The 112,872-nt window shown below is 61.9% G+C and carries 103 protein-coding genes, 1 tRNA gene and 1 pseudogene (2 of these 105 running past the window's edge); 58 read left to right on the top strand and 47 right to left on the bottom strand.

Annotated elements, in window-relative coordinates; genetic code table 11:
* Together AMC88_RS11280 and AMC88_RS11275 are read left to right on the top strand one after the other, a co-directional pair.
* Positions 1–1,276 carry the 3' portion of an L-serine ammonia-lyase gene (locus AMC88_RS11280; RefSeq protein ID WP_012483911.1) on the top strand. Its footprint begins 128 nt before the window's first position, so 1,276 of the gene's 1,404 nt are visible here — the last part of the coding sequence; its start codon lies beyond the left edge, outside the window; the stop codon is at positions 1,274–1,276.
* Positions 1,277–1,394: 118 nt separating this feature from the next.
* Positions 1,395–1,832 (top strand): DUF1489 family protein, encoded by a 438-nt coding sequence (locus AMC88_RS11275; protein ID WP_010022356.1) that lies wholly within the window; start codon positions 1,395–1,397, stop codon positions 1,830–1,832.
* Between the two features lie 41 nt (positions 1,833–1,873).
* Here AMC88_RS11275 and AMC88_RS11270 read toward each other — a convergent pair whose 3' ends face one another.
* From AMC88_RS11270 to AMC88_RS11240, 7 genes are all read right to left on the bottom strand, one after another.
* Entirely contained in the window at positions 1,874–2,149 is a 276-nt protein-coding gene (locus AMC88_RS11270; RefSeq protein WP_012483910.1) for a hypothetical protein, read from the bottom strand.
* A gap of 113 nt (positions 2,150–2,262) precedes the next feature.
* On the bottom strand, positions 2,263–3,837 hold the full coding sequence (locus AMC88_RS11265) for a D-alanyl-D-alanine carboxypeptidase (RefSeq protein WP_012483909.1): 1,575 nt from the start codon (positions 3,835–3,837) through the stop codon (positions 2,263–2,265).
* A 118-nt stretch (positions 3,838–3,955) separates the two neighbouring features.
* Positions 3,956–4,741 carry a hypothetical protein gene (locus AMC88_RS11260; RefSeq protein WP_041683647.1) on the bottom strand — a complete coding sequence of 262 codons (786 nt, stop codon included), beginning with the start codon at positions 4,739–4,741 and terminating at the stop codon, positions 3,956–3,958.
* A 215-nt stretch (positions 4,742–4,956) separates the two neighbouring features.
* Positions 4,957–5,562, bottom strand: coding sequence for a transglutaminase-like cysteine peptidase (locus AMC88_RS11255; RefSeq protein WP_004680219.1), 606 nt, complete (start codon positions 5,560–5,562; stop codon positions 4,957–4,959).
* A 373-nt stretch (positions 5,563–5,935) separates the two neighbouring features.
* Complete coding sequence (pip, locus tag AMC88_RS11250; RefSeq protein WP_012483907.1) at positions 5,936–6,910, bottom strand: prolyl aminopeptidase; 975 nt, start codon at positions 6,908–6,910, stop codon at positions 5,936–5,938.
* Positions 6,911–7,203: 293 nt separating this feature from the next.
* Positions 7,204–7,815, bottom strand: a complete 612-nt coding sequence (locus tag AMC88_RS11245; RefSeq protein WP_012483906.1) for a PilZ domain-containing protein — start codon at positions 7,813–7,815, stop codon at positions 7,204–7,206.
* Between the two features lie 124 nt (positions 7,816–7,939).
* Entirely contained in the window at positions 7,940–8,584 is a 645-nt protein-coding gene (locus tag AMC88_RS11240; protein WP_012483905.1) for a PAS domain-containing protein, read from the bottom strand.
* A gap of 263 nt (positions 8,585–8,847) precedes the next feature.
* On the opposite strand from AMC88_RS11240, the gene AMC88_RS11235 reads away from it, so the two are divergent.
* Positions 8,848–9,636: a rhomboid family intramembrane serine protease gene (locus AMC88_RS11235; RefSeq protein ID WP_064825296.1), complete on the top strand. Its 789-nt coding sequence runs from the start codon at positions 8,848–8,850 to the stop codon at positions 9,634–9,636.
* A 95-nt stretch (positions 9,637–9,731) separates the two neighbouring features.
* Positions 9,732–10,166, top strand: coding sequence for a CBS domain-containing protein (locus tag AMC88_RS11230; protein WP_010005934.1), 435 nt, complete (start codon positions 9,732–9,734; stop codon positions 10,164–10,166).
* Positions 10,167–10,225: 59 nt separating this feature from the next.
* Here the strand turns inward: AMC88_RS11230 and AMC88_RS11225 are convergent, their stop codons facing one another.
* The 3 genes from AMC88_RS11225 to folE all read right to left on the bottom strand — a co-directional run bounded on the left by AMC88_RS11225 (position 10,226) and on the right by folE (position 12,396).
* Complete coding sequence (locus tag AMC88_RS11225) at positions 10,226–11,188, bottom strand: patatin-like phospholipase family protein (RefSeq protein WP_004680213.1); 963 nt, start codon at positions 11,186–11,188, stop codon at positions 10,226–10,228.
* Between the two features lie 115 nt (positions 11,189–11,303).
* Positions 11,304–11,756, bottom strand: a complete 453-nt coding sequence (hisI, locus tag AMC88_RS11220) for a phosphoribosyl-AMP cyclohydrolase (RefSeq protein ID WP_012483902.1) — start codon at positions 11,754–11,756, stop codon at positions 11,304–11,306.
* 25 nt (positions 11,757–11,781) lie between these two features.
* Positions 11,782–12,396 (bottom strand): GTP cyclohydrolase I FolE, encoded by a 615-nt coding sequence (gene folE, locus AMC88_RS11215; protein WP_010018143.1) that lies wholly within the window; start codon positions 12,394–12,396, stop codon positions 11,782–11,784.
* A 309-nt stretch (positions 12,397–12,705) separates the two neighbouring features.
* Here folE and AMC88_RS11210 point away from each other — a divergent pair, with 309 nt between their 5' ends.
* The 5 genes from AMC88_RS11210 to AMC88_RS34495 all read left to right on the top strand — a co-directional run bounded on the left by AMC88_RS11210 (position 12,706) and on the right by AMC88_RS34495 (position 16,468).
* Positions 12,706–13,152: an iron-sulfur cluster assembly scaffold protein gene (locus AMC88_RS11210; protein ID WP_010018146.1), complete on the top strand. Its 447-nt coding sequence runs from the start codon at positions 12,706–12,708 to the stop codon at positions 13,150–13,152.
* A 5-nt stretch (positions 13,153–13,157) separates the two neighbouring features.
* Positions 13,158–13,562, top strand: coding sequence for a membrane protein insertion efficiency factor YidD (gene yidD, locus AMC88_RS11205; RefSeq protein ID WP_012483901.1), 405 nt, complete (start codon positions 13,158–13,160; stop codon positions 13,560–13,562).
* A gap of 125 nt (positions 13,563–13,687) precedes the next feature.
* On the top strand, positions 13,688–14,215 hold the full coding sequence (locus tag AMC88_RS11200; protein WP_064825295.1) for a DUF1697 domain-containing protein: 528 nt from the start codon (positions 13,688–13,690) through the stop codon (positions 14,213–14,215).
* A gap of 121 nt (positions 14,216–14,336) precedes the next feature.
* Entirely contained in the window at positions 14,337–16,343 is a 2,007-nt protein-coding gene (thrS, locus tag AMC88_RS11195; protein WP_012483900.1) for a threonine--tRNA ligase, read from the top strand.
* 2 nt (positions 16,344–16,345) lie between these two features.
* On the top strand, positions 16,346–16,468 hold the full coding sequence (locus AMC88_RS34495) for a hypothetical protein (RefSeq protein WP_257784654.1): 123 nt from the start codon (positions 16,346–16,348) through the stop codon (positions 16,466–16,468).
* Between the two features lie 219 nt (positions 16,469–16,687).
* Here the strand turns inward: AMC88_RS34495 and AMC88_RS11190 are convergent, their stop codons facing one another.
* A complete protein-coding gene (locus AMC88_RS11190; protein ID WP_012483898.1) occupies positions 16,688–17,785 on the bottom strand; it encodes a hypothetical protein in 1,098 nt (365 codons plus the stop codon).
* A gap of 113 nt (positions 17,786–17,898) precedes the next feature.
* Between AMC88_RS11190 and AMC88_RS11185 the strand changes: the two genes are divergently transcribed.
* The 3 genes from AMC88_RS11185 (at position 17,899) to AMC88_RS11175 (ending at position 20,338) form a co-directional block, all read left to right on the top strand.
* Positions 17,899–18,483, top strand: coding sequence for a nitroreductase family protein (locus AMC88_RS11185; RefSeq protein ID WP_012483897.1), 585 nt, complete (start codon positions 17,899–17,901; stop codon positions 18,481–18,483).
* Entirely contained in the window at positions 18,483–19,091 is a 609-nt protein-coding gene (locus tag AMC88_RS11180; RefSeq protein ID WP_012483896.1) for a flavin reductase family protein, read from the top strand. The genes AMC88_RS11185 and AMC88_RS11180 overlap by 1 nt, the downstream gene beginning before the upstream one ends.
* Before the next feature lie 101 nt (positions 19,092–19,192).
* Complete coding sequence (locus tag AMC88_RS11175; protein WP_041683645.1) at positions 19,193–20,338, top strand: DUF2336 domain-containing protein; 1,146 nt, start codon at positions 19,193–19,195, stop codon at positions 20,336–20,338.
* A 96-nt stretch (positions 20,339–20,434) separates the two neighbouring features.
* Here the strand turns inward: AMC88_RS11175 and AMC88_RS11170 are convergent, their stop codons facing one another.
* A complete protein-coding gene (locus AMC88_RS11170; protein WP_012483894.1) occupies positions 20,435–20,851 on the bottom strand; it encodes a hypothetical protein in 417 nt (138 codons plus the stop codon).
* 128 nt (positions 20,852–20,979) lie between these two features.
* On the opposite strand from AMC88_RS11170, the gene AMC88_RS11165 reads away from it, so the two are divergent.
* A complete protein-coding gene (locus AMC88_RS11165) occupies positions 20,980–21,438 on the top strand; it encodes a GNAT family N-acetyltransferase (protein WP_012483893.1) in 459 nt (152 codons plus the stop codon).
* A 12-nt stretch (positions 21,439–21,450) separates the two neighbouring features.
* Here AMC88_RS11165 and AMC88_RS11160 read toward each other — a convergent pair whose 3' ends face one another.
* From AMC88_RS11160 to parE, 3 genes are all read right to left on the bottom strand, one after another.
* Complete coding sequence (locus tag AMC88_RS11160; RefSeq protein ID WP_016733119.1) at positions 21,451–22,653, bottom strand: AI-2E family transporter; 1,203 nt, start codon at positions 22,651–22,653, stop codon at positions 21,451–21,453.
* Between the two features lie 118 nt (positions 22,654–22,771).
* Positions 22,772–23,908 carry an esterase-like activity of phytase family protein gene (locus AMC88_RS11155; protein WP_041683644.1) on the bottom strand — a complete coding sequence of 379 codons (1,137 nt, stop codon included), beginning with the start codon at positions 23,906–23,908 and terminating at the stop codon, positions 22,772–22,774.
* Positions 23,909–24,102: 194 nt separating this feature from the next.
* Complete coding sequence (gene parE / locus AMC88_RS11150; protein WP_012483890.1) at positions 24,103–26,184, bottom strand: DNA topoisomerase IV subunit B; 2,082 nt, start codon at positions 26,182–26,184, stop codon at positions 24,103–24,105.
* A 208-nt stretch (positions 26,185–26,392) separates the two neighbouring features.
* Here parE and AMC88_RS11145 point away from each other — a divergent pair, with 208 nt between their 5' ends.
* The 4 genes from AMC88_RS11145 (at position 26,393) to AMC88_RS11130 (ending at position 30,604) form a co-directional block, all read left to right on the top strand.
* Positions 26,393–27,292: a phospholipase gene (locus tag AMC88_RS11145; RefSeq protein WP_012483889.1), complete on the top strand. Its 900-nt coding sequence runs from the start codon at positions 26,393–26,395 to the stop codon at positions 27,290–27,292.
* Positions 27,293–27,418: 126 nt separating this feature from the next.
* A complete protein-coding gene (gene tpiA, locus AMC88_RS11140) occupies positions 27,419–28,189 on the top strand; it encodes a triose-phosphate isomerase (RefSeq protein WP_012483888.1) in 771 nt (256 codons plus the stop codon).
* 119 nt (positions 28,190–28,308) lie between these two features.
* A complete protein-coding gene (gene secG, locus AMC88_RS11135; RefSeq protein ID WP_012483887.1) occupies positions 28,309–28,833 on the top strand; it encodes a preprotein translocase subunit SecG in 525 nt (174 codons plus the stop codon).
* Positions 28,834–28,975: 142 nt separating this feature from the next.
* Positions 28,976–30,604, top strand: coding sequence for a CTP synthase (locus AMC88_RS11130; RefSeq protein WP_004673124.1), 1,629 nt, complete (start codon positions 28,976–28,978; stop codon positions 30,602–30,604).
* Positions 30,605–30,674: 70 nt separating this feature from the next.
* On the opposite strand, the gene AMC88_RS11125 is transcribed toward AMC88_RS11130, so the two are convergent.
* A complete protein-coding gene (locus AMC88_RS11125; RefSeq protein ID WP_064822064.1) occupies positions 30,675–31,763 on the bottom strand; it encodes a citrate synthase/methylcitrate synthase in 1,089 nt (362 codons plus the stop codon).
* Positions 31,764–31,846: 83 nt separating this feature from the next.
* On the opposite strand from AMC88_RS11125, the gene AMC88_RS11120 reads away from it, so the two are divergent.
* The 5 genes from AMC88_RS11120 (at position 31,847) to AMC88_RS11100 (ending at position 38,279) form a co-directional block, all read left to right on the top strand.
* Positions 31,847–32,992, top strand: coding sequence for a citrate synthase (locus tag AMC88_RS11120; protein ID WP_170965717.1), 1,146 nt, complete (start codon positions 31,847–31,849; stop codon positions 32,990–32,992).
* A 136-nt stretch (positions 32,993–33,128) separates the two neighbouring features.
* Entirely contained in the window at positions 33,129–33,647 is a 519-nt protein-coding gene (locus AMC88_RS11115) for a FecR domain-containing protein (RefSeq protein WP_064822062.1), read from the top strand.
* Between the two features lie 4 nt (positions 33,648–33,651).
* Positions 33,652–35,508: a CHASE2 domain-containing protein gene (locus tag AMC88_RS11110; protein WP_064825293.1), complete on the top strand. Its 1,857-nt coding sequence runs from the start codon at positions 33,652–33,654 to the stop codon at positions 35,506–35,508.
* 98 nt (positions 35,509–35,606) lie between these two features.
* Positions 35,607–37,562 carry a DEAD/DEAH box helicase gene (locus AMC88_RS11105; RefSeq protein WP_064825292.1) on the top strand — a complete coding sequence of 652 codons (1,956 nt, stop codon included), beginning with the start codon at positions 35,607–35,609 and terminating at the stop codon, positions 37,560–37,562.
* A 57-nt stretch (positions 37,563–37,619) separates the two neighbouring features.
* Complete coding sequence (locus AMC88_RS11100; RefSeq protein WP_064825291.1) at positions 37,620–38,279, top strand: class I SAM-dependent methyltransferase; 660 nt, start codon at positions 37,620–37,622, stop codon at positions 38,277–38,279.
* Positions 38,280–38,297: 18 nt separating this feature from the next.
* Here AMC88_RS11100 and AMC88_RS11095 read toward each other — a convergent pair whose 3' ends face one another.
* From AMC88_RS11095 to AMC88_RS11075, 5 genes are all read right to left on the bottom strand, one after another.
* Complete coding sequence (locus AMC88_RS11095; protein ID WP_064825290.1) at positions 38,298–39,521, bottom strand: molybdopterin molybdotransferase MoeA; 1,224 nt, start codon at positions 39,519–39,521, stop codon at positions 38,298–38,300.
* Positions 39,518–40,015, bottom strand: coding sequence for a cyclic pyranopterin monophosphate synthase MoaC (gene moaC, locus AMC88_RS11090; RefSeq protein ID WP_010005650.1), 498 nt, complete (start codon positions 40,013–40,015; stop codon positions 39,518–39,520). The genes AMC88_RS11095 and moaC overlap by 4 nt, the downstream gene beginning before the upstream one ends.
* Before the next feature lies 1 nt (position 40,016).
* Positions 40,017–40,829: an indole-3-glycerol phosphate synthase TrpC gene (gene trpC / locus AMC88_RS11085; protein WP_064825289.1), complete on the bottom strand. Its 813-nt coding sequence runs from the start codon at positions 40,827–40,829 to the stop codon at positions 40,017–40,019.
* 9 nt (positions 40,830–40,838) lie between these two features.
* Positions 40,839–41,855: an anthranilate phosphoribosyltransferase gene (trpD, locus tag AMC88_RS11080; RefSeq protein WP_004672493.1), complete on the bottom strand. Its 1,017-nt coding sequence runs from the start codon at positions 41,853–41,855 to the stop codon at positions 40,839–40,841.
* Positions 41,856–42,089: 234 nt separating this feature from the next.
* Positions 42,090–43,982, bottom strand: coding sequence for a peptidylprolyl isomerase (locus tag AMC88_RS11075; RefSeq protein WP_064825288.1), 1,893 nt, complete (start codon positions 43,980–43,982; stop codon positions 42,090–42,092).
* A gap of 219 nt (positions 43,983–44,201) precedes the next feature.
* On the opposite strand from AMC88_RS11075, the gene AMC88_RS11070 reads away from it, so the two are divergent.
* A complete protein-coding gene (locus AMC88_RS11070) occupies positions 44,202–44,483 on the top strand; it encodes a hypothetical protein (protein WP_012483876.1) in 282 nt (93 codons plus the stop codon).
* A 77-nt stretch (positions 44,484–44,560) separates the two neighbouring features.
* On the opposite strand, the gene AMC88_RS11065 is transcribed toward AMC88_RS11070, so the two are convergent.
* A complete protein-coding gene (locus AMC88_RS11065; RefSeq protein ID WP_012483875.1) occupies positions 44,561–44,815 on the bottom strand; it encodes a GlsB/YeaQ/YmgE family stress response membrane protein in 255 nt (84 codons plus the stop codon).
* A gap of 573 nt (positions 44,816–45,388) precedes the next feature.
* On the opposite strand from AMC88_RS11065, the gene AMC88_RS11060 reads away from it, so the two are divergent.
* From AMC88_RS11060 to AMC88_RS11050, 3 genes are all read left to right on the top strand, one after another.
* Positions 45,389–45,544, top strand: coding sequence for a hypothetical protein (locus AMC88_RS11060; protein WP_064825287.1), 156 nt, complete (start codon positions 45,389–45,391; stop codon positions 45,542–45,544).
* 504 nt (positions 45,545–46,048) lie between these two features.
* Positions 46,049–46,942, top strand: a complete 894-nt coding sequence (locus AMC88_RS11055) for a transglutaminase family protein (protein WP_064825286.1) — start codon at positions 46,049–46,051, stop codon at positions 46,940–46,942.
* Positions 46,943–47,054: 112 nt separating this feature from the next.
* Positions 47,055–47,864 (top strand): transglutaminase-like domain-containing protein, encoded by an 810-nt coding sequence (locus AMC88_RS11050; RefSeq protein ID WP_010025203.1) that lies wholly within the window; start codon positions 47,055–47,057, stop codon positions 47,862–47,864.
* Between the two features lie 30 nt (positions 47,865–47,894).
* On the opposite strand, the gene AMC88_RS11045 is transcribed toward AMC88_RS11050, so the two are convergent.
* Positions 47,895–48,119: an alkylphosphonate utilization protein gene (locus tag AMC88_RS11045; RefSeq protein WP_010025202.1), complete on the bottom strand. Its 225-nt coding sequence runs from the start codon at positions 48,117–48,119 to the stop codon at positions 47,895–47,897.
* Between the two features lie 106 nt (positions 48,120–48,225).
* Positions 48,226–49,119, bottom strand: coding sequence for a LysR family transcriptional regulator (locus AMC88_RS11040; protein ID WP_064825285.1), 894 nt, complete (start codon positions 49,117–49,119; stop codon positions 48,226–48,228).
* A 137-nt stretch (positions 49,120–49,256) separates the two neighbouring features.
* On the opposite strand from AMC88_RS11040, the gene AMC88_RS11035 reads away from it, so the two are divergent.
* A complete protein-coding gene (locus tag AMC88_RS11035; RefSeq protein ID WP_010025198.1) occupies positions 49,257–50,684 on the top strand; it encodes an MFS transporter in 1,428 nt (475 codons plus the stop codon).
* A gap of 284 nt (positions 50,685–50,968) precedes the next feature.
* Here the strand turns inward: AMC88_RS11035 and AMC88_RS11030 are convergent, their stop codons facing one another.
* Positions 50,969–51,661, bottom strand: a complete 693-nt coding sequence (locus AMC88_RS11030) for a TetR/AcrR family transcriptional regulator (protein ID WP_064825284.1) — start codon at positions 51,659–51,661, stop codon at positions 50,969–50,971.
* A gap of 197 nt (positions 51,662–51,858) precedes the next feature.
* On the opposite strand from AMC88_RS11030, the pseudogene AMC88_RS11025 reads away from it, so the two are divergent.
* Positions 51,859–52,346, top strand: a pseudogene (locus AMC88_RS11025) (RidA family protein).
* A gap of 176 nt (positions 52,347–52,522) precedes the next feature.
* Here the strand turns inward: AMC88_RS11025 and AMC88_RS11020 are convergent.
* A tRNA-Ser gene (locus AMC88_RS11020) sits at positions 52,523–52,612 on the bottom strand.
* A gap of 167 nt (positions 52,613–52,779) precedes the next feature.
* The gene (locus AMC88_RS11015; RefSeq protein WP_064825283.1) at positions 52,780–53,601 is read right to left on the bottom strand and encodes an Ig-like domain-containing protein; all 822 of its coding nucleotides are present in this window, start codon (positions 53,599–53,601) and stop codon (positions 52,780–52,782) included.
* A gap of 469 nt (positions 53,602–54,070) precedes the next feature.
* Here AMC88_RS11015 and AMC88_RS11010 point away from each other — a divergent pair, with 469 nt between their 5' ends.
* From AMC88_RS11010 to AMC88_RS10995, 4 genes are all read left to right on the top strand, one after another.
* Positions 54,071–55,177 (top strand): septal ring lytic transglycosylase RlpA family protein, encoded by a 1,107-nt coding sequence (locus AMC88_RS11010; RefSeq protein ID WP_064822050.1) that lies wholly within the window; start codon positions 54,071–54,073, stop codon positions 55,175–55,177.
* A 209-nt stretch (positions 55,178–55,386) separates the two neighbouring features.
* Entirely contained in the window at positions 55,387–56,544 is a 1,158-nt protein-coding gene (locus tag AMC88_RS11005; RefSeq protein WP_081277748.1) for a D-alanyl-D-alanine carboxypeptidase family protein, read from the top strand.
* 189 nt (positions 56,545–56,733) lie between these two features.
* Positions 56,734–57,414, top strand: a complete 681-nt coding sequence (gene tmk, locus AMC88_RS11000; protein ID WP_064822049.1) for a dTMP kinase — start codon at positions 56,734–56,736, stop codon at positions 57,412–57,414.
* An 8-nt stretch (positions 57,415–57,422) separates the two neighbouring features.
* Positions 57,423–58,448, top strand: a complete 1,026-nt coding sequence (locus AMC88_RS10995) for a DNA polymerase III subunit delta' (RefSeq protein ID WP_064822048.1) — start codon at positions 57,423–57,425, stop codon at positions 58,446–58,448.
* Between the two features lie 71 nt (positions 58,449–58,519).
* Here AMC88_RS10995 and AMC88_RS10990 read toward each other — a convergent pair whose 3' ends face one another.
* Entirely contained in the window at positions 58,520–59,305 is a 786-nt protein-coding gene (locus AMC88_RS10990; protein WP_064822047.1) for a sulfite exporter TauE/SafE family protein, read from the bottom strand.
* Between the two features lie 233 nt (positions 59,306–59,538).
* Here AMC88_RS10990 and metG point away from each other — a divergent pair, with 233 nt between their 5' ends.
* The 3 genes from metG to AMC88_RS10975 are packed head-to-tail and all read left to right on the top strand — an operon-like array spanning position 59,539 to position 62,696.
* Positions 59,539–61,089 (top strand): methionine--tRNA ligase, encoded by a 1,551-nt coding sequence (metG, locus tag AMC88_RS10985; RefSeq protein WP_064823125.1) that lies wholly within the window; start codon positions 59,539–59,541, stop codon positions 61,087–61,089.
* Positions 61,090–61,093: 4 nt separating this feature from the next.
* Positions 61,094–61,876: a TatD family hydrolase gene (locus AMC88_RS10980; protein WP_064822046.1), complete on the top strand. Its 783-nt coding sequence runs from the start codon at positions 61,094–61,096 to the stop codon at positions 61,874–61,876.
* A gap of 4 nt (positions 61,877–61,880) precedes the next feature.
* The gene (locus AMC88_RS10975) at positions 61,881–62,696 is read left to right on the top strand and encodes an MBL fold metallo-hydrolase (protein WP_064822045.1); all 816 of its coding nucleotides are present in this window, start codon (positions 61,881–61,883) and stop codon (positions 62,694–62,696) included.
* A gap of 151 nt (positions 62,697–62,847) precedes the next feature.
* Here AMC88_RS10975 and AMC88_RS10970 read toward each other — a convergent pair whose 3' ends face one another.
* The gene (locus tag AMC88_RS10970; RefSeq protein ID WP_004671683.1) at positions 62,848–63,456 is read right to left on the bottom strand and encodes a TerC family protein; all 609 of its coding nucleotides are present in this window, start codon (positions 63,454–63,456) and stop codon (positions 62,848–62,850) included.
* A 252-nt stretch (positions 63,457–63,708) separates the two neighbouring features.
* Between AMC88_RS10970 and AMC88_RS10965 the strand changes: the two genes are divergently transcribed.
* Both AMC88_RS10965 and AMC88_RS10960 read left to right on the top strand, forming a co-directional pair.
* Positions 63,709–64,377, top strand: coding sequence for a hypothetical protein (locus tag AMC88_RS10965; protein WP_064825282.1), 669 nt, complete (start codon positions 63,709–63,711; stop codon positions 64,375–64,377).
* A 61-nt stretch (positions 64,378–64,438) separates the two neighbouring features.
* Positions 64,439–64,819 carry a hypothetical protein gene (locus AMC88_RS10960; RefSeq protein WP_010006852.1) on the top strand — a complete coding sequence of 127 codons (381 nt, stop codon included), beginning with the start codon at positions 64,439–64,441 and terminating at the stop codon, positions 64,817–64,819.
* Between the two features lie 93 nt (positions 64,820–64,912).
* Here the strand turns inward: AMC88_RS10960 and AMC88_RS10955 are convergent, their stop codons facing one another.
* From AMC88_RS10955 to AMC88_RS10945, 3 genes are read right to left on the bottom strand one after another with little or no spacing between them, the layout of a single operon-like run.
* Positions 64,913–66,070, bottom strand: a complete 1,158-nt coding sequence (locus AMC88_RS10955) for a M20 aminoacylase family protein (protein ID WP_012483859.1) — start codon at positions 66,068–66,070, stop codon at positions 64,913–64,915.
* Between the two features lies 1 nt (position 66,071).
* Positions 66,072–67,313 carry a Zn-dependent hydrolase gene (locus tag AMC88_RS10950; protein WP_064825281.1) on the bottom strand — a complete coding sequence of 414 codons (1,242 nt, stop codon included), beginning with the start codon at positions 67,311–67,313 and terminating at the stop codon, positions 66,072–66,074.
* Positions 67,310–68,539: a diaminopropionate ammonia-lyase gene (locus AMC88_RS10945; protein WP_064825280.1), complete on the bottom strand. Its 1,230-nt coding sequence runs from the start codon at positions 68,537–68,539 to the stop codon at positions 67,310–67,312. Before AMC88_RS10945 ends, AMC88_RS10950 begins: the two co-directional genes overlap by 4 nt.
* Before the next feature lie 164 nt (positions 68,540–68,703).
* Here AMC88_RS10945 and AMC88_RS10940 point away from each other — a divergent pair, with 164 nt between their 5' ends.
* The 3 genes from AMC88_RS10940 (at position 68,704) to AMC88_RS10930 (ending at position 74,249) form a co-directional block, all read left to right on the top strand.
* Positions 68,704–69,210, top strand: coding sequence for an Lrp/AsnC family transcriptional regulator (locus AMC88_RS10940; RefSeq protein WP_064825279.1), 507 nt, complete (start codon positions 68,704–68,706; stop codon positions 69,208–69,210).
* A gap of 228 nt (positions 69,211–69,438) precedes the next feature.
* Entirely contained in the window at positions 69,439–71,589 is a 2,151-nt protein-coding gene (locus AMC88_RS10935; RefSeq protein ID WP_064825278.1) for a mechanosensitive ion channel family protein, read from the top strand.
* A gap of 398 nt (positions 71,590–71,987) precedes the next feature.
* The gene (locus AMC88_RS10930; protein WP_064825277.1) at positions 71,988–74,249 is read left to right on the top strand and encodes a bifunctional diguanylate cyclase/phosphodiesterase; all 2,262 of its coding nucleotides are present in this window, start codon (positions 71,988–71,990) and stop codon (positions 74,247–74,249) included.
* Positions 74,250–74,254: 5 nt separating this feature from the next.
* Here AMC88_RS10930 and AMC88_RS10925 read toward each other — a convergent pair whose 3' ends face one another.
* The 5 genes from AMC88_RS10925 to speB all read right to left on the bottom strand — a co-directional run bounded on the left by AMC88_RS10925 (position 74,255) and on the right by speB (position 80,776).
* Positions 74,255–75,688, bottom strand: a complete 1,434-nt coding sequence (locus AMC88_RS10925) for an NAD-dependent succinate-semialdehyde dehydrogenase (RefSeq protein WP_064825276.1) — start codon at positions 75,686–75,688, stop codon at positions 74,255–74,257.
* 17 nt (positions 75,689–75,705) lie between these two features.
* Positions 75,706–77,298, bottom strand: coding sequence for a gamma-glutamyltransferase (ggt, locus tag AMC88_RS10920; protein ID WP_064825275.1), 1,593 nt, complete (start codon positions 77,296–77,298; stop codon positions 75,706–75,708).
* A 17-nt stretch (positions 77,299–77,315) separates the two neighbouring features.
* A complete protein-coding gene (locus AMC88_RS10915) occupies positions 77,316–78,698 on the bottom strand; it encodes an aspartate aminotransferase family protein (protein WP_064822036.1) in 1,383 nt (460 codons plus the stop codon).
* Positions 78,699–78,812: 114 nt separating this feature from the next.
* Complete coding sequence (locus AMC88_RS10910; RefSeq protein WP_012483827.1) at positions 78,813–79,655, bottom strand: transporter substrate-binding domain-containing protein; 843 nt, start codon at positions 79,653–79,655, stop codon at positions 78,813–78,815.
* Positions 79,656–79,729: 74 nt separating this feature from the next.
* Positions 79,730–80,776, bottom strand: coding sequence for an agmatinase (speB, locus tag AMC88_RS10905; protein ID WP_064825274.1), 1,047 nt, complete (start codon positions 80,774–80,776; stop codon positions 79,730–79,732).
* Positions 80,777–80,927: 151 nt separating this feature from the next.
* Here speB and AMC88_RS10900 point away from each other — a divergent pair, with 151 nt between their 5' ends.
* The 6 genes from AMC88_RS10900 (at position 80,928) to AMC88_RS10875 (ending at position 88,105) form a co-directional block, all read left to right on the top strand.
* Positions 80,928–81,653, top strand: a complete 726-nt coding sequence (locus AMC88_RS10900; RefSeq protein WP_064825273.1) for a GntR family transcriptional regulator — start codon at positions 80,928–80,930, stop codon at positions 81,651–81,653.
* Between the two features lie 34 nt (positions 81,654–81,687).
* A complete protein-coding gene (locus AMC88_RS10895; protein WP_064825272.1) occupies positions 81,688–82,413 on the top strand; it encodes an ABC transporter permease in 726 nt (241 codons plus the stop codon).
* Positions 82,413–83,111, top strand: a complete 699-nt coding sequence (locus AMC88_RS10890) for an ABC transporter permease (RefSeq protein WP_064802632.1) — start codon at positions 82,413–82,415, stop codon at positions 83,109–83,111. Before AMC88_RS10895 ends, AMC88_RS10890 begins: the two co-directional genes overlap by 1 nt.
* Positions 83,112–83,123: 12 nt before the next feature.
* On the top strand, positions 83,124–83,927 hold the full coding sequence (locus tag AMC88_RS10885; RefSeq protein ID WP_064825271.1) for an ABC transporter ATP-binding protein: 804 nt from the start codon (positions 83,124–83,126) through the stop codon (positions 83,925–83,927).
* Between the two features lie 177 nt (positions 83,928–84,104).
* Positions 84,105–87,350 carry an adenylate/guanylate cyclase domain-containing protein gene (locus tag AMC88_RS10880; protein WP_012483821.1) on the top strand — a complete coding sequence of 1,082 codons (3,246 nt, stop codon included), beginning with the start codon at positions 84,105–84,107 and terminating at the stop codon, positions 87,348–87,350.
* A gap of 74 nt (positions 87,351–87,424) precedes the next feature.
* Positions 87,425–88,105, top strand: coding sequence for a peroxiredoxin-like family protein (locus AMC88_RS10875; protein ID WP_004671720.1), 681 nt, complete (start codon positions 87,425–87,427; stop codon positions 88,103–88,105).
* 192 nt (positions 88,106–88,297) lie between these two features.
* On the opposite strand, the gene AMC88_RS10870 is transcribed toward AMC88_RS10875, so the two are convergent.
* Positions 88,298–89,806, bottom strand: coding sequence for a winged helix-turn-helix domain-containing tetratricopeptide repeat protein (locus AMC88_RS10870; RefSeq protein WP_064825270.1), 1,509 nt, complete (start codon positions 89,804–89,806; stop codon positions 88,298–88,300).
* A gap of 137 nt (positions 89,807–89,943) precedes the next feature.
* Between AMC88_RS10870 and AMC88_RS10865 the strand changes: the two genes are divergently transcribed.
* Complete coding sequence (locus AMC88_RS10865; RefSeq protein ID WP_049772073.1) at positions 89,944–91,110, top strand: MFS transporter; 1,167 nt, start codon at positions 89,944–89,946, stop codon at positions 91,108–91,110.
* 61 nt (positions 91,111–91,171) lie between these two features.
* Here AMC88_RS10865 and AMC88_RS10860 read toward each other — a convergent pair whose 3' ends face one another.
* On the bottom strand, positions 91,172–94,039 hold the full coding sequence (locus AMC88_RS10860) for a M16 family metallopeptidase (RefSeq protein WP_185185222.1): 2,868 nt from the start codon (positions 94,037–94,039) through the stop codon (positions 91,172–91,174).
* Positions 94,040–94,291: 252 nt separating this feature from the next.
* Here AMC88_RS10860 and AMC88_RS10855 point away from each other — a divergent pair, with 252 nt between their 5' ends.
* Positions 94,292–95,272, top strand: a complete 981-nt coding sequence (locus AMC88_RS10855; protein ID WP_064825268.1) for a substrate-binding domain-containing protein — start codon at positions 94,292–94,294, stop codon at positions 95,270–95,272.
* Between the two features lie 65 nt (positions 95,273–95,337).
* Here the strand turns inward: AMC88_RS10855 and AMC88_RS10850 are convergent, their stop codons facing one another.
* The 6 genes from AMC88_RS10850 to AMC88_RS10825 all read right to left on the bottom strand — a co-directional run bounded on the left by AMC88_RS10850 (position 95,338) and on the right by AMC88_RS10825 (position 100,976).
* Complete coding sequence (locus AMC88_RS10850; RefSeq protein WP_064825267.1) at positions 95,338–96,603, bottom strand: ABC transporter substrate-binding protein; 1,266 nt, start codon at positions 96,601–96,603, stop codon at positions 95,338–95,340.
* A 24-nt stretch (positions 96,604–96,627) separates the two neighbouring features.
* On the bottom strand, positions 96,628–97,464 hold the full coding sequence (locus AMC88_RS10845; protein WP_064825266.1) for a carbohydrate ABC transporter permease: 837 nt from the start codon (positions 97,462–97,464) through the stop codon (positions 96,628–96,630).
* The gene (locus tag AMC88_RS10840; protein WP_064825265.1) at positions 97,461–98,384 is read right to left on the bottom strand and encodes a carbohydrate ABC transporter permease; all 924 of its coding nucleotides are present in this window, start codon (positions 98,382–98,384) and stop codon (positions 97,461–97,463) included. Before AMC88_RS10840 ends, AMC88_RS10845 begins: the two co-directional genes overlap by 4 nt.
* Entirely contained in the window at positions 98,377–99,570 is a 1,194-nt protein-coding gene (locus tag AMC88_RS10835) for an ABC transporter ATP-binding protein (RefSeq protein ID WP_064825264.1), read from the bottom strand. Before AMC88_RS10835 ends, AMC88_RS10840 begins: the two co-directional genes overlap by 8 nt.
* The gene (locus tag AMC88_RS10830; RefSeq protein WP_064825263.1) at positions 99,567–100,397 is read right to left on the bottom strand and encodes a metallophosphoesterase family protein; all 831 of its coding nucleotides are present in this window, start codon (positions 100,395–100,397) and stop codon (positions 99,567–99,569) included. The genes AMC88_RS10835 and AMC88_RS10830 overlap by 4 nt, the downstream gene beginning before the upstream one ends.
* Positions 100,398–100,580: 183 nt before the next feature.
* Positions 100,581–100,976: a hypothetical protein gene (locus AMC88_RS10825; protein ID WP_064825262.1), complete on the bottom strand. Its 396-nt coding sequence runs from the start codon at positions 100,974–100,976 to the stop codon at positions 100,581–100,583.
* Between the two features lie 209 nt (positions 100,977–101,185).
* Here AMC88_RS10825 and AMC88_RS10820 point away from each other — a divergent pair, with 209 nt between their 5' ends.
* Both AMC88_RS10820 and AMC88_RS10815 read left to right on the top strand, forming a co-directional pair.
* Positions 101,186–101,374, top strand: a complete 189-nt coding sequence (locus AMC88_RS10820) for a hypothetical protein (RefSeq protein ID WP_016733059.1) — start codon at positions 101,186–101,188, stop codon at positions 101,372–101,374.
* A gap of 395 nt (positions 101,375–101,769) precedes the next feature.
* Positions 101,770–102,063 carry a hypothetical protein gene (locus tag AMC88_RS10815; protein ID WP_064822021.1) on the top strand — a complete coding sequence of 98 codons (294 nt, stop codon included), beginning with the start codon at positions 101,770–101,772 and terminating at the stop codon, positions 102,061–102,063.
* Here the strand turns inward: AMC88_RS10815 and AMC88_RS10810 are convergent.
* Complete coding sequence (locus AMC88_RS10810; protein ID WP_064825261.1) at positions 102,060–104,162, bottom strand: ATP-binding protein; 2,103 nt, start codon at positions 104,160–104,162, stop codon at positions 102,060–102,062. The two genes, AMC88_RS10815 and AMC88_RS10810, sit on opposite strands and share 4 nt — an antisense overlap.
* Positions 104,159–104,899, bottom strand: coding sequence for a response regulator transcription factor (locus AMC88_RS10805; RefSeq protein WP_041683629.1), 741 nt, complete (start codon positions 104,897–104,899; stop codon positions 104,159–104,161). The genes AMC88_RS10810 and AMC88_RS10805 overlap by 4 nt, the downstream gene beginning before the upstream one ends.
* A gap of 235 nt (positions 104,900–105,134) precedes the next feature.
* Here AMC88_RS10805 and AMC88_RS10800 point away from each other — a divergent pair, with 235 nt between their 5' ends.
* From AMC88_RS10800 to fabF, 8 genes are all read left to right on the top strand, one after another.
* Entirely contained in the window at positions 105,135–106,127 is a 993-nt protein-coding gene (locus tag AMC88_RS10800; RefSeq protein WP_064825260.1) for an ABC transporter substrate-binding protein, read from the top strand.
* Between the two features lie 118 nt (positions 106,128–106,245).
* The gene (locus AMC88_RS10795; RefSeq protein ID WP_012483807.1) at positions 106,246–107,271 is read left to right on the top strand and encodes an ABC transporter substrate-binding protein; all 1,026 of its coding nucleotides are present in this window, start codon (positions 106,246–106,248) and stop codon (positions 107,269–107,271) included.
* Positions 107,272–107,359: 88 nt separating this feature from the next.
* Positions 107,360–109,591, top strand: coding sequence for an ABC transporter permease (locus AMC88_RS10790; protein ID WP_064825259.1), 2,232 nt, complete (start codon positions 107,360–107,362; stop codon positions 109,589–109,591).
* Entirely contained in the window at positions 109,588–110,649 is a 1,062-nt protein-coding gene (locus AMC88_RS10785; RefSeq protein ID WP_012483805.1) for an ABC transporter ATP-binding protein, read from the top strand. The genes AMC88_RS10790 and AMC88_RS10785 overlap by 4 nt, the downstream gene beginning before the upstream one ends.
* A gap of 45 nt (positions 110,650–110,694) precedes the next feature.
* A complete protein-coding gene (locus AMC88_RS10780; protein WP_010024576.1) occupies positions 110,695–111,522 on the top strand; it encodes an inositol monophosphatase family protein in 828 nt (275 codons plus the stop codon).
* Between the two features lie 130 nt (positions 111,523–111,652).
* The gene (locus tag AMC88_RS10775; RefSeq protein WP_012483804.1) at positions 111,653–112,186 is read left to right on the top strand and encodes an NUDIX hydrolase; all 534 of its coding nucleotides are present in this window, start codon (positions 111,653–111,655) and stop codon (positions 112,184–112,186) included.
* A 63-nt stretch (positions 112,187–112,249) separates the two neighbouring features.
* A complete protein-coding gene (locus AMC88_RS10770) occupies positions 112,250–112,756 on the top strand; it encodes a winged helix-turn-helix transcriptional regulator (RefSeq protein ID WP_029531198.1) in 507 nt (168 codons plus the stop codon).
* A 13-nt stretch (positions 112,757–112,769) separates the two neighbouring features.
* Positions 112,770–112,872: the 5' portion of a beta-ketoacyl-ACP synthase II gene (fabF, locus tag AMC88_RS10765; protein ID WP_012483802.1), read on the top strand. It continues 1,163 nt past the right edge of the window; only the first 103 of its 1,266 coding nucleotides appear in the window; its start codon is at positions 112,770–112,772; its stop codon lies off the right edge, out of view.

Genomic DNA, 112,872 nt, shown 5'->3' with positions numbered 1-112,872 from the left:
ATCGGGCGCGCAGGTCACCGCGATCAAGGTCAGCCTGCATGGTTCGCTTGCCCACACTGGCATCGGTCATGGAACGGGCAGGGCGGTCATCCTCGGCCTGATGGGGGAGGCGCCCGACAGCGTCGATCCCGACAAGATGGACGGCATCATCGATACGGTTGAGCGCACCAGCCGCATCACGCCGGTGGGCCATCCCGCCTATCAGTTCCAGCCGAAGACCGATCTGGTCTTCGACAAGAAGCAGCCGCTGCCCGGCCATGCCAACGGCATGATCTTTTCCGCTTATGATCGTGACGGCCGGCTGCTCTTGAAACGCATCTATTATTCGGTCGGCGGCGGCTTTGTCGTCACCGACACCGAACTGGAACAGATGCGGGCGAAGAAGAACGCCGTAGGCGGCGCGCGCGTGCCTTATCCTTTCGCGACCGCCAGGCAGATGCTCGACATGGCCGAGCGCTCGGGGCTTTCGATCGCGCAGATGAAGCGCGCGAACGAGGAGAGCCAGCGTTCACGCGAAGAGCTCGACGCCGGGCTTGACCGCATTTGGGAGGCGATGCGCTCCTGCATCGAGCGTGGCCTCAAGGTCGAGGGCGTCATGCCGGGCGGCCTCAACGTCAAGCGCCGCGCCCGCAGGATTCACGACAAGCTGCAGGAGGAGTGGCGCAGCAATCGCGTCAATCCTCTGCTCGCCAACGATTGGCTGAGCGTCTATGCGATGGCCGTCAACGAGGAAAATGCAGCCGGCGGCCGCGTCGTCACCGCGCCGACCAACGGGGCGGCCGGCGTCATTCCGGCGACGATCCGCTATTACGAGCACTTCCACGAGGACTGGGACCAGAACGGCATCCGTGATTATCTGCTGACTGCTGCCGCCATCGGCGGCATCATCAAGCACAATGCCTCGATCTCGGGGGCCGAGGTCGGCTGTCAGGGCGAGGTCGGCTCGGCCGCGGCAATGGCGGCTGCTGGCCTTGCAGCTGTGATGGGCGGCACGCCGGAGCAGATCGAGAACGCCGCCGAGATCGCGCTCGAACATCATCTCGGCATGACCTGCGATCCGGTTGCCGGTCTTGTGCAGGTTCCCTGCATCGAGCGCAACGCGCTCGGGGCGGTCAAGGCCGTCACGGCGGCGTCGCTCGCCGTCAAGGGCGACGGCCAGCACTTCGTGCCGCTGGACGCCTGCATCGAGACGATGCGCCAGACCGGCCACGACATGAGCGAGAAATACAAGGAAACCTCGACCGGCGGCCTCGCCGTCAATGTCGTCGAATGCTGAGTTTGCGACCGCGTTAGAACGGTTCGACATTTTCAGGCAGGCGCAAAACCGCTGCACAGTGTCGTGCGGCATGCCGTCGGCGCTTGACGCTCGCCGCCAAAAGGATTTCAACGGCGGTATGGCATTGCATCTCATCAAACTCTGTGTCGGCGCCGACTCGATCGACGATCTGCGCGAATGGGTGGCGGAGCGTTCGCTGCGCGCCATTGCCGCCGGACTCGAGCCGCATTCCGTGCATACGACCCGCATGGTGCCCAAACGCATGGAGGAGCTGCTTGACGGCGGCTCGCTCTACTGGGTGATCAAAGGGCAGGTGCAGGCGAGACAGCGGCTGCTCGACATCGAGACCTTCACCGACGACGAAGGGATATCACGCTGCCGCCTGATGCTTGGTCCCGAAGTCATCGAAACGGCGGTACAGCCGAAGCGGCCGTTCCAGGGCTGGCGCTACTATACGCAGGATGACGTGCCGGCCGATCTGACGAGTCTGGGCGCCAGCATCGCCGAAATGCCGGCCGACCTGCGGCGCGAGCTTACCGAGCTTGGCCTGCTCTAACGCTGTCGCAGAATACAACAGTTGCCGATAGCGCCGGCGGCTCAGCGCAGGCGCAATTGCACTGGGGCGCTGCCGTCGGGCGAGGTCACATGCAGATGGATCCGGGCTTCCGGCTGGGAATAGCGCCAGGCGCGGGCGCCGTGGCAAAGCAGCAGATTGATGAGATCGCGGGTCTTGGCAGATTTCGCTCTCGGCCGCTGCAGGCCCATCTCGGCGAGCCGCAGTGCCGCTTCGTGCAGCGGATGCAGGGCTGAGCGCCCTCTGGCCCCGATGCGGCGCTCGCCTGGCATTCCCGGAAAATTCTCATTAATCGCCATTGTCTTCCCCGTACGCACTACTGATCGAGTTCAAGAATGGTGGCCGGAAACGCAAACACCGATTCCGGTCGTGACCGATGCTGCCGGGCATGCTGCAGGCAGCATCGAATAGCTCATTGTGCAGCCGCCCAGCACTTGATGCCGGCCTTCTTCAAAGCCTTGCAGGCGTTGACCGCATCGCGCTGATCGTCGAAGCCGCCGAACCGGGCGCGGTAGACCTGGTCATTGCCGCTGCCGTAGGCGACGGCGAAGGGTTTTGCCGAGGCAAGCGCCTTGCCGCCCTTGGTCTTGGCGCCTTCCAGGAGGTCCATGGCCATCTGCCGGCTCGGCGAGACGCCGACCTGTACCACCCAGCCCGCAGGCGCGGCGCTTGCTGGGGCAGCGCTGGTCGAAGCAGTCGTGACATGATCGACCGTGGCGCTGTCCGGTTTGGCAGGTGCGGCGGCGGGAGCCTGCTGCTTGAAGCTCGTGATCTTAACCTTGGTCGGTGCCGGCATAGCCTGGGCAACCAGCGGATTGTCAGACTTCGTGGCGGATGTTTCGGTATAGGCGACTTCTGTCTCGGCAACCTGATAGCGGGCGTCCGGCAGCGGCCCCTTACGCGGCAGGCCAAGATCGGCGGCAGCGGCGGAAATCGGCGGCTGCGCCGCGGTGATCGTCTTCGCGACCTGCTGGGGAGCAACCTGCTGCTGTGGCACGGCCTGCCGGGCGACCTGTGCGGCCTTTTGCGGCTCGACGGGGGCGGGCGTTTCGATCATCGCCGGGGCAGGGGCTGCCTGAGCGATCAGCTGCGAAGATCCGCCGCGGCTCGATGCTTTCGGCAGGTAGGTGGCGATCAAATTGCGCATCTGTGCGTCGCGAGCCGGCCCCGAAGTACCGCCGAGCACGACGCTGACGATCGACTTGCCGTCAACCTGCACCGAACTCACCAGATTGAAGCCGGCGGCGCGCGTGTATCCTGTCTTGATGCCGTCGACGCCGCGCACCGAGCCGACCAGGCGGTTATGGCTGCGGATCGTTCGGGTGCCGAATTTGAAGGCGCGGGTGGAGAAATAACCGTAATATTGCGGGAAATGCTGGCGAAGGGCGATGCCGAGGCGGGCTTGGTCGCGCGCCGTCGTCATCTGCGCCGTATTCGGCAGGCCGTTGGCGTTACGATAGGTGGTGCGCGTCATGCCGAGCGCATGCGCCTTGGCCGTCATCATCTGGGCGAAGCGATCTTCGCTGCCGCCCAGCATCTCGCCGAGCGCGGTCGCGGCATCGTTGGCCGACAGGGTGACAAGGCCGAGGATGCCTTGCTCGACGGTGATCGTGCCGCCGGCGCGCACGCCGAGTTTGGTCGGCGCCTGGGCGGCGGCGTGAGCGGAGAAGGGGACCGGCGTGTCGAGGCGGATGCGACCCTGCTCCAATGCCTCGAAGGTCATGTAGAGGGTCATCATCTTGGTCAGCGAGGCGGGATATTGCAGCCGATCGGCGTTCTCGCTGTAGAGGACATTGCCGGTCTTGGCGTCGACGACGATGCCCGCATATTTCGGATTGGCCGCTTCCGCTTCGGCATTGACCGAATCGACCAGGACGACCGTGACGGCCATCGAAAGGATCGCCAGGAGCTTTGCGAAAAAGCTGCCGGACCGGAACGATGATACGGAGGAGACTGACCTTGACACTATTCCACTCTTCGCTTGCATTTCAGATATTGGGCAGGAACCGCACACCCCCCGCCGCACAGCTCGTCTTTAGAAATTACCGATTCAGCGTTACCAATCCGTTTATGGTGAATCGTTTCACTCGCCGTCCCGAAGCATTTTAGGGACCTGTCGCAGAACGGTTCATAAGACGCGCCTCCACAAAGGTGCGGATCGCGGCATCAATATGTTCCCAATTGTCGAGATGGCTGCTCGAGAAGCGGTAAAGGACGCTAAGATCCTTGCCGACCTTGATATCTCGCTGGCAGTCTCCGCTCGTCGCCTTGTCCGGGGTTGAAGGCAAGATGCAGCGCACGACGTAGTCCGCTCCGCCCTTGACGGCTGCCGTCAGCAGCACTTCTTCTCCATAACCGGCGTCGGCGCGAAGACGGTGGAGCGTCAATCCGTCGCGAAAAGCCTCGGCTGGTCCTTCGATCAAGTGCGAATAGATCGGCTCCAGCCGACCGGACATGTCGCGCGACATGGTGCTCTGGGCGATTTGCAGGAAGATCAGGCCGGAGGATTGGGCGACATCGTCGAACCGAAGATGATTGTCCTTGCCGTAACCCCGCATGTCAGGCCAGGCGAGGTAGAGATCGACGCGCTCGGCCGCCCCTTCATGCCGCTGGCTCGGGAAGCGGATGGTATTTTCAGGCAGTTTCACCGTGTCGCGGCCGATGGTCAGCGTGATTTCAGCTGGGCTGTCGCTGTTGCCGGCAAGCGAGATGTGCCGGCCGAACCAACGGCCGCCGATGCTGATGGCGACGGTCAGGACAGCCAGGACGGCGATCACCGCCGTCGTGCGGAGGAGAAATCCCATGGAAAGCAGCGGCTGCTCTTCGGGGGCGCTTTGCGCGGCATGGCTCATGGCGGCTCGTTGCGTTTCGGTCCGCCGCAGGAAGAACATGAGCCGCCGGTGCCGATGATGAATCTGATCGGCATGATCAGACCGGCAGGGTTAATAAATTGCTAAGATTTGGGAGGCGTAAGCTGCCGCTTGTGCCCCAAAATGAAGCGAGCCGTTCCCGGGACAGCGGGAACGGCTCTTAGGCACCGGTCGGGGACGGGATGCGGGGACTGACCGGGCCGAAACCTGCGCCGGATTGGCCGGCGGGTCACTGCTTACTTGACGCTACCGACGGCGACAGCGCGGCCATCCTGAAGCTTCGACCAGCGGGCCGGGTCGTCGGCGGACTGGCGCTTCAGATAGGTATATTCGGTGTCCGACCACAGCAGCACCTTGTTGCGCATGTTGTCGAGAATGAAGTCGCCATGATCGGTGCGCACCGTCAGCACGGCATGGCCTTCGCCGTTCGGCTGCAGCACGACGGTGATCAGCGTGTCGGACGGCGAGAAGCCGTCGTCGATCAGCATCTTGCGCTTCAGCAGAGCATAGTCCTCGCAGTCGCCGACGCTGGTCGGATAGGCCCAGCGCTCTTCGACGCCGTAGATCTGTTCATCCGTTTCCGGCTGGATCGACGAATTGACGGTGTAGTTGACCTTGAGGATTTCCTTCCAGCGATCCTCTGTCAGGATGGCCGGTCCGGCATCGCCGCCGGCATAGGCGCATTCCTTCGGGCTGGCCTTGCAGAATTCATAATGTCCGATCGGCGGGCTGGCATTGCCTGCCAGAGCCATGCTGGCGGGCGTCGCCTGTCCAGAGCCTGCCATGGTCATCGCGATGACACCGGCCAGAAGGCCGCCTTTCAGGATATTCGCAGTCGTCATTGCCGTCTCCCCTAAGTTGAGGCGACAATGACACAGACGTTTTTACCCAGCGCAAAATTACGCAATAGAATTAAAGACTTAGTTGAATCAAATGCCGATAAAACTCGGCTAAAAACAAACTCGAATGCGCATAAAATTCGAGGCGTATTTGTCTCGAAGGCGATTAAAATTGTAATTTACGCAGCAAGGCTTTCGCGCCCGCAGAGGCTGTGCTGCCGCCCGGCCATTAAGGGTTTTCGCTGAGCCGAGTAAATGCCTGCGGGAAGGCGACCCTTGCAGGCGGCACGCGGTCTTCCGACAAAAAGCCGGAATGACGCGAATTGTCCGGCTGATCACCGGAAAAACACCGCGCTCATCGACTCAAACGGAAAAATTATTTTTGAGAGAAATCGCGAAAGTGGTCGGTGGCGGCGATGATCGCCGCGCTCATATCGGGATTTCCGGTGGAATGGGAAGCGTGCGGAAGAATCCGGAGTTCACTTTTGGGCCAGGCGCGCGCCAGTTCCCAGGCGGTGACAAGCGGCGCCTCGATGTCGAACCTTCCCTGCAGCAGGATGCCAGGAATGCCGGCGAGCCGGCCAGCGTTCTTTAGCAGCTGGCTGTCCTCAAGCCAGGCGCCGTTGGTAAAGTAATGGGTGATGATGCGGGCGCGCGTCAGCACATAGGCCGGATCGGCCCAGCGGCGCGGCAGGCCGTCCGGGTCGGCGAGCAGGATCGAGGCTGCCTCCCAGTCATGCCAATCGCGCGCCGCCTTCAGACATGTCTGCTGGTCCGGATCGTTGAGGAGCCGGTGGTAGTCTCTAGCCATGTCCGCATCCAGCCCCTGCATGCTGGAGGGAATTCCCTGACGGAAACGATGCCATTCTTCCGGAAAGAGCGGCGCCATGCCGCGACAGAGCCAGTCGATTTCCTGTCGCCGCGTGGTGGTGACGCCCGACAGGACGATCGCGGCGACCCGCTGCGGATGCGTTTCGGCATAGGCGAGCGCCAGCGTCGAGCCCCAGGAGTTGCCGAAAAGCAACCAGCTGTCGATGCCGAGAAGAAGCCGCAGTCTTTCGATATCGGCCACGAGATGCCAGGTCGTGTTCAGGGAAAGATTGGTCGCGGGATCGGCCGCACTCGGCAGGCTTCGGCCGCAATTGCGCTGGTCGAAGAGGACGATCCGGTAGGCCGCCGGATCGAACTGGCGTCGGGCGTCGGTCGAACAGCCGGAGCCCGGCCCACCATGCAGCACCATTGCCGGCCGCCCAATCGGATTTCCGCAGGTCTCCCAATAGATCAGATTGCCGTCGCCCGTATCGAGCAGACCATGATCATAGGGTTCGATTTCCGGATAGAGAGCTGACATCGGTGCCTCTGCGGTCGAGGCGGACCTTATCCATCATGTCGATGACGAAGGGAAGAGGCGGCACTGCCGGGCGCAAATCGCTACCCGATTTTCGCGACCTGCCTCCGGCTGATCGGTGTCGCAGGTTGTTCCACTCATAATATTAGATATCTACTGGGTGGAACAACTTGCGACAGGATTTCGCCCCTGCTTTTCAAAGCCGGATTTGTTGCCGCTTGCAGATCTGTTGCGGTTAAATCCAGGCCGTTGTCGACACGACCTGACCGGGTGCGCGCCGGCGCTGGCAGCAGCTGTCAGAGGAATTCCCGCAGCGTCTCGCGGGACTGGATCGACAGGAATTCGATCGCCACACCCTCGACGAAATGGCGTACGACACGGCCGCGCATATTGCCGAGACGTACGGCCGTGCCGATCGACGGACGCATTTCAACGTCGATGGCCGCGCCCGAGAGCGAAAGGTCCATGATACGGCAGGCATATCGCGTGCCATCATCGAGCGTCAGTTCGGTCTTGATGTCGCGCGGGGTCAGGCGGTCGTGGCGGCGATCTTCCGGCAGGCCGAGCTCGTGCTTATTGGCAAGCCAAGTGAGCTGAGCGGCGAGCTTTTCGCGTTTGCGCTCAGTGGCATTGATCGACATAGTGAAGCCGCGGCCGTCGAGCGTCTGGACATAACCTTCGACGCGCCCGAGATGGTCGATATAGGCGACGACGCGTTCGTTGGCGCGCGGCCGGCCGGGGCAGGTGACGTACATATCGCCGGGCGACATGTCGATCACCATGCACTCAAACTCCTCGTAGTTTGCAAGCATCAGCCGGCCCTGCATATTGATCGGCACGCGCTGGAATACGCCTTGTTCAGGGCGCGGCGCAGGTCGTTGCGTCTGAGCTGGCTGGAACGAGTGCATCAAAAGGCTTCTTCATGAAAATCGCAGAAACCAATCTTTACCCACAATCCATTAACAGAAGGTTGTTTTGGCCTCTTGCGACATAGCCGAAAACGAGTATGGCCGCTGTGCTGAAACGAGACGCTCAGCGCGCCTCGGCACTCAGTAGCTGCGACACCACGCGGCGCATGGCTTGGCCGAACCCGATGCTTTTTGACGCGACGATCTCGTTGATCGGGCGCAGTTCGGCCGGTGCGACCTTGCTGAACTTTTCCGGCAGCAGGCGGCTGCGGTCGAGCGCCAGGAATTCGAGCGGCACGATCTCCAGCCAGCTTGCAGCCGCCACCGGCGCGATCGCGCCGAGCACCCGGTCGCAAGCGCCGTTGGACGAGCGCAGCGGCATCATGATGATCTCGAACGACGCCTGGTGCCCGACGATGCTGTAGCCGGTGGTATTGAACAGGGCCGGCATCGCGTGGTCCATGACACCGATCGCGGTGCGTTCGATATCCGCGTGCTGGCCATGCGCCCAGAGCGAGGAGAACCGTTCGCCGCGAAGGTCCCGTCCAAAGAGATCGCAGATGCGGGTACCGGCGAGCCGGAAAACGATGTCGCCGTCCTCGCGCGCCTCAAGGATAAATAGACTTTGCAGTAGATGGGGTACGGCGGACGGTTCGACCTGGGATTTCAGCGGCGCATCGGCAGCGCCGCGGATACGGTTCCAATAGTCAAAAATTTCGATGGTCGTTTGCACACGCATTTCACACCAACCTGTCCCATTCCGGATCATTTTCGGGCACTCATTGCCCGGACAACTTCTACCTTGCGGATTTCATGCCAAATCCCGGCCGTTAAGGTTAAGAAAGGGTTTCGGTTGAGGCGTGGCGCCTGTCGTGACACTGTCGTGCCATCACTTCGACCTTCGAAGTTCTGCACAACCTGCCCGGGCCGAGATCTTTCCTCAGTGTTCCCGGTACGCCGCCCAACATTTCGGGCGGCTTTTTTTTTGACCATCGCTCCTGTATGGCTGGGGCCACAACGAGGCGAACACAGATGAATGAGCAGACGGGCGAACCGCAGAAGGTGCCCGAACCTTTTGAGGCCCAGCCGCCGGCGCGTCCCCCGCGCGAGCCGGTCTTCAATCTTCCGCCGGCGCTGTTCTTCAGCCTTTGTCTGCTTGTCGTCATCTATGCGGTGCAAGCGCTCGTCCTCTCCGACGATGCTGTCGGCTGGCTGCTCTTCACCTTTGGCTTCGTGCCCGCCCGCTACGTGATTCCGCTGTCGCAGCAGGGCCTGGAGCTGTTCTGGACGCCGGTCACCTATTCGCTGCTGCACGGCAGCGTCCAGCATATCGTCTTCAACGCCTTCTGGCTGATGGCCTTCGGCGCGCCGGTCGTGCGTCGCATCGGGACGCTGCGATTCATGTTGTTCTGGCTGTTTTCCGCCACTGCTTCCGCGGGCCTGCACGCGGTGCTCAACTGGGGAGACGTGTCGCTGCTGATCGGTGCGTCCGGCGTCATATCCGGGCTGATGGGGGCCGCCTGCCGCTTCGCCTTTCCTGCTGAGCGGCGCCCTATGCTGGCGGCGCATCTCAATGCGCGGCTTTCCATCGTCGAGTCGCTGAAGAGCCGGACCGTCGTCATCTTCATGCTGCTCTGGCTGGTCGGCAACGCCCTGATCGCCGTCGGCATCCCGCTCGTCGGCGACAGCAATCAGGAGATTGCTTGGGACGCGCATATCGGCGGCTTCGTCTTCGGCTTCTTTCTGTTTTCGCTGTTTGACCGGGCACCGCAGACGCCTGAGGAAGCGGCGGAAGCGGACAAGGATCTGTTGCAATCCTGAGCGGGGCAGTGCACCATCGAACCATCCGCGATTGGGGGGAGAAACCGCCGCGGATAGCTGTAACAAGCGTTGCAGTTCCGAGATAGGAGGTTCGAATGACCAGTTCAGTCAAAGCAATCCTCGACCTGAAGGGCAGGGACGTCGTTACCGCCGGGCCTAACACGACCGTCGCCGAGGCAGCCGTCATCCTCAGCAAGAAAAAGATCGGCGCCATCGTCGTCGTCGGCATGGAGAATCGGATTTCGGGCATGTTCACCGAGCGCGATCTCGTGCATGCCATCGCCAAACACGGCAAGGATGGCCTCGACCAGTCGCTCGGCCAAGTCATGACCGCGAAGGTCTATCGCTGCCATGAGGAGACGACCGTCAACGAGTTGATGGAGCTGATGACCAGCCGCCGTTTCCGTCACGTGCCGGTGGAAAGCCACGGCAAGCTTGCCGGCATCATCTCGATCGGCGACGTGGTGAAATCGCGGATTGCCGAAGTCGAGCGCGAGGCCGAGGATATCAAGGCCTATATTGCCGGCTGAGCTTGCCCCATTGGTCCGGAGGATGCCGTCGCCCGAGCTGCCTGTTGCGGGGCGACGCCTCACGGAGCGCTGGCGTAGACTTCCTGCATGCGCTTGATTTCGGGAAGCCTGGCTCTGGCTTCCTCGTAGCCACGTTCGATCGCCTCGCCCGCCCTGTGGAATTCTGAAAGACCGATATAGCTGAGGCGCGGCTGCAGCGAAATATCGGGCGGATCGCCGGCAAGGCGGGCGCGAGCAATCCTGTCCTGGATGATGTTGAAGGCCTGCACCATGACGCCGGTCATCCCGAGGCGGGCGTAGGGCGCCTCTTCCTGTTTCTGCACTTCCTGGGGCGAGAGGCTGGCATTGTGCCGGACGACGGCCGAGCGGCCGTAAAGATCGTAATTGAGATTGACGGCGACGACCAGCGGCTGCTCATAGGCGCGGCAAACGGAAACGGGAACGGGATTGACCAGCGCGCCGTCGACCAGCGTGCGGTGATTGCTGCGCACCGGCTCGAAAATGCCGGGCAGGGCATAGGAAGCGCGTAGCGCCGTGATCAGCGAACCATTGGCGATCCAGACCTCGTGGCCGGTATTGACCTCGGCGGCGACCGCGACAAAAGGCCGGTCCAGATCCTCGACATTCAGGCCCTCGAGATGCTCCTGCATTCGCTTGGTCAGACGCATACCACCGAACAAGCCGCTGCCGCCGATGGTCAGATCGAGCAGGCTTGCGATCCGGCGCATGGTCAGCGAGCGTGCAAAGGTTTCGAGTTCGTCGAGTTTGCCGGCAAGATAGCAGCCGCCGACCAATGCGCCGATCGACGTGCCGGCAATCATGCCTATTTCGACCCCGGCTTCGTCAAGGGCGCGCAATACCCCGATATGGGCCCAGCCGCGGGCCGCGCCGCCGCCAAGCGCGAGCGCGATCTTGATTTTCTTGACAGGCGCAGGGGAAGGGATTGTCTCGAGTATCGTCGACATGCCGGAACCGGAACCTTCGCCTTCAGCGCTTTGACGATGCAGACTCCAGTTCAGCATTGCGCTCTCCCCTCCCAGCAGAACACGTATCTCAGATAGTGTGCCCGATCAGTTGCCAAATGGTATATAGAAGCGGTTTCTGGCACAATAAGGGGCAGATGCCGGGAAGTTCGACCTATTTTCCGTAGATGTCCTGCGGATCGAAATGACGTTCGTCGTCGATGATATCGAGCATCGGTTTTCCCTCGCGAAGCGTGACGGTGCGATAGAAGCAGGAACGGCGGCCGGTGTGACAGGTGGCGTCATGGCCGGCGACTTCGACCTTCAGCCAGATGGCGTCCTGATCGCAATCGGTGCGAATTTCCTTCACCGTCTGAAGGTTGCCCGAGGTCTCGCCCTTCTTCCAGATCTTGCCGCGCGAACGGCTGAAATAGTGGGCCGTGCCGGTCTGGATGGTCAGCGCCAGCGCCTGGGCGTTCATATGCGCCACCATCAGCAGTTCACCGTCGCCGGCGTCGGTCACGATCGCGGTGATCAGGCCGCGATCATCGAAACGCGGCGTGAAATCGCCGGCGTCTTCCAACGCCGACTTGTCCTCGGATGGTTGATTGAAGATCAGGTGACTCATCGCGGCCCTCCTGCGGGAGCCGGTATCAGCGGCTCCGCACCATGTTCATGAAACGGGCCTGATCGGCCGGTTCCGTCTTGAACGTTCCCGTGAACGTGGTCGTCAATGTCGTCGAACCCTGCTTCTGAACGCCGCGCATCGCCATGCACATATGTTCGGCCTCGATCATCACCGCAACACCGCGCGGCTGCAGCGTATCGTCAATGGCGCGGGCAATCTGCGCCGTCATCGTTTCCTGCGTCTGCAGGCGGCGGCCATAGATCTCGACGACACGGGCAATCTTCGACAAGCCGAGCACGCGTCCATCCGGCATATAGGCGACATGGGCCTTGCCGATGATCGGCACCATGTGATGTTCGCAATGCGAGTAGAAGGGAATGTCCTTGACGAGCACCATGTCGTCGTAGCCTGCGACCTCTTCGAAGGTCCGGCCGAGCACGTCCTCCGGCGCCATGTCGTAACCGGCGAACAGCTCGCGATAGGCCTTGGCGACACGGGAGGGCGTCTCGATGAGGCCTTCGCGTGTCGGATCGTCACCGGCCCAGCGCAGCAGAACGCGCACGGCTTCCTCCGCCTCCTGCTGGGAGGGGCGGTCCGAGTCGCGGTTCGGCTGCGGAAAGTTCTTCACGATGGCGTCCATGATCAATGGTCTCCTGGTCCGCAGCGCGGACCCATCTGTCGGAATTGCCACTGGTCAGTCCCATGCGGGAATTCATGCACCTTTGGCAGGCTCCGGGGCTTTCAGGGCAAATTCAACGCCCGTCCGGCACGGTTTCCCAATCAAACTTACACAAGGCCATTGCATTTTGATGGCCTTCGAACGACATACATATAGGAAGACGGCCATCGTATGTAAGTATCCTCACATGACACGGTGTGTTTTTTGTTTCAATAACAATAACAGCACCATTAAGGCCGATCCGCAGCGATTTTGGAGCGGAAACCCAGCATGGACGACATCTACAACAGCAAAATCCTCGAATTCGCCGGCAATATTCCGTTGACCGGCACGCTGGCGGACGCCGATGCGACCGCCCAGGCACACTCCAAGCTTTGCGGCTCCAAGGTGCGGATCTGGCTGAAGATGGACGGCGATGTCGTTACTGGCTTTTCTCATGACGTGAAGGCCTGCGCGCTTGGCCAGGCATCGTCCTCGATCATGGCCCGCCATGTCGTCGGCGCTACATCGGGCGAATTGCGACAGGCCCGCGAGGACATGCTTGCTATGCTGAAGGCGGACGGGGCGGGGCCCGGCGGACGGTTCGAAGACATGCGCTACCTCTTGCCCGTGCGCGACTACAAGGCCCGCCATGCTTCGACGATGCTGACCTTCGATGCGGTCGTCGATGCGATCGGGCAGATTGAGGCGAAACAGGCGGAAGTGATCGAGGCGTAACCGAGATGTGCGAGTTCTGCGTCCGGCAGGCTGACGATGAGGGCGATGGCGGCGCGGCCGGATCGAGCCAGCCGCGGAAAAGATCTGCGCGCTATTCCCGCAATTATACCGGTGCATTCCGCAAAACTCCCGACCGCCTGCTCGGCATGGGGCTGATCCGCCTCTATCAGTTGACGCTGTCTGGCTTTGTCGGCAATTCCTGCCGCCATATCCCGACCTGCTCCGAATATGGCTATGAGTCGGTCGCTCGCCATGGATTGTGGGCCGGCGGCTGGATGACGCTGTTTCGCGTCAGCCGCTGCGGCCCGGGCGGAACCAGCGGCCTCGACCCGGTGCCCGAGACGCTCGGCGACGGCTTCTACTGGTGGACGCCCTGGCGGTATCTCTCCCTCGGACGCAAAAGAGGGTGAGCGCCATGACGACATCAGGCGAAGATGCGTGCGTGTCGAAGAGACGGCGGCGACGACGGGTGAGGTATGCTCACCATTCGGTGACCGTGGTTTCTCACCTGGGATAACGAGGAGTCCTGGCGGCCATGAACACCTTCATCGCCCTCCTGCACAGCATCGTCCTGACGCCCGATCGCCGTGTGATCATGGAAGATTTGCGCGCGCTTGCCAAAGAGCTTGGTTATCGCGAACCCCGCACGCTGGTTTCGACCGGCAATCTTGTTTTCGAAGCCGACGAAATGCGGCCGCATGAACTCGAGGTCGCGCTGGAGGAGGGTTTCGAAGAGAAATTCGGAAAACATGTCGATATCATCGTGCGCAGCGACTGCACCTGGATGGCGCTTTGCAGCACCAATCCGTTCAGGGACGGCAGCGGCGACCAGGTGATCGTCCGGGTGATGCGCCTGCCGGTCGACCCTGAGAAGGTCGAGGCGTTGAAGCCGCTGATGACGGAAGGCCAACGCATCGCCATCGTCGGCGGCGACCTCTGGATTGATTTCGCCGGCAAACCGAGCCAGTCCAAACTGCTGTCGGCGCTGACCACCAAGCGGATAGGCATCGGTACGATGCGCAATTGGAACACGGTCTGCGGCCTTGCTCAGATGATCATGTAGACCCGCTTCTTCTTTACTCCCGAGGCAAATCTGGGTATCAGGCGGCGGCGCCCTCCCGCGTGGATGACGCTTCGTTGCAACCACCCGCATTCGTTGGCGGGACTGGACAAGGAGAATTTCGATGTCCCAAGCTATTTCCCTGACATTTCCCGATGGTTCCGTGCGCAGCTTCCCGGCTGGTGCAACCGGCAAGGATGTCGCTGAATCCATTTCCAAGTCGCTTGCCAAGAGTGCCGTCGCCATTGCGATCGACGGCGCCGTGCGCGACCTTTCCGATGCCGTTACGGATGGCAAGATCGAGATCATCACCCGCAAGGACGGGCGCGCACTGGAGCTTATCCGGCACGACGCCGCGCACGTGATGGCCGAGGCCGTGCAGGAACTCTGGCCCGGCACCCAGGTGACGATCGGCCCGGTCATCGAAAACGGCTTCTATTACGACTTCGCCAAGAACGAGCCGTTTACGCCCGACGATCTGCCGAAGATCGAAAAGAAGATGAAGGAGATCATCGCACGCAACGCGCCCTTCACCAAGCAGATCTGGTCGCGCGAGAAGGCCAAGGAAGTTTTTGCCGCCAAGGGCGAACAGTACAAGGTCGAGCTCGTCGATGCGATCCCGGAAGGGCAGGATCTGAAGATCTATCATCAGGGCGACTGGTTCGATCTTTGCCGCGGTCCGCACATGGCCTCCACCGGCCAGGTCGGCACCGCCTTCAAACTGATGAAGGTTGCCGGCGCCTATTGGCGCGGCGACAGCAACAACGCCATGCTGTCGCGCATCTACGGCACCGCATGGGCTGACCAGGCCGATCTCGACAACTACCTGCATATGCTGGCCGAAGCCGAGAAGCGCGATCATCGCAAGCTCGGCCGGGAAATGGACCTCTTTCACTTCCAGGAGGAAGGCCCCGGCGTCGTCTTCTGGCACGGCAAGGGCTGGCGCATTTTCCAGACGCTCGTCGCTTATATGCGCCGTCGTCTCGCCGCCGACTATCAGGAAGTCAACGCACCGCAGGTGCTCGACACGTCGCTTTGGGAAACCTCGGGGCACTGGGGCTGGTATCAGGAAAACATGTTCGCCGTGAAATCGGCACATGCGATGACCCATCCCGAAGACAAGGAAGCCGACAACCGCGTCTTTGCGCTGAAGCCGATGAACTGCCCCGGCCATGTGCAGATCTTCAAACACGGCTTGAAGTCCTATCGCGAGCTGCCGATCCGGCTTGCCGAATTCGGTCTCGTGCATCGCTACGAGCCGTCGGGCGCGCTGCATGGGTTGATGCGTGTGCGCGGCTTTACGCAGGACGACGCGCATATCTTCTGCACCGACGAGCAGATGGCGGCCGAATGCCTGAAGATCAACGACCTGATCCTCTCGGTCTATGAAGATTTCGGCTTCAAGGAGATCGTCGTCAAGCTTTCCACGCGGCCGGAAAAACGTGTTGGTTCCGATGCGCTCTGGGATCGCGCCGAAGCCGTCATGACCGACGTTTTGAAGACGATCGAGGCGCAGTCCGAAGGCCGCATCAAGACCGGCATTCTGCCGGGCGAGGGCGCCTTCTACGGTCCGAAGTTCGAATATACGCTGAAGGATGCGATCGGCCGCGAATGGCAGTGCGGCACGACGCAGGTCGACTTCAACCTGCCGGAACGCTTCGGCGCCTTCTACATCGACAGCAATTCCGAAAAGACGCAGCCGGTGATGATCCACCGCGCCATCTGCGGCTCGATGGAACGCTTCCTCGGCATCCTGATCGAGAACTTCGCCGGCCATATGCCGCTCTGGGTATCGCCGCTGCAGGTGGTGGTCGCGACGATCACCTCGGAGGCCGATGCCTACGGGCTTGAGGTGGCCGAGGCGCTGCGTGATGCCGGTCTCAACGTCGAAACCGACTTCCGCAACGAGAAGATCAACTACAAGATCCGCGAGCACTCGGTCACCAAGGTTCCGGTCATCATCGTCTGCGGCAGGAAGGAAGCCGAGGAGCGCACGGTCAATATCCGCCGCCTCGGCAGCCAGGATCAGGTTTCGATGGGGCTCGACGCCGCCGTCGAGAGCCTGACGCTCGAGGCGACGCCGCCGGATATCCGCCGCAAGGCCGAAGCAAAAAAAGCCAAGGCGGCCTGACAATGTCCTGTCCGGCAGCGCCAACCGGCGCTGTCGGAAACGATGTCGGCCTCTACGAGCTCTCGCGCCGCAACATCACCGGCAAAAGCGATCGCGTCTTCGCCAGGACGCTCGTGCCAGCCTGACATCGATGACGCTCGTCTGTCGCTGCTGATCCACGAGTTCCGCAGGCTGTCCGGCCGCACGATCACGCCCCACGTCGGCCAGATTCTGAACTGGGTGTCACCGAGCGAGGGTAGCAACCGCAAAGATCTGCTCGCCCGCCTCCATGAGCCGTCTTTCGATGGCGCCGCTCTTGAGGCGGCCCAGAGCGCGCGGATGAGCCGGCAGCGCTTGCGGTGAGATCAATCGAGGCTGGCGCCGTCGCCACTCTGCGGCGCGAGCTGTTCATAGGAGGGCAGAGGCGTGTCGGGGATCGGCTGGACGCCCGGCGGCGTCGGTGTGCCCGCAGGCACCTGCTGCACCGTGCGGGCCGCGCTTGCCGGCTGCTGCGGCTGCTGGTCCTTCATCAGAACCTCGACATCGGTGTTCTTGCCGGCAACGACGGTGAAATCGCGCTGGTAGATCTTGTCCTTGTTGCGGGCAACGGCCGAATATTCGCCTTCCGCAAGCACCATGGTCGGGAAGGCGCTGACGCTTTCGCCGACGCTGTCGCCGGCTGCCGTCAGAATCGACCAGGCCGTATCGGCGATCGCCTCACCGCCGGCTTCGGAGACCAGCTTGAAGGTGATCTGGGCGGCACGGTGCTGGATCGTCGCCTCGGTCAGTTTGCCGGCCTCGACCTGGATGTCGGCGCGGATCACGGCATTGACGTTGCCGTATTCGGAAACGATGTGATAGGTGCCGGCATTGAGGCGAACGACCGTGTTCGGCGAGACGTCGGCCACGACGAGGCCGCGCTCGCCATCGTCGCGCACTTCCGAGGAATAGATCGAGAAGCTGAGCTCATCGGGTCGGATGCGGGCATCGGTGCCGGAGACGGCATTGAGCAGCAGGCCGCCGGCATCGAGCACCATCACCTGCTTGTCGACCTCGCCGTCGGCCGGTACCGTCAGCTTCTTGGTGACGCCGGCGCGGCCGAAGGAGACATTGACGAAATAATCGCCCGGAGCGAGCTGGAACGCGGCGGGCCCGCCCTTGGCGCTGGCGATCAGCGGCAGCTTGCCGTCGGTTCCGGCGATCGGGCTGAAGACGTACCAGGACAGACCATCCTCGACCGGCGTGCCGTCAGCCGTCAGCTTGGCTTCCATCGCGACGTCGCGCAGCTTGGCGGCTTCAGGGGCGGTGCCGGGCGCGATGAAAGCGTTGAGTTTCGGCATCTTCGGCGTCGATTCGATCTGCTTGAAGTCCTTGAAAGCGTCCTGCGCGCCGGCGCCGAGGGGCGTCACGACCATGAGGACGATGGCGAGGCCGAGGCGTGCAAAAGGCGAAATGCCAAACATCTGTTTCGTGAACCGATTGACTTCTGAAATCGCAAAGGCCACTTCAAGACCAACGCGATGGCAAATTCAAGACCCACGCTTTGCAGCAGCATAAAAATGAAAGTTTCTCCCGCATGAAATCCGACATCAAGCTGATCGATTATCTCGCCGTGCGTCGCTCCATCCCCGCTTTCCAGATGTGCGAACCTGGCCCCGAGAAGGCCGAAATCGAGGAAATTCTGCGTCTCGCCTCGCGTGTTCCCGATCACGGCAAGATCGCGCCCTGGCGCTTCATCGTCTATCGCGGACAGGAACGCGTCCGCCTCGGCGAGGCGCTGCTGAAGCTGGCGCTCGAGACGAAACCCGACCTTTCCGAAGAGATGATCCAGGTCGAGCGCACCCGCTTCACCCGCGCGCCTGTGGTTGTGGCCGTCGTCAGCAAGGCGGGGCCGCACATCAAGATCCCGGAGTGGGAGCAGCTGATGTCGGCAGGCGCCCTCTGCCTCAACGTCATCCTGTCAGCCAATGCCCATGGCTACGTCGCCAACTGGCTGACGGAGTGGTTCGCCTATGACGAGCGCGCCTATCCGCTGCTCGGCGTCGGATCCGATGAAAAGGTGGCGGGGTTCATCCACATCGGCTCGACGACATTTCCGGCAATCGAGCGGCCGCGCCCGGAGCTTGCCGATACCGTCACCTGGATCGGCGGAGAGGAGTGATGTTCTACACGACCGACAGCAACCGCCATGGGCTGGCGCATGATCCCTTCAAGGCGATCGTGTCGCCGCGGCCGATCGGCTGGATCGGCAGCAAGGGCAGGGACGGTTCGATCAATCTCGCGCCCTATTCCTTCTTCAACGCCGTCGCCGACCGGCCGAAGCTGGTGATGTTTTCCTCCGCCGGGCGCAAACACAGCCAGCGCAACGCGGCCGAGACCGGCGTCTTCACCTGCAATTTCGTCAGCCGTGATCTCGCCGAAAAGATGAACCTTTCCTCGGCCGCACTGCCTTACGGCGAGAGCGAATTCGGCTTCGCCGGGCTGACGGCCAAGCAGGCCGAGCTCATCGATGCCCCCTATGTCGGCGAGGCTTTCGCGGTGCTCGAATGCAGGGTCACCGAGATCATCGAGCCGAAGACGCTGTCGGGTGCGCCGTCCGAAAATGTCATGGTGTTCGGCGAGGTCATCGGCATCCGCATCGACGAGGCGATTGTCAGGGACGGCCGCCTCGACATGTCGATCGCACGGCCTGTGGCCCGCATGGGCTACATGGATTACAGCGAGGGCAGCGATGTCTTCGAGATGCTTCGGCCGCAGGTCGATCGCTGACGCGAAGGCATACAAAGGCTTAAGAAATATGGTGAACGAATCTTAAACCTTTTGCCGCTACGGTCGCAGCAATGAAAGGAACGCGAGGGAATCGCGTTCAAGTGCTGGGGCGTCGCGTGATCGTAGAAGCTTTCCTTCGTTGGATTGAAACGGCCAAGACCGGCGATCGGGCCCGGGCCGCGAACGCACTCGGTCGAGCCTATCTGCAATCCCGGATGAGCGCGGAGGAGCGGGCGGCGGCCGAGATGGCGATGACCTTCCTGCTAGACGATCCGTCGCCGCGCGTGCGGCTTGCACTTGCCGAGGCGGTCGCCTGGTCGCCCGACGCGCCGCGCAGCCTGGTCCTCTCGCTTGCCGCAGATCAGCCTGAGATCGCCTGCCACGCCGTAACCTGTTCGCCGCTTCTGACCGATGCTGATCTCGTCGATCTCGCCGCGCGCGGCAATGGCGCAACCCGGATGCTGATCGCTGCGAGGGCGCGCGTGACGCGGCCGGTGTCGGCCGCCCTTGCCGAGGTCGGCGATGAAGAGGAACTGCTCTGCCTGCTCGAGAATGAGGGCGCTGTCATTTCCAGCCTTTCGCTGAAGCGCATCGCCGAACGGCTCGGTGGCTGCTGCGATATCCGCAATCTGCTTCTCGAACGCAGTGATCTTCCGGCCGACGCCCGCCAGCTGCTCACCCAGCATGTCAGCAATGCGCTGATCGGTCTGCCGCTCGCCCAAGCGGCGATTGGGCTGCAGCGGCTGCAGCGGATCAGCCGCGAGGCGACGGAAGCGGCGATCGTATCGATCGCCGGCGATATAGCGCCGCGGGAGATACCCGACCTCGTCGAACATTTGCGCCTCAACGGCCGCCTGACGCCGTCCTTCCTGATGCATGCCCTCTGCTCGGGCAGGGTGGACTTCTTCGCCGGAGCGATCGTCGATCTGACCGGTTGCGGTGAGCGCCGCGTGCGTGCGATCCTGGCGACGGGGCGCATGCATGCAGTGCGCGCGCTCTATGAATCCGCCGGTCTGCCGAGGGATATCAGCGTGATCTTCGTTGAGGCGACTCTTCTGTGGCGCGAGGCGGCCCGCAAGGCGCCCGGCAGCGTGCTCGGCACGGTCTGTGGTCGACTTCTCGAAAAATTCCGCCGTCACGACGGCGCACATGGCGCGGTCGGCGAACTGCTCGACATGGTGGAGAAGCTGCACGTCGCCGAACAGCGGCAATCAGCGCGCGTCTATGCCGCGCTTGCCGCGGCCTAAAGCGCATCGCGATCTTTCAGATTCGCTCCTTGCGCTTTAGCTCTTAGTTTTCACGCATGTCGTTGCCGAAAACCGCACACTTTTGCTCGACATGCTTCAATCGGCTATCCGTGTCACCACCCAGGAATAGCTGGCGGATACGAAGTGCACCGGTTTGGAGAGCGTTTCCTTGACGTCCTGGCCCGAGGGAAGGTGTGCGCGGACCTGGCCGGCGATATTTTCAGCGAAGCTCGCCAGTTTTCCCACGGGTTCTTCGACAGGCTCGGGCGCAGGAATCGAGGCCGGCACGGGCGCCGGCTTCGGCGGTTCGGCGGCGGCGACCGCTTTCGGCGCCTCGCAGACTGCGATCACCGAGGGATAGCTGACATTGGCATAGGCCTTCAGCCGGCGCTCGGCCTCAGCATCGCAGGCGGCAACCGTTTCCCAACGCTTGTCGACGGTCGCGACATAGCTGCACTGGCTGACGGAATCGTCGCAACCGAGAATGGTCATCGCGATGAGCACCGCTTGCATATTCTGCTTCCTTGGCTATTGAACCTGACAACGCCTTAGACGGCGCAATTCCAACCGAATGAAGGCAAGAGCATTAACTCTGCGTCATGTCGGGGAAAAATTGCGTGTCGCCAGCATCGGGAGCCAGCATGTCCGTCACCATTGCCCAGGAGCCGCCGCGGCAAGAGGGCATCATCCGCCTTCTCGATCTTTCCGATGCCTATGCGCAATCGCTCTATCCGGCCGAGAGCAATCACCTGGTGGACCTTTCTCTCCTGGAAAAACCGTCCGTGAGTTTCTTCGTCGCGCGCAACCTTGGCGCAATCGTCGGATGCTGCGCATTGGTGGAGGCCGGCGACGGAACGGCGGAGATCAAGCGCATGTTCGTCGACCCGCAGGCGAGGGGACTGAGGATCGCCAGCGGCCTGATGAACGCGCTGGAGGCGGTCGCAGGACAAAAGCGGCTGACGGCGATCCGGCTCGAGACCGGCATCTACCAGCCCGAAGCGATCGCTCTCTATCGCAAATATGGATATCGGGAGATCGAGGCCTTCGGCGCCTATCTGCCGGACCCGCTCAGCCTGTTCATGGAAAAACGGCTGGGATAGCGACAGCCCAGTTCAGCCTTCGGCGACGCGGGAGATCGGCTTCGACGGTGGGGCCTGTTCGTCGATGACGATCTGCGGCCCCCGCTCGCCAGTCTCGGCGTTGCGGGCCTCGTGGATCCATTCGCGCCAGATGGCGACGATCAGCGCCATCAGCACCGGGCCGATGAAGAGGCCGAGGAAGCCCATCGTCTTGACGCCGCCGACAAGGCCGAAGAAGGTCGGCAGGAAGGGCAGCTTGATCGGACCGCCGACGAGCTTCGGCCGCAGTGTCTTGTCGACGATGAAGAGCTCGACCGTGCCCCAGACGAAGAGGCCGACGCCGGCGACATGCGAGCCGCTCGCCAGGAGATAGATCGAGACCAGCGTGAACGAGAGCGGCGCACCGCCTGGTATCAGGGCCATCACGCCCGTCAGCACGCCGAGCGTCACCGGCGACGGCACGCCGGCGATCCAATAGGCAAGGCCGAGTACGATGCCCTCGCCGATCGCAATCAGCGTCATACCCATGACGGTGGAGCTGATTGTCGCCGGCACGACCCGGGAAATGCGTTCCCAGCGGTTCGGCAGGATGCGCTCGCCGAGCATGTCGAGCTGCTTGGAGAAGGAAAAGCCGTCGCGATAGACGAAGAACAGCGCGATCAGCATGAAGAGCAGCGTCAGCAGAAGATGGAAGGCGCCACCGCCGGCCGCCAGGACGGCACGGTAGATATTGCCGATGTGGGCGCCGCTGACCGCCTGGATGAGCTCGCCGAGCGCGCCCGGGCTGCCGATATATTTTGTCCAAAGCTCATCGAGATAGGGGCCGGCAAACGGCAAGGCGGCGATCCAGCCGGGTGTCGAGGCGCCTGAACGGTTGGCGTGGATTGCCCAGGCGAGCCAGGTGCGCACTTCGCCCGTCGTGTAGGTGGCCGCAAATCCGATCGGAATGACCAGAAAGGTGACGATCATGATGATGGCGATGGTCGCAGCGATCGTCGTATTGCCGCCGACACGCGCAAGAAGCTTGCGGTAAAGCGGCCAACTGGCGAAGCCGATAACGAGAGCGGCCAGCACCGGCACAAGGAAGCCGTAGAAGAAATAGACGCCGGCGGCGACGATCAGCACTAGCAGCCAGCGCGCCGCGGAGATGGAGGGGATCAGCGGCGTGCGTGTCGGCGCCGACGAGCCCAGCCATCGCGGTTCATGATTGCTTCTCTGACGGTCAAACACACCCACGCGCGCCTCTTCTTATTCTTGTCTTCTGGTTATGGGCTATGAACCCGGCGGTTTCAAGGTGCGCGCCGCGAAAGCGTATACAAAGCGTCGCTATTCAGCCATCAGCGCCGATGTCTTACTATTGCGGACGACGCAAAATCTTGAAGGCGTAGAATTGCGTCTTCTGCGCGGCTGAGAAATTGTTGTCCGAGCCGAGAATGAGGACGTCGGTTCCATCCTTGGCCTTGCACAGCGACATGGCCTCGATATTGTCGGGGATAAGACCGATGGCTCTGAGATCGAGGATGTGGCACTTGCGAACCGGGACGACACGCTGGTCGTTCTTGGCGAGCGAGGCGATGGCCGATATGTCGGTCGCGTCGGCGAGATCCATCATCATGATCTTGATGTTATTGCCGACGCCTTCGGCATAGCTTCGCTCGACGGCGAGCAGGCGATGATCGTCGAGAGCGAGCATTTCCGACATGCCGTTGTCATTGCCGCCGTCGGCCTTGGCGGTGGCCTGTGGAATCGGCGAGACCGGGTAGACGTACTGCGCCTTCGGCTCGCCGGTTGCGCCGTCATAACGGATGATGCGTGACAGGCTGCCCGTGGTCAGCGATGGCTTCGGGCCGTCCTGGTTGAGGGCGGCTTCGACGCCGACGAAAACGTCGCCCGAGGGTGCGACGGCGAGATCCTCGAAGGCGAGGTTGTCGCGGATGCCGGTGGACTTGTCGAGGGTCGGCGCAAAACCTTCCGGGCGCTTGAATTCGCGCAGGAACGACCCCTCCGGCGCGGTGACGCGGATGAAGGGCGGCAACAGCACCTTGGCGTCGCCCTCGCTGCCCCAATAGATGCCGTCCTTGCCGAAACGGATCGATTCCGGATCGACGGTCTTGGCAGCGAAGGGCTCGCCGTTCTTGTCCTTCAGCGTTACGTGCTTGACGATGGAAACACCCTTGAGGCCGGACGCGTCGACATCGACGTCGAGTTCATAGAAGCGGGCCGGGGCCTTGTCCGAGCGATCGTCGCTGATGGCGATATAGTGGCCGGTGGTGGCATCAAAATCGAGGCCGGAAACGCCGCCGAATTCGACGCCGTTTTCCATCTGGCCGGTCGCGATGACGAATTCACCGAGATAGGAGAGCGAAATGCCGGCGGCGCAATCGCCGAAGGGGCAGGCGGTCTCGAAGGTGGCGCCGATATCGGTGGCGCTAGCAGTGACGGTGCTGGACAGGAGAACGAAAGCGGCAGTCGCGAGAAAACGCTTGGTCATGGCAAACATCCGGCAAAGGTTGAAAAGGTTCGAACGGGCGCAGGCGTTCCGCCCCGAGGAGGGAACGCGCCGACCGCTTCATGCGCCGGTTGTTTGACGGAGCTGTTACGGTTCTTAGTCAGTTCCGTGAAATCGCGATGCTAAAAGGGCGCGCCGAGCGGTTCTGTCGGAGGTTCGGCGCGCTCCAGGCCTGCTTAAATATCGAGGTTCTCGGCGAAGGCGGCGCGCTCCTGGATGAAGCGGAAGCGGGCCTCGGGCTTGGTGCCCATCAGATCGTCGACGGCGCTGCGTGTGCCTTCGAAATCCACCTCGTCGATCAGCACCCGGAGCAGGGTGCGCTTGGACGGGTCCATGGTGGTTTCCTTGAGCTGGGCGGGCATCATTTCGCCGAGGCCTTTGAAGCGGCTGATCTCGACCTTGGCCTTGCCCTTGAATTCCGTCTGCATCAGTTCGGCGCGATGATTGTCGTCGCGAGCATAGGCGGATTTCGCCCCCTGCGTGATCTTGTAGAGCGGCGGAACGGCGAGGAAGAGGTGACCGCCGCGCACCAGCTCCGGCATCTCCTGATAAAAGAAGGTGATGAGCAGCGAGGCGATATGGGCGCCGTCGACGTCGGCATCGGTCATGACGATAATGCGCTCGTAGCGCAGATCTTCCTGACGATACTTCGCGCGGGTGCCGCAACCGAGCGCCTGGATGAGATCGGCGAGCTGCTGATTGGCGCCGAATTTCTCGCGGCCGGCGCTGGCGACGTTAAGGATCTTGCCGCGCAGCGGCAGGATCGCCTGGTTGGCGCGGTTGCGCGCCTGCTTGGCCGAACCACCTGCCGAGTCACCTTCGACGATGAAAAGTTCGGCGCCTTCGGCGGTATTCTGCGAGCAGTCGGCGAGCTTGCCGGGCAGGCGCAGCTTGCGCACTGCGGTCTTGCGGTTGACTTCCTTTTCCTTGCGGCGGCGCAGACGCTCCTCGGCGCGCTCGATCACCCAATCGAGCAGCTTGGCCGCCTCGTTCGGATTGTCGGCGAGATAGTGATCGAAGGGGTCGCGCAGCGCGTTCTCGACGATGCGCTGGGCCTCAACGGTCGCCAGCTTGTCCTTGGTCTGGCCGACGAATTCCGGCTCGCGGATGAAGACCGACAGCATGCCGACGGCCGAGATCATCACGTCGTCGGTGGTGATCTGCGCGGCCCGCTTGTTCTGCGTCAGCTCGGCATAGGCTTTCAGCCCCTTGGTCAGCGCGATGCGCAGGCCGGCCTCATGCGTGCCGCCTTCGGGGGTCGGGATGGTGTTGCAATAGGAATGCACCTGCGGGTCGCCGCCATACCAGGTGATCGCCCATTCCATCGAGCCGTGGCCGCTGGCTTTCTCGGTCTTGCCGGCAAAGATTTCGCGGGTGACGGTGAACTCCTTGCCCATCGTCGCCTGGAGATAGTCCTTCAGGCCGCCGGGGAAGTGGAAGACCGCCTTGTCGGGCACCTCCGAGCCTTCCGGCAGAACGCCGGCGTCGCAGCTCCAGCGAATCTCGACGCCGCCGAACAAATAGGCCTTTGAGCGCGCCATGCGAAAGACGCGGGCGGCGTCGAACTTCATATGCTCGCCGAAGATCTGGGCGTCGGGATGGAAGCGCACGCGGGTGCCGCGGCGATTGTGGACGTCGCCCAATTCCTCGAGCCCGCCTTGCGGCAGACCGCGGGAGAAGCGCTGGCGATAGAGCTTGCGGTTGCGCGCCACCTCGACCTCGAGGAAGTCGGACAGCGCGTTGACGACCGAGACGCCGACGCCGTGCAGACCGCCCGATGTCTCGTAGGCCTTGCCGTCGAATTTGCCGCCCGCATGCAGCTTGGTCATGATGACTTCGAGCGTCGATTTGCCGGGAACCTGCGGATGGTTCTCGACGGGAATGCCGCGGCCGTTATCGGTGACGGTGAGATAACCCTGCAAATCGAGATGCACTTCGATGAAATTGGCATGTCCGGCGACCGCCTCGTCCATCGCATTGTCGATGACTTCGGCAAAGAGGTGATGCAGCGCCTTTTCGTCGGTGCCGCCGATATACATGCCCGGGCGCATGCGCACCGGTTCGAGACCCTCGAGGACGCGGATCGACGAGGCGCCGTAATCGTCCGAATTCGATCCGGCGGGCGCCGGGCGCGCAGAGGCGGCGGGCGCCGTCGCGGCGGCCGGCGCTGGCCGTTCGGCCGCAGCCGCAGGCTTCTGCGCCTCCTCGCGTTTTTCAGAGAGGGGCATTCCGGAAAAGAGGTCGTTACTATCGTCCATGGAGCCGTTCAGATCTTCATCCTGTCTTGGGCTTGCATCCGCCGCCGACCCAAAATCACCGCATTTCATGTCAGGTTTGCGAATCAGGCAGATTCTGCCAGAAAGCACCTCTATACGCGACACCGCCAATTTGGGCGGAGTTTGACACATGATTTGCGTTGCCGGGCGCGGAATGGCAAGCGGCGGCAGGCTTCAGGAAACCATCCGCATGCGAATGTCCACAAGTGATTGCACCGTTATATCCGCAATTGCGGCGTTTTTCCTATCCGCGGCCATGCTGTCATCGGGCGGACCGGCGCAGGCGGCCGGCGCGTTGGCACCCTTCAAGGACGAACTGTTCTCCAAGCAGACCGTTCTGCAGACGGGCGACGACGGTGCTTTCGAGGTCGTCGATTACGACGAGATGCGCGATATCAACGGCCGCGACCAGGTGCCGCAAAAGCGGGTGCAGCAGAAATATGTGGCGCTCGGCATCCGCAAGGCCCAGGTGGATGAAACGCTCTCCCTCGACGGCATCAGCCTCGATGTCACCAGGGTGGGACCGGCGCAAAATGCCGCTTTCACGGTGATCTTCATCCATGGCCGCGATGGTGACCGCCGGCTCGGGGCCAATGACTATAGCTTCGGCGGCAATTTCAACCGGCTGAAGAACCTCGCCGCCGGCAATGGCGGCGTCTACTATTCGCCGACGGTCAAGAGCTTCGACAGCAACGGCGTTGCCGCCATTGCCGGCCTCATCCGCTATGCCAGCGCCCAATCGCCCGGCCGGCCGGTCATCCTGTCCTGCGCCTCGATGGGAAGCCAGGTCTGCTGGGGCATTGCCCGCGATGAGGCCAGCGTCCAGCGGCTGAAGGGCATGCTGATCATGAGCGGCGTCACCGATCCCGATTTCACCAGAAGCGCCTTCTACAAGGCGAAGCTGCCGCTCTGGTTCGCGCATGGCAGCCGTGATCCGGTCTATGCCGCCAGCGACCAGCAGGCACTGTTCGAAAAACTGCACAATGCGAAATATCCGGCGCGCTTCACGCTGTTTCAGACCGGCAATCATGGAACGCCGATCCGGATGGTCGACTGGCGCAGGGTGTTGAACTGGATTCTTGCGACTTAGTGGCAGATTTTCGGCAAAATTTGCCTGGGATCGCCGAGATTCCCCTTACGTCAAGGGCATGAAGCTTTTCTTTGCCGCAAGCTTTTGATATGGCCGCAGGCATAAGCAGATTTAGGGAAGGCCGGCATGACACCTGACGTGCGCCCGCTCGTGGCGGGAAATTGGAAAATGAACGGCACGCGTGCCTCTCTGGATCAGATTAAGGCGATCGCCGAAGGTGTTCGCCCGCCGCTCGCCGATAAGGTCGAGGCGCTGATCTGCCCGCCGGCGACGCTACTCTATGTGGCGACCGCGCTTTGCACCGACAGCCCGCTTTCGATCGGCGCGCAGGACTGCCATCAGAAGGCGTCCGGGGCGCATACCGGCGACATCTCGGCCGAAATGATCGCCGACAGTTTCGGCACCTATGTGATCGTCGGCCATTCCGAACGCCGTACCGACCACGCCGAAACGGACCATCTGGTGCGCGCCAAGGCGGAGGCTGCCTTTGCCGCCGGGCTGACGGCGATCATCTGCATCGGCGAGACGGCGGACGAACGCCGCGCCGGTCAGGCGCTCGACATCATCAAGCGCCAGCTTTCGGCCTCCGTTCCCGATGGCGCAACCGCCGAAAACACTGTCATCGCCTATGAGCCGATCTGGGCGATCGGTACCGGGGTCACGCCGACATCGGGCGACGTGGAAAAGGCGCATGCCTTCATGCGCGCCGAAATGGCGGCGCGCTTCGGCGAAGAGGGCCGCAAGATGCGCCTTCTCTATGGCGGATCGGTCAAACCGGCCAATGCCGGCGAACTGATGGGCATTGCCAATGTCGACGGCGCGCTGATCGGCGGCGCGAGCTTGAAAGCCGCCGACTTCCTCGCCATCTACCGGGCCTACGAGGCGCTGCTCGCCTGAGGCATTGTTCATTGCTTGGTTTATTCCTGGCCGAAGGGCTTGGAATAGGCGAGAGCCTCATGTAAAGAGCCGCCAGAATTCTTAACTTTGTCCGTCTCCAGACGGGCAGGACTGGACCCATGCAGACAGTATTGATTGTCATCCATCTCATGATCGTGCTCGCCCTCGTCGGCGTCGTGCTCATTCAGCGCTCAGAAGGCGGCGGCCTCGGCATCGGCGGCGGTTCGGGCTTCATGTCGGCCCGTGGCACGGCCAATGCGCTGACGCGGACGACCGCGATCCTTGCCACGCTGTTCTTTCTGACGTCGCTCGGCCTCGGCATACTGACGCGTTACGAGGGCCGTCCAAGCGACATCCTCAACCGCATCCCGGCCACGAGCGGCCAGGGCAACGGCATTCTCGATTCGCTCGGCGGCGGCGCACAGGCTCCGGCCAACCAGCCGGTCGGCAACGGGGTTCCGAGCAGCGGCGCCGCCGCGCCCGCTCCGGCCGCACAAACTCCGGCAGCCCAGGCCCCGGCGGCCAGCGCGCCTTCAACGGATGCGCCGGCAGCAACCGCTCCGGCAACGACTGCCCCGGCAACGCCAGCAGCTCCGGCCGCGCCGGCGCCGGCTCAGCCCTCCGGCGTCCCGACGGGACAGTAAACCGGTCTTCGACATAAACCGCCGGCAGGCCCTCGGGTCTGCCGGTTTTCTTTTGTTCAAATTCCGCGTCAGGCTTCGAAAGTTCTGGAAAAGAATTTTTGGGCTGGTGGAATCGTTTTCGAAAAGGTATCCGGTGAATCCCATGGCGCGATACGTATTCATCACTGGCGGCGTGGTTTCCTCTCTCGGAAAAGGAATCGCGGCCGCGGCTCTCGGAGCCTTGCTGCAGGCTCGTGGTTATCGGGTCCGGCTTCGCAAGCTCGATCCCTATCTGAACGTGGATCCGGGCACGATGAGCCCGACCCAGCATGGCGAGGTCTTCGTCACCGACGACGGCGCGGAAACCGATCTCGATCTCGGTCACTACGAGCGCTTCACCGGGCGTTCGGCAACCAAGACTGACAACATCACCACCGGCCGCATCTACAAGAACATCATCGACAAGGAACGGCGCGGCGACTATCTCGGCGCGACGGTCCAGGTCATCCCGCACGTCACCAACGAGATCAAGGATTTCGTCACCGAGGGCAATAAGGACTACGATTTCGTCATCTGCGAGATCGGCGGCACGGTCGGCGACATCGAGGCGATGCCGTTCATGGAGGCGATCCGCCAGCTTGGCAACGACCTGCCGCGCGGCACCGCCGTCTATGTCCATCTGACGCTGATGCCCTATATTCCGGCGGCCGGCGAACTGAAGACCAAGCCGACCCAGCACTCCGTGAAGGAACTGCAGGCGCTCGGCATTCATCCCGATATCCTGCTGGTGCGCGCCGATCGCGAAATTCCGGAAGCCGAGCGCCGCAAACTCTCGCTGTTCTGCAATGTTCGCCCGTCCGCCGTCATTCAGGCGCTCGATGTCGCCAATATCTATGACGTCCCGATGGCCTACCATAAGGAAGGCCTCGACGACGAAGTGCTCGCCGCCTTCGGCATCGAGCCGGCGCCGAAGCCGCGCCTCGACCAGTGGGAAGAGGTCTGCAATCGCATCCGCACGCCGGAAGGCGAAGTGACGATTGCGATCGTCGGCAAATATACCGGCCTCAAGGATGCCTATAAATCGTTGATCGAGGCGCTGCATCATGGCGGCATCGCCAATCGCGTCAAGGTCAAGCTCGAATGGATCGAGTCTGAGGTCTTCGAGAAGGAAGATCCGGCACCCTATCTGGAAAAGGTGCATGGCATCCTCGTGCCGGGCGGCTTCGGCGAGCGTGGCTCCGAAGGCAAGATCCATGCGGCGCGTTTTGCTCGCGAGCGCAAGGTGCCGTATTTCGGCATCTGCTTCGGCATGCAGATGGCCGTTATCGAGGCGGCGCGTAATCTCGCCGACGTGCCGGATGCTTCATCGACCGAGTTCGGCCCTGCGAAAGAGCCGGTGGTCGGCCTGATGACCGAATGGGTCAAGGGCAACGAGTTGCAGAAGCGCACCGCGGCCGGCGATCTCGGCGGCACGATGCGGCTCGGCGCCTACAAGGCCGCGCTGAAGAAGGGCACGAAGATCTCGGAAATCTACGGTTCGACCGATATTTCCGAACGTCATCGCCACCGCTACGAGGTCAATATCGACTACAAGGACCGGCTCGAGAGCTGCGGCCTCGTTTTCTCCGGGATGTCGCCGGATGGCGTTCTGCCGGAGACGATCGAATATCCCGATCACCCCTGGTTCATCGGCGTGCAGTATCATCCCGAATTGAAGAGCCGCCCGCTCGACCCGCATCCGCTGTTTGCGAGCTTCATCGAAGCAGCAACGGAACAGAGCCGTCTCGTCTGACGAGCGCGGCACCAGATCGCGCGGTAACGCGCGATCTGGATTGGATCCGGAGATCCTGCCGGATCAGCCTTCATGCAGCCGCCGGCAACGGCCCGATATAGACCGAACGCGGGCGAATCAGCCGCCCGTCGAGCGCCTGTTCGCGCGCATGCGCCAGCCAACCGACCGTGCGGCCGATTGCGAACACGCCGGTAAAGGCTTGCCGCGGGAAGCCGAGCGCTTCGAGCAGCAGCGCAGTATAGAATTCGACATTGACGTCGAGCGGCCGATCCGGCTTGCGCGCCTTCAGGATTGCCAATGCAGCGTCCTCCACGGCTTCGGCGAGCGAGCCGCGGGCGCTGTCCACCTGTCCCGACGCGATCAGCGGCTTCAGCGCGCCTTTCAGCGCATCGGCGCGCGGATCGCGCACGCGGTAGATGCGGTGGCCGAAGCCCATCAGCCTTTCGCCGCGATCAAGCGCTTCGCCAAGCCAACGGCCAGCATTCTCCGCCGTTCCCACGGCATCCAGCATGTCGAGGACAGGTCCGGGCGCGCCGCCATGCAGCGGTCCTTTCAGCGCGCTCAGCGCCGCCAGCACGGAAGAGGTAAGGCCGGCCTGTGTCGAGGCGATGACTCGCGATGCGAAGGTCGAGGCGTTGAGGCCGTGGTCTGAGATCGTCACGAGATAGGTATCGAGCGCCGCGACCTGCTCTTTGCTCGGCAATTTTCCGGTCAGCATGCGCAGGATATCGGCCGCCTGCGACAGTGCTACGTCGGGCGCGATCGGTTTTTGGTCGCGCTGCAGCCTGAGAATCGCGGGCAGGAAGACTGCGGGCGCTGCCAGAAGGGCGAACGCCGTGTCGAAATCGTCGCCATCGGGCAACCGGGCGATCAGCGCCCGCATCGCATCGACCGGCGGCAGTGCGAGCAGGGCGGCGTCGGCGGCCTCGATATGGACGAAGACTTTCGTTCGCGCTTGCGCCAGCCAGCCGCGCAATTCCGCTTGATCGAAGCTCCGCTCCATCAGGCCATCGAGCAAGAGGGCGGCAACGCCCTCATAGGTCCCGCCCGCGACGAGATGATCCAGCGATACGCCGCGGATGATCAGCCGCCCCGCTTCGCCATCGACATCCGAGAGCTGCGTTTCGGCGGCGATGACGTCTTCCAAGCCGTTTTTCATATTGTTTCTCCTTTACGACAAGGATGATCCGACCTAGTCTCATTGACGTCAATCTTGATGCAATTGATCAATATGAGGCTCCGATGCCGTGGCTGACCGCCGAGGAGGCGCTGCAGGCGCTGAAGACCAAGCCGCAGACGCTCTACGCCAATGTCAGCCGCGGGCGCATCCGCGCCAAGCCCGATCCCGCCGATCCGCGCCGCAGCCTTTACCAGGCGGCCGACGTGCAGCGACTGGCCGAACGCCATGCCGGCCGCCGCAAGGCCGAAACGGTTGCCGCCGAGTCGATCCGCTGGGGCGACCCGGTTCTTTCCTCGGCGATTTCCACCATCATCGCGGGACGGCTTTTCTATCGCGGACGGGATGCCGCCGAGTTCGCCGAGGCGGCGACGCTGGAGCAGACGGCGGCGCTGCTCTGGAACGGCGCGGAAACACTGTTCTCGGGTACAGGCTCCGGAAATGCCCCGCCGTCGCTTCACGCTGCGTTCCTGGCGCTGGCAGATCGGGTGACGGCGGATCTGCCATCGCTCGGCCGATCGCAAGCAGCGCTGCGGCGCGAGGCGCGCGGCGTGCTCTCGACCATCGCCGATGCGCTGGCGCCGGGGCCGGCGGACCAGCCGCTGCATCTGCGGCTGGCGGCAAGCTGGGAACGGCCGGATGCCGCCGATTGTCTGCGCCGGGCGCTGGTATTGCTTGCCGATCACGAACTCAACGCCTCGGCCTTTGCGGCGCGGGTCACCGCCTCGGCGGGTGCCGCCTTGTCGGCTGCCGTGCTCTCGGGTCTCGCGACGCTGACGGGGCCGCTGCACGGCGCCGCCTGGCAAGGCGTCGACGCCCTGATCGAGTCCTCTTCGGCGCTCGGCGCGGAGCAGGCGATCCGCCGCTCGCTTGTCCAGGGAAATCACCTTTCGGCCTTCGGCCATCCGCTCTACCCCGATGGCGATATCAGGGCTTTGGCGCTGCTTTCGCACTTTTCCCTGCCGCCGCAATTTGCCGAACTTCGGGAAACGGGTGAGGAGATGGTCGGCGAGAAGGTCAATGTCGATTTCACGCTGGCCGCCATGGCCGCCGCCTTCGATCTGCCGCGAGAGGCGCCGATCATTATTTTTTCGCTTGCCCGTTCCACCGGTTGGCTGGCGCATGCGATGGAGCAGATCGAGAGCGGAGCGTTGATCCGGCCGCGCGCGCGTTATGCCGGACCGGCGCCGCAGATGAAAAGCGGTGCCTGAGAATTCGCCGGCAGTCTCACCCATCTGCTTTTTCGTCTAGGGAAATATCGGAATTCGGCTATCATGCCTGATATGGAAGAAGACGGTTGGCGGGCGCTTTCGCAGAAGCTGTTCCGTACGGTCACGGGGGCTTTCCATGCATACGACGATTCGCAACCTGTTTGTCGCCGCGCTGGCTGCCGGCCTCATTCCGCATGAGGCGGCCTTGGCGCAGTCTGCGGGCTGCGCGATATCACGTGACGCCGGCGCCCGTCAGGTGCTGATCTGCCCCGGCGGCGTCAAGGTGACGGCAGAGGCCGGTGCGTCTTTCCGCCTTTCCGATCGCAACCACGACGGCAGTCCCGATTCAGCGTCACTGCGGCGCAAGGCCATTCTCGTCGATGTCGACAGCAGTCAGCACACAGGTGGCTTCCAGGTGGTGACGCCGCAGGCGATTGCTGCCGTGCGCGGTACGCAATGGGCGGTCGACGTCGCAGGCGACAAGACCTCGGTGCTGGTGGTCAGGGGCAGCGTGGCTGTCCGTCGGTCGGCCGGCGAGCCTGTAGTACTGTCGCCGGGCGAGGGCGTCGATGTGTCCAGCTCAAACGAACCTCTTGTCGTGCGCCGCTGGCCGGCACCGCGCGTCGCTGCCCTTCTTGCCCGCCTCGGCCAATAATATCATGAGCCATCGTCTGTTGACCGTGATCGCGCTGCTGTTCGCCGGTCTCTGGGGCGCGGCGCTCGGTTATCTCAATCTCAACGGCGAGGTCGGCCTTCTCGACCGGATGGAGGCGACGCTTGCGGATATCCGCAGCCTCGTCGTCGGGGCAAGAGAGCCGCCGCCTGTCGTGTCGATCGTCGCAATCGATGACCGCACCGCCGCCGTCCATGGCTATCCGCTCGACCGGTCCACCCTTGCCCGCCTTGTCGGCGCGATCAATGCGGGCAAGCCGAAAGCCCTAGCGCTCGACATTCTGCTCGTCGATCCCGGACCGGAGGAGGGTGATGCAGCGCTGACCGCCGCATTGCGCCAGGGGCCAACCGTCATCGCGGGCGCGGCCACCTTTGCGCAAAGCAGGCAGCGGGTCACCGATGCCGCCGAGGATCCGTTGGCCGCCATCCCCGAGGCAAGCCAGCTTCTGCTGCCGCTCCCGCGCTTTGCCGAAGCGGCCGCGGTCGGCATCGTCAATGTCGCCACCGATCAGACCGGTACGCCGCGTTTCATTCCGCTGATTTCGCGCAGCGCCGACCGGCTGGACCCGGCTTTTCCGCTGCGTGTCGCCTCGGTGGCGCTCGGCGCCGACCCCAGCATCGAGCGCGATGCCGTCACGCTCGGAGCACTGCGTATTCCCACGGATATCGGGCAGCGCCTGCCGGTGACCTTCTATGGCGGGCGCGGCAGCATCGCCACCTTCAGCGCCGCTGATGCGCTTGACGGCAAGCTGCCGGGGGCAGCGGTAGCAGGCCGCATCGTCGTCATCGGTTCGACGGTCACCGGCGGCGGCGACGTCTTCCCGACGCCATTCGATCCCGTCATGCCCGGGGTCGAGGTGATGTCGACGGCAATCACCCATCTCGTCGCCAGCGACGGCATGGTGCGCGATCACAGGATGAGACTGATCGACGCCGCCACGGCCATCGGACTGGCGCTCCTGCTCGTTTCGCTGGTGGCTTGGCGGCGGAGTGCCGCGGGTTACCTCATTATCGTGCTGGTTCTGGTGGTCTGGGCCATGCTCAATCTGTCGGCCTTTGCCCATGGCTATTGGCTGAGTGCGGCGCTGCCGATCGCCGCGGCGCTGCCGCCGGCATTGATGCTCGGTGCGGCCGAACTCTGGCTCGATCGCGGCCGCGCCCGCCATTTCGCCGAGCAGAGCGCCCTCTTGCAGCGCATCGAGGCTCCCGGCCTTGGCGAATGGTTGGCGCGCGATCCGAATTTCCTTGCCGCGCCGGTGCGCCAGAAGGCTGCCGTCATCTTCATCGATCTTTCGGGATTCACGGGTCTCAGCGAAAAGCTCGGACCGGTCAAGGTCAGCGAAGTGCTGAGCGGTTTCTTCGAAATCATCGACGAGGAGGCCCGCTCCCACGGTGGCGCCATCACCAGCTTCATGGGCGATGGGGCAATGATCCTGTTCGGCCTGCCGGAGCCGGCCGATGACGATGCCGCCCGTGCAGCCGCCTGCGCGGTCGGCCTCTGCGAGCGTACGCGGGCCTGGCTTGGCGCGCATGCGGGCTTTGCCGAGAAGAAGATCGGCTTCAAGGTTGGCGCCCATTGCGGCCCGATCGTTGCCTCGCGGCTTGGCACCGGCGACCGGCAGCAGATCACCGCGGCGGGCGACACGGTGAATGTCGGCGCCCGGCTGATGGAGGTCGCCGCCCGCAACGGTGTCGAGCTGGCGCTGAGCGCCGAAATCGTCCGCGCCGCAGGCACCGACAGCGTCCTGCTGAAGGCCGGCCGCATGGAGGGGCCGCTGGAAACGGAGCTGCGCGGCCGGGCAAGCCATATCGACGCCTGGCTGTGGCGCAGCCGCACGCTTTGACAATCGCTGCGGGAGCGGCTAGGAACGGCGCAAATATCCCGCCGGCTGGCTCCGGCCATGGCGCATTTCGCGCCTGACAGCTCCGAAAGATCGAACTCATGACAGAATTCAACGGCGTCGTTCCGGCGATCGCCAAGGCGTTGCAGAAGCGCGGTTACGCCGAACTCACCCCGGTGCAGAAGTCGATGCTCGATCCTGATCTTGCCGCGTCCGACGCTCTTGTCTCCGCCCAGACCGGTTCCGGCAAGACCGTCGCCTTCGGGCTGGCGCTGGCGCCGACGCTGCTTGAGGGCAGCGAACGCTTCGGCAATGCCGGTGCCCCGCTCGCCCTCGTCATCGCCCCGACCCGCGAGCTTGCGCTGCAGGTGAAACGCGAGCTCGAATGGCTTTACGAGATGACCGGCGCAGTGATCGCCAGCTGCGTCGGCGGCATGGACATCCGCAGCGAGCGCCGAGCGCTGGAACGCGGCGCCCATATCGTCGTCGGCACGCCCGGCCGGCTCTGCGACCATATCCGCCGCCGGGCGCTCGACATGTCGGATCTGAAGGCCGCCGTGCTCGACGAGGCCGACGAAATGCTCGATCTCGGCTTCCGCGAGGACCTGGAATTCATTCTCGATTCAGCGCCGGACGAGCGCCGGACGCTGATGTTTTCTGCAACCGTGCCGGCAGCGATCGCCAAGCTTGCCAAGAGCTATCAGCGCGATGCGGTGCGCATCAGCACTGCGGCCGAGGAAAAGCAGCATGTCGACATCGAATATCGCGCGCTGATGGTGGCCCCGAGCGATCGCGAGAACGCGATCATCAACGTACTGCGTTATTACGAAGCGACCAACGCCATCGTCTTCTGTTCAACGCGTGCCGCCGTCAATCATCTGACCGCGCGCTTCAACAACCGCAATTTTTCGGTCGTGGCGCTTTCCGGCGAGCTGACGCAGAACGAACGCAGCCATGCGCTGCAGGCGATGCGCGACGGGCGCGCCCGCGTCTGCATCGCAACCGACGTCGCCGCCCGCGGCATCGATCTGCCGGGCCTCGATCTCGTCATCCATGCCGACCTGCCGACCAATCCGGAAACGCTGCTGCATCGGAGCGGCCGCACCGGCCGGGCCGGGCGCAAAGGCATCAGCGCCATGATCGTGCCGCTGAATGCACGACGCAAGGCCGAGCGCCTGCTCGAGAATGCCGGTATTTCGGCCGCCTGGGCGCGGCCGCCCTCGGCCGAGGAAGTGAACGAGCGCGACGACGAGCGGCTGCTCGCCGATCCGATTTTTCACGACGCTCCGCAGGAGGAAGAGCAGGGGCTGGTGCAGCAGCTTCTCGCCAGCCACGGCGCCGAAAAGCTCGCCGCTGCCTTCCTGCGTCTTTATCGCACCAATCATTCGGCGCCGGAGGACCTGATCGAGGTCACCGTGCAGGACGGGGGCAGCCGCAAGCGCCGCGACAATGCCGAGCCATATGCGCCGGTACAGAAGGGACCGCGCGAGGATTTCGGCCCCAGCGTCTGGTTCTCCGTCTCGGTCGGGCGCAAGCAGAATGCCGAGCCGCGCTGGCTGATCCCGATGCTCTGCCGCAATGGCAACGTCACGAAGCGCGAGATCGGCGCGATCAAGATGCAGCCCGAGGAAACCTATGTCGAGATCGCCGTAGCAAGCGCCGACGGCTTCCAGGAGGCGCTCGGGCCGAACAAGACGCTCGAACGCGGCATCCGCGTCACCAGGCTTTCCGGCACGCCGGATTTCAGCCGCGCGGCGGGGCCGAAGCCCTATGCCGGCAAGTCGTCGCGTGACGAACGGCCGGGCGAAGCCTTCCGCGACGAGCGGCCGAAAAAGAAGTTCGGCAAGGGTTCGGGCGGCGGATATGCTGCAACTGACAATGCCGGCCAGGAGCGACGCGACAGCAAGCCGTGGAGCAAGAAACCCGGCAAGCCTGGCTTCGATGGCCCGAAGTCCGACAAGCCCAGATATGACAAGCCGAAGTTCGAGGGCGGCAAATATGAGGGCAAAGGCGGCGCCGGACCGAAGAACAAGTTCTCCAAGAAGAAGCCCGGCTGATTGCGCAGGTAGCGGCGCCGAATTGGTGGATTTCATAATCGGAGGGATCAGACGGCGATGAAAAGCCCCGGCACGTCGCGTCTCGATCCGGCCGCCTTCATCCAGGCCAATCTGCCGATCTCGCCGGTTCCCTCCATTCCTGAGATTCTGCTTCACACAGCGGGACCCGCGAGCGGGCTCTGGCGGCTCGCCGGCCGTGGCGAAACTGCTCCGCCACCTTACTGGGCCTATCCCTGGGCCGGTGGCGCCGTGCTTGCCCGCCATCTGCTCGATCGCCCGGAAGTGGTCGCCGGCCGCCGCGTCCTTGATCTTGGGGCCGGCTCCGGGCTCGTCGCCATCGCGGCAGCCAAGGCTGGAGCTGCCGCCGTGACGGCGATTGATGTCGATGCCAATGCCATCGCCGCAATCGGCCTTAACGCGACGCTCAACAGCGTGGACATCATTGCCGTCGCCGCCGACATCATCGCGGCACCACCGCCGAAGGAGACTGATCTCCTCGTTGTCGGCGACCTGTTCTATGACCCCACACTTGCCGTGCGGGTGATGGCTTTCCTGCGACGTTGCCAGACCGCGGGCATCGAGGTGCTAATCGGCGATCCGCATCGCGCCTACCTGCCGCAGGGCGCACTTCAGCAAATTGCGACGCATGCGGTTTCGGATTTTGGGGCTGGGTTCAGTGACGGGGCGGTGCAGGCGGGCGTTTTTTCCCTTTCCTGAAGCAGCTGAAAGTCTGAACTATACCAGAAGATCCGGCCGCAACAGCATGACCGGGCAGGGCGCTCCGGCTGGCAGTTCCGGCGCGTGCGGCGGGCGGATGATGAGGCAATCGGCTTGCGCAAACACTTTCATCATCGAGGAGTCCTGCTTGCCGAAAGGTTCGGCCAGCCAGTTTCCGGCGGCGGATTTCGAAAGTTTTGCCCTGATATAGTCCTGCCGATGGTCATTGGCGCGCAGCGAGACGGCCGCCTCCACCGTTGCCTCGCGCCGGACCGGCGGCAGGGCGGCGAGCTTGCGGATCAGCGGTTCCAGGAAGAGCAGCGAACAGACCAAGCTCGAGACCGGATTGCCGGGCAGGCCGAGCACATGCGTCTCGCCGAAGCTGCCGACCATCAGCGGCTTGCCGGGACGCATGGCGATCCGCCAGAAATCGAGCTGCATGCCGGCCTCGATCAGCGTCGCCTGGACCAGGTCATGGTCGCCGACCGAAGCGCCGCCGAGCGTGACGATGACATCGGCTTTGGCAGCGCGTGCCAGCTCGATCGCCGCGGTGATCCTTCCCTTGTCGTCCGGGACGATGCCGAGATCGAGCACGTCGGCGCCGGCCTTGCGGGCGAGGGCTGCGATGCCGAACGTATTGGATGCGATGATCTGTGAAGGGCCGGGCGTGCTTCCGGGCGGCAGCAGTTCGTCGCCGGTCGCCAGGATGGCGATCAGCGGGCGTTTGAGAACCTCGACATCGGGCCGGTTCATGCCGGCTGCGACCGTCAGCCGCGAGAAATCGAGCACGGTGCCGGCGGACAGCACAGCTTCACCTTCGACGAAATCCTGGCCGCGGGGACGCACATGCTGGCCCTGGCGGACGGGGAAATTGGTTCGGATGCCGCCTTCCACCTTTTCCGCATCCTCTTGCAACAGAACGCTATCGGCGCCTGCGGGGACGGGGGCGCCGGTGAAGATGCGGACGGCCTCTCCGTGGCCGACGCTTCTCTGGAAGCCGTGGCCAGCGGCCGAGGTGCCGATGACCTTCAGCACAGCACCCGGCTCCGGCGCGTCGTCTCGGCGCAGCGCATAGCCATCCATCGCCGATGCATTGAAGGGTGGCTGTGTCAGGCCCGCCGTGAGATCGACGGCAAGGACGCGGCCCTCTGCTTCGGCGAGCGGCAGCGTCTCGGATGCTGCGACCGGCTTTGCCCGGGAGAGCAAGCGGTTCTGTGCCTCGGTGACCGAGAGGAGGTTCATCTCGCCTCCGGATGACGGAAATCGCCGGATTTGCCGCCGGACTTTTCCAGCAGCCGGATGCCGCCGATCTCCATTGCCTTGTCGGCGGCCTTGGCCATGTCGTAGATCGTCAGACACGCGACGGAGACGGCGGTCAGCGCCTCCATCTCAACACCCGTCTTGCCGGTCAGCTTAGCGGTTGCCGTGACACGAAGGCCGGGCAGGGCGGTGTCTTCCGCGATCTCGACCGTCACCTTCGTCAGCATCAGCGGATGGCAGAGCGGGATCAGGTCGGCGGTGCGTTTGGCGGCCATGATGCCGGCAAGGCGGGCCGTGCCGATCACGTCGCCCTTCTTGGCATTGCCCTGGCGGATGAGCGCGAGCGTTTCCGGCGCCATTCTCACATAGCCTTCGGCGGTGGCGACGCGCACGGTTTCGGCCTTGTCGGAGACGTCGACCATGTGCGCCTCGCCTGACGCATCGATATGGGTGAGGCCGGGCTTACCGCCGCTCATCTCATTCGGCCGCGATTGCCGCTTCGCCGACGAGCAGCGCGCGGGTGGCGGCCGTCACGTCGTCCTTGCGCATCAGGCTTTCGCCGACCAGGAAGGTATTGATGCCGGCGGCTTGCAGGCGCTTGCAATCGGCATGGGTGAAGATGCCGCTCTCGCCGACCAGGAGCCGGTCATCAGGAACCATGGAGGCAAGCGTCTCGCTGACGGTCAGGCTGACTTCGAAAGTCCTGAGGTTGCGGTTGTTGATGCCGATTAGCGGCGAGGACAGCTTCAGCGCACGTTCCATTTCCGGCGCGTCGTGAACCTCGACCAGCACATCCATGCCGAGCGAAAAAGATTCGTCCTGCAGACGCTTAGCCTCGTCATCGGTCAGCGACGCCATGATCAGCAGAATGCAATCGGCGCCCCAGGCTCGGGCCTCATGCACCTGATAGGTCTCGAACATGAAGTCCTTGCGCAAAGCGGGCAGGGCGCAGGCAGCGCGCGCCGCCGTCAAAAATTCCGGTGCACCCTGAAAGCTTGGCGTATCAGTGAGCACGGAAAGGCAGGCTGCGCCGCCGGCTTCGTAGGCCTTGGCCAGCGCCGGCGGATCGAAATCCGGACGAATGAGGCCCTTGGACGGGCTTGCCTTCTTGATCTCGGCGATCAGGCCGAAATGGCCAGCCTCACGCTTGGCCGCGAGCGCTTGATAAAAACCGCGCGGCGCGGACTGCCCCGCCTGCATCGCCTTCAGGTCGGCCAGCGACACTGTCGCCTTGGCGGCGGCGATTTCTTCGCGCTTGTAGAGTTCGATCTTCTTCAGGATATCGCTCATCCGGCAATCCTAATCGATATCGTTGGAAACGGCGATGAGTTTGTCGAGAGCGAGCGCGGTGGCGCCGCTATCGAGCGAATGCGCGGCTAGCTTCATGCCGTCGCGGATCGTTTCGACCTTGCCCGAGATGACGAGCGAGGCGGCAGCATTGGCCAGCGAAACATCGCGGTAGGCGTTTTTCGCGCCGCCAAGAACCTCGCGAAGTGCTGCAGCATTGGCGACACCATCGCCACCCTTGATATCGGCGAGCACGCAGGGGCTGACGCCGAAGTCGGCGGGCGACAGCTCGAAGGTGCGGATCTTGCCGTCTTCGAGGGCGGCAACCTTGGTGATGCCTGTTGTGGTGATCTCGTCGAGACCGTCGCCATGGACGACCCAGACGCATTCGGAGCCGAGATCGCGCATCACTTCGGCCAGCGGCACCAGCCATTGCGGCGAAAAGACGCCAAGCAGCTGGCGGCGCACACCGGCCGGATTGGAAAGCGGCCCCAGAAGATTGAAGATGGTGCGGGTGCCGAGTTCGACGCGGGAGGGACCGACATGGCGCATGGCGGAATGGTGGAGCTGCGCGAACATGAAGCCGACGCTGGCCTCGGCAATGCAGCGGGAAATGATCTCGGGACCGACATCGATATTGACGCCAAGAGCCGAAAGATTGTCCGCCGCGCCGGATTTCGAACTCAGCGCCCGGTTGCCGTGCTTTGCCACCGGCACACCGGCGCCGGCAACGATCAGCGCCGCCAGCGTCGAAATATTGTAGGTGCCGCTGGCATCACCGCCGGTGCCGACGATGTCGATGGCATCGGCCGGCGCCTCGACGGTCAGCATTTTCGACCGCATGGTGGTGACGGCGCCGACGATCTCGTCGACGCTTTCGCCGCGCACACGCAACGCCATCAGGAAGCCGCCGATCTGCGAAGGCGTCGCCTGGCCCGACATCAGAATGTCGAAGGCAGCGCGCGCCTCGTCACGCGTCAGCGGCTCGCGGCTTGCGGCCTTGGCCAGGAACGGCTTCAGATCGGTCATAAAACCTCCCAGAACATGACCACCGAAAACTATAAGCGACCTTCGGCGGACATCATGCTCTAACTGTTGAATATGAAACAGGATTCAGATTTCAGGCCAACCGGCCTAAAATCATCCTGTTCTAGAGCATGATGCCGAAAAGTGTGAGCGGTTTTCGAACGACATCATGCTCTAACTATTTAATTTAGAACAGGATTCAGATTTTAGGCCCAACCGGCCTAAAATCATCCTGCTCTAGCGGGCGGCCGTCTGTTCGGCGAGCGTCTGGTTGACTTGCGCGCCGTACTGCGTCTGCAGCAGGTTGACCATCTGATCGAGGATATCATCGCCGGCGGCGTTGGCCATGGCGGTGAGCTGGGCATCGCGGTTGTTCAGCACGTCGCCGGTCGGCTGGCTGTTGACCTCGGTCACCTTCATCAGGATCTGCGTCGAGGGATCGGCGCCGACAGCGCTTGCCACTGTATCGACAGGGCCGGAGAAGGCGGCCTTGACGCCGGCGCGGCCGAGAACCGGATCGTCGGTAGAGCGGGTAATGCCGCTCTTGCTTTCGACGGCGATGCCGAGTGGCGTCGCAATGTCCGCAAGGGCGGTGCCCTTTTGCGCCTCGGCCTTCAATTCGTCGGCCTTTTTGGCCAGTTCGGCCTTCTGCTGCTCCGCCGTCCAGTCCTCGACGGCTTTTTCGCGCACCTCGGCGATCGGACGGTCGCGGTCCGGCGTGACCTCGCGGACGTTGAACCAGACGTAACCATCATTGCCGATCGGAAGCGGCGGCGCATCGACGCCGACCTCGGTCTTGAACGCTTCCCCGAGCAGCTGCTGTTTGGCGGGGATATCCTTGACCTCCTTGCCGTCCTTGTCGGCACCGGTCGCGTCGACGGCATCGACGGTTACGGCGTTGAGCTTCAGCTGGCCGGCGATATCTTCAAGCGTGGCGCCGCCAGCGCGCAGGTCCTCGATGCGGTCGTGAACGTTGATCACTTCCTGAGAGGCATTGGAAAGCGCCAGCTGCTTGCGAATCTCGTCTTTCACCTCGTCGAAATTCTTGGTTGTTTCCGCCTTGATGTTGGTGATGCGCAGGATGACGGGACCGAAAGAACCGTCGACAACCGGCGTCGTGCCGCCGTCCTTCGAAACCGCGAAGGCGGCGTCGGCGACGGCCTGGTCGGGAACCTTGTCCTTGGTGAATTCGCCAAGCAGCACGTCGCTTGCCGTCTTGCCCTGGTCGGAGACCAGCTGATCGAAGCTGGTGCCGCTCTTCAGCGCGGTTTCGGCGGCGGCGGCAAGATCCTTGCTGGTGAAGGTCAACTGCTCGATGGTGCGGCTTTCGGGCGTACGATAGCTATCCTTGCCCTTATCGAAGGCCTCGCGGACCTGGTCGTCGGTGACGGTCGCGGCATCGGCGATGTCGGCCGGCTGCAGTTTGAGGTAGGCGATCTTGCGATATTCCGGCGCGCGGTAACGCTGTTTGACGCCCTCGAACCAGGCGGCGAGCACATCGTCGGCCGGCGCCTTGATCGGTTCGATATTGGCGTTGGTCAGCAGGAGGTAGTCGACACTGCGGCTTTCATCGCCGTAAAGCTTCAATGCGTCGACCAGCGTTTTCGGCGCGGTGAAGCCGTTGGAAATCGCATCGACGATCTGGCTGCGGACAGCGACCTTGCTGCGTTCCTTGATGTAATCATCCTGGCGGATGCCGGCGTTGCGCAGGCGCGAAACGAAAAGTTCGCGGTCGAACTGGCCATTGACGGCCTTGAAGGCCGGATCGTCGCCGATCAGTTGGGCGAGGCGATCCTCGGACAGGCCGAGATTCATATCTTCGGCGAGCTGGTCGAGCGAAGCGCCGGCGACGAGCTGGGAGAGCACCTGTTGCTCGACGCCGAAGGCGCGGGCCTGTTCCGGGGTAAGGCGCATCCCGAATTGCTGGCTGAGGCTTGCCACCTGACGCTGATAGGCGAGGTGGAATTCGTTGACGCCCACATGCTGATCGCCGACGGTCACGACCGTGGTGCTGCTGCCGCCCGAAATCAGCTCACGCGATACGCCCCAGATGCCGAAGGAGGCGACCAGGAGAAGCAGGAGCAGCTTGGCAACCCAGGTCTGAGCAGCTCTTCTCAGAAAATGGAACATGGAAACGCAAACCTCGCAGTATTCATTAGACCCGCGCACGGGCAGACATTCGACGTTCCTTAGAACAAACCCGACAGGAAATGAAGGGTTGTCACGCGAAAAGCTGCGCAGAGCGGCGGCGGCGACGCAAGGCGTTGACGGCAAACAAAAGTCGGCCTCGGCGGAACCTTTCAGGCCGCCATTTCGTTGAAGCGGCATCCCATGAAACAGGAGCAGACCATGGCAGATTTGAAAACCGCTTCCGCCGAATCCACCGCTGCGCGCGTCAAGGCGGATATCGCAGCAGACGATCTGTCGGCGCAGGTCACGGCACTCCGTGAAGATCTGTCCAGACTGACGGACAGTGTGCGGGCGCTGGGGCAGGGGGCGAAGTCGGTGGTGACGGACGAAGCTTCGCTGATGACGGAACGGCTGCGCGACAAGGTTCGCGAAGAACCGATCGTGGCGCTCGCGGTGACGGCGGGCATCGCCTATGTTTTCGGCCTGCTGAGCCGCCGGTGACACGGAATTCCGGACAGAAAAAGCCGGACGCAAGGCGCGCCCGGCTTTGAGTCATGTCCGATAGCCATGACTGGCGATCAGCGCCGGATGGCGCGGCCGACGAAAATCAGAAGGCAGGCACCGACAAAGCCGGTGATCAGGTAACCCAGCCAGCCGGCCAGCGGCTGAATGTGCAAGAGACCGAGGATCCAGTTGGCGACGATCGCGCCGACGATGCCAAGCAATATGTTCATGAGCAAGCCCATGCTGCTGCTCATGGCTTTTTCCGCCAGCCAGCCGGCGATACCGCCGATGATGATGGCTGCAATCCAACCCACGCCTGCACTTTCCATGGTAGTCCCTCCTGGTAAACCGACTCGCAAGAAAGCACGAAACCGCAGAAAGTTCCACTCCTGGAGGAACTTAGGCGATTATGGCTGCAGCAGGGTAACGGGCGTCTCCAGCAGGTAGGCAATCAGCTGGAACAGCAGGCCGGCTGCAGCAAGAATTGCGAAGCCGAAAGGCATGATCAGGCTTTTGCTAAACACTCTTCCTCTCCCCTTTTGAGTAAAGAATAAGCCTAAGCGTGGCCATCGCAAGATTATTATTAATGGATAGTTAAGAGTAAAATTTAGGTAAAATTATAAATACCTCCATTGTATTATGATTATCTATGACGGCAGAACCAAAAATACACGGTTTGCTGGCAATGCCTCAGCCACTTATCGAACAATGCAACATGTCATTGAGTTTTTACCTGGTGTAAGCTGTATCACCGGGGAATAGGGCGCTGGAACATGCCCCGATTTGGTTCAGGTGCCTAAGCCCTTCGGCCCACCACTGCTTTCATGTGCTGATTGCGGCGGATTGATTTTGGCGCCGACTGCATCATTTTTCATGGAGGTCGCCGCTATAGGGAAAAACCAATGTCAAAAGCTGCTATCGCCTTCGCCTGCCTCTCCCTGCTCATGCTTTCCGCCTGCGGCAATACCGCCTACGGACTGAAGAAGGATGGACAGGAGGCCAGCCACGCAATGGACAACGCGACGCATCGGGTGCTTTCGGCCGGCGCCAAGAAGTAGCGGCAGTAGCGAAACGCGCCCCGTCACCGAGCGGCCGAGCTTGCATGAAAAAAGCCCGCCTGGGGTGAGGCGGGCTTGGCATAACAGAGAGAATAGACGGATGGAAACCGTCTCGACTAATACAGCATTTCCTTAAGCGTATGGCAGCCTTGCGTTATTCGACGTAACCGCGACCGGCAGATTCCGGTCGCGACCGCCAGGATCGGGTTTAGAAGTTGCCCCAATTCTGAGCGCGGGCACGGGCGCGAATAATCCGATATTCGCGACCGCCATAGAGCGAACCGATGGTCAGCAGAAGCGTCAGAACGTCCCAGATGATATGCATGTCATCCTCTCAGGTTGGACGGCTCTGCCGTCGATCGGTGAAGGTACAATAGCAATCTTTCAAACCTGCTTATATGACAAGAAATCGGGATAGGCGGGGAAGCGGGAAGGGCGCTTCATGAGGAGAGGGAGTCGCCATCTTGGGAGCAGTAAGGTGAATAGAGCAGCCGGTGGCGGGCCATGACGATCTTCTCCGTCCGCCACATCACGGCCTATCGTTACCGCAGGGAGGTCGATTTCGGCGAGCATCGCCTGATGTTCCGGCCGCGCGACAGTTTCGACCAGCGACTGATCGAGGCGTCGCTGACGACCTATCCGGAGCAAAGTCATGTGCGCTGGATCCACGATGTTTTCGGCAATTGCGTGGCGCTCGTCGATTTTTCGCGGCCGTCGACCGAGCTTCGTTTCGAAACCTGGATCACGCTCGACCACACGCCCCAGCTCGCCCCGGATATTCGAATCGACGAGGCGGCACTCACCTATCCCTTCTCCTACGACAAGGACGAAATCGCCGATCTCGCACCGGCGATGCAGCGCCATTATCCCGATCCGGGCGATGAGATCGGCCGCTGGGCGCGCCGGTTTGTCCGCCTGGGGCACCCGACCGAGACCGGGCACCTGCTGATGACGCTTTGTTATGCCATTCGGGAAAGCTTCGTTTATGCGAGGCGCCAGGAACATGGCACGCAGACACCGCTTGAGACCTTGTATCTTCGCTCCGGCACATGCCGGGATTTCGCGCTTCTGATGATGGAGGCAGCCCGCACGCTCGGCCTGGCGGCGCGATTTGTGAGCGGCTATGTTTATGTTCCCGATCGAGACGGCTCCACAGTGCTCGGCGGCGGCTCCACGCATGCATGGTGCCAGATCTATCTTCCCGGCGCTGGCTGGGCGGAGTTCGATCCGACCAACGGCATCGTCGGCAACCGCGATCTCATTCGGGTGGCCGTTGCCCGTGATCCGCGCCAGGCAATTCCATTGAGCGGGAGCTATGACGGCGACGGGTCGGATTTCGACAGCATGACAGTCCAGGTCAATGTGACCACGCGGCAGCCTTGGATAAAAGAGGGGTGACGGTGGATCGCCCGCGGCTGGATGACAGTTGCGCGGCCTGCTGGAACCGGGCAGCGCAATCGGCGTTCCATAGTCACCTCCGCTCATGCGGGGAGAGGACGAGGAAGCCACAATGAAGATACGCGCCGGGTTTCATCTGGGCTATGAATGCATCCAGCCGACGCCGATGCTACTGGTGCTCAACATTCACCCCTCCCGTCGCGCCGATCTTTTGAGCGAGCAGGTCCTGACATTCGACCGGCCAATCGAAGCCTGGGAATATACGGACAGTTTCGGCAATGCCTGCAGCCGGATCGTCGCCCCGCCCGGGCTGACGACGATTTCGACCAGCTTCGAGATCTACGATACGGGGCAAGCCGACGTCGTGCCCACCGAGGCCGTGCAGCACGCGATCAAGGACCTGCCCGACGAGGTGCTCGTCTTCCTGCTTGGCAGCCGTTACTGCGATACCGACAGGCTCTCGGATTTTGCCTGGGAAACTTTCTCGTCGACGCCGCTCGGCTGGGCGCGCGTGCAGGCGATCTGCGACTTTGTGCATAACCACATCACCTTCGACTATCAGAAGGCCGACGTTCTCCGGACCGCGCATGGCGGCTTCACCGACAAGAGCGGCGTCTGCCGCGACTTCGCCCATCTCGCCATGGCGCTTTGCCGATGCATGAATATTCCTGCCAGATATTGCACGGGCTATCTCGGCGACATCGGCGTTCCGGCCGATCCCAATCCCATGGATTTCAGCGCCTGGTTCGAAGTCTTTCTCGGCGGTCATTGGCATACGGTCGATGCGCGGCACAACACGCCGCGGATCGGCAGAATATTGATGGCGACCGGCCGCGACGCCACCGACGTCGCCATGTCGACGGCTTTCGGCCCGGCAACACTCTCCCGCTTCGAGGTAATTACCGCGGAAGTGGCGGAATAGGCACCCAGGGTCGCCGCGGGCGAAGAAATCCTATGCCTTCTTCAGAAATTCCGTTTTCAGCACGAGGCCCTTGACCTGCTTGGTGTTGCACTCGATCTCGCCGGGATTGTCCGTCAGGCGAATGCCCTTGACCAGGGTCCCACGCTTCAGCGTCTCTGAGGTGCCCTTGACCTTGAGGTCTTTGATGAGGGTCACAGAATCGCCGTCGTGAAGCTGGCTTCCGTTGCTGTCCTTTACGATAACGTCCTCGGCCATGATGTCCTCACTTGATGATGCGCGAGGGCAAATCACGGCGACACGAGATAGTCAACCGCCGCCCCCTGATAGTCCTATCCGACCTCGGCCTCGCGGTGCCCTCCATTCACGTCGCTGCGCAAACGTCACGAACGCAACCGCGCAGCCAGCGATGCCCGGGATCGGCATCCATTCTGGGGTGCCAAAGCAGTGAAATCGTCAGCTCCGGCGTCGGGACGGGAAGCGGGAAACTGTGCATTCCAACTCGCAAGGCGAGCGTGTGACGTTCGGGAACGCTGGCGATCAGGTCGGAGGCGCGGGCGAGCGCCAGCGCCGTGGAAAAACCTCCGACGATGGTGGCGACCTGCCGTTCGAGCCCGAGCGCGTTCAAAGCGCCATCGATCGATCCCTTCTCGAGCCCGCGCCGCGAGACGGCGATGTGGCCGCCGGCTGCGTAACGGGCGGGCGTGATCTCCTCCCGGCAAAGCGGATGCCCGATGCGCACGACGCCGATGAAACGGTCGCGGAACAAGGCTTGCGTGCGCACCTCCGGTCCTATCGTATCGTCGACGACACCGGTTTCGAGATCGACGCTTCCATCGCGCAACGGCGCGCTGTCCTTGTCCGGTTTCTGAACGAAACGCAGCCGCACGCCGGGCGCTTGCCCGCTGAGACGAGCAATGAGATCGGGGCCGAAGCTTTCGGCAAAGCCTTCGCTGGCGCGCAGCGTGAACGTCCGGACCAGCCGGCTGAGATCAAGCGCCTCGGCAGGACGCAGCACCGCCCGGCCATCCTCGACGATGCGGCCGACCCGCTCGCGCAGTTCGAGCGCCCGCGGTGTCGGCACCAGGCCGCGGCCGGCGCGCACGAGCAGCGGATCGCCCGTGGTTTCGCGCAATCGCGCCAGTTGCCGGCTCATGGCCGAGGCGCTGAGACGAAGCCTCTCGGCGGCACGGGCAACGCTGCCTTCCGCAAGCAGGACATCAAGGGTGACAAGCAGGTTAAGGTCAGGTGTCGACATGCATGCGGTATAACATGCTTTCCCCATGATGTGGCGTCAAATGCATGAATGAATTGCAAATGCTGCGCCTTCCGCCATGCCACGGGTGGGACTAGGTTTCGTGAGCTCCATTTTAGGAGCGCGAAACGGAGGTAAAGGTGAAGCCGATCATTGCAGAACAAGGTGAGGCGGTCGCCGAACGGCCGACGTCCGTCCGCTGGGCACTCGCCAGTCTTTCGCTCTCCATGCTGCTGCCGTCGCTCGGCACCAGCATCGCCAATGTCGGCCTGCCGGCCCTGGCGCGGGCATTCGCCGGCTCTTTCCAGGATGCGCAGTGGATCATGCTGGCCTATCTCCTTGCCATCACCACGTTGATCGTCAGCGTCGGGCGGCTCGGCGATATGACCGGCCGCAGACGGCTGCTGCTTATCGGTATCTTGCTCTTCACGCTGGCCTCCGTCCTCTGCGCGCTTGCGCCGGCGCTCTGGCTGATCACCGCTGCGCGGGCGGTGCAAGGCCTCGGCGCGGCGATCATGATGGCGCTCACCATGGCGTTTGTCGGAGAAACAGTGCCGAAGGCGAAGACCGGCAGCGCCATGGGGCTGCTCGGCACCATGTCGGCGATCGGCACTGCTCTCGGTCCGTCGCTCGGCGGCGTTCTGATAGCCGGGTTCGGCTGGCCGGCGATCTTCCTCGTCAACGTGCCGCTTGGCGCCGTCACCTTCGCTCTCGCTTACCGTTTCCTGCCTGCAGATACCGAGAGCGGGAAAACACAGCAGTCCGGTTTCGACACAGCCGGCACCGTGCTGCTTGCGGCGACGCTTTCAGCCTATGCGCTGGCAATGACGATCGGGCGCGGCAGCTTCGGGCCGCTGAACCTGGCCCTACTGGCAGCGACCGTTTGCGGCGCCGGTCTCTTCGTCTTCACCGAGTCGAGAACGGCATCGCCGCTGCTCCGATTGACGACGTTCCGCAATCGCGGGCTGAGCGCCAGCCTGATCATGAACGCGTTGGTCTCGACTGTCATGATGGCGACGCTGGTGGTCGCGCCCTTCTATCTCTCCCGTGCGCTGGGCCTCGGCGAGGCTGCCGTTGGCGCCGTCATGTCGATCGGTCCCGTCATCTCCATCCTGAGCGGCATTCCGGCCGGTCGCCTGGTCGATCGCCTGGATGCGCCATTGGTGATCGCCATGGGGCTCATCGCCATGGTGTCAGGCGCCATCTCTCTTGCCGCACTTCCCGGCATTGCCGGCTACATCGCCGCCATCGCCATCCTCACGCCCGGTTATCAATTGTTCCAGGCGGCGAACAACACGGCCGTCATGGCAGATGTCGCCTCCGGCCGGCGCGGGGTCATCTCGGGGACGCTCAACCTGTCGCGCAATCTCGGGCTGATTACTGGCGCATCCGTCATGGGCGCTATCTTCGCGCGAGCGTCGGCGGCATCGGATATCGCTGCCGCGCCTCCCGCGGCCGTTCACCTCGGCATGCAGATCACTTTTGCCGTCGCGGCCGCATTGATCACCGTCGCACTCGCGATCGCGGTCGGGACTTACCGTCGTGGCCGCGCGCCCGCGGGGCATTGAGCCTGGGCGGGGAGGCGACGGATCACATCCCCGGCCCGTCGTCCTGCGCGCCAAACCGACCAAGGTCCGATCCGACCCGGACTTCGTGCCGATACCAAACTCACGGCGGCTGCAATAGGTTTTCGCCCCGGGGCGGAATTGCGGAGTTTTATAGCAGTGACGAAAATTATCGTTGTAGGAATGATACTGACGCCGGTGATCTTCTGGGGTTCGATCGGCGTCTGGATCTACTCGCTATTATCGTGAGGGGCCTCGCAACAGCAGTCCTCGATGCTGAGCCCAATTCATTGTCCTGGCACGAGCCCGTCAAGCAGGAAATTCAGACCTTTCCTGAAAGCGCCGTCCCAATCATTATCCAGCAGCAGACGAACACGCTCGATCGTCGGATATTTTTCACTGAGGTGGGCAAGGCGCTGCTGCGCGGCGGCCATGTCGTCGTCGGAAAGGTCGAAGTTCGCACGGGTGATGGTCGCGCCGATCACATAGTTCCAGAGCGACCATATCGCGCCGTTCAAATCTGCCTCGGCGACGCCCGCTTCGGATAAGGTCCTGCCCAGCAGTTCCAGGCGACTGAGGATGTTCGGGCCGAGCGCCCGGCGCGGCAGCAGCGATGCCGACCAGGGATGGCGCAGCATGCTGGCACGCCAGTCCTCGAGCATGTGAACGATTTCAGCGCGCCAATCCGCAGCCTCGATTTGCGGCGGCCCGCGATATTCGAGCACCGAGTCGAGCGCCAGATCAAAGACTTCCTCTTTGTTGTCGACGTGCCAATAGAGGCTCATCGCGCCCGCGCCGAGGCGATCGGCCAGGCGGCGCATCTTCAATCCGCCGACACCTTCGGCGTCCAGCAGCTCGATCGCGGTCGCGACGATCCGTTCGATCGAAAGCGCCGGCTCACTGCCCGCCTGCTGCATGGACGAGAGCGACCCAGCTCGCCGTCGAGGCCGTTTATCCTGAGGGCCGCCTTTGGCTGCCATGCGTCGTTCCTAGATGATCGGAAGGTCGTTTTAAGCCGACAAAGCCACCAATGTCGACTCCGACCGATTGACTCGTACAACGTACGAGGTATTTTGATCGTACGTTGTACGAGTCGTACCAGGCAGCGATCGAATGAGAATTCAATCCGGAGACTGCGGGCGGCGTTGCTCGCAGTCCGCAGGACCAAGAGAAAATCATGTCATACACCATCAAACATCTGCTTATCGGGGGCTGATCATCATGACCACGGGAGTTTCCACGGCAACGACGGCAATTGCGGGCGACCTGAAGCCAACCATCGTCAATCCGAAAAACCTCTACGACCCGACGCCGAACGGCTACAGCACGGCGGTGATCGCACCGCGCGGCGCCCGGTTGGCCTATATCTCCGGGCAGGGTGGCCAGGACAGCACCGGCGCCTTGTCGCCGGACTTCGCCGTCCAGGTTAGACAGGCCTATGCAAATCTGCGTGCCGCTCTCGATGGGCTTGGCGCACGGCCGGATCAGGTCGCCAAGCTTACGGTCTTCGTGGTCGATCACGACATGTCCAAGCTCGAAGTGCTGACTAGAAACGTCAAAGAAACCTTCGGCGCGGCGCTGCCGGCGCAGACGCTTGTCCCGGTTCCGAAACTTGCGATAGACTCGATGCTCTTCGAGGTCGAAGCCGTCGTCGTTCTGGAATAAGGGTCGCGAGCGATCCGGCTGCGACAAGGCTGCCGGCTCACTTTTCGACCTGAGGATTATCGCTGCAGAAAACGGCGGGGCCGCCGTTTTCTCCCGCCGCCTGCATTCGATCTCTTAAGGGCAGCCGCAAGCACCGCTGCATCGGGCGGCTGAACGCCGGCACATTAAATGGAAAATGGCGGAAGAGGTGGGATTCGAACCCACGGTACGGTTTCCCGCACGCCGGTTTTCAAGACCGGTTCCTTAAACCACTCGGACACTCTTCCAAGTAATTGAGAAGCTGTAAGAAATTCCGTCCCGGGATTTCTGGTGCATCGGTGGTTTCTGCCGATTTGCTGCCCATTCACTCACAGGCCGGCTTTTTAGCAGCTTTGACCGCAGCGTCAACTTGTTCTGTAGAGAAGCGGCTTTGACGGCCGCTTCTCTACCGTCGTCAGACGAGGACGCTGAAGTTGTCAAATGCGAGCTGCGGAAAGCCCGTCGGCTCTACATCGGGCTGAATATCGAAGCGGATGAAATCGACTGCTCCCAAGGCTGCCAACGAAATGTGCTGGCCATCGGCAATGGTGTCGCCATAAACCGTCAGCGACATCTCGCTCACCTTGTTGCCGTCGATATAGCCTTCGAACGTCACAAGGGCATCGACACCTTGATAGGCCGGGTCGAAAACCGTCGCGACGTCAACGCCCTCGACTGTGAAGAGCTTGCCGTCGACGCGATCGAAGAACGGATTGTAGGGATTGGTGACGACGTATTCGTTGCCGCCGGATTCGGCGACCGTCCACAGATTGCCGTCAAACTTATCGCCAAACTTGAAACCGGCATAGCCCGAGGCGATATCCGGCTGCCCGGGATATTCCGTCGGCGCGTTCTCGAAATCGATGGAATACGGCCCTTGCGGAGGCGCATGCACGCCGATGTTGAGATTGGCGACATCGGTGCCGCCTTTTCCATCGGAAATCTTGAAGGAGAATTTTTCGGCGAAGACTTCACCGGACGCAAGGCTTGCGGGATCACTGACCGTGTAACTATAACTGCCGTTGCTAAAGATCGTTAGCGTTCCGTGCTCACCCTCAATGGTCAGATATCCTGCTTCACCCGCCTTGTTGGGAATTCTTGTTCCATTGACGAACTGAACCTGAAGCAGATCGCCGTCGGAATCTGTGGCGTTGTCGAGAAGGTTTCCTTCAATGGCTTCCGCTGGTGCGTAGTCGTGGATCGACACGTCAGGCACTGCTGGTTTGTGATTTGCCATAGCTCGTCTCCCTAAAGATGAGCGTGGAAAGGACGCCGGGCTGCGACCCGAGCGCCGCAAATAAACTTTCTACTCCACTTTGAGTCAAGCAGCAAACTACACGCCCTGGGGGAGCGACAGCCAGTGCCGGGGCCGTCATGCCACCAAGAGAGAGATCGGAGAATCGATCCCACTACCCTGGGGCGATGTATCCAGCCTCAAAAGCAGGCGCCGCGTCTAGGGAATGTATCGCCTCGGCACGCTCAAATTGGGCTCGATTGCGGCAACGGGAGAGCAAGGCAGGGGCTGCGGCGTTAGCAATTTATAAACCATAATCATTAGAATTGTCGCTATCGCTGCGAAAACGTTCGTAAATTTGCCACGAACCTAGCAAGATTAAAGCCTCGTTAGGCGGGCGGGGATAAGGCGTATTGGCCCAGTATGGGGCAAGGTTCCTTAACCATAACGATCTTTGAGCGGCGTGGGACATATGAGATTGGGATACGGGGCGGCGTCTATCGCCACGACAGCGCGGTGGCTGGCGATATCGGCGATGTGTGCGACGGTTGCGGCGTGCGGCACGACACAGGCCGTGCCGAAGAAAAAGGCCCATGGCAAAGAGTATTTCTCCGAATCCGAATATGGCGTGAAGGCCAGCCCCCGCGTCGCCACCGGCAACAACATTCCCAAGGGCGGCGGCCGCTACATGGTCGGCAATCCTTATGTGGTGAAGGGCAAGTGGTATTATCCGAAGGAAGACTTCTCCTATAACAAGGTCGGTATCGCTTCCTGGTATGGTTCGGCCTTTCACGGACGCCTGACGGCGAACGGCGAAGTCTACGACCAGATGCATCTTTCCGCCGCGCATCCGACTTTCCCGCTGCCGAGCTATGCGCGCGTCACCAACGTCGAGAACGGCTCGTCGATCATCGTGCGCGTCAACGATCGCGGCCCCTATCATGAAGGCCGCATCATCGATCTTTCCAACAAGACCGCCGACATGCTGGATCTGCAGCACAGCGGCACCGGCAAGGTGCGCGTGCAATATGTCGGCCAGGCCCGCATGGACGGCCATGACATGCCCTATTTGATGGCTTCCTACGTGCCGAAGGGCAGCCGCATTCCCGGCGTCAATCCGGAAGGGCAGATCGCAAGCGGCGTCATGGTTGCCTCCAACAGCCGCAAGATTACCCGCGATCAGCTGCAGAGCGCGGAAGATTACGAGGCGCAGCCGGCCAGGGTGCCGGTGCCGATGTCGGCGACCTCCTATGCCGGCTCGACGCCGAGCGCACGCTACAATGCGGCGCCCGCGCTTGCCCCGGCCGCCCATGTCCTGGTGGCGCCGCCGGCTCCGTCCTCCAACGTCGCACCGGCCTTCGAACAGATGGTCGTGCTGCCTGAGATCGGTCCCATGCCCTATGAGCGGCCCTATGGCGGCTCGCAGCCTTCCCTCGCGCTCGGCTATCAGAACGAGGACGTGAAGACGGTGACGGTCGATCTCGCCTTCGACGCGGTGATGGTGCGCAATGACGGGCTGACGCAGGCCTCGATCCTGGCCTCGGCCAAGCGCCAGCAGGCAAAATCGGCGGCGCGCTGAGCAGGGCGATTGCATCGGATTTCGCCGCGCTTTAACCTTCTCAAAAATGCCGTTGACGGATGGGAATTGCGATGCTGAGGCCTGTGCTTCGCCTTCTGGAGCGGTTGCGCTTTTCACCGAAGCGCAGAACCGCTCCAAGCTTTTGTCTTGCTGCGATTACGGCGGCAAAACCGCGCCGCGCTTTCGCCGCCCTTGCTCTTGCATGCGTGATGCCGCTCGCCGCAAGCGCCCAGCCAACCGATGGGAGCGCTGCAGGTTTCGCCACCAAGGCGGCGCAGGCCTATATGATCGAGGCCTCCACCGGCACGGTGCTTCTCGCCAAGAACGAGGACCAGGGCTTTTCGCCGGCTTCGCTCGCCAAGCTGATGACGATGGATCTCGTCTTCGAGGCGGTGACCAAGGGCCAGATCACGCTCGATACCGAATATCCTGTTTCCGAATATGCCTGGCGCACCGGCGGCGCGCCGTCGCGGACGGCGACGATGTTTGCCGCCCTGAAATCGCGTGTGCGCGTCGAGGACCTGATCAAGGGAGTCGCCATCCAGGGCGCCAATGACAGCTGCATCATCCTCGCCGAGGGCATGGCCGGAAGCGAGCAGCAATTCGCCGAATCGATGACGCGCCGCGCCCGCGAAATCGGCATGGAGAAGGCGGTGTTCGGCAATTCCACAGGCCTTCCGGATGGCAAGAGCAAGGTGACGGCGCGGGAGATGGTGACGCTTGCCGCCGCCCTCCAGCAATCCTATCCCAATCTCTATCCCTATTTTGCCCAGCCCGATTTCGAGTGGAACAGGATCTTCCAGCGCAATCGCAACCCGCTGCTCGGGCTCGATCTCGGCGCTGACGGACTTGCGACGGGCTTCACCGAGGGTGAGGGGTATTCGATCGTCGCCTCGGTTCAGCGCGACGGTCGGCGGCTGTTTCTGGCGCTCGCCGGAATCGCCTCCGACAAAGAGCGGACGGAGGAGGCCAAGCGGGTGCTCGAATGGGGCCTGACGGCCTTCGAGAACCGGCAGATCTTCGCCGAGCATGAAGTGATCGGCGCAGCCAGCGTCTATGGCGGCACGGCGCGCACCGTCGATCTCATCGCCAAAGCGCCGGTCAGCGTCTATATTCCGGTCAGCAACCCCGACCGGCTGTCGGCGCGCATCGTCTATCACTGGCCGCTGACAGCGCCGGTGCAGCCGGATTATCAGGCCGGCACCCTCAGGATTTTCGCCGGCAGCCGGCTTCTCAGGGAAGTCCCGCTCTATACCGCGCAGGCGGTTGGCGAAGGCTCGCTCAGCAGCCGCGCGGTCGATGCCATGCTGGAACTCGGCGAATCGCTGTTTTTCTCCTGGCTCTGGGACAAGTCCGCGCCCGGCTGAAGCCGTTATCGCTCCGCGGCTGCGCTGTCGCACGCCAATGTTGAAGTCTTGAACGCCTGGCCTTCTGATACAATTTGCCGGGGAAGGTGAATAAGTCGCCGCGGCGAAAGGTTTTCCTTCCCGATGTCTTCGGATAGATAGAAGAGGCAGGGCGCGCGCGTGCGGCGCCCGGAATGCGGGAAGCTGTCATTGTCATCCGGTACGGGATTGTTCGTTACGTTTGAAGGCGGGGAAGGCGCGGGCAAATCCACGCAGATCCGCCGACTCGCCGAGACGCTGAAGAGCGAAGGTCACGAGGTGCTGGTGACGCGGGAACCGGGCGGGTCGCCCGGCGCCGAGGCCGTGCGCCACGTGCTCCTGTCCGGCGCCGCCGAGGCCTTCGGCACGCGGATGGAGGCGATCCTTTTTGCCGCTGCGCGCAATGACCATGTCGAAGAGGTGATCCGGCCAGCGCTTGCCGCCGGCAAGATCGTGCTCTGCGACCGGTTCATGGATTCCTCCCGCGTCTATCAAGGGATCACCGGCAACCTCGAATCCGATTTCATCGAGACGCTGCAGCGCATCGCCATCAACGGTGTCGTGCCGGATTGCACCTTGATCCTCGACATTCCCGCCAAGGTCGGCCTGGAGCGGGCGCAGAAGCGCAGCGCCGCCGAAGCGCCCGACCGCTTCGAGAAGGAACGGCTCGAAACCCACGAGAAGCGGCGCGAAGCCTTTCTCGATATCGCCGCGCGCGAGCCGGAGCGCTGCCACGTGGTCAACGCCATGCAGACGGAAGAGGCGATCGCGGCCGAGATCCTGGCGATCGTCAAGCAGCTGAAGTCGCCTACCGACCGCGCCCGGATGCCGGAAGCCGCCCATCATGAGTGAAGCCCATTATGAGTGAGGAGAGGCCGGGACTGCTCGACGGCGCCATCTGGCCCGCCGAGAACACGAGATTATTCGGCCACGAGGAGGCGGAGGCCTTCCTCGCGCAATCCTACCGATCCGGCAAAGGCCATCACGCCATCCTGATCGAAGGGCCGGAGGGCATCGGCAAGGCGACGCTCGCCTTCCGCTTCGCCAACCACGTGCTTTCGCATCCCGATCCTGAGACGGCGCCCGAGACGATCGGCGATCCGGATCCTGATTCCGCCGTCAGCCGGCAGATCATCTCCGGCGCCTCGCACAATCTCCTGCATCTTGCCCGGCCGGTGGACGAAAAGACCGGCAAGGTGAAGTCGGCGATAACGGTCGACGAGGTGCGCCGCGCCGGCAAGTTCTTCTCGCAGACGTCGGGCACCGGCAACTGGCGGATCGTCATCATCGATCCGGCCGATGACATGAACCGCAATGCGGCCAACGCCATTCTGAAGATCCTCGAGGAACCGCCGAAGCGGGCGCTGTTTCTGGTGCTGTCGCATGCGCCGGGTCGGCTGCTGCCGACGATCCGCTCGCGCTGCCTGCCGCTGAAACTGTCGCCGCTTTCGGACGAGGCGCTGGCGGCAGCCCTTGATCATCTCGGCATAACGGGTGAGGGCGGGGCGGCGCTTGCGGCGGCCAAGGGCAGTGTCGGCGAAGCCCTGAAACTCCTGAACTATGGCGGCGGAGAGATCATCGCGGCCTATGACGAGGTGCTTTCCGCCCAAGGGCCGGCGGCCCGCAAGGCGATGCACCGGCTGGCCGATGCGCTGTCGGGCAAGGAAAGCGACACGATCTTCGATTTCTTCGTCAGCCATGTCGGCGACGACATCATGAACCGTGCGCGTATGGCAGCGGGCGAGGGGAAAATCGCCACCGCCGAGCGGCTGGCGCGGCTCTATTCCGAAATTACCGAGCGGCTTGCCATTTCCAGCGCCTATAATCTCGATCGCAAACAGACGGTCATCAGCATTCTCGCCGACATCAAGCAGCCTGGCCTTTAGACCAGATTTTTAGGCCGTGTCAGCCAAGAGCGCCTCGCGCAGGCGCTTGCCGCAAAACCGCTGCACATGCTTCACGCCAGCAGCTTCCATGCGACGACCGCAAGGGTCATAGCCAGGACGATGCGGATCGTGCGTTCGTGCAGCTTCGGCGCCAGAAGGCTTCCGATGACGATGCCGGGAATCGAGCCGACAAGCAGGGCAAACAGCATCGCCCAGTCGATCTCGCCGATCAGCCAGTAGCCGGTGCCGCCGATCAGGGTCAGCGGTACCGCGTGGACGATATCGGAACCGACGATCTCGCGCACATTCAGCTTGGGATAGAGCACCAGCAGGATCGTCACACCGAGCGCTCCGGCGCCGACCGAGGTCAGCGTGACGAGGACGCCGAGGCAGAAGCCGAGAATGACGGTGAGGATCAGAATGGTTATCGGTCGCGGCGGTGTGCGCTCGCCAATGGCGCGGCGCGCCAATTCCAGTATGGATCCGCGGAAGACCAGCATGATTGCGGTCATGACAAGCAGCCAGCCGAGCGCGACCGTGATGGTGTTGGTCACACCGATGCTTTTGCGATCGACGCCGGCCAGCAGCCAGAGCATCAGCAAGGCGGCCGGCACGCTGCCGGCTGCGAGGCTGCCGACGATCTTCCAGTTGACCCGTCCATGCATGCCGTGCACGGCGGTGCCCGCAGTCTTGGTAATCGCCGCATAGAGGAGATCGGTGCCGACGGCCGTTGCGGGATGGACACCGAAGAGCAGAACCAGCAGGGGCGTCATCAGCGAACCGCCACCAACGCCGGTGATGCCGACAAGCGCGCCGACGAACAGGCCGGAAAGCGAATAGAGCGGCTCGAATGTCAAGCAAGCGCCTCCGACGGCGCGCGGCCACGACTATCCCGGTAGATGAAAACTGGCACTTCGTTCTGTCCCGCCCTCTTTCTGACGACCGGTAAATTGCGTGCGAAGCGGAGTCAAGTTCACGACCCCGTGTCCCGGAAATCATCGACGGCGCCAAAACTTGATGTTTCGCTTGACGGTGACATGCGCTAAGAGCGGCTGACCATTTTTATAGAGTAAGCCGGACATTGGCCGCCATGACAGACAAGACACCCTTCTACATCACCACCGCGATTTCCTATCCGAACGGCAAGCCGCATATCGGCCATGCCTATGAGCTGATCGCGACGGATGCGATGGCGCGCTACCAGCGCCTGGATGGCAAGGATGTTTTCTTCCTGACGGGCACCGACGAACACGGCCAGAAGATGCAGCAGACAGCGCGCGCCGAGGGGATTACCGCGCAGGCGCTCGCCGACCGCAACTCCGGCGAATTCCAGGCGATGGCGAAGCTGCTCAACGCTTCGAACGATGATTTCATCCGCACCACGCAGGAGCGTCATCACGAGACCTCGCGCAATATCTGGAACCTGATGGCCGAGAATGGCGACATCTACAAGGATAGCTATGCCGGCTGGTATTCGGTGCGTGACGAGGCTTATTACCAGGAAAACGAGACGGAGCTGCGCGCCGACGGCGTGCGCTACGGCCCGCAGGGCACGCCCGTCGAGTGGGTGGAAGAGGCAAGCTATTTCTTCAAGCTCTCCGAATATCAGGACAAGCTGCTGGCGCATTACGAGGCCAATCCCGATTTCATCGGTCCGGCCGAGCGCCGCAACGAGGTGATCTCCTTCGTCAAATCAGGCCTCAAGGATCTCTCGGTCTCCCGCACGACCTTCGACTGGGGAATCAAGGTGCCGAACGATCCCTCCCACGTCATGTACGTCTGGGTCGATGCGCTGACCAACTATATCACCGCGACAGGCTACATCGAGGACAGGAACAGCCCGAGGGCGAAATACTGGCCGGCGGATGTGCACATTATCGGCAAGGACATCATCCGTTTCCATGCGGTTTACTGGCCGGCCTTCCTGATGTCGGCGAAGCTGCCGCTGCCGAAGCGGGTCTTTGCCCACGGCTTCCTGCTCAACAAGGGCGAGAAGATGTCGAAGTCGCTCGGCAATGTCGTCGATCCCGTCAACCTAGTGAACCATTTCGGTCTCGATCAGGTGCGCTACTTTTTCCTGCGCGAAGTGTCCTTCGGCCAGGACGGCAGCTACAGCGAAGAGGCGATCGGCACGCGCATCAATTCCGATCTCGCCAACGGCATCGGCAATCTCGCCAGCCGCTCACTGTCGATGATCGTCAAGAACTGTGACGGCAAAATCCCGGAATGCGGGCCGCTCAGCAACGAGGACAAGGCGATGCTGGCCCAGGCCGACGCGCTGCACGCGTCGACGCGCGAGGACATGGGCAAGCAGCAGATCCACCGGGCGCTTGCCTCGATCATCGCTGTCGTTTCCGAAACCGACCGCTATTTCGCCGGCCAGGCACCGTGGGCGCTGAAGAAGACCGATCCGGCGCGCATGGGCACGGTGCTTTACGTCACCGCCGAAGTCGTGCGCCAGATCGCCATTCTGCTGCAACCCTTCATGCCTGATTCATCGGGCAAACTGCTCGATCTCGTGGCGGCGCCTGCCGACAAACGCGATTTTGCCGCCCTCGGCGAGGGCGGCCGCCTTGTTGCCGGAACGCCGCTCGAGGCACCGACGCCGGTCTTCCCGCGTTACGTGGCTCCGGAGGCTTGAGGCCGTGCTGATCGATACCCATTGCCATCTCGATTTCGCCGACTTCGAGGCGGAGCGCGACGAGATCGTCATGCGCGCCCATCAGGCCGGCGTCAAACAGATGGTGACGATCTCGACGCGCGTGCGCAAGCTCGACGGGCTGCTCGCCATTACCGAAAAATATCCTTCGGTATTCTGCTCCGTCGGCACGCATCCCAACAATGCCGGCGACGAGCTGGATATCCAGACGGAAGACCTCGTGCGCCTGGCGAATGCCCATCAAAAGGTGGTGGCGATCGGCGAGGCGGGGCTCGACTATTTCTACGACACGCAAAGGCCCGAAGACCAGCAGACCGGCTTTCGCCGGCATATTGCCGCCGCCCGAGAAACGCAGCTTCCGCTCGTCATCCACAGCCGCAGCGCCGACGAAGACATGGCTTCCATCCTGACCGAGGAAACGGGGAAAGGGGCCTTTCCCTTCATCCTGCACTGTTTCTCTGCGGGTCCGGAACTGGCAAGGACCGGCGTCGAACTCGGCGGCTATATTTCCTTCTCGGGCATCCTGACCTTCCCCAAATCGGAAGAGCTGCGCGAGATTGCCAAGACGGTCCCGCATGAGCGGTTGCTGGTGGAAACGGACGCGCCCTATCTGGCGCCGAAGCGCTGGCGCGGCAAGCGCAACGAGCCGTCCTATGTCGTCAACACGGCTGAAGTGCTCGCAGAGACGATCGGCACTTCTTACGCGGAGATCGCCCGGATCACGACGGAGAACGCTTTCCGCCTGTTCTCGAAAATGCCAAGGATCTAGCGGCGTGCTCTACCGGCGGCGTTTCACCATTCTCGGCTGTTCGTCGTCACCGGGCGTGCCGCGCATTACCGGCGACTGGGGCGCCTGCAACCCTGATAATCCGAAGAACCGGCGCACGCGCGCCTCCTTCATGGTGCAGCAATTCGGCCCTGACGGCGTCACGACTGTCGTCGTCGATACCGGGCCTGATTTTCGTGAGCAGATGATCAGGGCAGGGGCCGACCATGTCGATGCCGTACTCTACAGCCATCCGCATGCCGATCATATTCACGGCATCGACGACCTGCGCGGCTATTTCCACAATACACGCCGCCGGGTGCCGATCTTTGCCGATCAATATACGATGGACAGGCTGCGGGAAGCCTTCCGCTATTGCCTGGAAACGCCGCCCGGCAGCAACTACCCGCCGATCGTGCTGCCTGTCGTCATCGAAAATGTCGATGAACCCGTCGAAATTCGCGGCCCCGGCGGCAAGATCGACTTTTACCCGCATATCCAGCAGCATGGCGATATCCAATCGCTCGGCTTCCGCATCGGTGACGTGGCTTATTGCAGCGATATCAGCGATTTCCCGCCGCAGACCGTCGAGAAGCTGCAGAATCTCGACGTTCTCATCATCGACGCCCTGCAATATACCTATCATCCGAGCCATCTGTCGCTGGAACAGTCGCTCGACTGGATCGGCCGGCTCAAGCCGAAACGGGCGATTCTCACCCATATGCATACGCCGCTCGATTACGATGCGGTGATGGGCGAGACGCCCGAGCATGTGGTGCCGGCGTATGATCAGATGAGCTTCGAGATTGAGGTCAGCGCATAATTCTAAAGCGCGTCGCGAATTTTTCGAATTCACTCCGTGCGCTTTGGGTCTTTGTTTTCGCATGTCGTTGCCGCAAAACCGCTGCACACTTTTGCGCGACATGCTGAACGGACGCAGCCGGTCGGGGCGCGAACCCCGACCGGATACAGGCTCACTGCATATAGGGCAGGACCTCGACGGCGCCGCGATAGATCATATCGAGCGAGACGTAGAGGATGATCAGCAGACCGATATAGGCGATCCAGCGATGGCGGCCGAGCAGCCGGGCGATCAGGTTGGCAGCGATCCCCATTAGTGCGATCGACAGACCGAGGCCGATCACCAGCACGCTCGGATGTTCGCGCGCAGCACCCGCAACGGCGAGAACGTTGTCGAGCGACATCGAGACGTCGGCGATCACGATCTGGGTCGCCGCCTGGAGGAAGGTCTTTTTCGGCGCGCCTTCGCCGCTTTCCGCCAGATGTTCCTCGCTTTGGCCATTGCGAAGCTCGCGCCACATCTTCCAGCAGACCCAGAGCAGCAGCAGGCCGCCGGCCAGGAGCAGGCCGACGATCGCCAGCAGATAGACTGCGACGCTGGCGAAGAGAATACGCAGAACGGTTGCGGCCAGAATGCCGACGATGATCGCCTTGCGCCGTTGCGTGGCCTCGAGGCCGGCAGCGGCAAGACCGATAACCACGGCGTTGTCGCCGGCGAGAACAAGGTCGATAGCGATGACCTGCAGCAAAGCCGTCAGACTGGCTGCCGTGAAGATGTCCATGTGAATGTCCCCAATGCGTCAAGCGCCGTGCTAGCGTCTCGATGATTTGACGTCAACCGCCGACGGGTGCTGCAGGTTGCGCAATTCGGTTTGTGTGCTTTTGAGAAGACAGACGGTAACGTTATGGAACCGCCGTTGTTCCTCCGACCGGTCACCCTTGCCGTGGAACATTCATCTCGGCTGCCGGTTCTCCGAGTCAGGAAACCAATCGTCGGGTCGGCGGCTGGAACGCGACATCGAGAGGAGAGTTCCGTGAGCAACATTCACAACGATACCAACCGGGGTTTTTCAGGTCCCGTGGGCGGCGGCAGCCTTACCGCATTTTTCGACAGTCGGTCGGAAGCCGAATCCGCCGTCTCCCGTCTCGAGGATGCCGGCGTCCCCGTTGCGAGAATAAGATTGATGCCGGGATATGAGGCGGATGCAAAAAATGCCGGTGTCATGAGCGACGACCGCAGCGGCTTCTTCGATGCACTGGCCGACTTCTTCTTCCCGGATGAGGATCGCGCGATGTACGCAGAAGGTCTGCGGCGAGGTGGCTTCCTCGTTCAGGTCAACGATATCGATGATGCACTCTACGAAACCGTTCATGACATCCTGGACGACGAGGGCAGCATTGACATCGACGAGCGGGCGGATCTCTGGCTATCGGAAAGCGGACGCCAAGGCGGGTCGAATACCGGCTTTGCCGGCTCGGCCCATGGCGGCAAGGCTGCGGACGACCTGGCCGTATCCGAAAGTGCGTTCGAGGGGCCGGCTTCCGACGAGGCGCCTGTCGTAACGCGCGACACGGCGCATGGAAGCGCCAAGGTTCGTGCTTACAGATTCGCCAATGCTTCCGCATCATCGAGCGAATCGGATCGGCAGTCGCAGACGCAAGGCGGATCGCAGCAGAGCCAGAGCTTCCGGCGCGATCATTGATGTACAGCGAGGCCGGCGGCAATGCCGGGCTTGCTGCGCTCACTCATTCGAGGATATGTCGATGCAATCATCCATCAACCGCGACGGCTTTCTCCCCCCCGACCCCGAGGAACTGGTCGCGGAAGGCGAACCGCCTTTTGCCGACGCGGCCGCCGAGTCCGCGCGCGACAAGGCCGACCAAAGTCTGCACCACCTGCAGCGGGAATTGAGGCTACTTCAGGCCCGCGTCGGCCTGCTGCGTGACGATGCGGAAGCAGCGCTGAAAGCCAAGGCTACATCCGTCGACGCGAATGCTCATGTCCAACTGGGCGACTATCCATGGCTAAAGCTCGCCATCGCCACGGGCGCAGCCTTCGTCGCCGCGAGGGCGATCAGAAGCTTGCCGTTCGGGGTACTGTTAGGCGGATTTGCCGATCATGTTTCGCAGTCCAGACGGTGGTGAAGGATCCAGCGTGCCCCGAGCGCAAGACGAGGTGCGTGCGTCTGCAGGCCTGGCGGTTCTCAACGGCTGTGTGATCGCAGCCAACCTGTGAAATCAGGGCAGGGGAAGCCGGCGGCGGACGATAGCAGTGTGGAAGTTGGTCCCGTGGATCAGGCTGTCGTCGCAGAAGTCATAGCGAGGATTGTGCAGCGGTGGCGAGTCACCGTTGCCGAGGAACACGAACACGCCGGGCGCATGCTCCAGAAAGTGTGCGAAGTCCTCGCTTCCCGTCATCGGCTCCCGTGCCATGCGAACATTTTCCGCGGGGAGAATGCTGTGAGCAGCGGCGAAGGTCTCCTCGACCAGATCGGGATCGTTGAGCAGCGGAACGAATTCCCTGGTGTAGGTCACCTCGGCCGAGACATTATAGGCAAGAGCGGTTCCCTCAGCGATGATGCGCATCTGCTTTTCGATTTCGGCGCTGACCTCCGAACGGAAGCTTCGCGCATCGCCGCGAATCCTCGCCTCTCCCGGCAGCGCGTTTCGAGTTCCGTCGGTGATGAGTTCGGTAACCGAAACCACCGAGGTGTCCGTCGGACTGAGGCGCCGTGAGACGATCGTCTGCAGGTTGGTCACAAGGGCGCAGGCGGCGACAAGAACCTCGTTGCCCCAATGGGGGCGCGCAGCATGGCCGCCGACGCCGTGCAGCACGATCTCGAAATTGTCTTCGGCTGACATGATCGCGCCCGGCCGGGTTTCGAATGTGCCGACGGGGAGGCCGGGCATGTTGTGAATGCCGTAGATCTCCTCGAACGGATAGCGCTCCATCAATCCGTCTGCGAGCATGGCAAGCGCGCCGCGTCCCCATTCCTCCGCCGGCTGAAAAATGAAACGGACGGTTCCGTCAAAACCACCTTCCTCGGCGAGCAGTTTGGCGGCTCCGAGAAGCATGGTGGTGTGCCCGTCGTGGCCGCAGGCGTGCATGACGCCCGGGTTCGACGATTTGTAGGAAAGATTTCCCTGCTCGGGAATTCGAAGCGCGTCCATGTCGGCGCGCAGCGCGATCGAGCGGTTGCCGGATCCGCGCTTGAGCGTGCCGACGACACCGGTTCCTCCAACACCCTCCGCTACGTTATCGAGGCCGAACTCGCGCAGCTTGGCCGCGACGAAGGCTGAGGTTCGCTTCTCCTCGAATCCAAACTCGGGCTGGGCATGCAGGTCGCGCCGCCACGCCGTCATATCGTTCTTCAGGGCATCGATATCGATCGCCATTTCAAATTCCTCCGCCCGCAATCTGCTTTGCAACGTCGAGAAGCATGTTCGCTCCTGCGACCAGATCCTCGTCCGGGGTCTTTTCCTTTGGATTATGGCTGATGCCGCCAAGGCTCGGCACGAAGATCATCGCCGCGGGAGCGATCCGCGTGATCATTTGCGCATCATGGCCCGCACCAGAGGTCATGCGGCGGACCGTGTGTCCGCGCCTGGCAGCGGCTTTCGCGATCAGGTCGACGATCCTGCCATCGAACCACACCGGCTGAAAGCGGGCGAGACGCTCGACCTCGAAGGACACGCCTTCCTCCTTCGCCAGCTGCGCAAGGTAGGCCTCGAGAGCGGCCTCCTCTTGCCTCAGCCGTTCCTCGTCCGGATCGCGAAGGTCCACCGTGAAGGTCGCGCGGGAAGGGATGACGTTGATCGCGTTCGGCTCGAAGGTCATGCAGCCAACCGTTGCCACTGTCGGCGTGTTCGAGTTCCTTGCGCGTTCGCGCAGAAAGGTGATGACGAGCGCGGCGGCATGCCCGGCGTCGCGGCGCATCGAGATGGGTGTCGTTCCCGCATGATTGGCGTCGCCGCTGATGGTTACCCGCTGCCAGGAGATGCCCTGCAGGTTTTCCACGGCGCCGATCTGGATGCCTTCGCGCTCGAGAACCGGGCCCTGTTCGATATGCAGCTCGATATAGGCATGCGGCCGGATGAAGCCCGGCTGATGTTCTCCATCATAGCCGATGCGCCGCAGCTCCTCGCCAAGCTTCGTGCCGTCCGTTCCGACAGTTGCAAGAGCGGTGTCGACATCGAGGCCGCCCGCATAGACGAGCGATCCCATCATGTCGGGGGCGTAGCGCACACCTTCCTCGTTGGTGAAGGCGGCGACCACGATCGGACGCGACGGCTGGAAACCGGCTGCGACAAGCGTCTCGATGACCTCAAGACCAGACAGAACGCCATAACATCCGTCATAGATGCCCGCGTTGATGACGGTATCGATATGCGATCCGAGCATGAGCGGTGCCTCGTTGGAAACGGCTGCGGGCTTCCAGATGCCGAATATGTTGCCGATGCGGTCGACGGCAACTTCCAACCCGGCCCGCTCGATCCACGAGACGAATTTGTCACGTCCGAGCTTCTCCGTATCCGAAGCCGCGAGACGGATCAGCCGGCCGTCGTCCTCACGTCCGACGTCGCCGAGCTCAAGGATCCGGCCGAGCAGCCGTTCGGCGTTGATGGAAATCTCGCTCATCGCGCCACCTTTTGCTTGCGTCCGCTTTGGCCGACGTTCTTCGCCGCTATGACTGCCGGCGTTGCGCCGACAAATTTCTCGTAGAGGAGGGGGGCGGTCGCGCCCTCGGTGTTGATGAGGAAGATGCGGGACTGCGCATCAAGGCCGATCTTCGTCCGCAGTTCCGGGTCGGCGGCAACCTTCAGAAGCGCCGCGAGACCCACACCGCCACTTTCGCCAGCGACGACCGCCGGGTCGGACCCGCCAGGGCTCGCAAGCAGTTTCATCGCTTCGATCGCATCGGGATCGTCGACCGTCATGAATGCGTCCGCAGCATGGGACAGGATCCGCCACGCCACCAGCGATGGCTCATAGCACTCCAGCATCGCCATCACGGTAGCCTCTGCATGATCGACTTTCACCGGATGTCCGGCGCGCGCTGTCTCGACGATGCAGGCTGCACGGGAGGGATCGACGACCACGAAGAAGGGGCGCTTGTCGCCAAAGAGGACGGAGAAGTGGCCCGCGACGGTGGCGGCGATACCGCCGACGCCCGCCTGCACGAAAACATGGGTCGGCGGCTCCGGCATCTGGCGCAGCGCCTCGGTCAGCAATGCGGTGTAGCCTTGCATCACGAAGCCCGGGATGCGTTCGTAGCCCGGCCACGACGTGTCGGAGACCGTGATCCAGTTCTTCTCCTCGGCAACGCGCGCCGCTTCGTGAACGGAGTCATCATAATTTCCGTCGACGCGGATCATATCTGCGCCATAGCGGGCAATTGCATCGATGCGCTCCTTGCTGACGCCCGAATGAACGAAGATCGAGCATTTGGCGCCGACGAGCTGCGCGCCCATGGCGACCGAGCGCCCGTGGTTGCCGTCGGTTGCGCAGGCGACCGTCATCTTCGACGCGATGGCTCTCACATCCTCATCCTGCAATTCTGCCACGCCCACGTCGCGGCCGAGGCGCGTCGAAGCCTCCTCGAGAAGGAGCCGTATCACCGCATAGGAACCGCCGAGCGCCTTGAAACTGCCGAGGCCGAGGCGATGGCCCTCATCCTTTATCAGGATCGAACCGATTCCGATCTCCCGCGCGAGATTTGCGAGCGAGAGCAAAGGAGTCGGCTTGTGACCCTCGCGATGATGCAGGAAACGTTCGACAGTCTTGGCGGCTTCAACTCCCAAAACTTCGGCGTCGGCTGCATCGATCGGTTTGCGGTAGTCGGCGTGTTGGTTCAGGAGGAACATCAGGACTGCCTTTCGAAAATGCCTTTGCCGTGATAATTACTTCATCGAGGCCGAAAAAAGCGCTGTATTTTGATGCCCTTTATGAAACATTCGCTCATCTTATCGCCGAAATGGAGCGTTCTTCCTCGCTTCTGCGCCGGTGCTCCTCTTCGAAGGATCGATGTATGATCGACAAGGTTCCAGCAAAAATGGTGGAGCTGGACCGCTTTGACCTCGCCATTCTCGAGATTCTCCAGCGGGACAACAAGACACCGCAGCGCTCGATCGCAGACGTCATCGGCCTGTCGGCGCCGGCGGTGCAGCGCCGGATCAAGCGGATGGAAGAGACGGGTACGATCGCCGCCAACGTTGCGGTGATAGAACCTTCCCATGTGCGGCACGAGATCACGGTCTTTGTCGAAGTCGAAATGCACAGCGAGTTCGGCGCCACGCATGACGCGACGAAGAAAGCCTTCGCCGAGGCTCCTGAAGTCCAGCAGTGCTACTACGTGACGGGCGAAGTGGATTTCATTCTTCTCGTCGTCGTCCGAACCATGGGAGAGTATGAAGCCATGACCCGGCGTCTGTTTTTCGCCAACAAGAATGTTAAACGGTTCCGCAGTTTTGTAGCGATGGATAGAGTGAAGGTGGGCCTGAATGTCGCGCTGGATCCGAAACTGGATCGGAGCTGAGAGGGACTGAGGCAGCGCAGGCGGAGCGGCCCAAGCCTTTGGGCCGCAAAGTTGAAGTGTCCTGTTTCTGCGATGGGCGGAGGCGATGCGCGGGCAGGGGTGGGGCAAAAATTCTGTCTGCATTCGCCAGACATTCATCGATTGACGTTGATCGTGCGACCCTTCACAAAGTGCGGCGCTTTATCGGCCGCCAGCAGCGACGGCAACTTTTCGGGGACCCACGGGTACATGTGCATCAACGACGACCGTCATTCCCTCCGCAAAATTTGCCTTTTCCTTGCGGCTGTATTTTCGGCGCTTCTGATTTGGAGCGTATATTCCACGTCAGCGGCCGAATCGACCAATCCGTCGCCACCAATCCGGGTTATCATCGAATTGCCGAATGACGATTCCGGACGGGCGCTGGTCAATCGGATCGTTCCCAGCAATCAGGAACCGGCGCAGCCGATAGCTGCCCCTCAAGAGCCGGCACCGCAGTCGATTGCCACCTCACTACAGTATTTGCGCCAGAGGTTGCTGACGCTCCTCGATGCAGTCCCGACCCTTCCCGGGCAGATCCAGGCGGCGGTCCAGACCTTCCAAACGGATAATCATATCGGCCCTCTCGGCCTGATCTTGGCGGTCACACTCTTCGTCGCAGGCGGATTCGCTGCGCAGCGCCTTGCCTGGTGGTCCGGGCGAGGGCTTCTTCATTTTGTGCTGAATGCGCCTGCCGACACCGCCCGGCAACGGATCAAGCTGCACGCGAGCCGGCTTGCAATGGGCCTTCTGGCATTGGTCGGTTACCTGATCGGAAGCCTCGGCGCGTTTATCCTCTTTCCTTGGCCTGCCGTGTTTCGCGATATTGCGCTCATTCTGCTTTCCGCGGCGCTGATGGTGCGCCTCGGTGTGCTTGTGGGCCGCATTGTCATCGCGCCCGGTGCCCGACTGCCGCATATGCGTCTTCTGACGCTTGTCACCTCGCTTGCCTGGTTCTGGTACCACTGGCTGCTTGCAATCGTCGCCGTGCTGGCGGCTGGCTGGGCCGTCATCGAAGTGTTCCAGACCATCGGGACTTCACCCATCCTGGTCGACCTCTTTACCGCGGCTTGGCTCGGTGTCGTTTCAATCGCGCTGATCGCCATGATCTGGCTGCGGCATTTTCGTTCAGATGGGCCGACGGTGAACCGGCTGGTCTGTGTCGGCTTCAGCGCCAGCATCGTGCTGTCGTGGCTGTTATGGGTGTCAGGGCTGCGCGGAGCATTCTGGACGTTGATCGTCATGACGCTTCTGCCGCTGACCGTTTCCGTGGCTCGGGATATCATTGGCCGCATTATACGGTCCGGCGGCGAGCACGTCGTCGAAGATCCGGCCATCGTCGGATGGTCTGTCGTCATCATGCAAACGTTGCGCAATGGCCTTATCGTGGTCGCCGCGCTGCTCATTGCGCGTTCGTGGGATGTCAATCTCAGTGACCTTGCCGCAGCCGAGACGGTGACCACGCGTTTGATCCGCGCAGGAATCCGTATCGTTATCGTGCTGCTGGTGACCGATGTCATCTGGAAGCTCGCAAGCACGCTGATCGATAGTCAGATGGCACAGGCGTCGAGAAGTGCTCAGGCGGGGCATGAGGACGGACCCGACGCGCGCCGGCGTCAGCGGTTGAATACGCTGCTTCCCATCCTTCGCAATGTGCTGTTTCTGGCGATCGGGGCTGTCGGCTTCCTGATGATCCTGGATGCCGTCGGCATTCAGATCGGTCCGCTGCTGGCCGGCGCCGGCGTCGTCGGCATTGCCGTCGGCTTCGGTGCGCAAACACTCGTCAAGGACATCATCTCCGGCGTTTTTTATCTGTTCGACGATGCCTTTCGCATCGGTGAATACATTCAGGCGGCGAAATACAAAGGGACGGTCGAAGGTTTCTCGCTGCGATCGATCCGCCTGCGACACCATCGCGGTCCGGTCACCATCGTTCCTTTCGGCGAACTCGGCGCGGTGCAGAACCTCAGCCGCGACTGGGTTATCGACATCATCACGCTTACCCTGAACTATGACAGCGACCTTGAAGAGGTCCGCAAGACCATCAAGCGCATCGGCGTCGAGCTTCTGGAGGATGCCGAACTCGGGCCTAATATCATCGAGCCCTTGAAAATGCAGGGAATTGAGCAGATGGCCGATTACGGTGTGCAAATTCGGCTGAAGTTCATGAGCAAACCTGGTGAACAATTCGGCGTTCGCCGGAAGGCCCTTGCCATGCTCAAGAAGACATTCGCGGAAAAAGGGATCCAGTTTGCAACCCCGACGGTTCATGTATCCAGCGGGACAGGAGATGCAACGGCTTCCGCCGCCGCGGCGGAACTACAAAGGCCATCGAAAGTCGTCCCGACACCTCAGGAATAGCATCGGCGAGGCACAGGCGAAATTTGCGCTCTAAAAGGGTGGGCTATAAGGCGGACGACGGTATGCCTTTGTAATCAAATGACATCCTCGTGTTCCATAATCTATCTTATGTGATCTTTGTGTGTAGCCGGGTACATTCTATTTCCAAGTGCGACATGCCAGAAAAAACAATGGCTTGGTACATTCTATTTAGAGTAATGCGACAGTTGGGCCAGTTAGAGATGCGACGGTCTCGCCTCCTCGCCCGCCTCCCGGCTCCGCAAAGATGGACGCAGCCGTTGGCGCCGGCCTGACCGCAGTCCCACTCGATTGTCTTTCCTGCAACCAGATCGACGGTTTAGCGTTGCCTTAAAGAAACTGTGCAAGGATGCAAGCCTGTCATTCACACTGGCGACCTGATGAAGTTTCGAAGACATACAAAGATAATTCGCAACCTCGCGGGCTCTCTGATGAGCCATGCGAGCGCCTTCGCTCCGGCACTATTTGCGGCCATTATCGCAGCCATCGTCGTCTGGGTGGCAACGAACTGGCGGCTTGAGCGGTCGTTGGCCGACGAACGCTCGGTTGTTGCCGGCGAACTTGCGACGATGTCATCTCGACTTCAGACAAACCTCAACAGCAATGTGAAGCTGTTGCAAGGTTTGGCGGCGGGCATCGCGGTCGATCCGGCGATGGGCCAGAACAGATTTTCCAAACTTGCCGCGCAGATTCTGCAGCCTGATTCACAATTGCGAAGCTTCGCCGCAGCGCCCGACATGGTGGTCCAGTGGGTTTATCCGGAAACAGGAAACGAAAAGGCCATCGGACTCGACTACCGAAAAAATGAGAAGCAACGGGCCGCCGCGATGCTGGCGCGCAACACGCATAATATCGTCCTGACAGGCCCGGTGGAGCTTGTCCAAGGCGGAACGGCTTTCGTTGTCAGGTGCCCGGTCTATATCGATGACGGAAACAGCCAGATCTTCTGGGGTCTGCTTTCCGGAATTGTCGATATTCCGAGGCTATACCGGGATAGCGGCCTTAGTTCGACCGACCTTGAGATCGCCATCAGCACGACGCCGGAGCCGAATTCGGCCAAACAGGTCTTTCTCGGCAGCCTGGAAACTTTTGGGAAGAAGCCGGTCGTCGCCTCGGTCGATATGACTTACGGCCGGTGGTCTCTCGCCGCACTTCCCAGGAGTGGATGGGGCCAGAATAACGGCATCGGCACTTTTGAGCTCTATGCCAGTCTGTTGGCCCTGTGTGTTGTCGCGCCGATCGTCTGGGTGGGCTTTCTGACCAAATCCCGCCAGAAGACCATCGAAAAACTTCGCCTTCACAAGAGCAAGCTGGTCCGGGCCCGGCAGAGGCTGGAGCACCTGTCGCTGCATGATGCCCTCACCGGGCTACCCAATCGGCGGTTTGTCGACCAGATGATCTCGCAGCCGCCGCGGCCCGATCCGCAGGACCGTCTGATCCTCATCCATATTGACCTTGACCGGTTTAAAGAGATCAACGACACGAAGGGGCACGCCGGCGGTGACATGGTCCTGCAGACAACCGCTTCGCGGCTTGCCGATTTGACCGGCCCGAACGATGTCGCAGCGCGCATCGGCGGAGACGAGTTCGTTGTCGCCAGCTGGAGCACCGATCCCGAGCCTAAAGCAGCCGAATTGGCCAGACAGATTGTCGACGCGCTGCAGCAGACCATTTTTATCGATGGAGCTGGTTATGTGGTCGGCGCAAGCGTCGGTGTCGCCTGGGAGACTGAAAGCGCCCGCGACCGCGACCTCGGCCAGCTGCTTCTGAATGCCGATCTGGCGCTGTACGAGGCGAAGAAAGCCGGCCGCGGCCGCGCGGCCGTTTTTACCGAGGAGCTTCGCAGCGCGGCAATCCAAGCAAAAGAACTGGCGGATGAATTCAATCAAGCGCTCGAACGCGATGAACTCGTTGCATTCTTCCAGCCGCAGTTCAATGCAAACACGCTTGATATCGCAGGTGTCGAAGCGCTTGCCCGCTGGGCTCATCCGCGAAAAGGTCTGCTCGGCCCGAACGCATTTCTGGATGCTGCGGAAAAACTGGGGCGCAGCGGCGACATGGACAAGCTGATCCTGCAAAAGGCGCTGTTCGAGCTGACGCGATGGGACGGCTTGGGGATGCAAATTCCACGGGTCTCCGTCAATATTTCAGCGCGCCGGCTGGCGCAGGCAAATCTGCTCGCCGAGCTGTCCGCGCTTCCCGCAGCGAAGGGTCGCCTATGTTTCGAGTTGCTTGAGACAATCTCCTTCGACGAGCTTCAGCCTGCTCTCAACGAGGTCATTCCGGCAATCAAAGCGCTCGGCATTGAAATCGAGATCGACGATTTCGGCACGGAACATGCCAGTATCATCAGCCTGCTTCGATTTGAACCGCGGCGGCTCAAGATCGACCGAGAGATCATCAAGCCCATCATCGCCTCCCCCTCGCAACGCCGTCTGGTCTCCTCCATCATCGAAATCGGCCGGTCGCAGAACATCGACATCGTTGCCGAGGGCGTGGAGACAATGGAGCACGCGAAGATCCTGAAAGATCTCGGTTGCCATTTGCTCCAGGGTTACGCTCTGGCCCGGCCCATGACCTCGGATCAGTTGATCGAATTTTGCCGGATGAAGGGCACGGGAACGGCAAAGGCAAGCCGATAGCCTGCTCAAGCCGCCTCGGTGACGAGCTTCGTATTGAGGTAACTCTCCATTGCTTCAGAGCCGCCTTCCGAACCGTAGCCGGAGTCTTTTATGCCTCCGAAAGGCAATTCCGGCAGCGCCAGCCCATGATGATTGATCGACAGCATGCCGCTCTCGATATCGCGGGCAAGGGCTGCGCTGGTCTTTGCCGAAGTTGTATAGGCATAGGCCGCCAGGCCGTATGGCAGGCGGTTGGCTTCCGCAATGGCAGAATTGTAGTCCGAAAATGCGCTCACTATCGCCAAGGGGCCGAATGGTTCTTCGCTGAGCACGCGGGCATGCTGTGGTACGTCGGTGAGAACCGTCGGCTGGAAGAAGTTGCCGAGATTGCCGATCCGTTTGCCGCCGGTCGCAATCTTCGCACCGCGCATCACCGCGTCGGCTGTCAGCGCCTCCATGGCCCCTACCCGCCTCGCGTTGGCAAGCGGTCCCATGGTTACGCCGTCGCTCAATCCATCGCCGACGTTAATCGCCTCGGCCGCCTTTACCAGGCCATCGAGGAATTTGTCGAAGACGGGTTCCTGGATGAGAAACCGGGTCGGCGCCACGCAGACTTGCCCGGCATTTCGAAACTTCGCAGCGGCCAACAGTCTGACCGCGAGATCGATATCGGCGTCATCGAACACGATTGCCGGCGCATGGCCTCCGAGTTCCATGGTCACCCGCTTCATGTGGGCGCCGGCCAGGGAAGCCAGTTGCTTGCCGACGGCCGTCGATCCAGTGAAGGAAATTTTTCGGATAATGGGGTGCGGGATCAGGTGATTTGAAATATCGGCCGGAATGCCGAAAACGAGATTGAGGACGCCCGCTGGCAGGCCCGCCTCGGCAAAGGCGCGAACCAGTTCAGCGCAACTTGCCGGCGTCTCCTCCGGTCCCTTCAATATGATCGAGCAGCCGGCCGCAAGCGCGGCCGAAACTTTGCGCACGGCCTGGTTCAGCGGAAAATTCCAGGGGCTGAAGGCCGCCACCGGGCCGACAGGCTCCTTGACCACCATCTGTCTGACATTGGCCGCTCGTGGCGGGATGAGCCGGCCGTAGGCACGGCGGGCTTCCTCGGCAAACCAGTCTATGATGTCGGCAGCCGCGGCTGCCTCTGCCTTGGATTCGGCGAGCGGTTTGCCTTGTTCCAATGTCATTATTCGAGAGATCGCCGTAGTGCGCTGCCGCAGGATCTCCGCCGCCGCATGCATCAGCTTTGCCCGCTCGAACGCACTTGTGCGCCGCCACTGCTCAAACCCGGCGGCGGCTGCCGAAAGCGCTTCGTCGAGATCAGCAACGCCGACATTTGAAACACGGCCGATGACTTCGCCCGAGGCCGGATTGACGACGGTCAGATCGTCGTTCAAACCCTGCCTCCAGCGGCCATTGATATAAAGTTGAGTATTCGGATATGCCGACATTCAGCTCTCCACCGCCTCTAGTAGCCGAGCGCGCAACCATCTTTTCGATGATCGGAGGCGCCCAGCAGCGTGTTGTTTTGATCGTCTATCCAGATCGCCTGGGCGCCGCCGATCGCCCAATTCGGTGCGACGACCTTGAAGCCGCGGGCTTCGAGATCACGCCCGATCGAGGTTCGCAGAAGCGCTTCGGTTTCGATTGATGTGGTGCCGGGCAGCGGAAAGAGCCGAGGCAGATCAATCGCACTTTGTATGTCCAGATTGAAATCGAACAGCTTGGAGAGGAAGTGGGCATGGCCCATCGCCTGATAGTGCCCACCCATCACACCGAACGACAAGACGCTTTTGCCATTGCGGGTGACCAGACCCGGGATAATCGTGTGCATGGGCCTCTTGCGCGGCCCCATCGCGTTCGGATGCCCCTGCTTCAAACTGAAGCTCTGTCCGCGATTGTGGAACAAGACGCCCGAATTCGGCGCCATCAATCCGCTTCCGTAAGAATGGAAGATCGAGTTGATGAAGCTGGCGACATTTCGGTCCTTGTCGACAACCGAAATGTAGACAGTATCCGCGTGCTCGACGCCATCGATAATGGCCCCGGCATCGGCGATGGTGTTCAGGTCGATCCTGGCGGCAAGGCTGTCGGCGAGTTCATCGGACAACAGGAAGTCGACCGGAACGTTTGAGGCGGCCATGTCGGCGACCCATCGATCACGAGCCGCATAAGCCAGCCGCGTGGCCTCGACTTCGATGTGCAGATTGTCCACACCAAGCGGGTCGCCTTTGCGTTCGAACCGCTCCAGGATCTTCAGGATCATCAGAGCGACGATGCCCTGCCCGTTCGGCGGGCATTCATGCACCGTCCATCCGCGGTATGTCGCGCTGACCGGCTTCACATATTCGCCGGCAGCTGAGGCAAAATCCTCAATTGTATGGAGGCCGCCAAGGGAATTCAGCCGGGTCACCATGTCGGCTGCCACCGGACCGCGATAGAAGCCGTCACGGCCCGACTTTGCGATCGTTTCCAGCGTCTGCGCCAGTTCCAGTTGAAATTGAACCGATCCGATCGGCGGAGCCTGATCATCGATCAGGAAAAGGCGACGGGTCGATGAATCGCGCAGCAGCAAGTCGCGTTGGTTCGAAATGTCGGCGGCAACCCGTGGCGTGATCGCATAGCCGTCGCGCGCCAGTGCAATTGCCGGCGCAAGAATTTCCGACAGCGGCATCCTGCCGTGATCGGCAACGAGGCGGGTCCAGGCGTCCACCGCCCCAGGAACGGTCACCGCATGCGGCGATGATCGCTCGATCGAAGTGATGCCGTTTTCCTGAAACCAGGCGAAATGCGCCGCCGCCGGCGTGCGTCCCGAGCCGTTATAGGCAAGGACATCATCATTTCCATTCGACGCCAGCAGCGCAAAGCAATCGCCGCCTATGCCGGTGGATCCGGCCTCCGCGACACATTGGACGGCACAGGCGCCGACGGCGGCGTCGATGGCCTTGCCGCCGGCTTTCAGGATCTCGATCGCGGTCAAAGTCGCCATCGGGTGCGATGTCGCGGCCATCCCATTACGGCCGACGGCCATCGATCTTCCCGGCAATTCGAAATTTCGCATATCGTCGCTTCCTTCGCTCAATAGAGGCCGGTTGCCCTCGCCCAGGTATAGGTATCATTCAATGCGCGCGTGGAGCGATCGAACAATTCGTGGATCTCTGCCTCGGTGATGATAAGCGGCGGGCAAAGCGAGTAGTTGTCGCCAAGGGCGCGCGTGATGACGCCATGAACCTGGGCCTGCTTGCCTGCGTGAATGGCAATGCCGTCCGTCGGCTTGAACTGCTCTTTCGTTTCCTTGTTGCGAACCAGTTCAAGGGTGCCGATGAGCCCACGACCGCGGGCGTTGCCGACGAGCGGATGGTCGCCAAGTTCGTTCAACCGCCGCTGGAACACCGGGGCGATGGTGCGGACGTGGCCAACGATGTCACGTTCCTCGTAGATTTTCAGGGTTTCCAGGGCGACGGCCGTCGCGACCGGATGGCCGCTATAGGTGAAACCGTGACCGAATGTTCCGATTTTCTCGCTCTCGGCAACGACAGCGGAATGGATCTTTTCGTTGATCATCAGGGCGGAGATCGGCTGGTAGGCTGCCGAAAGCTGCTTTGCCATGACGATCATATCCGGCTGGAGCCCGAAGCTTTCCGAACCGAACATCGTGCCGAGCCTGCCAAAGCCGCAGATGACTTCGTCAGCGATCAGCAGCACGTCGTATTTCTTGAGGATCGCCTGGATCTTCTCGTAATAGGTCGGCGGCGGAACGATGCAGCCGCCGGATGCCATCAAGGGCTCGGCGAAGAATGCGCCGATGGTTTCCGGCCCCTCGGCAAGGATCATCTGCTCAAGCGAGTTGGCACAGCGCGTCGCGAATTCTTCCTCCGTTTCGCCCGGGCGGCCATAGCGATAAAACTCCGGGCAATCAGTATGCAGCACCCGATCAATCGGCAGATCGAAATCGCGGTGATTGTTCGGCAACCCGGTGAGGCTGGCCGAAGCAATGGTCACGCCGTGGTAAGCCCGCATGCGCGAGATGATCTTCTTCTTTTCGGGCATGCCGATGGCATTGTGATAGTACCAGACAAGCTTCATGGCCGTGTCGTTGGCCTCGGAACCCGAATTGGCGAAGAACACTTTCGACATGGGAACCGGTGAAAGCTGAATGAGCCGTTCGGCAAGCTCGACCGCCGTCTCATGCGTTTTGCCGCCGAAGCTGTGATAGAACGGTAATTCCTTCATCTGGCGGGTCGCGGCGTCTACCAGACGTTGTTCGCTGAAGCCCAGCGACGCGCAGAAGAGCCCGCCAAGACCTTCGATGTATTTGTTGCCTTCGCTGTCGACGATATGGATCCCCTCGCCCCTGGTGATCACCAGCGGGCCGTCCTTCAGATGCTGCGAAGCGTTGGTATAGGGATGAAGAACAAACGCAGCGTCGCGGGATTCGACGGAGTTGAGAAGGATGGTCACAGAGGTTCTCCAAATGTGGGTCTATTTCAATGGCGGCTCCTGGCAAAGCTCTGCCGGTCAGCCGGCGCGACCTACTCGGTGCACCGGCTGCCAATTGCTGCCGTGGGAGCTTAATCAATCAAGGGATGTCTTGATCCACTTCTGCGCCAACTTGTTGATCGTGCCGTCGGCTTCCGCCGCTTCGATCGCCGCGTCGAACATCGACTTCAACACCGTGTCGTCCTTGCGAAGACCTGCCGCGATCCCCTGTCCAAAGACCCCGCCTTTGAAGGTCGGGCCGGCGATCTTGTAGTCCTTGAAGTCGTCCTTGCCGAGCGTTGCGGTCAACGACGTTTTCTGCGCGACGACGGCGTCGATGCGACCGGCCTGGAGGTCCAGATCATGCTGCTCGACGGTCTTGTATTCTCTTGGATCGACAACGCCCTTGAAATAGGTGTCGAGAAAGACTGCGTTCGCCGTCGACACCTGGGCGCCCACGGCCTTGCCTTTGAGAGCGTCCCGAAGCGGCTGCAATTCCTGCTCGACCTTCGCCTTGTCCGCAGCGAGGTCGACCGTCGTCCCGGTCCCCGGCAGATCTGCAAGAGGACCGGTTTTCTCGACCATGAAAGCGGCGGCGGTCGGAGCATAGGGCTTGCTGAAGGAGATGACGGCAAGGCGCTTTTCGGTCACGATCATTGAGGCCATGATGGCGTCGAATTTCTTGGCCGTGAGCGATGGAATGAGCCCATCCCAGTCCTGCGCCACGATGGTGCATTTCACCTTCATGCGCGCGCAAAGGTCATTGGCGAGATCAATCTCGAACCCTGCCAGCTTGCCGTCAGGACCGGTAAAATTCCAGGGCTCGTAGGCTCCCTCGGTCGCAATGGTGATTTCGGTTGGCTTCGTCTGCGCAGCGGCAGCGCCGGCCGAGATGACGCCGAGCAAAGCGGACGTCAGCAAAAGCTTTGATACTTGCATGTTTTTATTCCCCTTTTTGGTGCGCCCTGCCCTTTCCCAAGCAAGGCGGTTGCAGACTCCGCGACATCCGTTTGCTAGGACGCGCGAACCTTGATTGCCTCGGCCGCAAGACAGAGGAGTTCGAACAAAATCTGAGCGGCAATTTGTGCCGTATTCGACGTCGGGTCGTATTGCGGAGCGATCTCGACAACGTCGCCGCCGACAATGTTCAAGCCGATGAGACCGCGCAGAATGCCAAGCGCCTGCGCCGAGGTCAGGCCGCCGACTTCGGGGGTTCCCGTGCCTGGCGCAAATGCGGGATCGAGAGAATCGACGTCGAAGCTGACATAGGTCGGCCCCGCCCCGACGATCTCTCTCGCCTTGGCGATGACGGCGCTGATGCCGAGGTCACCGACCTCTTCCGCATGAATGACGGTCATGCCTGATGCATACGAGAATTCCCATAGATATTCGGAATTGCCACGAATTCCGATCTGGATCGTCCGCCTGGGATCAAGCACACCGTCCAGAACCGCCTGGCGAAACGGTCCGCCATGGTGGAATTTGCATCCTTCGAACGAACCGCCCGTGTCGCAATGCGCGTCGATGTGGATCATTCCCACAGGGCGATCCTTGCCGACGGCTCTGAGAATCGGAAGGCCGACAGAGTGGTCGCCGCCGACGGCCAGGGGCAGGACTCCCGCTTCTACCAATCTGCGGACAAATCCTTCGATATCGGCATGGGATGCGGCAAGATCAAAACGGCTTTTGAACGGAACATCGCCAATATCAGCAACACGGGCGTGGGCGGTCGGGACAGCTCGCATGACATGATCGTAAGGGCCGACCCGGTCGACGTTGCGTACGGCTCGTGGCCCAAACCGCGCACCGGATCGGTTCGTCACCCCGAGATCCATCGGAATGCCGAAAAGCGCGATATCTATATCAGCAAAACTGGGTGCGGCGTCTGGACGATACGGGGCCTTCAACAATGTCGGGACGCCGCAGTAAGGCGCCTGGCGACGATCGCCCTCGCCGAAGACCAGGTCGGCCACCTTGCGAAACTCCGGATCGAACATCTCACCGCCTGAAGCGTTCGAAAAGCGCTCCCGCAGTTCGTCCAGACTGAGAATCTCCGGCATCGTACCTCCAGATGTTGCGACCAGATCGCGGGCGACTTTTGAACGCCAGCGAAAAGACGATTGCTTGTTGTAGTCAACATTGTATACATAATCGTATTCTTCTTGATCGAGCAAGAGGGAAAAAGTTATGGTGACGCTCACCGAGGGGTGAATGAACCAGAGACGGAAGGGGAATCGATTGGCATCGACCAAGACAGAACAGCGAGGATCGTTGCGTGAGAGCACCTATCTGCAATTGAAGGATCTGATCCTCACCGGCCAGCTTCGCCCCTCCGAGCGCCTGTCGGAAGTGACGCTCGCCAAGCGCTTCGGCGTCAGCCGAACGCCGCTGCGCGAAGCGCTGATGAAGCTGGAAGAAGAAGGGCTTATTGTCGGTCAGCGGAATTTCGGCTACACGGTTACCGATCTCGACGTCACCAAGTTCTGCAATCTGCTGGTCGTTCGCGAAGCGCTCGACGTTTGCGCCGCGCAACTCGCCTGCGAGATAGCGAGCGAGGAAGACCTCGATCGGCTCCGTGACGTCATTGCCCAGATGGTTGAACTGAAGGATACGACGAACAGGACGCCCTCTGACGCGGCCCGCAACCTCGACCTTGGACTATACATCCATCGCGTCATCGTGGAATCGACCCGAAACGAGGCCCTCGTGAGGGTGACGGATCAAGTTTATCAGCAGCTTCGCCTGGCCCTGTGGCTGGAAGTTCTCTGGGTGGACCTGGAGCACACCGATCTCGACGAACACCGGGCGATCGCAGACGCCATCTGCGCACGCGACCGGGAGGCGGCGGCCGCAGCAGCAAGAGCGCATGTGCAAAGCTCGCTCAAAAACATGTCGAAGCTCCAGCGCATCTGGGCGCATCGGCGCGCAGCCGACTGACGCGCAACCCGATCTTTTACCAAGGGGTCCCCGCATGGCACCTATCGACAGTTACCTGGCTCTCGTCGGCTTCGAGCAGACGGGTTGGGGTTGGCTACTACTGACTGCGGCCGCGATGACCATCGGTGTGTCCGTCTGCGGCTTCCTGACCGGAACGTTGATCGGGACCGTCATTACCTTCATGCAGCTGTCCCGCCACCTGACCATCCGGTGGCTTGCGGATTGCTACACGACCGTTCTGCGCGGCGTGCCCGACCTTCTGGTCATCTATCTTTTCTATTTCGGCGGCAGCGCATTGCTTGGATCCTTGGGCGGCCTGTTCGGCTATCAAGGCTTCATTGGAATGCCGGCATTTTTGACCGGAACCCTGGCGCTTGGCGTGGTTTCGGCGGCCTATCAGGCTGAGGTATTTCGCGGCGCTTACAGGTCGGTTGCACGCGGCGAACTCGAAGCCGCCAGCGCCGTCGGCATGCGGCCATGGCCCAAATTCAGGCGCATCGTTGCCCCCCTGGTCCTGCGCTACGCTATTCCAGGGCTCGGAAACACCTGGCAGCTCGTCCTGAAGGAATCGGCATTGATCTCCGTCACGGGTCTCGTCGAACTGCTGCGCCAATCGCAGATCGCGGCCGGATCGACGCGCCGGCCGTTCGAGTTCTACCTGACGGCGGTCGTTCTTTATCTCATCATCACCTGGCTTTCATCAATCCTGTTCAGACGCATGGAAGCGCGAACGATCCAGGGCACAAGGAGAGCGTTGTGATGGATCTGGGCTTTATGTGGGATACGTTTCTCACGCTTCTGACCGGTTTGCCGCTGACGCTTGAGCTTGCCGTCACGTCCGTCGTGGCAGGCAGCGCGCTGGCGCTGGCGATCTCGCTCCTGGCCGTGACCGGCGGTGAAATAGGCCGAACCATAACCCGTGCCTATGTCTTCGTCTTCAGAGGGTCGCCGCTTCTCGTCCAAATGTTCCTGATCTATTATGGCCTCGGCCAATTCAGACACGGCCTGCAGGACCTCGGCGTCTGGGGGTTCTTTCGCGAACCCTACTGGTGTGCGGTGCTCGCCCTCACTCTGAATACTGCGGCCTACTGCAGCGAAATTTTCCGGGGAGGACTGCTGGCCGTCTCCGCTCAGGAGATCGAGGCGGCTCGCGCTTGTGGCATGTCGGGCATTCTCTTGTTCAGACGGATCATCCTGCCGATCGCCATCAGGCATGCGCTGCCCGCTTACGGCAATGAGATCATCTTGATGATCAAAGCAACAGCGCTCGCGTCTGTCATCACGATCATGGAAGTTACCGGTCTGGCTGGAAAACTGATCGCCGACAGCTTCCGCGCTTTCGAGATCTTCATCGTCGCCGGCGCGATCTACCTCGCGATCATTTTCATCGTCACACGGATGCTCATGGCGGTGGATTTCTGGCTTTCGCCTCATATGCGTATGCGGCTGCAATCTTAAACGGGAGTGTGCATGTCTGACAGGGGAACAGTTTTGGTCAGCGACAACAAGGACAAAAGCGCTGCCGTTTCGGTCAAGGATCTCCGCAAATGCTTCGGCCCGCTGGAAGTGCTGAAGGGAATTTCGCTTGAAGCGCATGAGGGGGACGTGATTTCCATCCTCGGCTCATCCGGCTCCGGCAAATCGACGATGCTGAGATGCCTCAATATGCTCGAAATCCCTGACAGCGGGGAAATTCGCATCGGCGGCGAGATGTACGCTCTGAAGAAATCGCGGCACAGAACGGTGCCGGCTGACCGCAGGCAAGTCGACCGGATGCGCGAACACATCGGCATGGTGTTTCAGAATTTCAATCTTTGGTCGCACATGACCATTCTTGAAAATGTGATCGAAGCACCGGTGCACGTGCAGAAGCGCAACCGCGCGGAATGTATCGCGGAGGCCGAAGCTCTGCTCGAACGGGTCGGCATCGCCGAAAAACGAAATTTCTATCCGGCGCATTTGTCTGGCGGGCAGCAGCAACGGGCTGCGATTGCCCGCGCTCTCGCGCAGCGGCCGAGGGTCATGCTGTTTGACGAACCGACCTCGGCGCTGGATCCCGAACTCGTCGGCGAAGTGCTGAAAGTGATGCGCTCGCTCGCTGAGGAAGGTCGAACCATGCTTGTTGTCACCCATGAAATGGCCTTCGCGCGAGACGTGTCGAGCAAAGTGATTTTTCTTCACCGGGGCGTCGTCGAAGAGACAGGGGAGCCCACCGAGCTTTTCACGCATCCGAAATCGGAACGGTTCCGCCAGTTTCTGGCAGGGACGAGGTGACGTCGTTTGACCTCCGACGCGGATCTCAAGAAACTCAGGCGTTCAACGGCGATCGTTGTTCTGCCGCCTGTTTGACGCTTGCGGGCACGGGGCAACAGGTTCATGCTGCTCTTCTGTTGAGGCCCGTTGGTTGCGGCTGACATAGCCGTCGGATACCGGGTTCGTGAGATGCCAGCGATGGACTGCGCCGGCTGCGGTTTCGATATTCAGAGCGGTTTTGCTTTCTGTCCGCGATGCGGCGCAAGGCAGCCTCTCTCTTGCGCCGCCTGCGGTTATGCGTGCCAGCCCGATTTTGCCTTCTGCCCCAAATGCGGCGCATCGATTTCAGGCAAAGCCTCGCCTGCGCCGAAGCCGATTATTGAGGTGGTGGCGACGAAATCCGACAGCGATGCCGACCGGCGGCCGGTGACGGTGCTCTTTGCCGATCTCTGCGGCTTCACCACACTGAGCGAGCAGATCGATCCCGAAACCATGCGGGTGCTGCAGAACGAATTGTTCGAAGAGATGACCCGGGCGGTGGAAACCTATGGCGGCTTCGTCGACAAGTTCGTCGGCGACGCCCTTCTGGCGCTGTTCGGCGCGCCGGTTGCCCATGAGGACGATCCGGTACGCGCGCTTGGCGCCGCACTTGATATGATCGACCGAGCCGCCGCGGTCGGCACACGCTGGCAGTCGCGTGCCGGCGTGCCGCTGCGCCTGCACATCGGCATCAACAGCGGCCCCGTCGTTACCGGCGGCTTCGGCGCGGTTGGCGCCAAATCCTATTCGGTGACCGGCGATACGGTGAACACTGCCCAACGGCTGCAATCCATGGCCGGCGAAAACGACATTCTCGTCGGTCCGCTGACTTACCGCCTTACCCGCCATGCCTTTGCCTTCGACAGCCTCGGCGCGCAGACCTTGCGCGGCAAAAGCGGGAACGTTCACGTCCATCGGCTGATCGGGCTGCTGGACGCGCCGCATACAGCGCGCGGACTCGAAAGTTTCGGCCTTCAGGCGCCGATGATCGGACGGGATGCGGAATTGTCGCGGCTGCTCTCCTGCCTTGATCTCGCCTGCGACGGCGCTGCGCAGCTCGTCCGGTTGATCGGCGAAGCGGGCATCGGGAAATCGCGTCTGGCCACCGAATTCGTCGGGCTCGCCGCCAATGCGACCCGTTTCCCTGGCCTTGCCATCCGCAAAGCCACCTGCTCTCCCCTTGGCGAACAATCCTACGGCACCCTCGCCGCGGTCGTGCGCAGCGCCTACGGGATCGGCGAGCGCGACGATCGCGACAGGACCCGACAGCTGTTGACGACAGGGTTTCGCGCGCTCGATCTGACGCAGGACGATGTCGATGGGCTCCTGCCGCTTTTTCTGCATGTGCTCGGCCTCGGCGATCCCGATGGCGCGTTGCGGCACATCGAGCCGGAGCAGTTGCGGCGGCAGATCTTCTACGCGATCCGCACCGTCTTCGAGCGGCGGCTGGCGCAAGGCCCTCTCCTGCTGGTCATCGAGGATCTGCATTGGGCGGATGCGGCTTCGCTGGAAGTGCTTCGCTTCATGATGGACCGGCTGGAGCGCAGCCGGCTGATGCTGCTTGTGATCTACCGGCCGACGCAGCAGACCGACCCGCTGAACTCCAATCGCGTCAACGTCACCGTGCAGCGTCTTGGCCCGCTCTTTGCCGCCGATGGGCAGAGGCTGCTTGCCGCCTTTTTTGGCGAGGCGCATGGCAAGCTGCCGGTCGCAATGCGCAAACGCATTCTCGACCGCGCCGGTGGCAATCCGCTGTTCATCGAAGAAATCCTGCGTGGACTGATCGACATGGGCACGTTGCATCATGACGGTCAGCGCTGGCATGTTGCGGCGGACGACACGGATGTCGCCATCCCGGTGAACCTGCAAGCCTTGTTGCTTGCCCGCGTCGATCGTCTGCCGCAGGAGATGAGGCGGTTGGCGCAGGAGGCGGCGGTGGTCGGCCCGAAATTTGATACCGCCCTGCTCCGCGCCGTCGCCACCGATCCGGCCGCCATCGATGCCGCACTGGACTATCTCTGCGATGCCAATATCATCGAAGAATTGCGCGGCCCCGATGCCGGCGGGTCGCCGGGCTATCGCTTCAGCCAGACGCTGATGCACGACGTCATCTACCAGAATCTGCTGCTGCAACGGCGCATGGAACTCCATGGCAGGATCGGCCGGGTCCTAGAGCGCCAATATGGCCTGGCGCCCGAGCGTGCCGAGCATCTGGCGCAACTCGGCCATCACTTCAGCCTGACGACCGACAAAGCCAGGGGCGCCGCCTACCTGATGGCGGCGGGCGATCAGGCGCGCAAGGCCTATGCCAATGACGATGCAATGCGCCTCTATCGTCAAGCGCTCGCGGCCTTCGCTGACGAGCCGGAGGTGACGCCGGAGCAATTGGCGCTGCTGGAGCGCCTTGCCGATCTCTGCGGCCCTGCCGGCCGCCGCGACGATGCCTTGACCCACTATCAGCAAGCGCTGGCGATCCACCGCGCCAACGACGACCGGATCGCCGCAGCAAGGATACTGCGAAAGATCGGCCGTCTGCATCTCGATGCGGGGCGCCGCGACCAGGCGGAGACGCATTGTGCCGCGGCGGAAGCTTTGATCGCGACGATCGATGCACCGGTCGAACATGCCCATCTCTTGCAGGAGCGCGGCCATCTGGCCTTCCGCATGGGTGATCAGGGCGCCGCCGCGGAATGGGCGACACAGGCGCTGCAATGCCTGCAAACGCTGCCGATCGACGGGACGACCGAGGCCGGCCGCGAGGCAGCCCGGGCGATGGCGGAGGCGTTGAACACCAAGGGTGCAGCGCTCGCGCGGCTCGGACGCCGGCGCGATGCCGTGCAGGAAGTCGAGCGCAGCCTCTCGGTGGCTGAAAAAGCCGATCTGCAGAGTGCCGCCTGCCGCGCCTATTCCAATCTCGGCGTTCTCTACACAATCGTCGACCCGGCCAACGCCATCACGGTCTGCCGCCGTGGACTGGAGGTCGCAACCCGTATCGGCGACCTCGGCTTCCAGGCGCGTCTTCTCGCCAACCTCGCAGTGTCCTGCTGCACCTTCACCGATCGCTGTGCGGCCGAAGGCGTGCCAGCGGCGGAAAAGGCAGTCGAGATCGACCGGGCGCTCGATCAGCGCGATCATCTGTCCGTGCCGCTAATCGTGCTCGGCCAGATTCATCAATGCCATGGGCAACCGAAGCTAGCTCGTAAGTATTACGAAGAAGCTCTTGAGGTTGCTCAGGAAATTGACGAGCCGCAACTGCTCTTTCCGTGTTATGATGGCCTGGCGACGCTGAGCCTCGAACATGACGAAATGGACGAAGCGGAACGGTATTTCACGCTGGCGCAGGATGTGTGCGTCCGCCACAACCTCGACCCAGGCACCCTCGTCGTCTTGCCGTTTCTCGACTGAACAATTCGCGTCGCAATGATCGCGCAATATCGAATAGATCAAGCGATTCAAACGCATAAAGGGAGGACCCAACAATGCAGGAGAACCACGCCGATAGACCGTTACAGCCTGGAGATCGCGCGCCCAACGTAGTGCTGGATGCGATCACTCGCCAAGGCAAGATCGCCATCGACGACTTTCGCGGCCAGAAGCCGCTGCTCGTGGGCCTGTTCCGCGGACTGCATTGCCCCTTCTGCCGCAGGCAGATCGCCGCGATGGCCGAACTGACCGAAGCATTGCAGGAGAAGGGCATCGACAGCCTGACCGTCGTCAATACCCCGATCGAGCGAGCGCGCCTTTATTTCCGCTACCACCCGCTTCCCAACCTGCTGGCGGCCTCCGACCCCGAACGGGTATCACATCGCGCCTTCGGCCTGCCGAGCCTTCAATTCACCGAGACCGAAAACGAATGGCCGCACACGGTCAGCATGGACAAGGTGATGTCGATGCGCGTCGACATGCCGGGTGAACTTCCCGAACCGATGAACCCTATCGCAGCGATGGATTTTCTCGACAAGGCTGACGGTTACGAAGTCACCGCGGATGACAAGAGGATGATCGCCACCGGTGAAGGCCAGCTTGTCGGGGAATTCCTGCTCGATCGTGACGGTGTCGTGCGCTGGTGCTTCACGGAAGTCGAAGAGGCCGGCCGCCATCTGTTCGGCGTTCCCGCGCCTCGGGAAGTGATGTCGGCAGCGGCGAATATGGCGGTCTGAAGCGGCGGCCATAATCAGCTGATCCGGAACGCGAAGCCAGCCGGGCACATCCACTCCTGCCGGCTGGTGATGACCGCTTCGCCGACCGCGATGGTCGGCGGCGGCCATTCTATCCACCAGACCGCGCCGAGAATTCGAGGGCGGCGGTGCCGCTGTCGAACATGGGAACGATTGTCGAGCAGGCGGGGCGGATTATTCCGGAAGACCGGCCTTGCGGTAGCCCTCCACGAAATGTTCAAGCGTGCGAGCGTCGCGGAATGGTTCGGTCGCCGCCCAGTGGCGGATGGAAAAGCCGGGGTTGGCGACAAGGAAGAGTTCGGTCTCCGCCTGCGCCTCGTCGAGCCGACCGAGCTGGGCAAGGCTTGCGGCCAGGAAACGGCGCGAGCTTGTGCGATAGGTCTCGTCGCGACGCAACGTCTCGACGGCGGCCGCATATTGCCCCGCCGCATATTGCGCCTGGCCGAGCGTTAAATAATACCAGCTTGCCGGAAAGGGATTCAGCCGGAATGCCTTGCGAATGTGCTCGAGCCCCACCTCGATCCGTCCGGCGAGCACCGTAATGTCGGATAGAGCCGCGAAAGTGTCGGCTTCGTTCGGGTCGAGTTCGATCGCCGTGGTGAACTCCGCCTCCGCCGCGGCGAAATCGCGCTCGTAAGCAAGCAGGTAGGCCAGGACCCAGCGACAGCCGGCATCGTTGGGGTCGATCGCAACAGCCTTGTGCGCCAGCTGCAAGGCGACGCTGCGGCTCGGACCTGTCGGCCCGCCGCTATGGACCCATCCCATCCAATGGTTCATGGCCAGCCAGCGATAGGCCTCGGCGTAATCGGGGTCGAGGGTGACTGCGCGCGTCAGCATCAGATGCGCTTCCTGAGCCGCCTGCGGGGAATCGTCCATCAGTTTGCGCGCTCGCACGCAGAGATCGTGGGCCTCGAGATTTTTAGGCCGATGGCGCGGCGCCGGCGCCCGCAGCCGGCCGAGCAGCGCCTCCACGATCCTCGCGGTCACCTCGTCCTGAACGACGAAAATATCGTCCAGGCTACGATCGAAGCGTTCCGCCCACAGATGATCACCGCTGACGGCGTCGACCAGCTTGGCGTTGACGCGCACACGTCCCGCGGCGCGTCTCGCACTGCCTTCCAGCAGGTAGCGCACGCCGAGTTCGTCGGCGACCTCGCGCATATCGATCGCCCTGCCATTATAGGCGAAGGCCGAGTTGCGGGCGATGACGAACAGGCCGGGCATCCTGGAGAGGTCGGTGATCAGGTCTTCGGTCAACCCGTCGGCAAAAGATTCCTGTTCGGGATCGTTGCTAATATTCAGGAAGGGCAGTACGGCGATCGACGGCTTGTCCGGCAGCGGCAAGACCTTTCGCTTCACGCCGCCGAGCCGATGCATCGCCCCGGTGAAGCGGTAGCCGATGCGCGGAACCGTAGCAATCCATTCGCCGCCGGCGGCTGCCGGGCCGAGCAGCTTGCGCAGTTGCGCGATCTGTACGGTGAGATTGCCTTCCTCGACCGCCAAGCCCGGCCACGCAGCGTCCATCAGTTCAGACTTGGCAAGGATTTCGCCCGGCCGCCCGACAAGCGCTGCAAGCAGCTTCAGCCCCCGCTGACCAATGGCAACGGCAGCGTCGTTCCGAAGGAGCGTTCCCGCCTCCGGATCAAGCACGAACGGACCAAAGGCAAAGCGCGCTTCCTGCATGGAGCAGATCTATAGTCCGTTTGGAAGTTTTTGAGAACTTTTTGGCGCGGCTTAATTACGCCGCTTCCGCTATTCCGCAGAGTTCCAGCCTCTATCGGGTCAAGGGTTCGCCTACAGCAACCGACGAGGACATCTGCATGACCGCGGCAAACACGACGTCACCACACGAAGATCGAATCCCATGGGCCGCAATGGCGGCAATCATCGCGACCGTCACCGTGTTTGCCGTGGCGCAGGGACTGACCTACCCGCTCCTGAGCTTCATCCTGGAGCGCCAGGGAATAACATCTGGGATGATCGGCCTCTCGGCCGCGATGACGCCGCTGGGTTTCATCCTTTCGGCGCCTGTCATTCCAGCGCATTCGCGGCGTGTGGGCGCAGCACGGCTCGCGATCCTCTGTTCGATCCTGGCTGCCCTTACCCTGACGGTGATTGCCTGGCGCCAACAGGTCTGGGCCTGGATGCCGCTGCGCTTCCTGCTTGGCTTCTTTGCCAATCCGCTCTACGTGGTCAGCGAAACCTGGCTGATCTCGATCACGCCGGCACCGCGCCGCGGCCGCATCATGGGCCTCTATTCGTCGATCGTCTCTGGTGGCTTCGCGGTCGGCCCGCTATCGCTCGGCCTTGCCGGCACGGAAGGTTGGCCGCCTTTCATGATCGGCGTCACGGCCTTCCTGGTCTGCGGCCTGATCGTGCTTGCCGTTGCCCGACGTCTGCCCGAGATGCCCGGCGAAGGCCAGGCGATCTCGGTCGGCGGCTTCTTCGCGCTGGCCCCGCTCCTGCTGTTTACCATTTTCACCGCCGCTGCCTTCGAGCAGATCCTGCTTTCGCTGTTTGCGGTCTATGGGGCATCACTTGGCAGCGCCGAGGGACGCATCGCTTCGCTCATCACCTGTTTCGTCGCCGGCAATGCCGTTCTGCAGGTCCTGCTTGGGCGGGCGGCCGAATGGTTCGGCGCGGCGCGGATCATGTCGTACTGCGTCCTGGCATGCCTCACCGGCTGCCTGCTGCTGGCACCAACCTTCACCACCTGGCTGATCTGGCCGCTCGTTTTCGTCTGGGGCGGGGTCTCGTTCGGGCTCTACACCATGTCGCTGATCCAGCTCGGCGAGCGCTTTACCGGCCAGACGCTGATTGCCGGCAATGCGGCCTTCGCCTTCGCATGGGGCGTCGGCGGCATGGCAGGCTCGCCCGCGGCCGGACTGGCGATGCAGTTGGTCGGCCACCACGGGCTGCCATTATCGCTCGGCCTGCTCAGCGGCGTGCTGGCGATGTTTCTCACGGCTGCGAAAATGCGGGACTAAATTGCGGCGAGCGCCCCTTTCCCCGCAAAGGACGCCGCTACACTGTAAATCGGCCCACCATTTAGCGCACCGCCGCCGGCAGTACTTCGAATTTCCAGAATTTTTCCGGGCTGAAATAAGTCGTGGCAAATTCGCGGATATTTGAGGGCGTAACCTCGTCGTAGCCGCTGAGATTGCCGCGTATGCGGTCCAAACGACGCGGATCCGTCTGGGCGCCGCGCAGATATTCAATCCAGTATTCGTTGCCCTGCCGCTGATGCTTCAGTGTCTCGATGATCGGTTCGCGCGCGCGTGCGAGTTCGTCGGCGGAGACATCATGCGACCTGAGATCATTGGCGATCTCTTCGACAAGTGCATAGAAGCGCGCGAGCTTGGCCGGATCCGTCTCGACATAGAAATAGGCGTAGCCATAACCGGGAATTTCCCTCGACAGATTGACGTCGCCGTCCAGCGCGTAGCTTGCCCCTTCTGCAATGCGAAACTGGTCGGTCAGCCTATTCTGGAAAATCTGGGTGACAAGGTTGGCCGTGAAGGAGCGCGGGAGATCGGAGAGTAAATCGCCGATGGGGACCCCGACGACGGCGGCGGCGCTATCTGCCCTTCCGTTATGAGTCTGCAGAACAGGCTTCTCGGTGGCCGCCGGGAAGCGCACGTTACCCCAATCGGTGCTCGGCGCCGCCTCCGGGCGTGGCGGCAAAGCGCCGAATGTTTCAGCTGTCATCCGGATGGCGTCGTCCACTGTTACGTCGCCGACAATGGTGACATTGATCGCGCCATTCGACACCACAGGCCGGAACAGCGCCTCGAAATCGTCCGGCCTGGCGGCGGACAACTGGGCGCGATCGGGAAAGGTCCAACGCGGATCACCGGAGTGGACGAGACCTCCGAGGTTGCGGCTGACAACGCCGCCAGGGGTCGCCTCATACTGATCGAGGCCGCTCAAATAGGCCTGCTGAACCCGCTTGAACGCCTCCGGGCGGTATGCCGGATCGGAGGTATATGCCGTCATGAGTTGCAATTGCGTCGCAAGATCCTCAGTCCACGTACGACCATCGAACTTCAAGGAACTGTCGCCAACCGAGACGTCGAGGCCGACGATGTTGGCGGTCAGCGCTTTCTGCATATCCTGGTAGTCCATGGCTTTCACGCCGGACAGCGCGACGGCCGGCGATGCCCAGATGGGGAGGGAACGGTCATGCGGCATGTCCAGCCGGCCGCGGCCGATATCCTCGCGCACCAGCACTTCGTTGGCGCGCAGCTTGGTTGGCTTGACGGTGAGCCTTACGCCGTTGGAAAAGCGCACCATGGTCAGGCCGAGATCATCGACGGCGCGGCGTTCGACCACAGCGCCCGCCGCGCCGAAATGGGTGTAGGGCCAGGCGACATCGGTTGCACTGGGCGGCGCCGAAACGGCAACGGCGTTGGAAGCGTGATAGACTTGGCCGAGCGCATCGGCTCCGCCCTGCGGCGATTGGGCGGTCTGGAGCACGATCTGCGGACCATTGCCGGAGAATGCACGCTGCAGGGCCTGATTGACCTCGGCCGCGGTAACGCCGTTCGTGATCGTCTCGAAGAGCGACAGGTCGTCGGCAGGCGAGGTGAAGACCTGATCGTCGTCGACGCTGCTGGCCAGCGCGGAAGCAAGGTCGGTGGTGGTGCGCGTCGCGGCTCCGGCGGCAGCAGCCTTCAGGGCCGAGCGATATTCGAGGATTTCGCGGTCGATCTCAGCCTGAGCAACGCCGAACTGTTGAATACGACGCTGTTCCTGGTCAATGGCCCCAAGTGCCGCCTGCCATTTGTCCGGTTCGGAATTCGCCGTGACCAGGACGACATGAGCGGAATCGAGGAGATCCTGGGAGCCGACGCCCGCGCTGATGAAAGGCGCGTCCGCCTTGCTGGCGATGGTGCTGACCCGGCGTTTGAGCACCATCAGACCGAGATCTTCGATAAGCTGGGTGCGGCGCTTGGCCAAGGTGTCGGGCGCGGCGTCATAAGGACGCGTCCAGGCGATCTGGACGCTGGTCATGCCGCCGGGAACGACGACGACGTCCGCGCTTTCGCCCTTCGTCTGCAGCACGCCAGTATCCCGATTTGCAGGCACCGGTCCTGTGGCCTTCCAGTCGCCGAAGCGCTGCCGGATTTCAATCTCCATGGCAGCCGGGTCGATATCGCCCACCACGATCAGCGTCGCCCGATCGGGCCGATAATTGGCCCGGTAGTAATCGCGGACGAGGTCTACAGGCGCCTTGCTGATTATATCGGCTTTCCCGATCGGCGGGCGCATCGTCACGCGCCGGCCGGCGAGCAACGAATTCATGATTGCCAGCCCCGCGCGGTACTGCGGCGTATCGCGCAGCCGCTCTTCCGACAGGATGACGCCGCGCTCGCGATCGAGGGCCCCGGCATCGAGTGTCAGCTCGGTCGCCGTCTCTCGCATCAGCATCAGGCCCGTCGAAATGGTGTCTGGATCGACTTCGGGAAGGTCGAGCGCATAGACAGTCTCGTCATAGGAGGTATGAGCGTTGGTGTCCGGTCCGAAGGCCAGGCCCTTGCGCTGCAGGATACGGATCATCTCCCCTTCGGCGACATGCGTCGAACCCTTGAAGGCCATGTGCTCGAGAACATGCGCCAGGCCCTGCTGGTTGTCGTTTTCCTCGAGTGAGCCGGAGCCGATGCGAAAGCGGATCGCGGCCTGTCCTGATGGCGTGGCGTTGCGCATGATCGCAAAGCGCATGCCATTGGCCAGCACGCCGAAATGAACATTGGAATCGGCGTGAATGTCGCTCTGCGTTTGTGGCCAGGCGGTGGTCGGCGTGTCGGCATAGGCCGGCGTTGCGAAAATTGCGACAAGGGAGACCGTCGCGACAAACCACCGGGCGGCGGCGCATTCCATATGTTTGGGAGACATTCTTATCCGGGTGATGAGCATGAAGCGGGGAAGTGGCGTTGATGCGACCATTCCACAAGCTGCATATCGCTTCAACTTCCATGTGTGGATAATTCTGGTCAGAAGTCGCGAGAGCTCCACAGAAATATTAAAATTAATGTTTAAGATATTGATATATAACTCTTAAAACCGTGGCTATGATGAATTCCCTACATCCCGACAATTGTCAGATCACTGTCATCGAGCCCGACTAAAGGATTGCGCTTCGACGCTGTCACCAGGAGGGCGCATTCGATGGCGACATTGCAGCAAGTCGCATTCCGGGCAGGATGTTCGCTGGCGACCGCAAGCCGGGTCCTCAATCGCAACGGACCGGCCAGCGATCTGATGGTGCGCAAGGTGCGCCGTGCGGCCGCCGAACTTGGTTATCGCCCGGCCGGCCATACTGTCGGGCGGCTCGGGCGCCGACCGGTAGTCGGCGTCTTGATCCCCAGCATCACCAACCCTGTCTTTGCCTCGTCGCTGTCGAGCATCCAGAACCGCATGCTGGTGGCCGGCCATGGCGTGTTGATCGCCCAGTCGAATTACGACCCGGCGCGCGAGGCCGATGCTGTGGCCGCACTGCTGAACGACCGACCGACCGGGCTGATCCTCACCGTCTGCGACCCGTCGACGAGCGAGGCACTGCTCCCCAAGCTGCCGCCGACTGTGTTGCTCAACAACCTGCCGACGCCTCAGTTTCCGGCGGCCGTCACCGCCGATAATCGCGGCGCCGGCCGCGAGATCACGACCTTCCTGATCGGCATGGGCCACCGCCGCATTCTCTTCCTCTCCGGTAATTTCGCCGCCTCCGATCGCGCTCGTCTTCGCTACCAGGGCTACCTCGACGCTATGGCCGAGAACGGCCTGACACCGCTTGACGCTATCCAGATCTCCTTCGTCGGCGACTATGACCAGCTCGATCTCAGTGAGGCGATGACCTTGCTATCGCCGACGGCGATCATCGCCTCCAACGATCTTCTGGCGCTCGGCGTCATCGGCGCGCTGAAGCGCGAGCGGCTATCGGTGCCGGGGGACGTGTCGGTTGCCGGCTTCGACGGCATCGCCATCGGCCGCCTGATTGATCCGCCGCTGACAACCATCGAAATGCCGGATGCCAGCATGGGCGCGACGGCCGCCTCGCTGCTGCTCGACATGGCGGAGAATGCCGCCCCTGCCCGCCATCTCGATGTCGCCTACACGCTGCGGCGCGGCGGCACAGTGCGTGCCATCTAAACCACCCGGAATAAAAGGCCGCCGCGCGCTCGGCGTGGCGGCCCTTCTTCTGACGCGGAAAGCGATCAGCTGCGCGGCAGCATGCCTTCGACATCGGCGGCTGCATCGTCGAGCGCCTCCTTCGGCTCGGCCGACTGGTCGACGATGCGCGAGAGGTTGTCGACGATCGTCTGGGTGACCTTGACGCCGTTCGAGCCGGGGAAGGCATACCAGGGGATCATGACCGGCATCTGGCTGAGACCCGCCTGGAACAGCGGATTCTGCTTGTAGAAATCGCCAAGATAGTCTGCCGACTTGGCGGCAAGCTCGTTGTTCGGGACATAGCCGGTGCCGGGCACGACGACCGAGGCGCCATAAGGGCCGGCGGCGAATTTGGCGAATTTCCAGGCGGCGTCCTGCTTGGCGGCGTCATGGGTCAGGATGACGACGGCGTTGCCGCCTGTGGGAAGACGGCCATTGACCGGATCGATCAGCGGGATCTTGGCGGTGCGCAGATCGAACTTGTCGCCGACATTCTTGATCGTGTTGCGCAGTGCGCCTGTCGTCTGGAACTCGAAACCGACCTTGCCGGCTGCAAAGGCCTGCTCGCCGGCGGGCTTGGTGAAGACGGGCATGCCGCCTTCGGTGACCAGGCGATGCAGGACCTCGACGGCCTTCTGGCCTTCCGGACCGTTGAAGGCGACCTTGCTTTCGTCGTCGCTCAGCATCTTGCCGCCGGCGCCGAAGAGCAGAGCCGAAAACATCCAGTCGTCGCCTTGCCAGCGGAAATCGATGCCGTCGACGCCGTTGCCGAGCGCCTTGATCTTGCCGCCGAGCGCAATGACCTCATCCCAGGTCTTCGGCGGATTGTCGGGGTTACCGCCGGCAGCCTTCACCAGGTCGGCGTTGTAATACATGATCGGATTGGAGGTGGCGAAAGCGAGGCCGACCTGCTTGCCCTTGACCTGGGCGAGCTTGAGGATCGTGTCGGAGAAGCCCTGCTCGGCCATGTTGCCGTCTTTCTTGACGAGCGGGCCGAGGTCGACGGCGACATCGCGTTCGTCGAGCATGCGCAAGCGGTTCAGGCCGATGAAGGTGATATCGGGCATTTCGCTGGTGCCGGCCTGGCGGAGGATCGTCTGGATGCCTTCTTCATAGGTCGCCGAGGGGCTGGCGAACTGGATCTTGATATCGGGGTTCTCAGCCATGAACTTCTTCGAGATCGTGTCCATCACGTCCTTGAAGAAGCCCGGCATCGGGTAATGGACCGTCAGCGTGGTCTCGGCATGCGCGGGAAGCGCGATTGCCATCGATACGGCCGCTGCGGCGAGAAGCTGGGTGATATGTTTCATCGCTCGTTCTCCTGGTGAAGCCGGTCAGCCTTTGAGACCGGTCATGGTGATGCCCTCGACGAAACGCTTCTGCGCAAGCAGGAAGGCGGCGACGAGGGGAAGGGTAATGATGAGGGTCGCGGCCATCAGCGCGCCGTAGTCGTCGCCGGCCTCGGCGGCGCGGAAATACATCAGCCCGAGCGGCGGCGTGGCATAGTCCTGCTTGCTGATGACGATCAGCGGCCAATAGAGATCGTTCCAATGGGCGACGACCGAGAAGATGGCGAAGGCGGTAACCGCCGGCCAGGCATTCGGCACGATGACGCGGGCAACGATGCCGAGTTCCGACATGCCGTCGAGACGGGCGGCATGGATGAGATCATCCGGCATGGCGCGGAAGAACTGCAGGAACATGAAGATCGCGAAGACCGAGATGGTAAAAGGCGCGACGAGAGCGGCATAGCTGTTGAGCAGAGCGCCGCGGTCGAAGGCGACATAAAGCGGCAGCGCCGTCGCATGGATCGGCACGAGAAGGCCAAGCATGACAAGCACCATCATGGCGCGGGCGGCGGCGAAGCGCAGCTTCGCCATGGCGTAGGCACAGGGGATGGCCACCAGCACCTGGAAGAAGAAGATCAGTCCGCAGACGACCACGCCGTTCCAGAGGAGCCGCGCCATCGGCACCCGGCTCAAGGCCTTGGCGAAATTCTCGATATAGGCGAGATGCGTGGGGATGAGCGACAGCGACGAGGTGAAAATGTCGCTCTGCGTCTTGCCGGCCGCCGAGATCATGAAGACGTAGGGCGACAGGAAGACGATCGCGCCGAGGGAAAGCAGGCTCAGGCGGATCACCCTGCCGAGGGAAAAAGCGCTTGTCGTCATGTGTAATGCACCCGGCGGTCGAGAATGCGGTACTGCAGGAACATCAGCACCACCAGGATCAGCAGAAACACCACGGTCATCGCCGAGGCATAACCGACGCGCAGATAGACGAAGCCTTCCTGGTAGATGGTAAAGAGCAGCACCTCCGACGCCTTGTTCGGGCCGCCATCCGTCAGCATCTTGACCGTTTCGAAGACCTTGACCGCATTGGTGATGCTGATGGTGATGACGAAGAGCGTCGTCGGCCCGAGCATCGGCCAGGTCACCAGCAGGAAGCGGTCGAGCGAGGATTTTGCGCCGTCCACTTCCGCGGCCGCATAAAGCTCGCGCGGGATTGCCGTCAGTCCGGCCAAGAAGAGCACCATGTTGAAGCCGGCCGATTGCCAGACGCCGATGATCGACAGGCTGTAAAGCACCGTGCCGGAGCTGCCCAGCCAGTTCGGACCGGGCAGACCGACAAGCGTCAGCAGCGCATTGAGCGGGCCGATCGTCGGGTGAAACATATATTGCCAGACGGTCGCCATGGCGACGATCAGCGAGGCGACCGGCAGGAAATAGGCGGTGCGGAAGACGCTGCGGGCCGCGGTCTCGCTCTCGATCAGCAAGGCGATGCCGAGCCCGAGCAGGATCGAGACCGGCGCGACGATTGCCGTATAGACCGTCGTGTTCCATAGCGACTTGCGAAAGGTTCGGTCGGTGATCAGGTGAGCGTAATTCTCGAAGCCGACAAAACGGAACTTGCCGTAGCCCAGTTCGAAATCGGTAAAGCCGAGCACGACGACAGCGGCGACCGGCAACAGCACGAAGAGAAAAAGCAGGACGATCGCCGGCAGCACCAGCATCCAGGCGATGCGGGCCTCGCTGCGGCGATGGGCAAGGGCGGACTGATCAGGGATGGCCATCGAGGCGAGACTAGCCATGCGCCCTCTCCCGCTCGGTAACGGCATCACCAGCAAGCCCGGCATCACCAGCAAGCTCGGCATCGCCGCCGGCGAGCCGGCTGCCGTCCTCGGCAAAGACCAGCGTGCGGCCGGGCGACAATCGGAGCCCCACGGCATCGCCCGCTGCAAGCCCGGAGGCTTCGGACGGCTGTACCTTGGCGATGACGGTCTCGCCGATCGCATCGAGCCGGCAATGGAGGATGACTTCGGAGCCCAGGAATTCGAGGCGTTCGATCCGGGCGGCAAGGCCGTCATGCCGGCTCTTGGCGAGAAAGACGAATTCGGGACGAATGGCGATCGTGACCGGCATCTTGCCTGCGGGTGCATTTTCAAGCGTCAGCCGCAGGCCACCGCAGAGAACGACGCCGCCTTCCGCAAAGGCTGGAAGCAGGTTGATGCGCGGCTGACCGATGAAGCGGGCGACCTCGATATGGGCCGGATCGTCATAGATGACCTGAGGACTTGCGATCTGCAGCAATCGGCCGCCCATCATCACCGCGACGCGGTCGGCCATCGACAGCGCTTCCGCCTGGTCATGGGTGACGTAAAGCGTCGGCACGCCGGCGCGGCGGTGCAGGTCGACGATCTCGCCGCGGGCGTGGACGCGCAGGTTGGCGTCGAGGTTGGACAGCGGCTCATCCATCAGGAAGATGCTCGGCTGGCGAACCATGGCCCGAGCGAGCGCCACGCGCTGGCGCTGGCCGCCCGACATCTGGCCGGGCTTGCGGTCGAGCAGGTGGTCGATCTTCAGCGAGGTCGCCATTTCCTTGACGTCGCGGGCGATCGCCGTCCGCGTGGCGCGCTGGCCTGGAATGAGCGACCCCACGAAAGGCAGCCGCTCCAGTCTCGACAGCCGGCGCATCGCCAGCGGCACGGCGATATTCTGAGATGCCGTCAGATGCGGATAGAGCGCGTAGGACTGAAAGACCATGGCGATGTTGCGCTCGGCTGCCGCCACGCCTGACATATCTCGTCCGCCGATCAGGATCTCACCGCGATCGGCATGGTCGAGGCCGGCAAGGACGCGCAGAAGCGTGCTCTTGCCGCAGCCGGAGGGTCCGACCAGCGCGATGAATTCGCCGGCGCCGACATCGAGGCTGACGCCGTTAAGGATCTGGTTGCCGCCGAAGGCCTTGGTGATACCGCGAAGCGAGAGCGCGCTCATTCGACAGGTTCCCGCTGCTTGACCGCCTGGGGATAGACCTCGAGCACGACATCGTCGAGCACATACGCGGTCATGCCGGGAACGGCGACAATCTCGCTTTCGACCGACGTGTCGAACTCGTGGACGACGGCGCCGATCAGGCGCTCGCCCGGCATCTCGCGCTCCATCTTGTCGATGATGAAGGCAGCCGACGGACCCCAGGTCAGCTGGGTATTGTCGAAACGACCCTGCCAGGCCCAATGAAGGTGGCCGCTGGCAAACAGCGCCACGTCATGGGCTGCGATCAGATCGTAAAGCCGCCGGCGCTGAGCCGGGCGAACGCTCCAGTAGCCGGTATCGCCTTCATCGGGTGCATCGACGAACAGAGGCTTATGCGCGAAGAGAGCCACGCGGCGCCCTGCCCTGTCTTCGAGCGCCTTGGAGAGCCATTCGAACTGGGCCTCTTCCTCGTCATCCTCATGACCGAGAAGCAGCGAATTCAAGCCGATGAAGCGCCAGCCAGCCGCATCCTCGAGCCAGCGGTCGTCACCGGCAAGGCTGCGCCAGCGGGCCAGCCGCTCGGCATTGACGGGCTGGTCGGATCCCTTGAGATGGCCGACATCGTGATTGCCGGGGACGATCAGCATCGGGATCGACACCTGGCGCATCAGATCCATCGAGAAGGTAATATCTTCGTCCTTGTCGGCGCCGTCGACAGTGAGATCACCGGTATGGACGATCAGGTCGGCGCCAGTCGCTTCGATCCAGCTCAGAAGCGGCGCCCAGTTGCCGTTGAAATGCGGCTTGCTGGGGCTGAAATGCGTGTCGGTGATCTGAATGATTTTCATGAGGGCGCGTCTCCGAGACCTGGAAGCGCGTCATGGACGCTCCCTTCTCGGGCCCTCTCTAGAAGGCTCGCATGTCAATCAGACATCCGCGGTTTTCAGCTGTTTTTCAGTTTTGACATCAATCCGTCATGCAGGCTCGGACCGCCCCAAGAATGGGGCGGCGATCGGCAGGGTTCGCGGAGATCAGTGCCGCGGCGCGTTGGCGGGAATGGACGAGACGGTTGCAGAAACGGGGTCGCTTGCCGGAAAGCTATCTTCGAGGCCTTCGTTCAGCTCCTCTTCCAGCGTTTCACGGTCATGGGTCGAACGTGCGCTCGGCTGGCCGACCAAACCCTTGCTGCCTTCATCGAAGTTGCCGTTGCTCAAAGCGTCGTAACGGTTGATGCTGCCGTCGGCGTTGCGGCCGGGAAAGGCAGTCAGCTGAACCATCATCACCTTGGCGTGGTCGAGCGCCGTCGAGCTGTCGAGCTCGCCATGGGAATTATCGATTTTGACGGAAACCGATTCTCCTCCCTCACCCAGGAATTCGACGGTGATGAAGTCGCCGGACTGTGTCACGCGTGTATCGATCAGCTGCATGGAAACCTCCTGTGTTCATGCCGGATCAACGGCGAAGCAACATCAGGAGTTCCAGCGAGCATAGCATTTCAATCGGGTCGCATGCTTCGCCGGGGCGCACCAGCTCACTCTTGGCCGGCATTTATGGTTAATTTATTAATAATTCGACTTCTATAATCGGAACCACGCGGCCTTTCCGCGTGTTGATGCTGCGCCGTGGAGGAACCCCGATGATCCTGAAAATCTTTGCTCCCGAGATCGACGCCGATTGTCCTGATACCGGCACCTATGCCGACGGAATCTTCGCCGAAAACCGTATCGATCTTTCCTCGCGCCGCAGCGGCCGCCGCCGCTCGTCACATGAGCGCGATTACGGCGCCGACAGGAAACTGGAAAACCTGCCGCTCGGCTTCGCCTGACCGCTCCCGCCTCCCATCAAAGCCTGCGGGAGACCAGCACGCCCGACGCAGCCAATCCGGCGTGCAGCGCTTTCCCGTGGTTCTGATCTTGTCTCCGCGATTGCCGATGTCCAGCCGCTATATTGGTCGGCGTCAGTATCGAAGATCTCCTGCCAAGACCATCCGCCACCCGTTCGCTGTGCAGCCAGTAGCCGTCATCGGAGAGAGCACCGTTCAATGATCCCACGACGAGAAACTCTTCGCCGTCGTTCCAGCGATGAAAGGCAATGACCCGATTTTCGTCGTGAACCAGGGGACGGGATATTGCGCGAACGCGTTTTTCCAGGCTCCTCTTGCCGGCATCACATTGCCGGCCACATTCTCCGTTGACGCCACTCGCAGCAACGGAGAAGCCCTTGCCCTGGATCGCCTATATCGCCCATTTCATTGCGGCCGCCTTTCTGACCAACGGCATCCCGCATTTCGTCAACGGCGTCAGCGGCCAGCGCTTCCGCACTCCTTTTGCAATGCCCAGTTCGCCGACGGCGAATGTCGTCTGGGGCTGGGCGAATTTCCTCGTCGCCTTCCTGCTGTTTGCCAATATCGGGCCGCTCTATATCGGCACGCCGGGCGATACGATCTTCGTGGCGGCCGGCATGCTCGTCACCGGCATCCTGCTCGCACGGATTTTCGGCAGCGATGCGAACTAGCGCAAATCTGTGGGAAAGCTGAGCTTGACGGTCGTCCCTTGCCCGGGAGAGGAACAGATAGATGCCTCTCCGCCGCTCTGACGGACGAAGCCGTAAACCATGGCCAGGCCAAGCCCTGCTCCACCATGTACGCCTCGTGTGGTGAAGTAGGGTTCGAAAGCTCTATCTACGACCTCTGGGCTCATGCCTATGCCGTTGTCGGTCACCGAGATCAGCAATGTGTCTCTGGTTGCCGTTGCACCGATAATGATAACGCCTCCTGTCGGCATCGCTGCCGAAGCGTTGAGACAGAGGTTCAGAACGGACTGCTCCAAGAGAGCCGCGTCGAGCGATACGACCGGCAGCCCGGCATCCAGTTCCAACTTGATATGGCACTTTGCGCCGACCGCGATCTCCAGAATATCGGCCATTCCGCGAAGGAGGCTGGCGACATCCACCCGGCTTGGATGGAATGGCTGCTGGCTGCCGATCGACAGCATGCTGCCGGCCAACGACCGTCCTCGCTCGGCAGCCTTGCGAATTCGCGCAATGTTGCGTTTCTGCCGATCGTTGAAGCCGGTTTCACGCTCGAGAAGGCCGAGGCTGCCGGTGATGATGCCGATCATGTTGCCCACCTCGTGGCTCACCTGATGCGTCATGCGCATGATGCCGTCCAGTCGCTGAACCTTTGCCGCTTCCGCCTCCTGTCGATCCATCAGCGTGACGTCGCGTGCCAGAAGAACGATGCCGCCCTCCGGCTGTCTTGACATGGAGATCTCGATTACCCGCTGGTCGCCGGTGCGATGGCGGACGACTGCACGTTCCAACAGAGTGCCGCGCTCCGGATCGGAGGGCAACAAAGCGGGATCGATCTCCGGCACTGGCTCGACAAATCGGCGCAGCGGCAATTTGCGCGCCGAACCCGAATGGCCGAACAGTTCGATAATCCGCCTGTTCATGGTGATCGGTCGCCCCATCCTGTCGAAAAGCGCAATCCCCTCGTTCATATTGCGAAAGGTTGAACGGATGGTGCGAGCGGCGGCTTCTGCCGTGCGTCTCAATCGAGACACACGATCCACGCTGTCCTTGAAGGCGCGGAAGGCGTCCAGCAGACGCACAAGCTCGGTTTCATTTCCATGATAGGCTGGCGGACCCACTTCGTTTTCGCCCTTGGCGAGCGCATTCATGCCGTTCGACAGCGCCACGATGGCCCGTGACACACGCATGACCGACCGGATGGAGAATATTGCCATGACGAGGACGAGCAGGAAAGCCAAGGCCACGGTTACCAGCAGCCGGCTCAAGGCATCGGAGGTCGAAAGCAGATCGTCGTTCAGTTGGCGTGCAACTGCATCACTTTGCGTCTCCGTTGCATGGGAGAGGTCGCGGGAGACGGCATGCAGCTTTGCCACCGCCGCCCGGATCGCAAACATGTTCAAGAGGTATCGCGTTTGAGCTTCGAATACACGCTCGTACGGCTGGAGCTCGGCAGGCGAAATCCTCAAATCGGCTTCGGTTTTGCCCTGCGCGGCCGTCGTATCTGCCACGTATCGTCTGCGAAGTTCACCGAGCTGGAAAAGACTGTCGGAGGTGGAAGCTGCTTGCACGATTCCATTCACTTGACGGCGCAGCTCGTGATCGACGATGCCTTTGCCGGTCGCCACCTCCCCTAGCGCCGCGGCAGCTTCAGCCTTGTGATTTTGGGCGGCGTCGGCGTCCCTGGCGAGCACAAGCGTCTGTGTCCTGATAAGATCGAGAAGCTCAACCATCCTCGGGCTCGCAAAGCCGCGGGCAGCCTCGTCAGCTCCATGAGGCGCGGCCGTCTTCAGCAGGCTGTCGACCTGCAGCACGACAGCGCGGCTCTCGCTCGCCACCCGGTAAGGCGAGGTCGAGTTCATCAGGAAGGGCGCGCTCGACACCAGATCGGAGACTTGCCGGGAAACGAGCGAGGCCTTGGCGAGGCTCGTGAAGGCCTGCAGGCCATAAGCTGCCATCTCGTCACGGGCGCGCTGCAGCCCGTAGATTGCGATCGCCGACAGGCTGAACACCAGAAAGCAGATAAACGCAATCGCGAACGGCAAGCGAAAGGCAATCGACGACAGAAAGGAGCGGCTGATCACGCGGACGGCTCGCCGTCGCCGGTGTGCAGGACATAGCCCTTTCCGCGTCGTGTCTTGATATGGCGCGGGAGGTCGGGATTGCGTTCGATTTTCCGCCGGAGCCGCAGAACCAGGACGTCGACGTTGCGGTCGATGTAGCGATCGCTTTCCGAGCCAAGCCGATCGAGGATCTGCGCCCGGCTCACCGGCTGGTTGGGGGTCTGCGCAAGGATTTCAAGCAGGGCGAATTCGGCCGTCGTCAGCGTTTTACTGCGGTCGGCGAGGCAGACGGCTTGCCGGCCCATCAGGTCGATGGCCCAATCGCCAAGCAGCAGAGAGGGACGTTCATGCTCCCGCTCACTCTCCTTTTCCTGTTTCAGCGACGGCACGGTTCGCCGCAAGACGGCTTTGATGCGGGCCGTCAGTTCGATCGGTTCGAATGGCTTGACGACATAATCGTCCGCAGCGGTTTCCAGGCCGAGGACACGATCGGCGGCACTGCCGGCGGCCGTCACCATGACGATGCCGATATTGGCCTCCGACCGCAGTTTTTGGGCGAACGCTCGGCCGGATGTCCGTGGCAGGTTATGGTCGACAAGCACCAGATGCATCTGCTCTCGCGCCAGGATATCGGTCGCCTCCTCGGCGGACCCCGCGCAGGTCGGAATCCACCCCTCGGCCTCGACGAGATCGGAGATAAGTTCCGCCATATCCGGATCGTCCTCGACGATCAGAATTCGCACCTTCTGATTCAGCACCGCTTGATCCTCCCGGCGCCATCATAGGCACGCCGCCGCCAATGTTCAAAGACACTCTGATGATGAGGTTTGTCACATTTGTAATGAATGTAACGTCGCTCCGCCCGGCGATGAAAAATCGGTAACCATTCTTCGATTGCGGTGACGCGAAGATCTGACATGCTGGCTGTGGAGATTGGAACGGGAGGTTCCAAGGGAGGCTTGCGTGAGGATATTGACCGCTTTTGCTGCGGGCATGGCTTTCTGGCTGTGCGGCGCAAGCCAAGGCATGAGCGAGGCGCGATTGAACGTCCTGTGCGGCGTCGACGAAGCCTGGTGCATGGCCATGGAAAAAGCGTTCGAAACCCGCGCGGGTATCGATATCTCGATGGTTCGCAAGAGCACCGGTGACATACTCGATCAGATCCGTGCCGAAAAATCCCATCCGACAGTGGATGTCTGGTGGGGTGGAACCGGTGATGCCCATCTGCAGGCTGCCTCAGAGGACTTGCTCGATCGGTATCAGCCCGACCATGAACACGATATGCTGCCTTGGGCGCAGAACTTTTTTGCTATGTCCGGCTCCCGGTCGGCCGCCATATATGCGGGAGCTTTGGGTTTCGCCTATAATTCCGATCTCCTCGCAGCGCTGAAGCTTCCGGCCCCGACCTGCTGGCAGGACCTGACGAAAGAGGCCTATCGCGGCCATATCCAGTCCGGCAATCCGAATTCCTCCGGAACGGCTTTCACAATGCTGGCCACACTCGTGCAGCTCCTCGGCGAAGAGGAGGCGTTCCGGTACATGGCCGCCCTCAACCGCAATATCGTCGAGTATACCAGGTCCGGCTCGGCGCCGGTAAAGGCTGCCGCCCGCGGTGAAGTCCTGATCGGCATCTCGTTCATGCATGACGCGGTAACCCTGAAGGAGGCAGGCGCGCCGCTGGTCATCGTCGCTCCTTGCGAAGGAACGGGCTACGAAATCGGTGCGGTCAGCATCGTCAAGGGTAGCCGCAATGCCAGAGCCGCCCAGGCATTCGTCGATTTCGCCCTCAGTCCCGAAGGCCAGGCGACAGGCGCTGCGGCCGGCCAGAACCAGGTTCCGTCGAACGCCAAAGCGGCTTTGCCGCCGGCCGCGCCCGACATCACCATGATCAAGATGGTGGATTATGACTTTGCAACATTCGGCCTGTCCGACGAGCGAAGTCGGCTGTTGACCCGCTTCGACACCGAGATCTCCCCGACCCAATAGGCCGGGATCCGACTTCCATCCGACACTCGACAACACGGTGCGATCGACGCGCCGCGACGGGCAGCGCTTGTGCCGCTGACCCAACACCCTCTCAGACGCAAGCAACAGGAGGATACCCATGCGACTGACAGTTCTTTCCACGCTTCTCTTTGCCGGAACGGCGCTGGCTGCCGGTTCGGTCCAGGCCGCCGGCGAACTCAACCTCATCTGCTCGGCCGATGTCGTCATCTGCGAGCAGATGCAGGGCGACTTCGAAAAGGCTCACGACATCAAGGTGAATATGGTGCGCCTGTCGTCGGGCGAGACCTATGCAAAGATACGCGCCGAGGCTCGCAACCCGAAGACCGACATCTGGTGGGCCGGCACGGGGGATCCGCATGTCCAGGCAGCATCGGAAAACCTGACGCTGGAATACAAGTCGCCGATGCTCGACCAGTTGCAGGATTGGGCAAAGAAGCAGGCGGAGAGCACCGGCTTCAAGACGGTCGGCGTCTACGCCGGTGCGCTCGGCTGGGGTTACAACACCGAGATCTTCAAGACCAAGGGTTACAAGGAGCCCCGCTGCTGGGCCGATCTCCTGGCGCCGGAATTGAAGGGCGAAATCCAGATCGCCAATCCGAACTCCTCGGGCACTGCCTATACGGCTCTCGCTTCTCTGGTACAGATCATGGGCGAAGACCAGGCTATCGACTATCTGAAAAAACTGAACGCCAACGTCTCGCAATACACCAAGTCCGGATCGGCTCCGGTCAAGGCGGCGGCGCGCGGCGAAACGGCGCTTGGCATCGTCTTCATGCATGACGCCGTTGCCCAGACTGCCGAAGGCTTTCCGGTCAAGTCCGTCGCGCCATGCGAGGGCACCGGCTATGAAATCGGCTCCATGTCGATCATCAAAGGCGCCCGCAATCTCGACAACGCTAAGGTCTGGTACGACTGGGCGCTGCGGCCCGAAGTGCAATCGCGCATGAAGGATGCCAAGTCCTTCCAGCTGCCGTCGAACAAATCGGCGGAGGTGCCGAAGGAAGCGCCGAAGTTCGAGGACATCAAGCTGATCGACTACGACTTCAAGACCTATGGCGATCCGGCAAAGCGCAAGGCCCTGCTGGAGCGCTGGGACCGGGAAGTCGGCGCCATTGCCAACTGACGATCGACGAGTGGCGCGGCATCCCGGACGAATCCGGGGTGCCTCTCCCTTCTCCCATTTCATCAACGTGAAATAAGCGAGGTATGCCATGAGACGTGGCAATCGCCGATTGGACATCGTCCTTGGCCTGGGGGCGGCTGCCCTGATCCTGGTCCCGTGGTATCGCATCGAGGGCGGCTTCTTCGGATTCAAGTGGCTGTCTGCATTCCCGTTCTCCGCCGATACGGCGCCCGGGCTGCTGCAAATCCTGCAGCATGGAAGAACCTGGCTTGCCGGCGTGGTCCTACTGTTTCTGCTCGGCTGTTTGGCGCGCCTGGTGCGCGATCCGATGCGGCGCGGAACCTTGCTCGCCTCGCTCGGCGCCGTCGGCCTCGTCTTCCTCTCTCTGCAGGGATTGGCGATCGGCTTTTCCGGCTGGACCTGGGCAATCAGTGAAAACCTGTTCGGCATATTATCCGAGGGACAGCCGTCGATGGGTGCCGGCGCGGTCCTCTTAGCGCTCGTCTTCGTTCTCCTCTTTGCGTTCGGACTGGCCGAACGCGGGGTGATGAAGGGAGATGCCTTCATCGTCGGCTCGATTTGCATCCTCGCGTTTCTGGTCACCATCTTCGTTTTCTACCCGATCGGCAGCATGTTCATCGCTTCGGTGCAGGACTTCGACGGCTCCTTCAATCCGGATGGCCTTATGCGCAACATTCAGGACCCCGGCATTTGGAGCCTCGGCTGCATAGCGGGTGAAGAACGTTGCGGCGTTGCCTGGCGCACGCTTCTTCTCGCCATCATGACCGCTTCCGGCTCGACCCTGCTCGGCCTCGGCTTTGCGCTGGTGGCGACGCGCACGCGCTTTCCGTTCAAAAAGGGATTGCGCCTGCTGACGGTGCTGCCGATCATCACACCGCCCTTCGTCATCGGCCTGGCGCTGACGCTGCTGTTCGGCCGCGCCGGGGTCATTACCGAGGCCTTGTCCAGTCTGTTGGGTATCGAGCCAGGCCGCTGGCTCTATGGGCTCACCGGCATCTGGATCGCCCAGGTGCTCTCCTTTACGCCGATCGCCTTCCTCGTCCTGATCGGCGTCGTCGAAGGCGTCAGCCCGTCGATGGAGGAGGCATCGCAGACCCTGCGTGCCGGTCGCTGGCGCACGTTCTGGCGCGTCTCCCTGCCGCTGATGAAGCCGGGTCTCGCCAACGCCTTCCTGATCGGGTTCATCGAGAGCATGGCCGATTTCGGCAATCCGCTCGTGCTCGGCGGCACGCATGGCGTGCTTTCGACGGAAATCTTCTTTGCGGTCGTCGGATCGCAGAACGATCCGTCGCGCGCGGCCGTTCTTGCCATCGTGCTGCTCTGCTTCACGCTCTCGGCATTCCTCGCTCAGCGTCTCTGGCTATCGGGCAAGAGCTTTGCCACGGTCACCGGCAAGGGCGAGAGCGGCGCTCATATCGCGTTGCCGCGCGGCCTTTCCATTGCCGTGCATGCGGTGGTCGTTCCGTGGATGATTTTCACCGTCATCGTTTATGGAATGATCCTGGTCGGCGGCTTCGTGAAAACCTGGGGCCTCGACAACTCGCTGACGCTCGACCATTACGCTCGCGCCTTCTCGATCGGTCTCGACAATGGGGGGGTCGCGTGGACCGGCGTGGCGTGGAACTCCTTCTGGACGACGATGGAAATCGCGCTCGTCTCCGCGCCCCTGACCGCTGCGGTGGGCCTGCTCACGGCTTATATCATCGTACGGCAGAAATTCGTCGGGCGGAACGTCTTCGAATTCGCGCTGATGATGAGCTTCGCCATCCCCGGAACGGTCATCGGCGTCAGCTACATCATGGCTTTCAACCTGCCTCCGATCGAGATGACCGGCTCGGCGCTGATCCTCATCCTCTGCTTCGTCTTCCGCAACATGCCGGTCGGCGTTCGCGGCGGGATCGCGGCGATGAGCCAGCTCGACAAGAGCCTGGACGAGGCGTCGCTGACTTTGCGTGCGGACAGTTTCCGCACGATCCGCAAGGTAATCCTGCCGCTGCTGCGGCCAGCCATCACCGCCGCCCTGGTCTACTCTTTCGTGCGCGCCATAACCTCGATCAGCGCCGTCATCTTCCTCGTCAGCGCGGAATACAACATGGCCACGTCCTATATCGTCGGCCTCGTCGAGAATGGCGAATACGGCGTAGCGATCGCCTATTCATCCATGCTGATCGTGGTGATGAGCATTGTCATCGCCGGCTTCCAGCTCGTCGTCGGCGAGCGCCGCCTACGCCGCGAAAATCGCGTCGCCGGCACCAGCTCAGCTCCCTCTGTTCCTCTCGGTCAGGAGAAAACCGCATGATCACCGTCAAACCCGGTTCCGTCACCTTTCACAATGTCCGAAAGTCTTTCGGTGCATTCACGGCCATTCCCGACCTTTCCCTCTCCATCGAGCCGGGCACGCTGGTGACCTTGCTCGGCCCATCCGGCTGCGGCAAAACCACCACGCTGCGCATGCTGGCCGGGCTCGAGCATCCGACATCCGGGCGTATTCTGATCGGCGGCGCCGACGTTACCATGCTGCCTGCCAATGAGCGCGATGTCTCGATGGTGTTTCAGTCCTATGCCTTGTTTCCGCATATGACGTCGCTGGATAATGTCGCTTACGGTCTGCAGTCGTCGGGCCTCGGCAAGAAGGAAGCGCGGGAAAAGGCCGAGGAAGGATTGAAGCTCGTCGGCCTTGCGGGCATGGGCCATCGCCTGCCGGCCGAGCTTTCCGGCGGCCAGCAGCAACGCGTCGCGGTTGCCCGCGCGCTGGTGCTCGAGCCGCAGGTGCTGCTGCTCGACGAACCGCTCTCCAACCTCGATGCACGCCTGCGCCGTCGGGTGCGCACGGAAATCCGCGAACTGCAGCAACGGCTCGGCTTCACCGCCGTTTACGTCACCCATGACCAGGATGAGGCTCTGGCGGTGTCCGACCGCATCATTGTCATGAAGGATGGTGAGATTGCCCAGTCCGGGACGCCGCGTGAGCTCTATGAAGCGCCGGCATCGTCCTTCATCGCCGATTTCATGGGCGAGGCCAATGTCATCCCTTGCGAGGTGATCGGCGTCGAAGGGACGGAGGCGCTTGTCCGCGTGGCCGGTGTGGACCATCGTTTGCCAAGCCGCAGCGCAAAACCCGGCATGGCAAAACTCGCTGTCAGGCCCGGATCGATCACCATAGCGGCAGCCGGCCAGCGGGGCCTGTCGGGACGCGTACTCCATAGTGCCTATCTCGGCGGACATGTCGAATATGAGATCGAAACCGATGTCGGAACGCTCTTCATCATCGACCATGCCGTCAACAGAAACCTGCCGCCTGCGAGCGATGTTACACTCGGGTTCGAAAACCGTGGCATTGCGCTGATCAATGCCTGAACATTTGGGCCTGAAACATTTGGAATGCGAATAAAGGATAGCAATATGACGATGCATGACAGCGACCTGGAACGACGCTTCGCCCTGGCCAAATCCCTTGCGGCGGAAGCTGGTGCTTTGGCGCTCGACTATTTCAATAAGCGCGAGACTCTCGTGATCGAGACAAAGCGCGATCTTCAGGATGTCGTGTCGATCGCGGATCGCAACGTCGAGACCTTCCTGCGCGAGCAGGTTGCGGCAGCACTTCCCGAGGACGGTTTCCTTGGCGAGGAGTTCGGCCATCAAGCGGGACGTTCCGGCTACACCTGGGTTGTCGATCCTATCGACGGCACCGCGCCTTTCGTCAATGGCATGCCTACCTGGTGCGTATCGGTCGCTGTCCTGCACCAGGGCGTCCCGGTCGTCGGCGTGATCCAGGTGCCTTGTGCGAACGAGCTTTATGCCGCAGCTCTTGGCCTTGGGGCGAGCTTGAATGGCGAGACGCTTTTACTCGATCCCTCCCGCACAATACAGAACGCCATGACGGGTATCGGCTGCAATACGCATGTGGCTCCGGACGTTGTCGGCGCTATCATAACAGCGTTGCTCGCCAGCGGCGGCACGTTCATTCGGAACGGCTCCGGAGCGCTGATGCTTGCCTATGTGGCTGCAGGGCGTCTCGTCGGCTATTATGAACCTCACATGCGGGCTTGGGACTGCATGGCGGGCTATTGCCTGGTCAAAGAAGCTGGGGGCGGGTACCTGCCCTTCCCGACCGAAGGCGAAGATTTGTTCAAGGGGCATCCCGTCCTTGCCAGCAACGTTTCCGCCTATCCGGAGCTGTTGGCGGTTCACAATTCAATTCTACGCGACGGTAATAGCGCCGCATTGTAGAGCAGGCTACGTGGCGGCGAGGGCACGGCTGACAACGGCGGATGGTTGCGCATACAAGCGATTGTCATAATCTGCCATCGACACGCTCAGGCGGGTGAAGAATCAGCAATTTCAACAATCCCCAATCGCCATGAAGACGCCGAGAAAACGCAGCAAGCCTCGACCAGACAAGTCTCAGCCATTGCTGCGGCAACTCGCCGCCGTGCCTGCCAAGCTGTTTTCAGGTGCATTCCGCCAACAATACGGCGCGATTTGCTTCCGCTACGCCGATGATGGACCGGGGATCGAAATCCTAGTGATCACATCGCGCGAGAGTGCGCGCTGGGTCATTCCGAAAGGGTGGCCGATGAAAGGGAAGAAACCGTTTGAAGCGGCGGCGATCGAAGCCTGGGAGGAAGCCGGCGTGCGCGGGGCGGTGAGGAAAAAGCCGGTCGGCCGCTATACCTATCTGAAAGAACTCGACGATGGTGACGTAGCCCCCTGCATCGTCGATTTGTTTCAGGTTGAAGTCACCGAGATCAGCGACGATTTCAAGGAGCAAGGCCAGCGTATTCTCGAATGGGTCAGCCCCGATGAAGCGGCACGACGCGTTCGCGAGATCGAACTCAAGTCGCTGCTCGTCGAATTTGAAGTCCGCGGTCGCAAAAAGCGCGATCCTCGCTGACGGCAGTCAGCCTTCATTGAAGTAACTTGCATTATGATAGTCGCTAATGTAGTGACTATCATCATGCAACGGACTAGCTTCAGTCAATTCAAATGCCCGGCGGCGCGCGCGCTCGACAGCGTCGGCGACTGGTGGAGCATTCTGATAGTGCGTGATGCCTTCCAGGGGCTGTCGCGCTTCGATGAATTCCAGAAAAGCCTCGGCGTGGCGCCGAACATCCTGACGCGGCGGCTCAAACATCTGACCGATCAGGGGCTGTTCGAACGACGGCTCTACCAGCAGCGCCCTGCCCGCTACGAATATCGGCTGACGGACAAGGGCCGCGATTTCTTTCCGGTGCTGATGGCGCTGTTTTCCTGGGGAAGCCGCCACATTCCGGAAGAGGATCTCGCCTTTCTTCTCAGCGACGCCGCCTCCGGCAGAGCGCGTCAGACCATGCTGGTCGACGCACGGACCGGCGAAGAAGTGACACCCGAAAACACCAGCCTGCTTGCAGGCCCTGCAGCCGATGACGAGGTACGTGCGCGGATCGCCCGCATGCGTGCCTGGTATCTCGGCATCGACGCATAGAGAGGAAAATATCATGGACCGCATTGTTGTCACCGGCATGGGACTTGTCTCGCCGCTCGGGACCGGCGTCGAACCCGCCTGGAAACGCCTTGTCGGCGGCGCCTCGGGTCTGAGGG

Source organism: Rhizobium phaseoli (genome assembly GCF_001664385.1).
Lineage (GTDB): Bacteria > Pseudomonadota > Alphaproteobacteria > Rhizobiales > Rhizobiaceae > Rhizobium > Rhizobium phaseoli.
Note: the sequence above shows the minus strand (reverse complement) of the source record. Positions and strands in the feature narration are given on the sequence as shown.

What these genes read in the sequence shown, in the direction of transcription:
- AMC88_RS10930 (WP_064825277.1), top strand. Translation starts at nt 71,988, where the DNA reads ATGAAGTTTCGAAGACATACAAAGATAATTCGCAACCTCGCGGGCTCT.
- AMC88_RS11040 (WP_064825285.1), bottom strand. Translation starts at nt 49,119, where the DNA reads ATGTCGACACCTGACCTTAACCTGCTTGTCACCCTTGATGTCCTGCTT.
- AMC88_RS11275 (WP_010022356.1), top strand. Translation starts at nt 1,395, where the DNA reads ATGGCATTGCATCTCATCAAACTCTGTGTCGGCGCCGACTCGATCGAC.
- AMC88_RS10940 (WP_064825279.1), top strand. Translation starts at nt 68,704, where the DNA reads ATGATCGACAAGGTTCCAGCAAAAATGGTGGAGCTGGACCGCTTTGAC.
- AMC88_RS11255 (WP_004680219.1), bottom strand. Translation starts at nt 5,562, where the DNA reads ATGACGACTGCGAATATCCTGAAAGGCGGCCTTCTGGCCGGTGTCATC.
- AMC88_RS11015 (WP_064825283.1), bottom strand. Translation starts at nt 53,601, where the DNA reads ATGGCAAATCACAAACCAGCAGTGCCTGACGTGTCGATCCACGACTAC.
- AMC88_RS11060 (WP_064825287.1), top strand. Translation starts at nt 45,389, where the DNA reads ATGTCAAAAGCTGCTATCGCCTTCGCCTGCCTCTCCCTGCTCATGCTT.
- ggt (WP_064825275.1), bottom strand. Translation starts at nt 77,298, where the DNA reads ATGCGAAATTTCGAATTGCCGGGAAGATCGATGGCCGTCGGCCGTAAT.
- AMC88_RS10820 (WP_016733059.1), top strand. Translation starts at nt 101,186, where the DNA reads ATGATCCTGAAAATCTTTGCTCCCGAGATCGACGCCGATTGTCCTGAT.
- AMC88_RS10825 (WP_064825262.1), bottom strand. Translation starts at nt 100,976, where the DNA reads ATGCAGCTGATCGATACACGCGTGACACAGTCCGGCGACTTCATCACC.
- AMC88_RS11030 (WP_064825284.1), bottom strand. Translation starts at nt 51,661, where the DNA reads ATGGCAGCCAAAGGCGGCCCTCAGGATAAACGGCCTCGACGGCGAGCT.
- AMC88_RS11105 (WP_064825292.1), top strand. Translation starts at nt 35,607, where the DNA reads ATGACAGAATTCAACGGCGTCGTTCCGGCGATCGCCAAGGCGTTGCAG.
- AMC88_RS10855 (WP_064825268.1), top strand. Translation starts at nt 94,292, where the DNA reads ATGGCGACATTGCAGCAAGTCGCATTCCGGGCAGGATGTTCGCTGGCG.
- AMC88_RS11260 (WP_041683647.1), bottom strand. Translation starts at nt 4,741, where the DNA reads ATGTTCTTCCTGCGGCGGACCGAAACGCAACGAGCCGCCATGAGCCAT.
- AMC88_RS10910 (WP_012483827.1), bottom strand. Translation starts at nt 79,655, where the DNA reads ATGCAAGTATCAAAGCTTTTGCTGACGTCCGCTTTGCTCGGCGTCATC.
- secG (WP_012483887.1), top strand. Translation starts at nt 28,309, where the DNA reads ATGCAGACAGTATTGATTGTCATCCATCTCATGATCGTGCTCGCCCTC.
- thrS (WP_012483900.1), top strand. Translation starts at nt 14,337, where the DNA reads ATGTCCCAAGCTATTTCCCTGACATTTCCCGATGGTTCCGTGCGCAGC.
- AMC88_RS10860 (WP_185185222.1), bottom strand. Translation starts at nt 94,039, where the DNA reads ATGCTCATCACCCGGATAAGAATGTCTCCCAAACATATGGAATGCGCC.
- AMC88_RS10835 (WP_064825264.1), bottom strand. Translation starts at nt 99,570, where the DNA reads ATGAGCGCGCTCTCGCTTCGCGGTATCACCAAGGCCTTCGGCGGCAAC.
- AMC88_RS10865 (WP_049772073.1), top strand. Translation starts at nt 89,944, where the DNA reads ATGACCGCGGCAAACACGACGTCACCACACGAAGATCGAATCCCATGG.
- AMC88_RS10945 (WP_064825280.1), bottom strand. Translation starts at nt 68,539, where the DNA reads ATGTTCCTCCTGAACCAACACGCCGACTACCGCAAACCGATCGATGCA.
- AMC88_RS11065 (WP_012483875.1), bottom strand. Translation starts at nt 44,815, where the DNA reads ATGGAAAGTGCAGGCGTGGGTTGGATTGCAGCCATCATCATCGGCGGT.
- tpiA (WP_012483888.1), top strand. Translation starts at nt 27,419, where the DNA reads ATGACACCTGACGTGCGCCCGCTCGTGGCGGGAAATTGGAAAATGAAC.
- AMC88_RS11185 (WP_012483897.1), top strand. Translation starts at nt 17,899, where the DNA reads ATGAAATCCGACATCAAGCTGATCGATTATCTCGCCGTGCGTCGCTCC.
- moaC (WP_010005650.1), bottom strand. Translation starts at nt 40,015, where the DNA reads ATGAGCGGCGGTAAGCCCGGCCTCACCCATATCGATGCGTCAGGCGAG.
- AMC88_RS11075 (WP_064825288.1), bottom strand. Translation starts at nt 43,982, where the DNA reads ATGTTCCATTTTCTGAGAAGAGCTGCTCAGACCTGGGTTGCCAAGCTG.
- AMC88_RS10780 (WP_010024576.1), top strand. Translation starts at nt 110,695, where the DNA reads ATGACGATGCATGACAGCGACCTGGAACGACGCTTCGCCCTGGCCAAA.
- AMC88_RS11050 (WP_010025203.1), top strand. Translation starts at nt 47,055, where the DNA reads ATGAAGATACGCGCCGGGTTTCATCTGGGCTATGAATGCATCCAGCCG.
- pip (WP_012483907.1), bottom strand. Translation starts at nt 6,910, where the DNA reads ATGTCAGCTCTCTATCCGGAAATCGAACCCTATGATCATGGTCTGCTC.
- trpD (WP_004672493.1), bottom strand. Translation starts at nt 41,855, where the DNA reads ATGACCGATCTGAAGCCGTTCCTGGCCAAGGCCGCAAGCCGCGAGCCG.
- AMC88_RS10850 (WP_064825267.1), bottom strand. Translation starts at nt 96,603, where the DNA reads ATGAAACATATCACCCAGCTTCTCGCCGCAGCGGCCGTATCGATGGCA.
- AMC88_RS10775 (WP_012483804.1), top strand. Translation starts at nt 111,653, where the DNA reads ATGAAGACGCCGAGAAAACGCAGCAAGCCTCGACCAGACAAGTCTCAG.
- AMC88_RS11005 (WP_081277748.1), top strand. Translation starts at nt 55,387, where the DNA reads ATGCCGCTCGCCGCAAGCGCCCAGCCAACCGATGGGAGCGCTGCAGGT.
- parE (WP_012483890.1), bottom strand. Translation starts at nt 26,184, where the DNA reads ATGGACGATAGTAACGACCTCTTTTCCGGAATGCCCCTCTCTGAAAAA.
- AMC88_RS10970 (WP_004671683.1), bottom strand. Translation starts at nt 63,456, where the DNA reads ATGGACATCTTCACGGCAGCCAGTCTGACGGCTTTGCTGCAGGTCATC.
- AMC88_RS10800 (WP_064825260.1), top strand. Translation starts at nt 105,135, where the DNA reads ATGGCTTTCTGGCTGTGCGGCGCAAGCCAAGGCATGAGCGAGGCGCGA.
- AMC88_RS10885 (WP_064825271.1), top strand. Translation starts at nt 83,124, where the DNA reads ATGTCTGACAGGGGAACAGTTTTGGTCAGCGACAACAAGGACAAAAGC.
- AMC88_RS11210 (WP_010018146.1), top strand. Translation starts at nt 12,706, where the DNA reads ATGGACGACATCTACAACAGCAAAATCCTCGAATTCGCCGGCAATATT.
- hisI (WP_012483902.1), bottom strand. Translation starts at nt 11,756, where the DNA reads ATGAGTCACCTGATCTTCAATCAACCATCCGAGGACAAGTCGGCGTTG.
- AMC88_RS11270 (WP_012483910.1), bottom strand. Translation starts at nt 2,149, where the DNA reads ATGGCGATTAATGAGAATTTTCCGGGAATGCCAGGCGAGCGCCGCATC.
- AMC88_RS11225 (WP_004680213.1), bottom strand. Translation starts at nt 11,188, where the DNA reads ATGCTGAACTGGAGTCTGCATCGTCAAAGCGCTGAAGGCGAAGGTTCC.
- AMC88_RS10955 (WP_012483859.1), bottom strand. Translation starts at nt 66,070, where the DNA reads ATGGCGATCGATATCGATGCCCTGAAGAACGATATGACGGCGTGGCGG.
- AMC88_RS10890 (WP_064802632.1), top strand. Translation starts at nt 82,413, where the DNA reads ATGGATCTGGGCTTTATGTGGGATACGTTTCTCACGCTTCTGACCGGT.
- AMC88_RS11125 (WP_064822064.1), bottom strand. Translation starts at nt 31,763, where the DNA reads ATGAAAAACGGCTTGGAAGACGTCATCGCCGCCGAAACGCAGCTCTCG.
- AMC88_RS11230 (WP_010005934.1), top strand. Translation starts at nt 9,732, where the DNA reads ATGACCAGTTCAGTCAAAGCAATCCTCGACCTGAAGGGCAGGGACGTC.
- AMC88_RS11145 (WP_012483889.1), top strand. Translation starts at nt 26,393, where the DNA reads ATGCGAATGTCCACAAGTGATTGCACCGTTATATCCGCAATTGCGGCG.
- AMC88_RS10935 (WP_064825278.1), top strand. Translation starts at nt 69,439, where the DNA reads ATGTGCATCAACGACGACCGTCATTCCCTCCGCAAAATTTGCCTTTTC.
- AMC88_RS11180 (WP_012483896.1), top strand. Translation starts at nt 18,483, where the DNA reads ATGTTCTACACGACCGACAGCAACCGCCATGGGCTGGCGCATGATCCC.
- AMC88_RS11155 (WP_041683644.1), bottom strand. Translation starts at nt 23,908, where the DNA reads ATGACCAAGCGTTTTCTCGCGACTGCCGCTTTCGTTCTCCTGTCCAGC.
- AMC88_RS11095 (WP_064825290.1), bottom strand. Translation starts at nt 39,521, where the DNA reads ATGAACCTCCTCTCGGTCACCGAGGCACAGAACCGCTTGCTCTCCCGG.
- AMC88_RS11130 (WP_004673124.1), top strand. Translation starts at nt 28,976, where the DNA reads ATGGCGCGATACGTATTCATCACTGGCGGCGTGGTTTCCTCTCTCGGA.
- AMC88_RS10895 (WP_064825272.1), top strand. Translation starts at nt 81,688, where the DNA reads ATGGCACCTATCGACAGTTACCTGGCTCTCGTCGGCTTCGAGCAGACG.
- AMC88_RS11120 (WP_170965717.1), top strand. Translation starts at nt 31,847, where the DNA reads ATGCCGTGGCTGACCGCCGAGGAGGCGCTGCAGGCGCTGAAGACCAAG.
- AMC88_RS10795 (WP_012483807.1), top strand. Translation starts at nt 106,246, where the DNA reads ATGCGACTGACAGTTCTTTCCACGCTTCTCTTTGCCGGAACGGCGCTG.
- trpC (WP_064825289.1), bottom strand. Translation starts at nt 40,829, where the DNA reads ATGAGCGATATCCTGAAGAAGATCGAACTCTACAAGCGCGAAGAAATC.
- AMC88_RS11110 (WP_064825293.1), top strand. Translation starts at nt 33,652, where the DNA reads ATGAGCCATCGTCTGTTGACCGTGATCGCGCTGCTGTTCGCCGGTCTC.
- AMC88_RS10840 (WP_064825265.1), bottom strand. Translation starts at nt 98,384, where the DNA reads ATGGCTAGTCTCGCCTCGATGGCCATCCCTGATCAGTCCGCCCTTGCC.
- AMC88_RS11055 (WP_064825286.1), top strand. Translation starts at nt 46,049, where the DNA reads ATGACGATCTTCTCCGTCCGCCACATCACGGCCTATCGTTACCGCAGG.
- AMC88_RS11190 (WP_012483898.1), bottom strand. Translation starts at nt 17,785, where the DNA reads ATGTTTGGCATTTCGCCTTTTGCACGCCTCGGCCTCGCCATCGTCCTC.
- AMC88_RS10870 (WP_064825270.1), bottom strand. Translation starts at nt 89,806, where the DNA reads ATGCAGGAAGCGCGCTTTGCCTTTGGTCCGTTCGTGCTTGATCCGGAG.
- AMC88_RS11165 (WP_012483893.1), top strand. Translation starts at nt 20,980, where the DNA reads ATGTCCGTCACCATTGCCCAGGAGCCGCCGCGGCAAGAGGGCATCATC.
- AMC88_RS11010 (WP_064822050.1), top strand. Translation starts at nt 54,071, where the DNA reads ATGAGATTGGGATACGGGGCGGCGTCTATCGCCACGACAGCGCGGTGG.
- AMC88_RS10875 (WP_004671720.1), top strand. Translation starts at nt 87,425, where the DNA reads ATGCAGGAGAACCACGCCGATAGACCGTTACAGCCTGGAGATCGCGCG.
- AMC88_RS10785 (WP_012483805.1), top strand. Translation starts at nt 109,588, where the DNA reads ATGATCACCGTCAAACCCGGTTCCGTCACCTTTCACAATGTCCGAAAG.
- AMC88_RS11100 (WP_064825291.1), top strand. Translation starts at nt 37,620, where the DNA reads ATGAAAAGCCCCGGCACGTCGCGTCTCGATCCGGCCGCCTTCATCCAG.
- folE (WP_010018143.1), bottom strand. Translation starts at nt 12,396, where the DNA reads ATGGACGCCATCGTGAAGAACTTTCCGCAGCCGAACCGCGACTCGGAC.
- metG (WP_064823125.1), top strand. Translation starts at nt 59,539, where the DNA reads ATGACAGACAAGACACCCTTCTACATCACCACCGCGATTTCCTATCCG.
- AMC88_RS10950 (WP_064825281.1), bottom strand. Translation starts at nt 67,313, where the DNA reads ATGAGCGAGATTTCCATCAACGCCGAACGGCTGCTCGGCCGGATCCTT.
- AMC88_RS11240 (WP_012483905.1), bottom strand. Translation starts at nt 8,584, where the DNA reads ATGATCCGGAATGGGACAGGTTGGTGTGAAATGCGTGTGCAAACGACC.
- AMC88_RS10995 (WP_064822048.1), top strand. Translation starts at nt 57,423, where the DNA reads ATGAGTGAGGAGAGGCCGGGACTGCTCGACGGCGCCATCTGGCCCGCC.
- AMC88_RS10770 (WP_029531198.1), top strand. Translation starts at nt 112,250, where the DNA reads ATGCAACGGACTAGCTTCAGTCAATTCAAATGCCCGGCGGCGCGCGCG.
- AMC88_RS10880 (WP_012483821.1), top strand. Translation starts at nt 84,105, where the DNA reads ATGGACTGCGCCGGCTGCGGTTTCGATATTCAGAGCGGTTTTGCTTTC.
- AMC88_RS10845 (WP_064825266.1), bottom strand. Translation starts at nt 97,464, where the DNA reads ATGACGACAAGCGCTTTTTCCCTCGGCAGGGTGATCCGCCTGAGCCTG.
- AMC88_RS11265 (WP_012483909.1), bottom strand. Translation starts at nt 3,837, where the DNA reads ATGCAAGCGAAGAGTGGAATAGTGTCAAGGTCAGTCTCCTCCGTATCA.
- AMC88_RS11170 (WP_012483894.1), bottom strand. Translation starts at nt 20,851, where the DNA reads ATGCAAGCGGTGCTCATCGCGATGACCATTCTCGGTTGCGACGATTCC.
- AMC88_RS10790 (WP_064825259.1), top strand. Translation starts at nt 107,360, where the DNA reads ATGAGACGTGGCAATCGCCGATTGGACATCGTCCTTGGCCTGGGGGCG.
- AMC88_RS11115 (WP_064822062.1), top strand. Translation starts at nt 33,129, where the DNA reads ATGCATACGACGATTCGCAACCTGTTTGTCGCCGCGCTGGCTGCCGGC.
- AMC88_RS10830 (WP_064825263.1), bottom strand. Translation starts at nt 100,397, where the DNA reads ATGAAAATCATTCAGATCACCGACACGCATTTCAGCCCCAGCAAGCCG.
- AMC88_RS11045 (WP_010025202.1), bottom strand. Translation starts at nt 48,119, where the DNA reads ATGGCCGAGGACGTTATCGTAAAGGACAGCAACGGAAGCCAGCTTCAC.
- speB (WP_064825274.1), bottom strand. Translation starts at nt 80,776, where the DNA reads ATGCCGGAGATTCTCAGTCTGGACGAACTGCGGGAGCGCTTTTCGAAC.
- AMC88_RS11070 (WP_012483876.1), top strand. Translation starts at nt 44,202, where the DNA reads ATGGCAGATTTGAAAACCGCTTCCGCCGAATCCACCGCTGCGCGCGTC.
- AMC88_RS10900 (WP_064825273.1), top strand. Translation starts at nt 80,928, where the DNA reads ATGAACCAGAGACGGAAGGGGAATCGATTGGCATCGACCAAGACAGAA.
- AMC88_RS10960 (WP_010006852.1), top strand. Translation starts at nt 64,439, where the DNA reads ATGCAATCATCCATCAACCGCGACGGCTTTCTCCCCCCCGACCCCGAG.
- AMC88_RS34495 (WP_257784654.1), top strand. Translation starts at nt 16,346, where the DNA reads ATGTCCTGTCCGGCAGCGCCAACCGGCGCTGTCGGAAACGATGTCGGC.
- AMC88_RS11200 (WP_064825295.1), top strand. Translation starts at nt 13,688, where the DNA reads ATGAACACCTTCATCGCCCTCCTGCACAGCATCGTCCTGACGCCCGAT.
- yidD (WP_012483901.1), top strand. Translation starts at nt 13,158, where the DNA reads ATGTGCGAGTTCTGCGTCCGGCAGGCTGACGATGAGGGCGATGGCGGC.
- AMC88_RS11245 (WP_012483906.1), bottom strand. Translation starts at nt 7,815, where the DNA reads ATGCACTCGTTCCAGCCAGCTCAGACGCAACGACCTGCGCCGCGCCCT.
- AMC88_RS11235 (WP_064825296.1), top strand. Translation starts at nt 8,848, where the DNA reads ATGAATGAGCAGACGGGCGAACCGCAGAAGGTGCCCGAACCTTTTGAG.
- AMC88_RS10925 (WP_064825276.1), bottom strand. Translation starts at nt 75,688, where the DNA reads ATGTCGGCATATCCGAATACTCAACTTTATATCAATGGCCGCTGGAGG.